97 protein-coding genes, 8 tRNA genes, 3 rRNA genes, 1 other RNA gene, 1 pseudogene and 1 riboswitch (2 of these 111 cut by a window edge) are annotated in these 115,343 nt (G+C 55.7%); of the genes and pseudogenes, 71 read left to right on the forward strand and 39 right to left on the reverse strand.

What is annotated here, in order from left to right; genetic code table 11:
- The 3 genes from secB to cysE all read left to right on the forward strand — a co-directional run.
- Positions 1–374, forward strand: the 3' portion of a protein-coding gene (secB, locus tag ACLI4M_RS10140; protein ID WP_048914249.1) for a protein-export chaperone SecB. 94 nt of this gene lie to the left of the window's left edge; the window shows 374 of its 468 coding nt (coding positions 95–468); the start codon falls outside the window, past its left edge; the stop codon is at positions 372–374.
- Positions 374–1,393 (forward strand): NAD(P)H-dependent glycerol-3-phosphate dehydrogenase, encoded by a 1,020-nt coding sequence (gene gpsA, locus ACLI4M_RS10145; protein ID WP_133622304.1) that lies wholly within the window; start codon positions 374–376, stop codon positions 1,391–1,393. Before secB ends, gpsA begins: the two co-directional genes overlap by 1 nt.
- A 64-nt stretch (positions 1,394–1,457) precedes the next feature.
- The gene (gene cysE / locus ACLI4M_RS10150) at positions 1,458–2,279 is read left to right on the forward strand and encodes a serine O-acetyltransferase (protein WP_048914251.1); all 822 of its coding nucleotides are present in this window, start codon (positions 1,458–1,460) and stop codon (positions 2,277–2,279) included.
- Positions 2,280–2,316: 37 nt separating this feature from the next.
- Here the strand turns inward: cysE and trmL are convergent, their stop codons facing one another.
- Genes trmL through cpxR form a run of 3 tightly spaced genes read right to left on the reverse strand, consistent with a single transcriptional unit; the run spans position 2,317 to position 4,904 of the window.
- Positions 2,317–2,790 carry a tRNA (uridine(34)/cytosine(34)/5-carboxymethylaminomethyluridine(34)-2'-O)-methyltransferase TrmL gene (gene trmL / locus ACLI4M_RS10155; RefSeq protein ID WP_133622303.1) on the reverse strand — a complete coding sequence of 158 codons (474 nt, stop codon included), beginning with the start codon at positions 2,788–2,790 and terminating at the stop codon, positions 2,317–2,319.
- A gap of 39 nt (positions 2,791–2,829) precedes the next feature.
- Positions 2,830–4,209: an envelope stress sensor histidine kinase CpxA gene (gene cpxA / locus ACLI4M_RS10160; RefSeq protein ID WP_048914253.1), complete on the reverse strand. Its 1,380-nt coding sequence runs from the start codon at positions 4,207–4,209 to the stop codon at positions 2,830–2,832.
- On the reverse strand, positions 4,206–4,904 hold the full coding sequence (gene cpxR / locus ACLI4M_RS10165) for an envelope stress response regulator transcription factor CpxR (RefSeq protein ID WP_048914254.1): 699 nt from the start codon (positions 4,902–4,904) through the stop codon (positions 4,206–4,208). The genes cpxA and cpxR overlap by 4 nt, the downstream gene beginning before the upstream one ends.
- A gap of 152 nt (positions 4,905–5,056) precedes the next feature.
- On the opposite strand from cpxR, the gene cpxP reads away from it, so the two are divergent.
- The 5 genes from cpxP to ACLI4M_RS10190 all read left to right on the forward strand — a co-directional run bounded on the left by cpxP (position 5,057) and on the right by ACLI4M_RS10190 (position 9,857).
- On the forward strand, positions 5,057–5,569 hold the full coding sequence (cpxP, locus tag ACLI4M_RS10170; protein ID WP_048914255.1) for a cell-envelope stress modulator CpxP: 513 nt from the start codon (positions 5,057–5,059) through the stop codon (positions 5,567–5,569).
- A 130-nt stretch (positions 5,570–5,699) separates the two neighbouring features.
- Complete coding sequence (fieF, locus tag ACLI4M_RS10175) at positions 5,700–6,602, forward strand: CDF family cation-efflux transporter FieF (protein WP_133622302.1); 903 nt, start codon at positions 5,700–5,702, stop codon at positions 6,600–6,602.
- A gap of 210 nt (positions 6,603–6,812) precedes the next feature.
- A complete protein-coding gene (gene pfkA, locus ACLI4M_RS10180) occupies positions 6,813–7,775 on the forward strand; it encodes a 6-phosphofructokinase (protein WP_133622301.1) in 963 nt (320 codons plus the stop codon).
- Between the two features lie 153 nt (positions 7,776–7,928).
- Complete coding sequence (locus tag ACLI4M_RS10185; protein WP_133622300.1) at positions 7,929–8,918, forward strand: sulfate ABC transporter substrate-binding protein; 990 nt, start codon at positions 7,929–7,931, stop codon at positions 8,916–8,918.
- 183 nt (positions 8,919–9,101) lie between these two features.
- Positions 9,102–9,857: a CDP-diacylglycerol diphosphatase gene (locus ACLI4M_RS10190; RefSeq protein WP_133622299.1), complete on the forward strand. Its 756-nt coding sequence runs from the start codon at positions 9,102–9,104 to the stop codon at positions 9,855–9,857.
- A gap of 61 nt (positions 9,858–9,918) precedes the next feature.
- Here ACLI4M_RS10190 and yhjD read toward each other — a convergent pair whose 3' ends face one another.
- Positions 9,919–10,932, reverse strand: coding sequence for an inner membrane protein YhjD (gene yhjD, locus ACLI4M_RS10195; protein WP_133622298.1), 1,014 nt, complete (start codon positions 10,930–10,932; stop codon positions 9,919–9,921).
- Positions 10,933–10,985: 53 nt separating this feature from the next.
- The gene (locus ACLI4M_RS10200) at positions 10,986–11,885 is read right to left on the reverse strand and encodes a LysR family transcriptional regulator (protein WP_048914261.1); all 900 of its coding nucleotides are present in this window, start codon (positions 11,883–11,885) and stop codon (positions 10,986–10,988) included.
- Positions 11,886–12,000: 115 nt separating this feature from the next.
- Here ACLI4M_RS10200 and ACLI4M_RS10205 point away from each other — a divergent pair, with 115 nt between their 5' ends.
- Positions 12,001–12,759 (forward strand): SDR family NAD(P)-dependent oxidoreductase, encoded by a 759-nt coding sequence (locus ACLI4M_RS10205; RefSeq protein ID WP_133622297.1) that lies wholly within the window; start codon positions 12,001–12,003, stop codon positions 12,757–12,759.
- A 161-nt stretch (positions 12,760–12,920) separates the two neighbouring features.
- Here ACLI4M_RS10205 and ACLI4M_RS10210 read toward each other — a convergent pair whose 3' ends face one another.
- A complete protein-coding gene (locus ACLI4M_RS10210) occupies positions 12,921–13,772 on the reverse strand; it encodes a PhzF family phenazine biosynthesis protein (RefSeq protein WP_133622296.1) in 852 nt (283 codons plus the stop codon).
- Positions 13,773–13,883: 111 nt separating this feature from the next.
- On the opposite strand from ACLI4M_RS10210, the gene ACLI4M_RS10215 reads away from it, so the two are divergent.
- Entirely contained in the window at positions 13,884–14,507 is a 624-nt protein-coding gene (locus ACLI4M_RS10215) for a glutathione S-transferase family protein (protein ID WP_048914264.1), read from the forward strand.
- Between the two features lie 54 nt (positions 14,508–14,561).
- On the opposite strand, the gene ACLI4M_RS10220 is transcribed toward ACLI4M_RS10215, so the two are convergent.
- Positions 14,562–16,013 (reverse strand): PLP-dependent aminotransferase family protein, encoded by a 1,452-nt coding sequence (locus tag ACLI4M_RS10220; RefSeq protein WP_133622295.1) that lies wholly within the window; start codon positions 16,011–16,013, stop codon positions 14,562–14,564.
- 136 nt (positions 16,014–16,149) lie between these two features.
- Here ACLI4M_RS10220 and ACLI4M_RS10225 point away from each other — a divergent pair, with 136 nt between their 5' ends.
- The 4 genes from ACLI4M_RS10225 (at position 16,150) to ACLI4M_RS10240 (ending at position 20,133) form a co-directional block, all read left to right on the forward strand.
- Positions 16,150–16,740 carry a LysE family translocator gene (locus tag ACLI4M_RS10225; RefSeq protein WP_133622294.1) on the forward strand — a complete coding sequence of 197 codons (591 nt, stop codon included), beginning with the start codon at positions 16,150–16,152 and terminating at the stop codon, positions 16,738–16,740.
- Positions 16,741–17,022: 282 nt separating this feature from the next.
- Entirely contained in the window at positions 17,023–17,745 is a 723-nt protein-coding gene (locus ACLI4M_RS10230) for a hypothetical protein (protein WP_133622293.1), read from the forward strand.
- Between the two features lie 36 nt (positions 17,746–17,781).
- Positions 17,782–18,972: a cysteine desulfurase family protein gene (locus ACLI4M_RS10235; protein WP_133622292.1), complete on the forward strand. Its 1,191-nt coding sequence runs from the start codon at positions 17,782–17,784 to the stop codon at positions 18,970–18,972.
- Between the two features lie 3 nt (positions 18,973–18,975).
- The gene (locus ACLI4M_RS10240; RefSeq protein ID WP_133622291.1) at positions 18,976–20,133 is read left to right on the forward strand and encodes an MFS transporter; all 1,158 of its coding nucleotides are present in this window, start codon (positions 18,976–18,978) and stop codon (positions 20,131–20,133) included.
- A gap of 50 nt (positions 20,134–20,183) precedes the next feature.
- Here the strand turns inward: ACLI4M_RS10240 and mqo are convergent, their stop codons facing one another.
- Both mqo and ACLI4M_RS10250 read right to left on the reverse strand, forming a co-directional pair.
- Positions 20,184–21,779, reverse strand: coding sequence for a malate dehydrogenase (quinone) (gene mqo / locus ACLI4M_RS10245; RefSeq protein WP_133622290.1), 1,596 nt, complete (start codon positions 21,777–21,779; stop codon positions 20,184–20,186).
- Between the two features lie 286 nt (positions 21,780–22,065).
- Complete coding sequence (locus tag ACLI4M_RS10250) at positions 22,066–22,521, reverse strand: carboxymuconolactone decarboxylase family protein (protein WP_099753989.1); 456 nt, start codon at positions 22,519–22,521, stop codon at positions 22,066–22,068.
- Between the two features lie 59 nt (positions 22,522–22,580).
- Here ACLI4M_RS10250 and ACLI4M_RS10255 point away from each other — a divergent pair, with 59 nt between their 5' ends.
- Positions 22,581–24,017, forward strand: coding sequence for a PLP-dependent aminotransferase family protein (locus tag ACLI4M_RS10255; RefSeq protein ID WP_133622289.1), 1,437 nt, complete (start codon positions 22,581–22,583; stop codon positions 24,015–24,017).
- A gap of 31 nt (positions 24,018–24,048) precedes the next feature.
- On the opposite strand, the gene tpiA is transcribed toward ACLI4M_RS10255, so the two are convergent.
- Both tpiA and ACLI4M_RS10265 read right to left on the reverse strand, forming a co-directional pair.
- Positions 24,049–24,816 carry a triose-phosphate isomerase gene (gene tpiA, locus ACLI4M_RS10260; protein WP_048914271.1) on the reverse strand — a complete coding sequence of 256 codons (768 nt, stop codon included), beginning with the start codon at positions 24,814–24,816 and terminating at the stop codon, positions 24,049–24,051.
- A gap of 118 nt (positions 24,817–24,934) precedes the next feature.
- On the reverse strand, positions 24,935–25,528 hold the full coding sequence (locus ACLI4M_RS10265) for a DUF1454 family protein (protein WP_133622288.1): 594 nt from the start codon (positions 25,526–25,528) through the stop codon (positions 24,935–24,937).
- A gap of 91 nt (positions 25,529–25,619) precedes the next feature.
- Here ACLI4M_RS10265 and ACLI4M_RS10270 point away from each other — a divergent pair, with 91 nt between their 5' ends.
- Positions 25,620–26,063, forward strand: coding sequence for a DUF805 domain-containing protein (locus ACLI4M_RS10270; RefSeq protein ID WP_048914297.1), 444 nt, complete (start codon positions 25,620–25,622; stop codon positions 26,061–26,063).
- On the opposite strand, the gene fpr is transcribed toward ACLI4M_RS10270, so the two are convergent.
- Positions 26,054–26,800 carry a ferredoxin--NADP(+) reductase gene (gene fpr, locus ACLI4M_RS10275; RefSeq protein ID WP_048914272.1) on the reverse strand — a complete coding sequence of 249 codons (747 nt, stop codon included), beginning with the start codon at positions 26,798–26,800 and terminating at the stop codon, positions 26,054–26,056. The two genes, ACLI4M_RS10270 and fpr, sit on opposite strands and share 10 nt — an antisense overlap.
- A 310-nt stretch (positions 26,801–27,110) precedes the next feature.
- On the opposite strand from fpr, the gene emrD reads away from it, so the two are divergent.
- Positions 27,111–28,289 carry a multidrug efflux MFS transporter EmrD gene (gene emrD, locus ACLI4M_RS10280; RefSeq protein WP_048914273.1) on the forward strand — a complete coding sequence of 393 codons (1,179 nt, stop codon included), beginning with the start codon at positions 27,111–27,113 and terminating at the stop codon, positions 28,287–28,289.
- A 67-nt stretch (positions 28,290–28,356) separates the two neighbouring features.
- Here emrD and glpX read toward each other — a convergent pair whose 3' ends face one another.
- The 3 genes from glpX to ACLI4M_RS10295 form a co-directional block, all read right to left on the reverse strand.
- Positions 28,357–29,367 (reverse strand): class II fructose-bisphosphatase, encoded by a 1,011-nt coding sequence (glpX, locus tag ACLI4M_RS10285; RefSeq protein ID WP_133622287.1) that lies wholly within the window; start codon positions 29,365–29,367, stop codon positions 28,357–28,359.
- A 98-nt stretch (positions 29,368–29,465) separates the two neighbouring features.
- Complete coding sequence (glpK, locus tag ACLI4M_RS10290) at positions 29,466–30,980, reverse strand: glycerol kinase GlpK (RefSeq protein ID WP_048914275.1); 1,515 nt, start codon at positions 30,978–30,980, stop codon at positions 29,466–29,468.
- Positions 30,981–31,014: 34 nt separating this feature from the next.
- Entirely contained in the window at positions 31,015–31,854 is an 840-nt protein-coding gene (locus tag ACLI4M_RS10295) for an MIP/aquaporin family protein (protein WP_133622286.1), read from the reverse strand.
- A gap of 445 nt (positions 31,855–32,299) precedes the next feature.
- On the opposite strand from ACLI4M_RS10295, the gene zapB reads away from it, so the two are divergent.
- Complete coding sequence (zapB, locus tag ACLI4M_RS10300) at positions 32,300–32,539, forward strand: cell division protein ZapB (RefSeq protein WP_048914277.1); 240 nt, start codon at positions 32,300–32,302, stop codon at positions 32,537–32,539.
- 65 nt (positions 32,540–32,604) lie between these two features.
- Here the strand turns inward: zapB and rraA are convergent, their stop codons facing one another.
- The 7 genes and pseudogenes from rraA to priA form a co-directional block, all read right to left on the reverse strand.
- The gene (gene rraA, locus ACLI4M_RS10305; RefSeq protein ID WP_048914278.1) at positions 32,605–33,090 is read right to left on the reverse strand and encodes a ribonuclease E activity regulator RraA; all 486 of its coding nucleotides are present in this window, start codon (positions 33,088–33,090) and stop codon (positions 32,605–32,607) included.
- Between the two features lie 106 nt (positions 33,091–33,196).
- Entirely contained in the window at positions 33,197–34,123 is a 927-nt protein-coding gene (locus tag ACLI4M_RS10310) for a 1,4-dihydroxy-2-naphthoate polyprenyltransferase (protein WP_133622285.1), read from the reverse strand.
- A 161-nt stretch (positions 34,124–34,284) separates the two neighbouring features.
- Positions 34,285–35,620, reverse strand: a pseudogene (gene hslU / locus ACLI4M_RS10315) (HslU--HslV peptidase ATPase subunit).
- A 12-nt stretch (positions 35,621–35,632) separates the two neighbouring features.
- Complete coding sequence (gene hslV, locus ACLI4M_RS10320; protein ID WP_048914281.1) at positions 35,633–36,163, reverse strand: ATP-dependent protease subunit HslV; 531 nt, start codon at positions 36,161–36,163, stop codon at positions 35,633–35,635.
- A 90-nt stretch (positions 36,164–36,253) separates the two neighbouring features.
- Complete coding sequence (gene ftsN / locus ACLI4M_RS10325; RefSeq protein ID WP_133622284.1) at positions 36,254–37,171, reverse strand: cell division protein FtsN; 918 nt, start codon at positions 37,169–37,171, stop codon at positions 36,254–36,256.
- 154 nt (positions 37,172–37,325) lie between these two features.
- Positions 37,326–38,363, reverse strand: a complete 1,038-nt coding sequence (gene cytR / locus ACLI4M_RS10330) for a DNA-binding transcriptional regulator CytR (protein WP_099753994.1) — start codon at positions 38,361–38,363, stop codon at positions 37,326–37,328.
- A 208-nt stretch (positions 38,364–38,571) separates the two neighbouring features.
- Positions 38,572–40,773: a primosomal protein N' gene (priA, locus tag ACLI4M_RS10335; RefSeq protein WP_048914284.1), complete on the reverse strand. Its 2,202-nt coding sequence runs from the start codon at positions 40,771–40,773 to the stop codon at positions 38,572–38,574.
- A gap of 217 nt (positions 40,774–40,990) precedes the next feature.
- Between priA and rpmE the strand changes: the two genes are divergently transcribed.
- A complete protein-coding gene (rpmE, locus tag ACLI4M_RS10340) occupies positions 40,991–41,203 on the forward strand; it encodes a 50S ribosomal protein L31 (protein WP_048914285.1) in 213 nt (70 codons plus the stop codon).
- 1,026 nt (positions 41,204–42,229) lie between these two features.
- Here the strand turns inward: rpmE and metJ are convergent.
- Positions 42,230–42,547 (reverse strand): met regulon transcriptional regulator MetJ, encoded by a 318-nt coding sequence (metJ, locus tag ACLI4M_RS10345; RefSeq protein ID WP_013200201.1) that lies wholly within the window; start codon positions 42,545–42,547, stop codon positions 42,230–42,232.
- A 241-nt stretch (positions 42,548–42,788) separates the two neighbouring features.
- Between metJ and metB the strand changes: the two genes are divergently transcribed.
- The 3 genes from metB (at position 42,789) to metF (ending at position 47,566) form a co-directional block, all read left to right on the forward strand.
- Positions 42,789–43,949, forward strand: a complete 1,161-nt coding sequence (gene metB, locus ACLI4M_RS10350) for a cystathionine gamma-synthase (RefSeq protein ID WP_133622283.1) — start codon at positions 42,789–42,791, stop codon at positions 43,947–43,949.
- Between the two features lie 2 nt (positions 43,950–43,951).
- Positions 43,952–46,387 carry a bifunctional aspartate kinase/homoserine dehydrogenase II gene (locus ACLI4M_RS10355; RefSeq protein WP_133622282.1) on the forward strand — a complete coding sequence of 812 codons (2,436 nt, stop codon included), beginning with the start codon at positions 43,952–43,954 and terminating at the stop codon, positions 46,385–46,387.
- 276 nt (positions 46,388–46,663) lie between these two features.
- Positions 46,664–47,566, forward strand: a complete 903-nt coding sequence (metF, locus tag ACLI4M_RS10360; protein ID WP_048914288.1) for a methylenetetrahydrofolate reductase — start codon at positions 46,664–46,666, stop codon at positions 47,564–47,566.
- Positions 47,567–47,816: 250 nt separating this feature from the next.
- On the opposite strand, the gene ppc is transcribed toward metF, so the two are convergent.
- Positions 47,817–50,468 (reverse strand): phosphoenolpyruvate carboxylase, encoded by a 2,652-nt coding sequence (ppc, locus tag ACLI4M_RS10365; RefSeq protein ID WP_133622281.1) that lies wholly within the window; start codon positions 50,466–50,468, stop codon positions 47,817–47,819.
- 245 nt (positions 50,469–50,713) lie between these two features.
- Entirely contained in the window at positions 50,714–51,865 is a 1,152-nt protein-coding gene (gene argE, locus ACLI4M_RS10370; protein ID WP_133622280.1) for an acetylornithine deacetylase, read from the reverse strand.
- Positions 51,866–51,987: 122 nt separating this feature from the next.
- Here argE and argB point away from each other — a divergent pair, with 122 nt between their 5' ends.
- The 3 genes from argB (at position 51,988) to argH (ending at position 55,469) form a co-directional block, all read left to right on the forward strand.
- Entirely contained in the window at positions 51,988–52,764 is a 777-nt protein-coding gene (gene argB / locus ACLI4M_RS10375; protein WP_133622279.1) for an acetylglutamate kinase, read from the forward strand.
- Positions 52,765–52,790: 26 nt separating this feature from the next.
- Positions 52,791–54,005, forward strand: coding sequence for an argininosuccinate synthase (locus ACLI4M_RS10380; RefSeq protein WP_133622278.1), 1,215 nt, complete (start codon positions 52,791–52,793; stop codon positions 54,003–54,005).
- Positions 54,006–54,095: 90 nt separating this feature from the next.
- Entirely contained in the window at positions 54,096–55,469 is a 1,374-nt protein-coding gene (argH, locus tag ACLI4M_RS10385; protein ID WP_048914292.1) for an argininosuccinate lyase, read from the forward strand.
- 73 nt (positions 55,470–55,542) lie between these two features.
- Here the strand turns inward: argH and ACLI4M_RS10390 are convergent, their stop codons facing one another.
- A complete protein-coding gene (locus ACLI4M_RS10390) occupies positions 55,543–56,274 on the reverse strand; it encodes a redoxin family protein (RefSeq protein ID WP_133622277.1) in 732 nt (243 codons plus the stop codon).
- 135 nt (positions 56,275–56,409) lie between these two features.
- Here ACLI4M_RS10390 and oxyR point away from each other — a divergent pair, with 135 nt between their 5' ends.
- Complete coding sequence (gene oxyR, locus ACLI4M_RS10395; RefSeq protein WP_048914294.1) at positions 56,410–57,330, forward strand: DNA-binding transcriptional regulator OxyR; 921 nt, start codon at positions 56,410–56,412, stop codon at positions 57,328–57,330.
- Here oxyR and sthA read toward each other — a convergent pair.
- Positions 57,313–58,713 (reverse strand): Si-specific NAD(P)(+) transhydrogenase, encoded by a 1,401-nt coding sequence (gene sthA, locus ACLI4M_RS10400; RefSeq protein WP_048914295.1) that lies wholly within the window; start codon positions 58,711–58,713, stop codon positions 57,313–57,315. The two genes, oxyR and sthA, sit on opposite strands and share 18 nt — an antisense overlap.
- Positions 58,714–58,904: 191 nt before the next feature.
- On the opposite strand from sthA, the gene fabR reads away from it, so the two are divergent.
- A complete protein-coding gene (fabR, locus tag ACLI4M_RS10405) occupies positions 58,905–59,546 on the forward strand; it encodes an HTH-type transcriptional repressor FabR (protein ID WP_048914299.1) in 642 nt (213 codons plus the stop codon).
- Between the two features lie 12 nt (positions 59,547–59,558).
- A complete protein-coding gene (locus ACLI4M_RS10410; RefSeq protein WP_048914300.1) occupies positions 59,559–59,912 on the forward strand; it encodes a YijD family membrane protein in 354 nt (117 codons plus the stop codon).
- A gap of 38 nt (positions 59,913–59,950) precedes the next feature.
- On the opposite strand, the gene trmA is transcribed toward ACLI4M_RS10410, so the two are convergent.
- Positions 59,951–61,051, reverse strand: a complete 1,101-nt coding sequence (gene trmA, locus ACLI4M_RS10415) for a tRNA (uridine(54)-C5)-methyltransferase TrmA (protein WP_048914301.1) — start codon at positions 61,049–61,051, stop codon at positions 59,951–59,953.
- 123 nt (positions 61,052–61,174) lie between these two features.
- Positions 61,175–61,480: riboswitch (cobalamin riboswitch) on the forward strand.
- Between the two features lie 67 nt (positions 61,481–61,547).
- On the opposite strand from trmA, the gene btuB reads away from it, so the two are divergent.
- The 8 genes from btuB to ACLI4M_RS10455 all read left to right on the forward strand — a co-directional run bounded on the left by btuB (position 61,548) and on the right by ACLI4M_RS10455 (position 70,042).
- Positions 61,548–63,437, forward strand: coding sequence for a TonB-dependent vitamin B12 receptor BtuB (gene btuB / locus ACLI4M_RS10420; protein WP_133622276.1), 1,890 nt, complete (start codon positions 61,548–61,550; stop codon positions 63,435–63,437).
- A complete protein-coding gene (murI, locus tag ACLI4M_RS10425; protein ID WP_048914303.1) occupies positions 63,382–64,233 on the forward strand; it encodes a glutamate racemase in 852 nt (283 codons plus the stop codon). The genes btuB and murI overlap by 56 nt, the downstream gene beginning before the upstream one ends.
- 404 nt (positions 64,234–64,637) lie before the next feature.
- Positions 64,638–66,178 (forward strand): 16S ribosomal RNA (locus ACLI4M_RS10430).
- 73 nt (positions 66,179–66,251) lie between these two features.
- A tRNA-Glu gene (locus ACLI4M_RS10435) sits at positions 66,252–66,327 on the forward strand.
- A 217-nt stretch (positions 66,328–66,544) separates the two neighbouring features.
- Positions 66,545–69,450: ribosomal RNA gene (locus ACLI4M_RS10440) — 23S ribosomal RNA — on the forward strand.
- A 215-nt stretch (positions 69,451–69,665) separates the two neighbouring features.
- Positions 69,666–69,781, forward strand: a 5S ribosomal RNA gene (gene rrf, locus ACLI4M_RS10445).
- Together the 16S, 23S and 5S rRNA genes with 3 tRNA genes alongside form the textbook arrangement of a ribosomal RNA operon.
- Positions 69,782–69,882: 101 nt before the next feature.
- Positions 69,883–69,959: transfer RNA gene (locus tag ACLI4M_RS10450), tRNA-Asp, on the forward strand.
- A gap of 7 nt (positions 69,960–69,966) precedes the next feature.
- Positions 69,967–70,042 (forward strand) — tRNA-Trp (locus ACLI4M_RS10455).
- Positions 70,043–70,171: 129 nt separating this feature from the next.
- Here the strand turns inward: ACLI4M_RS10455 and hdfR are convergent.
- Positions 70,172–70,999: an HTH-type transcriptional regulator HdfR gene (gene hdfR, locus ACLI4M_RS10460; protein WP_133622275.1), complete on the reverse strand. Its 828-nt coding sequence runs from the start codon at positions 70,997–70,999 to the stop codon at positions 70,172–70,174.
- A 121-nt stretch (positions 71,000–71,120) separates the two neighbouring features.
- Here hdfR and ACLI4M_RS10465 point away from each other — a divergent pair, with 121 nt between their 5' ends.
- The gene (locus ACLI4M_RS10465) at positions 71,121–71,459 is read left to right on the forward strand and encodes a DUF413 domain-containing protein (protein ID WP_048914333.1); all 339 of its coding nucleotides are present in this window, start codon (positions 71,121–71,123) and stop codon (positions 71,457–71,459) included.
- A gap of 34 nt (positions 71,460–71,493) precedes the next feature.
- Here ACLI4M_RS10465 and ACLI4M_RS10470 read toward each other — a convergent pair whose 3' ends face one another.
- Positions 71,494–73,014: a YifB family Mg chelatase-like AAA ATPase gene (locus tag ACLI4M_RS10470; RefSeq protein WP_133622274.1), complete on the reverse strand. Its 1,521-nt coding sequence runs from the start codon at positions 73,012–73,014 to the stop codon at positions 71,494–71,496.
- A 340-nt stretch (positions 73,015–73,354) separates the two neighbouring features.
- Between ACLI4M_RS10470 and ilvL the strand changes: the two genes are divergently transcribed.
- From ilvL to ilvA, 6 genes are all read left to right on the forward strand, one after another.
- Positions 73,355–73,453 (forward strand): ilv operon leader peptide, encoded by a 99-nt coding sequence (gene ilvL, locus ACLI4M_RS10475; protein WP_071822090.1) that lies wholly within the window; start codon positions 73,355–73,357, stop codon positions 73,451–73,453.
- Between the two features lie 139 nt (positions 73,454–73,592).
- Positions 73,593–75,239, forward strand: coding sequence for an acetolactate synthase 2 catalytic subunit (ilvG, locus tag ACLI4M_RS10480; RefSeq protein ID WP_133622273.1), 1,647 nt, complete (start codon positions 73,593–73,595; stop codon positions 75,237–75,239).
- Positions 75,236–75,493: an acetolactate synthase 2 small subunit gene (gene ilvM / locus ACLI4M_RS10485; RefSeq protein WP_048914335.1), complete on the forward strand. Its 258-nt coding sequence runs from the start codon at positions 75,236–75,238 to the stop codon at positions 75,491–75,493. The genes ilvG and ilvM overlap by 4 nt, the downstream gene beginning before the upstream one ends.
- A gap of 18 nt (positions 75,494–75,511) precedes the next feature.
- Positions 75,512–76,438, forward strand: a complete 927-nt coding sequence (locus tag ACLI4M_RS10490; protein WP_048914336.1) for a branched-chain amino acid transaminase — start codon at positions 75,512–75,514, stop codon at positions 76,436–76,438.
- Between the two features lie 66 nt (positions 76,439–76,504).
- On the forward strand, positions 76,505–78,355 hold the full coding sequence (gene ilvD, locus ACLI4M_RS10495; RefSeq protein ID WP_133622272.1) for a dihydroxy-acid dehydratase: 1,851 nt from the start codon (positions 76,505–76,507) through the stop codon (positions 78,353–78,355).
- Between the two features lie 5 nt (positions 78,356–78,360).
- A complete protein-coding gene (gene ilvA, locus ACLI4M_RS10500; RefSeq protein WP_048914338.1) occupies positions 78,361–79,905 on the forward strand; it encodes a threonine ammonia-lyase, biosynthetic in 1,545 nt (514 codons plus the stop codon).
- Here ilvA and ilvY read toward each other — a convergent pair.
- Complete coding sequence (gene ilvY / locus ACLI4M_RS10505) at positions 79,902–80,783, reverse strand: HTH-type transcriptional activator IlvY (protein ID WP_048914339.1); 882 nt, start codon at positions 80,781–80,783, stop codon at positions 79,902–79,904. The genes ilvA and ilvY overlap by 4 nt on opposite strands.
- Before the next feature lie 160 nt (positions 80,784–80,943).
- Between ilvY and ilvC the strand changes: the two genes are divergently transcribed.
- The gene (gene ilvC, locus ACLI4M_RS10510; protein ID WP_048914340.1) at positions 80,944–82,422 is read left to right on the forward strand and encodes a ketol-acid reductoisomerase; all 1,479 of its coding nucleotides are present in this window, start codon (positions 80,944–80,946) and stop codon (positions 82,420–82,422) included.
- Positions 82,423–82,490: 68 nt separating this feature from the next.
- On the opposite strand, the gene ppiC is transcribed toward ilvC, so the two are convergent.
- The gene (gene ppiC / locus ACLI4M_RS10515; RefSeq protein ID WP_133622271.1) at positions 82,491–82,772 is read right to left on the reverse strand and encodes a peptidylprolyl isomerase PpiC; all 282 of its coding nucleotides are present in this window, start codon (positions 82,770–82,772) and stop codon (positions 82,491–82,493) included.
- A gap of 285 nt (positions 82,773–83,057) precedes the next feature.
- Here ppiC and rep point away from each other — a divergent pair, with 285 nt between their 5' ends.
- A complete protein-coding gene (gene rep / locus ACLI4M_RS10520) occupies positions 83,058–85,076 on the forward strand; it encodes a DNA helicase Rep (RefSeq protein ID WP_048914342.1) in 2,019 nt (672 codons plus the stop codon).
- Between the two features lie 37 nt (positions 85,077–85,113).
- Here the strand turns inward: rep and ppx are convergent, their stop codons facing one another.
- Both ppx and rhlB read right to left on the reverse strand, forming a co-directional pair.
- Entirely contained in the window at positions 85,114–86,598 is a 1,485-nt protein-coding gene (ppx, locus tag ACLI4M_RS10525; RefSeq protein ID WP_133622269.1) for an exopolyphosphatase, read from the reverse strand.
- A gap of 6 nt (positions 86,599–86,604) precedes the next feature.
- Positions 86,605–87,897, reverse strand: coding sequence for an ATP-dependent RNA helicase RhlB (rhlB, locus tag ACLI4M_RS10530; RefSeq protein WP_048914346.1), 1,293 nt, complete (start codon positions 87,895–87,897; stop codon positions 86,605–86,607).
- 129 nt (positions 87,898–88,026) lie between these two features.
- Between rhlB and trxA the strand changes: the two genes are divergently transcribed.
- The 18 genes from trxA (at position 88,027) to ACLI4M_RS10620 (ending at position 102,090) form a co-directional block, all read left to right on the forward strand.
- Entirely contained in the window at positions 88,027–88,356 is a 330-nt protein-coding gene (trxA, locus tag ACLI4M_RS10535; RefSeq protein WP_048914347.1) for a thioredoxin TrxA, read from the forward strand.
- A gap of 364 nt (positions 88,357–88,720) precedes the next feature.
- The gene (rho, locus tag ACLI4M_RS10540; RefSeq protein WP_048914348.1) at positions 88,721–89,980 is read left to right on the forward strand and encodes a transcription termination factor Rho; all 1,260 of its coding nucleotides are present in this window, start codon (positions 88,721–88,723) and stop codon (positions 89,978–89,980) included.
- 288 nt (positions 89,981–90,268) lie between these two features.
- Positions 90,269–91,372 (forward strand): UDP-N-acetylglucosamine--undecaprenyl-phosphate N-acetylglucosaminephosphotransferase, encoded by a 1,104-nt coding sequence (gene wecA / locus ACLI4M_RS10545; protein WP_133622268.1) that lies wholly within the window; start codon positions 90,269–90,271, stop codon positions 91,370–91,372.
- 28 nt (positions 91,373–91,400) lie between these two features.
- On the forward strand, positions 91,401–92,432 hold the full coding sequence (wzzE, locus tag ACLI4M_RS10550; RefSeq protein WP_133622267.1) for an ECA polysaccharide chain length modulation protein: 1,032 nt from the start codon (positions 91,401–91,403) through the stop codon (positions 92,430–92,432).
- Between the two features lie 30 nt (positions 92,433–92,462).
- Positions 92,463–93,593, forward strand: a complete 1,131-nt coding sequence (wecB, locus tag ACLI4M_RS10555) for a non-hydrolyzing UDP-N-acetylglucosamine 2-epimerase (protein ID WP_048914351.1) — start codon at positions 92,463–92,465, stop codon at positions 93,591–93,593.
- Positions 93,590–94,852 (forward strand): UDP-N-acetyl-D-mannosamine dehydrogenase, encoded by a 1,263-nt coding sequence (gene wecC, locus ACLI4M_RS10560; RefSeq protein WP_133622266.1) that lies wholly within the window; start codon positions 93,590–93,592, stop codon positions 94,850–94,852. Before wecB ends, wecC begins: the two co-directional genes overlap by 4 nt.
- Positions 94,853–94,864: 12 nt before the next feature.
- Positions 94,865–95,560 carry a dTDP-4-amino-4,6-dideoxy-D-galactose acyltransferase gene (gene rffC / locus ACLI4M_RS10565; RefSeq protein ID WP_413449788.1) on the forward strand — a complete coding sequence of 232 codons (696 nt, stop codon included), beginning with the start codon at positions 94,865–94,867 and terminating at the stop codon, positions 95,558–95,560.
- Entirely contained in the window at positions 95,557–96,687 is a 1,131-nt protein-coding gene (gene rffA, locus ACLI4M_RS10570; protein WP_048914354.1) for a dTDP-4-amino-4,6-dideoxygalactose transaminase, read from the forward strand. Before rffC ends, rffA begins: the two co-directional genes overlap by 4 nt.
- A 1-nt stretch (position 96,688) precedes the next feature.
- Positions 96,689–97,939: a lipid III flippase WzxE gene (gene wzxE, locus ACLI4M_RS10575; RefSeq protein WP_133622264.1), complete on the forward strand. Its 1,251-nt coding sequence runs from the start codon at positions 96,689–96,691 to the stop codon at positions 97,937–97,939.
- Complete coding sequence (locus ACLI4M_RS10580; protein WP_133622263.1) at positions 97,936–99,012, forward strand: TDP-N-acetylfucosamine:lipid II N-acetylfucosaminyltransferase; 1,077 nt, start codon at positions 97,936–97,938, stop codon at positions 99,010–99,012. The genes wzxE and ACLI4M_RS10580 overlap by 4 nt, the downstream gene beginning before the upstream one ends.
- Entirely contained in the window at positions 99,009–100,355 is a 1,347-nt protein-coding gene (gene wzyE / locus ACLI4M_RS10585) for an ECA oligosaccharide polymerase (RefSeq protein ID WP_133622262.1), read from the forward strand. Before ACLI4M_RS10580 ends, wzyE begins: the two co-directional genes overlap by 4 nt.
- Positions 100,356–100,389: 34 nt before the next feature.
- Positions 100,390–101,130, forward strand: a complete 741-nt coding sequence (gene wecG / locus ACLI4M_RS10590; protein ID WP_133622261.1) for a lipopolysaccharide N-acetylmannosaminouronosyltransferase — start codon at positions 100,390–100,392, stop codon at positions 101,128–101,130.
- A gap of 178 nt (positions 101,131–101,308) precedes the next feature.
- Positions 101,309–101,385 (forward strand) — tRNA-Arg (locus ACLI4M_RS10595).
- 81 nt (positions 101,386–101,466) lie between these two features.
- Positions 101,467–101,542 (forward strand) — tRNA-His (locus ACLI4M_RS10600).
- A 26-nt stretch (positions 101,543–101,568) separates the two neighbouring features.
- Positions 101,569–101,655, forward strand: a tRNA-Leu gene (locus ACLI4M_RS10605).
- A 33-nt stretch (positions 101,656–101,688) separates the two neighbouring features.
- A tRNA-Pro gene (locus ACLI4M_RS10610) sits at positions 101,689–101,765 on the forward strand.
- Between the two features lie 89 nt (positions 101,766–101,854).
- Positions 101,855–101,931: transfer RNA gene (locus ACLI4M_RS10615), tRNA-Pro, on the forward strand.
- Between the two features lie 33 nt (positions 101,932–101,964).
- Positions 101,965–102,090, forward strand: a non-coding RNA gene (locus tag ACLI4M_RS10620) — RtT sRNA.
- Between the two features lie 730 nt (positions 102,091–102,820).
- Here ACLI4M_RS10620 and ACLI4M_RS10625 read toward each other — a convergent pair.
- Positions 102,821–103,558, reverse strand: coding sequence for a hypothetical protein (locus ACLI4M_RS10625; RefSeq protein WP_133622260.1), 738 nt, complete (start codon positions 103,556–103,558; stop codon positions 102,821–102,823).
- Between the two features lie 118 nt (positions 103,559–103,676).
- On the opposite strand from ACLI4M_RS10625, the gene ACLI4M_RS10630 reads away from it, so the two are divergent.
- The 5 genes from ACLI4M_RS10630 to ACLI4M_RS10650 are packed head-to-tail and all read left to right on the forward strand — an operon-like array spanning position 103,677 to position 107,698.
- A complete protein-coding gene (locus ACLI4M_RS10630; protein WP_133622259.1) occupies positions 103,677–104,429 on the forward strand; it encodes an SDR family oxidoreductase in 753 nt (250 codons plus the stop codon).
- A complete protein-coding gene (locus ACLI4M_RS10635) occupies positions 104,426–104,809 on the forward strand; it encodes a hypothetical protein (protein WP_099755282.1) in 384 nt (127 codons plus the stop codon). Before ACLI4M_RS10630 ends, ACLI4M_RS10635 begins: the two co-directional genes overlap by 4 nt.
- Complete coding sequence (locus tag ACLI4M_RS10640; protein ID WP_133622258.1) at positions 104,806–105,786, forward strand: hypothetical protein; 981 nt, start codon at positions 104,806–104,808, stop codon at positions 105,784–105,786. The genes ACLI4M_RS10635 and ACLI4M_RS10640 overlap by 4 nt, the downstream gene beginning before the upstream one ends.
- 1 nt (position 105,787) lies before the next feature.
- Complete coding sequence (locus ACLI4M_RS10645) at positions 105,788–107,071, forward strand: beta-ketoacyl-[acyl-carrier-protein] synthase family protein (protein ID WP_166643135.1); 1,284 nt, start codon at positions 105,788–105,790, stop codon at positions 107,069–107,071.
- Positions 107,072–107,074: 3 nt separating this feature from the next.
- Complete coding sequence (locus ACLI4M_RS10650; RefSeq protein WP_133622256.1) at positions 107,075–107,698, forward strand: 4'-phosphopantetheinyl transferase family protein; 624 nt, start codon at positions 107,075–107,077, stop codon at positions 107,696–107,698.
- A gap of 131 nt (positions 107,699–107,829) precedes the next feature.
- Here the strand turns inward: ACLI4M_RS10650 and hemY are convergent, their stop codons facing one another.
- The 4 genes from hemY to hemC are packed head-to-tail and all read right to left on the reverse strand — an operon-like array spanning position 107,830 to position 111,853.
- A complete protein-coding gene (gene hemY, locus ACLI4M_RS10655) occupies positions 107,830–109,020 on the reverse strand; it encodes a protoheme IX biogenesis protein HemY (protein ID WP_048914360.1) in 1,191 nt (396 codons plus the stop codon).
- A gap of 2 nt (positions 109,021–109,022) precedes the next feature.
- Positions 109,023–110,162, reverse strand: a complete 1,140-nt coding sequence (hemX, locus tag ACLI4M_RS10660) for a uroporphyrinogen-III C-methyltransferase (RefSeq protein ID WP_133622255.1) — start codon at positions 110,160–110,162, stop codon at positions 109,023–109,025.
- A gap of 6 nt (positions 110,163–110,168) precedes the next feature.
- A complete protein-coding gene (hemD, locus tag ACLI4M_RS10665) occupies positions 110,169–110,915 on the reverse strand; it encodes a uroporphyrinogen-III synthase (RefSeq protein WP_048914362.1) in 747 nt (248 codons plus the stop codon).
- A complete protein-coding gene (gene hemC, locus ACLI4M_RS10670; RefSeq protein ID WP_048914363.1) occupies positions 110,912–111,853 on the reverse strand; it encodes a hydroxymethylbilane synthase in 942 nt (313 codons plus the stop codon). Before hemC ends, hemD begins: the two co-directional genes overlap by 4 nt.
- 291 nt (positions 111,854–112,144) lie before the next feature.
- Here hemC and ACLI4M_RS10675 point away from each other — a divergent pair, with 291 nt between their 5' ends.
- The 3 genes from ACLI4M_RS10675 to dapF all read left to right on the forward strand — a co-directional run.
- Positions 112,145–114,700, forward strand: a complete 2,556-nt coding sequence (locus tag ACLI4M_RS10675) for a class I adenylate cyclase (RefSeq protein ID WP_133622254.1) — start codon at positions 112,145–112,147, stop codon at positions 114,698–114,700.
- A 104-nt stretch (positions 114,701–114,804) separates the two neighbouring features.
- Positions 114,805–115,014, forward strand: coding sequence for an LPS translocon maturation chaperone LptM (gene lptM, locus ACLI4M_RS10680; protein ID WP_099753797.1), 210 nt, complete (start codon positions 114,805–114,807; stop codon positions 115,012–115,014).
- A gap of 27 nt (positions 115,015–115,041) precedes the next feature.
- Positions 115,042–115,343, forward strand: partial view of a diaminopimelate epimerase gene (gene dapF / locus ACLI4M_RS10685; protein WP_133622253.1) — the beginning only. The gene runs 523 nt beyond the window's last position; 302 of the gene's 825 nt are visible here — the first part of the coding sequence; its start codon is at positions 115,042–115,044; the stop codon falls past the right edge of the window.

Consider the following 115,343-nt stretch of genomic DNA (forward strand, 5'->3'; position numbering starts at 1 on the left):
TCCAGAAAGAGTGGGAGCCGGAAGTGAAACTGGACCTCGACACCGCGTCAAGCCAGCTGGCTGACGATGTGTATGAAGTGGTACTGCGCGTCACCGTGACCGCAACCGTCGGCGAAGACTCTGCGTTCCTGTGTGAAGTACAGCAGGCAGGTATCTTCTCTATCGGTGGTATCGAAGGCACGCAGATGGCACATTGCCTGGGCGCTTACTGCCCTAATATTCTGTTCCCGTATGCACGTGAGTGCATCACCAGCCTGGTATCACGCGGTACTTTCCCGCAGCTGAACCTTGCACCGGTTAACTTTGACGCGCTGTTCATGAACTATCTGCAGCAGTCTGAAGGTGAAGGTGCAGCACAGCAGCAGGACGCTTAATGCGTAGCCTTCATGCTTCTATGAGCGTCATCGGTGCCGGCTCGTACGGCACCGCTTTGGCGATTACGCTGGCGCGTAACGGCCATGACGTGGTGCTGTGGGGCCATAACCCGCAGCACCAGGCGCAACTGCAGGCCGACCGCTGTAACACCGCTTTCCTTCCCGATGTCCCTTTCCCCGCTACGCTCCACCTTGAAACCGACCTCGCTGCGGCGATTGCGGCCAGCCGCGACCTGCTGGTGGTGGTGCCAAGCCACGTGTTTGGTGACGTGCTGCAACAGATTAAGCCGCATCTGCGCGCTGATTCGCGCATTGTGTGGGCTACGAAAGGTCTGGAAAAGGAGACGGGCCGCTTGTTGCAAGACGTGGCGCGTGAGATCCTCGGTGACGCTATTCCGCTGGCGGTGATTTCCGGCCCGACTTTCGCCAAAGAGCTGGCCGCTGGCCTGCCAACGGCGATTGCGCTGGCAGCGACGGACACGCAGTTTGCCGAAGAGCTGCAGCAGCTGCTGCACTGCGGTAAAAGCTTCCGCGTGTATAACAACCCTGATTTTATCGGCGTGCAGCTGGGCGGAGCGGTGAAAAACGTGATCGCTATCGGCGCTGGCATGTCGGACGGTATTGGCTTTGGCGCCAATGCCCGCACCGCGCTGATTACCCGCGGGCTGGCCGAAATGAGCCGCCTGGGTGCCGCGCTGGGCGCAGATGCCACGACGTTTATGGGCATGGCCGGGCTGGGCGATCTGGTACTCACCTGTACCGATAATCAGTCGCGTAACCGCCGCTTCGGCATGATGCTGGGGCAGGGTGCCGATGTTGAAGGCGCACAGGCCACGATTGGGCAGGTGGTGGAAGGATTCCGCAATACCAAAGAAGTGAAGGCGCTGGCTGCGCGGTTCGGCGTGGAAATGCCCATTACCGAGCAGATTTATCAGGTGCTTTACTGTGGTAAGAATGCGCGTGAGGCGGCAACCAGCCTGCTCGGGCGCACAAGGAAGGACGAAAACAGCGGGAGCTGACCGGGTTCATCGTGTTGTGATGCTGGCGCCCAGACGGGCGCTATTTTTTAATGGGGAGTGAGCCATGCCGTGTGTAGAGCCTGAACTGATCTGGGAGAACATCAAAACGGAAGCGCGTGCGCTGGCCGATTGTGAACCGATGCTGGCCAGCTTTTACCACGCCACTCTGCTCAAGCATGATGACCTGGGCAGCGCGCTGAGCTATATGCTCGCCAACAAGCTGGCTAATCCGATCATGCCGGCAATCGCCATTCGTGAGGTGATTCAGGATGCTTATCGTCAGGACCCGTCGATGATCATCTCTGCCGCCTGCGATATTCAGGCGGTACGCCAGCGTGACCCGGCGGTGGATAAATACTCCACGCCGCTGCTCTACCTGAAAGGCTTCCACGCCCTGCAGGCCTATCGCATTGGCCACTGGCTGTGGAATGAGGGCCGCCGTGCGCTGGCGGTTTACCTGCAGAACGAAATCTCCGTCTCCTTCGCGGTGGATATCCACCCGGCAGCGACCATTGGTCGCGGCATCATGCTGGACCACGCCACGGGCATCGTGGTGGGTGAAACGGCGATCATCGAGGATGATGTTTCGATTCTGCAGTCGGTCACCCTGGGCGGGACCGGCAAAACCAGCGGCGACCGTCATCCAAAGATCCGCGAAGGGGTGATGATCGGCGCCGGTGCGAAGATCCTCGGCAATATCGAAGTGGGGCGCGGCGCGAAGATCGGCGCCGGATCCGTGGTGCTGCAGCCGGTGCCGCCGCACACCACCGCGGCGGGCGTACCGGCGCGTATTGTCGGCAAGCCGGGCAGCGATAAGCCATCCATGGATATGGATCAGCATTTTAATGGCATGGTGCCGGGCTTTGAATTTGGTGACGGGATTTGATTTTGCGGGTCGATCGCCGATCGACCCCTACAGTTTATCAGCCTTTCAGTAACGCCCCTGCGTAATCTAACTGCCGCCACGCCTCATATACCACCACTGACACCGCGTTCGACAAATTCATGCTGCGGCTGTCCGCCATCATCGGAATGCGGATTTTTTGCTGTGCCGGCAGCGCATCGAGAATGCTGGCGGGCAGGCCGCGCGTCTCCGGGCCAAACAGCAGGTAATCGCCCGGCTGGAAGCTGACAGCGCTGTGGGCAGGGGTTCCCTTGGTGGTGAGTGCAAAAAGCCGCTGTGGGGCCTCTGAGGCGGCGAAAGCGTCATAGCTATCGTGATGCTTAATCGCGGTGAATTCATGGTAGTCCAGCCCGGCGCGGCGCAGCCGTTTATCATCCCACGCGAAACCGAGCGGTTTGATTAAGTGCAGTTGAAAGCCGGTATTGGCGCACAGGCGAATGATATTGCCGGTGTTCGGCGGGATTTCGGGTTCAAACAAGACGATATTAAGCATGAAAGCGGCCCTCAGGAACGAGGGCCGAAGGATAGCAAATTATTCGCTGTGGGTGGTATACAGCGGCAGCCATATCGTCAGGCGCAGGCCACCGAGCGGGCTGTCATCAGCTTTTGCCCAGCCGCGGTGCTGCTGAATGGCGTTATCGACAATCGCCAGCCCCAGCCCCGTGCCGCCGGACTCCCTGTCGCGCGCCTCATCGGTGCGGTAGAACGGGCGGAAAATTTGCTCACGATCTTCCGCGCTGACGCCCGGGCCATCGTCATCAACGTGGATAGTGATGCCTTTTTTATCAACCGCGAAGCTGACGGCAATCTTGCTGTGGGAGTAGCGCAGGGCATTACGCACGATGTTCTCAAAGGCACTTTCCAGCGCGTTCGGGTTGCCGTAAAGCGGCCACGGTCCCGGTGGGTAAGGCACTTCCAGCGTTTTGCCCATCTGCTCGGCTTCAAAGCGCGCATCTTCCAGTACGTCGGACCACAGATGATTGGCCTTAATCGCTTCGCTCACCAGCGCGTTCTTATGCTGAGTGCGCGACAGCACCAGCAGATCGTTGATCATGCCGTCCAGCCGCTGTGCTTCCATCTCAATACGCCCCAGCTCTTTACCTTCTCCGTGACGGCGGCGCATCAGCGCGGTCGCCAGCTGCAGGCGCGTCAGCGGGGTGCGCAACTCGTGGGAGATGTCGGACAGCAGTCGTTGCTGACCGGTCATCATTCGTTCCAGCGCACTGACCATCTGGTTAAAGCTGGCCCCGGCGGCAAGAAACTCCTGCGGCCCCGATTCCAGCTCCGGCCGCTGGCGAAGATTACCGGCCGCCACGTCATCCGCCGCATGTTTCAGCTTGCGCGCCGGTTTTGCCAGGCTCCACGCCAGCCACAGCAGCAGCGGTGAGCTGATTAGCATGGTAACAATCAGCAGCAGCAGCGGGCGGTCAAACAGCAGGTTGATAAAATCGAGCTGGGAACTGCCCGCAGGACGGATCAGATACAGCTGATAGTTATCTTCGCCATCGCGCACCGAAAATGGGCCAACCATCTCCAGCCGACCGTACTTTTTCTTCTGCGGATGATCGGAGTTATCGGACTGGCCGATAAAGTTACGGATCACCTGCATTTCATTATGCTGCGCGCCAATCACGCGCCCTTCGCTGGTCACCAGCAGCAGGCGTTGACCGGGCGGCGCCCATTTATCGATGGCGCGGAACAGCCTGCGCCACCACATTAAATCATTGGGCGGGTCCTGACTCAGCTCCGCCTCAACGTGCTGCTCAATCATCGTTCCCTGCCGCTGCTCGTTATCCAGCAGCGGCGTCATCTGACGGGAATCAAGCTTGGGCAGCATTAACACCAGCATCAGTACCAGTGCCAGGGTCAGCCAGAAAATGGCAAAGATGCGGGTGGTCAGGCTGGATATCATGTCGCGGACACCATCAGATAGCCGCGCCCACGCAGGGTTTTAAACCACGGATGGCCGTCCTTGCGCTCCGGCAGCTTGCGCCGCAGGTTGGAGATATGCATATCAATTGCCCGGTCAAACGGCGTCAGACGCTTGCCAAGCACTTCCTGGCTCAGGTGCTCACGCGATACCACCTGGCCGAGATGCTGGGCCAGCAGATACAGCAGCGTAAATTCCGTGCCGGTCAGATCCAGCGTGATATCTTCAAAGCTGGCCTCCTGGCGGCCTGGGTTCAGGCGCAGCATATCCACTTCCAGCGTCGGTGAGCTGTTGTCGTGCTGTTGCTGCTGTTCGCTCCAGTTGGAACGACGCAGGATGGCGCGAATACGTGCCACCAGTTCGCGGTCGTTAAAGGGTTTCGGCAGATAATCATCAGCACCCAGTTCGAGGCCCAGAACACGGTCCAGCTCGCTACCGCGTGCGGTTAACATGATTACCGGCGTCTGATGTTGTTGACGCAGCTCCTTCAGAGTATCGATGCCATTTTTCTTCGGCATCATCACATCGAGTAATAACAGATCCACAGAGCTGTCCAGTAGCGCCAGTGCCTGCTCGCCGTCACCGGCAACCAGCACGTTGAATCCTTCCATTTCAAGCAATTCTTTCAGCAGCGAAGTCAATTCGCGGTCATCGTCAACCAACAGGATTTTATTCATTTTTTATTGCCCTCCGCAGGCAAAATACCGTGAACTTATGCGCTCATTCCATGGCTTTACGTAGTTTTACACCCCCTGACGCATGTTTGCAGCTGTCCCCGTAGACTCAATCTCGTTGAATCGAAATACGGAAACCAACACGGGAGTAAACGATGCGCAAAGTTACCGCCGTCGTTGTCGTTCCGGCACTGATGCTTAGCCTCTCAGCTGCCTGGTCTGTCAACGCCACGACGACTGACGAGATGCATCAGGATGACCAGGCTAACCGCCCAGTGAGGCAGGTTCCACAAAGTCACATGTTTGATGGCATCAACTTGACGGAGCAGCAGCGCCAGCAACTGCGCGATCTGATGCAGCAAGCGCGTCACGATCGTTCTCCCATAAGTATTAACGATTTAGAGCAACTGCACGAACTGATTATTGCAGAAAAATTTGACGAAGCGGCTTACCAGGCTCAGGCGGAAAAGATTGCACAGGCGGAAGTGGCGCGCCAGGTCGAGATGGCCCGGATACGCAATCAGATGTACCACCTGTTAACGCCACAGCAGCAGGCCGTTTTGCAACAGAAACATCAGCAGCGCCTGCAAGAATTGCGCAGGCTAACGAATATGCAGCTGTCATCACCGCTGCAGGCAGCAAGCAGTACCGGTAGTAACCCGCAGTAACCAGTAACATAGTATCCCTGTTTTTCCTTGCCATAGACAATATCCCTGTCTTCCCCCACCATGATGGTGGGGGTTTTTTTTGCCCGAAAACCAGTATACTCAAAGGCACTGAATCGGGTGGGTAAACGCTATGAATGCAAACTATGCGCGCTTAGTTAACTCGGCAGCGCTGGCAGCCACGGCGTTGGCTTCGCTGCTGCTGCTGATTAAAATCTTCGCCTGGTGGTACACCGGATCGGTCAGCTTATTGGCCGCGCTGGTGGACTCGCTGGTGGATATCGCCGCCTCGCTCACCAATCTTCTGGTGGTGCGCTATTCGCTCCAGCCTGCCGATGCGGAGCATACCTTCGGGCACGGCAAAGCTGAATCCCTCGCGGCGCTGGCGCAAAGCATGTTTATCTCCGGTTCAGCCCTGTTCCTTTTTCTCACCGGTCTGCAACATCTCGCTTCCCCTGAACCGATGAAAGCCCCGCTTATCGGCATCATTGTGACGCTTATTGCCCTGTTTTCGACGCTGGTGCTGGTCACTTTCCAGCGCTGGGTGGTGCGTCGTACCCGCAGCCAGGCGATCCGTGCCGATATGCTGCACTATCAGTCTGACGTGGTGATGAATGGCGCGATCCTGCTGGCGCTAGGATTGAGCTGGTACGGCTTCCACCGCGCCGATGCGCTATTTGCGTTAGGGATTGGCGTATGGATTTTGTATAGTGCTCTGCGCATGGGTTATGAAGCCGTGCAGGCCCTGCTCGATCGCGCGCTGCCCGAGGAAGAGCATCAGGCGATTATTGATATCGTTGCCGCGTGGCCTGGCGTACAGGGCGCCCACGATATCCGCACGCGTCAGTCTGGCCCCACCCGTTTTATTCAGCTGCATTTGGAAATGGACGATCACCTGCCGCTGTACCAGGCTCATCAGGTAGCCGAACAGGTTGAACAGGCGATTTTACAAAAGTTTCCAGGTTCTGACGTGATTATTCATCAGGATCCCTGCTCCGTGGTGCCCGAGGGGCGTCAGGGGAATTTTCAGCTGTAAAACTTTTTAATTGAAATAGTGACTGCTTACACTGCGTAAAACGTGATGTAACGCAAAAAAAATAGCCGAATGTTGCCTGACCTGAATCAATTCAGCTGGCAGGGTTTGGTATACTATTGCCATTAATTGAGTCGCTTATCTCGCTCACGCACGTCGTTATGCTCCGGCGTCCAGAATTTAACATTTGCATCTACAAGTTCAGAGGTTGTCATGATTAAGAAAATCGGTGTACTGACAAGCGGCGGTGACGCCCCAGGGATGAACGCTGCAATCCGCGGTGTGGTTCGCGCTGCGCTCAGTGAAGGACTGGAAGTTTGTGGCATTTATGACGGCTACCTGGGCTTGTATGAAGACCGCATGATTAATCTCGACCGCTACAGCGTGTCCGATATGATCAACCGCGGCGGCACTTTCCTCGGCTCTGCACGCTTCCCGGAATTCCGTAATGAAGACGTGCGTACCGTGGCAATTGAGAACATGAAAAAGCGCGGTATTGATGCGCTGGTGGTGATCGGCGGCGATGGTTCCTACATGGGTGCCAAGCGCCTGACAGAGATGGGCTTCCCGTGCATCGGTCTGCCGGGCACCATCGACAATGACGTTGCCGGTACCGACTACACCATCGGTTACTTCACCGCGCTGGAAACCGTGGTTGAGGCGATTGACCGCCTGCGCGATACCTCCTCATCACACCAGCGCATCTCTATCGTTGAAGTCATGGGCCGCTACTGTGGTGACCTGACGCTGGCGGCGGCGATTGCCGGTGGCTGTGAGTTCATCGTGCTGCCGGAATATCCGTACACCCGTGAAGAGCTGGTGAACGAGATTAAAGCCGGCATCGCTAAAGGTAAAAAACACGCTATCGTCGCGATTACCGAGCACATCTGCGATATCGACGAACTGGCGAAATATATCGAAGAAGAGACCAAGCGCGAAACCCGTGCCACGGTGCTGGGCCACATTCAGCGCGGCGGTGCGCCTGTTGCCTATGACCGCATTCTGGCTTCCCGCATGGGCGCTTACTCTATCGAGCTGCTGCTGCAGGGCTACGGTGGCCGCTGCGTCGGTATTCAGAATGAGAAGATGGTGCATCACGACATTATCGATGCGATTGAGAATATGAAGCGTCCGTTTAAAGGCGACTGGCTGGAAACCGCCAAGAAGCTCTACTGATTTTCCCGTATCAAAGCAGGGCGCTGCAGGTCAGCGCCTTTCTTATGCGTAGCGTTATTCGATAAAGTTATTACAGCTAATTTTTAATTCTTTAATACATACTTCGCTTTGTGTCACGCTTCACGCAGATAAAAACCTTTGGGAGTGCGTGCAATGAATAAGTGGAGTGTGGGAATTACCCTGTTACTGGCCTCAACCAGCGTGCTGGCAAAGGATATTCAGCTGCTAAACGTGTCGTACGATCCGACCCGTGAGCTTTACGAGCAGTACAACAAAGCCTTTAGCGCGCACTACAAGCAGGAAACCGGCGATAATGTGGTGATCCGCCAGTCGCACGGCGGTTCAGGTAAGCAGGCGACCTCGGTCATCAACGGGATTAAGGCCGATGTGGTGACGCTGGCGCTGGCCTCCGACGTAGATGCCATTGCCGAACGCGGCCGCATTGATAAAAACTGGATCAAACGCCTGCCGGATAACTCCGCGCCTTACACTTCCACCATTGTTTTCCTGGTGCGCAAAGGTAACCCAAAACAAATTCACGACTGGCCAGATTTAATCAAACCTGGCGTGTCGGTGATCACCCCGAACCCGAAAACGTCCGGCGGTGCGCGCTGGAACTATCTGGCGGCCTGGGGCTGGGCGCTGGATCAGAACAAAGGCGACCAGGCAAAAGCCCAGGATTACGTCAAAGCGCTGTTCAAAAACGTCGAAGTTCAGGATTCCGGCGCGCGCGGCGCGACCAATACCTTCGTGGAACGCGGCATTGGCGATGTGCTGATTGCGTGGGAAAACGAAGCCTATCTGGCCGTCAACAAGCTGGGCAAAGACCAGTTTGAGATTGTCACGCCAGGCGAATCGATCCTCGCCGAGCCGACCGTTTCCGTGGTCGATAAGGTGGTGGATGAGCGCGATACGCGTAAAGTGGCCGATGAATACCTGAAGTACCTCTACTCCACGGAGGGCCAGGATATCGCCGCGCAGAACTTCTACCGTCCGCGCGATGCCGCCGTGGCGAAGAAATATGCCAGCACCTTCCAGCCGGTGAAACTGTTCACCATTGATAATAAGTTTGGTGGCTGGGCGCAGGCACAGAAGACCCACTTCGCTGAAGGTGGGACTTATGACCAGGTGATGAAGCGCTAAGCGTAATAAGCGCAATTCACTGAGGGCCGACATTGTCGGCCCTTTTTGTTTTCTCTATTTGATTTAAGTAATTAACGGTATTAAATAATTTCCGTTAACCGGTGCTCTACAGTTAAATTCGCATGATTTCCTGCCCCGCTTAGAATACATTGTGAGCGATACGAAGTCAGAGGTGTGAAAGAGATGTCGGGACGAAGGCGGTTTGTTATTGTGCTGGTGGTTTTAGGGGTACTGATAACCGTCGGATGTGCTTCTATGGCGCTGAATTTTCATAAAAATTCGGATGCGTTATGGAAAATCGTCAGCCAGCAGTGTATCCCCGGCCAGCAACAAAAAAATAATCCAGCTCCCTGCCGCCAGGTCAATATTCAGGACGGTTATGTGGTGCTGAAAGACCGCAACGGCCCGCTGCAATTTTTGCTGATACCGGTGGCGAAAGTGAGCGGAATAGAGAGCCAGAAATTACTCAACCCCGCCACGCCAAACTATTTAGCTGAGGCCTGGCGGTCGCGGCATTTTATGGAAGAGAAGCGCGGCGCGATGATTGATGACCGTAATTATGCGCTGACGGTCAACTCTCGCTGGGGCCGCACGCAGAATCAGCTGCATATTCATATCTCCTGCCTGCGCCCGGATATCCGGCAGCAGCTGGATGCGCTGGGCAAAACGCTCACCAGCCAGTGGCAGAGCCGGCAGCTGGGAGAGCACCAATACCAGGTGCGCAGCATCACGCGCGATGAATTTAAGCGTACCAGCCCGTTTATCCGTATTGCTAACGAGCTGCCTGGTGCCCGGGAAGAGATGGGCAGCTACGGCGTAGCGATTGCTGCACTGGGCGATGGCAAGAGGGTGCTGATGGTGGTGAAGCGCAATCTGCTGCTGCTGAATCGCGCTTCTGCCGAAGAGCTGCAGGATCACAGCTGCGCGATATTGAAATAACTTCTGGCGATTTTCTGTAGGGGTCGACCTTTTTTTCGGTCGACCCGCTATCAGCTCCGATTTAGGCTACCCGCTTATTCTGCTCCGGTTCCGGGTCATTTTTATACTGCGCGGTGGCAATCCACGCGGCGCAGAACAGCGTCAGGCGTGCAAAGAAATAGAAGAACGCCATCAGCCCCAGCACCGAACCGAACGCCGCACCGGAAGGTGAGGATGCCAGCTTCGGCAGCGTCAGGGTCATAATGAATTTAATCACCTCAAACCCGATCGCCGCCAGCAGCGTGCCGCGAAACAGCGCTTTTTTACGCGGCTTATGGCGCGGCAGTATCCAGAAAATCCACAAAAACAGCAGATAGTTGGCGAAGATAGAGATCAACAGGGCGATCAGCGTCATCGCCGGACGCAGCCACTCGATACCTTCCAGCCCCAGCGCCCGCACAATCGACGCCTGCGCTGAACCGGCAATTGAGGTCAGCGACAGCGTGATAATCAGCGCAAACACCAGCCCGGTCAGCGAGATAAAGTCACGGGTATATTTAAACCAGATTTTCTCCTGATCCTGTGGCGTACGTTCCCAGACGTCACGCGACTGCGCGCGGATCGCTTCACGCAGATTGCCCATCCAGCTAATCCCGGAGTAGAGCGCCACCAGTAAACCCGTCAGTCCGACGGTGGTGCGCTGCTGAATGGCGGTATTAACGGTACTTTTCAGCGTGGCGGCCAGCGCGGGATCGCTGATGCTGCCGACGATCTTGTTGATCAGCCCGGTCAGCAGATCCGGGTTTGAGGCCAGCACGAAACCGACGGCGGCAAATGACACCATCAGGATCGGGATCAGCGAGAGAAAGGAAAAATAGGTGATTGCCGCGCCAAACTGACTGCCGAGACGATCGTTAAAGCGCTCACCGGCGCGAATAAAGTGCGCCACCGCCGGAATAGCCTGGAACCAGCTAACCAGTCTTGAAACGTGGGAAATGGATTTATCGACCGTGTGATTGCCGGTTTTAATGTTGATCAGCGGCTTTTGTGCAGGCTGCTCTGGCTTCCGGGGATCGCGTTGTTGATTATCCGTCATAACTTCTTCTCTATCCTTTTAATGAACTGACGTGGTGAATTATAGCCTGCTGGTCAGGCAACGTAGCGTTTCAGGACCTGACTGAGCCATTCAATGAAAACCTGTACGCGGCGCGCCAGGTTGCGGCGATGCGGGTAAAGCAGCGACAGCGGCATGGGCCTTGCCGGAAAATAGGGCAGGATTTCGACCAGCTTTTTCTCCTTCAGCGCCTGAGTCACCCCCACGCGCGGCACCTGAATGATCCCCAGCCCGGCAATGCAGGCCGAACGGTAGGTTTCGGTGCTGTTAACGGTGATTACCCCGCCGGTCTTAATCAGCCTGGCGGTTTTGCCGTCGAAATACTCAAAGCCTTCCGGCTGGCTGCCCAGCTGTTGACTGTAGTGCACCATGGCGTGTTGGGATAGCGCCTCCAGCGTATTTGGCGTGCCGAAACGTGCCAGGTAATCCGGGCTGGCGCAGTTAATCAGCGGCAGATGCCCCAGCTGGCGTGCTATCAGGCCGGAGTCCTCCAGCGTCCCGACGCGTACCACGCAGTCAAATCCCTCGCGGATCACATCCACCCGGCGGTCGCTGCTGCTCAGCTCCAGCTCAATGCCTGGATAGTGCTGCAAAAACTCAGGCAACAGTGGGATCAGGTAATTACTGGCAAGGCTGACCGGCATATCCACGCGCAGGCGGCCGCTCAGAGTCGCTGGATCGTGCTGAAACAGGGAATCCATCTCCTCCAGCGTTGCCAGCACGTCGCGACAGCGCTCGAAATAGACCTGGCCATCCTGCGTCAGCTGCACCCGGCGCGTGGTGCGGTGCAGCAGGCGTGAACCGAGGCTGTTTTCCAGCGCCTGGATCTGGCGCGACAGGCTGCCTTTCGGCAAGCCCAGGCTGTCGGCAGCGCGGGTAAAACTCTGCATCTCTGCAACTCTGACAAACACCTGCATTGCGTGAATTTTATCCATTGTGGCGCTCATTGTTGTTAGTAATGGAACAGTGAAGCGTATCTCAGGACATTTATAGATCAGCCAGCAGGTAATATCCTCTTTTTTGTCCACAGCCAACTCCCTGGAGAAGAAAATGAGCCATAAAATTGCATTGATCACCGGCGGTAGCCGCGGTTTAGGCCAAAATGCGGCGCTGAAACTGGCGGAAAAAGGTGTTGATATCATTCTGACGTATCGTAACCAGCAGCAGGAGGCGCAGGGGGTGGTTGAGCGCATCAGCGCGCTGGGAGCGCGTGCGGTGGCGCTGCCGCTGGACGTGGGCGACAGCGCGACGTTCGTTACTTTTGCAGCAGAAGTGGAAAAACAGCTGGCAACGGTGTGGCAGCGTAAAAATTTTGATTATTTATTAAACAACGCCGGAACGGCGCTCTACCAGCCGTTTGTCGACACCACGGAACAGCAGTTTGACCAGCTGGTGGATATCCACTTTAAAGGACCGTTCTTCCTGACGCAGAAGCTGCTGCCGCTGATCGCCGACGGCGGGCGCATTCTCAATGTGTCGAGCGGCCTGGCGCGCTTTACCCATCCGGGATCCGCTGCTTATGCGGCGGTGAAAGGGGCGATTGAGGTGCTGACGCGCTACCAGGCAAAAGAGCTGGGTGCACGCGGCATTGCCGTTAATGTGCTGGCACCGGGAGCGATTGAAACCGACTTCGGCGGCGGCCGGGTACGGGATAACGCGGAGATTAACGCCTTGATCGCCTCGCAAACCGCACTGGGCCGCGCCGGGCTGCCGGATGATATCGGTTACGCCGTTGCCGCGCTGTTCAGCGAAGAGTGCCGCTGGATTAACGGCCAGCGTATTGAAGCGTCGGGCGGGATGTACCTGTAATAGCTGAAATGGCTGGCTGAGCGAAACGCCATCTGGCTGACCGAAAAAGAGGGTCAGCCACTACGGGGTGTGCAGTGATGCACGGATCGCTCTGCTAAACTGGCTGACCAAAAAAGAAGGTCAGCCACTACGGGGTTTGCAGTGATGCACTGGTCGTTCCGTTATATGCGGATGGTGCCATCAATCACCGTGACGGTCTGGCCACCAATCCAGATGCCATCGGCGCCGTAGCTGACGCTCAGGCGGCCAGCACGCTGCATCGCCGTCCCCTGGCGCACGCGGTAGTCCAGCTCCACGCCGCGCTGCTGGAAATAGCGGGCAAGGCAGGCGTTGGCGCTGCCGGTAACCGGGTCTTCCGTCACTGCACCCTGTTCAATCAGCAGGCCGCGCACCTCATACTGCTCTTCTGCTCCCTGAATTGGGCCAAACGGCATCACGCCATTGACCCGCGCCTTTTTTATCAGGCGGGCAAGCTCCACCGCATCCGGTTTAATCGCCAGCACCGCGTCTGCCGAGGTCATCGGCACCAGCAGCCAGCGAATACCCATATCGGCGATGGTGACCGGCAGCTGCTCCTCCAGGCTGTCGCTGTTCAGCGCGCTGCTGATGGGCGCATCGCTGAACGGGGTAAGAATGGCTTCCGGGGCGGCAAAGGCCAGCGCGCCGTCATCGCTAATCTTTACCTTCACCCGCCCAATCCCGCACTGCTGCACAATCTCACCCGCATTTTTTAGCGTGATGCCGGCTTCCAGCAGCGCGTGAGCCGTACCCAGCGTAGGGTGCCCGGCAAACGGCAGTTCGTAATCCGGGGTAAAAATTCGCACCCGATAGTCGGCAGCCGGGTCGGTGGCCGGCAGGACAAAGGTGGTTTCGGAGAGATGAGTCCAGCGGGCGATGGTTTGCATCTGCTCATCGCTGAGATCGCTGGCTTCCATGATCACCGCCAGCGGGTTGCCGTTATAGGGAGAGGAAGTAAAAACATCAACCTGTTTAAAAGCGCGTAATTGCGTCATAACTGTACCTGTTCAAGTTCTCAGACCGTGCGTCTGCGATTCGGGTGGCGGTTGTCAGTGCCGGTTATTATGGTATTAATAAAGCACGCTGGCTAAAAAAGTGACCATTTTATGCTTAAAATACTGGGACGTGCCTCATCGATTAACGTCAGAAAAGTGCTGTGGGTTTGCGACGAGCTGGGTATCAGTTTTCGCCGCGAAGAGTGGGGCGAAGGCTTCAAGTCGCCACAGGAGGCCGAATTTAAGGCGCTTAACCCTAACGCGCTGATCCCGGTGGTGATGGACGGAGACTTTATCCTGTGGGAGTCCAACACCATTATCCGCTACCTGGCGAATGCCTACGGTGGCGAAGCGCTTTACCCGACGCATCCGCAGCAGCGCGCCCGCGTTGACCAGTGGATTGACTGGCAGGCCACCGAGCTGAATACCGCCTGGCGCTACGCATTTATGTCGCTGGTACGCCACTCTGCGGCGCATCAGGACCCGCGCCTGCTGGCCGCCGCCTGTAAAGGCTGGTCGTACACCATGGGCATCCTTAACCAGCAGCTGGAGCGCACCGGCGCCTATGTTGCCGGGGAGTCATTCTCGCTGGCTGATATCCCCATTGGGCTGTCGGTCAACCGCTGGTATGAAACCCCGCTCGAACACGCCGAGCTGCCTGCGGTGCGTGCCTACTACGAACGGCTGACGGCGCGCAAAGGCTATGCCACCTGGGGCCGCAACGGTACGCCATAGGCAGCACCGTCCTTATCCTGCAGGGGTCGACCTTCTTCTTCGGTCGACCCGCGGTTAAATCCCGGCGGCAATCCCGCTCATCTCACAGGCCAGCGCACCGGTACGTTTCAGAGCCCAGGTATAACGCTCGTCAAACGGATAGCAGCAGGAGAGGCGCAGCGCGTGGTTACAGCGCTCGGACAGCGTGTAGAGCGCGCCTGGCGTCAGGCAGATCTTCTCCTGCAGCAGGCGGTGGAACAGCTCCACGCTGTCGACATTGCCCGGTAACTCTACCCAGAAAACAAACCCGCCGCTGGGCCGCGTGGCGCGGGTGCCCTGGGGGAAATGGCGGGCGATAATGCCACGCGCCTCTTCCAGCTGCGCAGCATAGCGGCGGCGCAGCGAGCGCAGATGATGGTCGTAGCCACCCGATTCCAGAAAGTGCCCCAGCGTTTCCGACAGCAGGCGCGATTCGGCCAGCGACGAGACCGCCTTCAGGCGCGCCAGCTGCTGAGCAAAGCGCCCGGCGGCAATCCAGCCGAGGTGGAAGTCCGGCGCGACGGTTTTAGTAAAGCTGGTGCAGTACATCACCCAGCCGCCTTCGTCGAAGGCTTTTACCGCCGGGGTTAGCGGCCAGCAGAACTGCAGCTCCGCATACAGCCCGTCTTCCAGCAGCGGCACCTGATACTGATTCACCAGCCGCGCCAGGCGTTTTTTCCCGGCCAGCGTCATGCTGCTGCCGAGCGGGTTCTGCGCATTCGGCATGGCAATCAGCGCCTTTATCCGCTTCTCCTGCAGCAGCAGCTCCAGCGCATCGAGCGACAGCCCGTACTGCGGGTCGGTGGGGATCTCCAGCACCTTCAGCCCGAGGCTGGCCAGCAGTGGAAACAGATAAAAATAGGTGGGTGTTTCCACCCCGACGCAGTCGCCCGGCTGAGTCACGGCACGCAGGCCGAGCTGCAGCGCCTCCATACAGCCATGCGTCAGCGTGACGTCTTCCGCGCTGATGGTGATGCCGAGGTCCATCGAGCGCCGGGCTATCTCACGGCGCAGGCGCACGCTGCCGGGCGGCAGGGCATAGCGGCCAATCAGCTGCGGCTCCCGGCGCAGCAGCGAGGCCATAATGCGGCTGATTTTCGCCGTCGGGAAGAAATCGCCGCTCTGCGGGCAGGCCAGCGAAATATTGGTGTAGTCACTGTGATTCTGCGCGGCAAACACGGCATTGATCAGATCGAGCTTCTCACGGCCTGGCGAACGCACGCTGCTGTGCTGAAAGGATTGCCGCGTCAGGGCCGGTAGCGCATCGCGCACGTAGTAGCCGGACTGGGGGCGCGCTTCAATCAGACCGCGATCTTCGAGGATGCCATAAGCGGTGAGTACGGTATTGACGCTGACCTGATGGATGCTGGCGCAGCGGCGAATGGCAGGCAGGCGGCTGCCCGGCATAAAGGTGCCCTGACGAATCGCCTCGGCAAGCGTTTCCGCCAGCTGATGGTACAGCGTGGCCTGCGGCTCGATAATGGACACAGTGTGCTCCTCGCGGAATGGGTACAGTTGCAAATATTGTAATTTGTACTCATTACAATAGCGGGTTTCTGCATCTGTTACCATTGCCAGGCGCTGATTACACTGGTCTCCTCATCTGAACAGCAGGATACCTAACATGCTCGATCCTTCATTTATCAGCTACGTCACCGTGATGTCGATTACGCCAGGCCCGAACAATATGCTGCTGGCGACTTCCGGGGTTAACTTCGGCATGCGCCGCACGCTGCCAATGGTCAGCGGCATTCTGGTCGGCTGTGCGCTGCAAACGGCGCTGGCCGGAGGGCTACTGGAGGTACTGTTGCAGTGGATGTCGGCGATTCGCCTGCCGCTGACGCTGGTCGGCTGCGTCTACCTGCTGTGGCTGTCGTGGAAAATCTACCGCTCCGGCGCGCCGGAGATGCGTGAGAAAGCGCGGCCGATGACGTTTATTGGCGGGGTGTTATTTCAGGCAGTGAACCCGAAAGCGTGGCTGATGGCGATAAATGTGGCGCTGATGTACACCGTAAACAGCACCATCCTGACGGTAATGCTCGGCTTTATGGCGCTGAACCTGCCGTGCATTTTACTGTGGGCAGCGATGGGCGATCGCCTGGGCAAGCATTTGCAGGTAGCGTGGAAATTGCAGCTGTTTAACAGCCTGATGGCGCTGTCGCTGCTGGTGACGACCCTGTGGATGCTGGTCGAAGCGTTTCAGATGGCGGCGTAATGTAGGGGCCGATGGTTTTTCCGATCGGCCCTTTGGAAATTACTTACCGACCACCGAATTCTGTGGTCGTATATTTAAATTGACTATTTACGTTTTTTTTCATGCTCATTGAGAACTTATCGGTATAAGTTTTTTTAAGAATGGCACGTTAAGGTAATGATGAATATTCCCGTTTAATATAGGTTAAATAGTTATCATCAATGTTATTGAAAGAGTGCTTGTTATTTCTGATGGTGTTTTATTATTTTCCGCTGATAAATCAATTATTATGGAGAAGATAGAATGGATAGGGAAGAGTCAAATATCAGTATTCTGGCAGGAAATTCACGCGTTTTCTTAGATGATGATCAAGTGATTAACGTTGAGGCACAGTTAAAAGCCTTTGAGGCAGCATTGCTGCTTGCGTCAAAGTGCCGTGAACTCAGCAGTAAGCGAATATTGCCAAAACTGTCAGTGGCTTTCGATCATCAAGGTATTTTTCGTATGCAGTTTCTGACAGAAAATCTTACCAACTCACAAAAGCGCCGACCCCGACTCAGTCACCTTCATCCTGATATACAAAAAGTCTTTCAACCCGTAGCGGAAAATTATCAAATTTCGCTGAGCGAGATTCAGGCCATTCATGAGGATTCGGCCCGGCAACATCTGGCGCATACACTGGCAACTGAAACGTTACCTGAAATACTTATTCAGCGAATGTTATCGGAGAGTAATTCCGAAAGTTTATTATCCCCTTCTGTTATCGACCAAAAAGCGTCAGCGCAACGGTTAACTTGTGCTGCCATCACGAAGGAATATTTCGAGCGGGCGTCTGGTCATGATAATACTCAGGGAGACTTCCTTGAGGTTTTTTTTGAGGATTCGCCCTGGTCAAGAAGTCTGGCTTATGTGCGCGGTCTCCAGTTAAGTCATCAATTAGGTATCTCATCGGCTATTCGTCTCAATCTGGTCAGTGATACGGGAGAGATCAGCCAGGGGGATATCATTTCTGCACCAAATGCATAAAGAAGATTATTATTTTTATAACTAAGGATAATCATTATGAATTGCAAGGACCGAGCAATATACCTGGATAATAATGCCACTACCCCTCTGGATCCCGTAGTATTGCAGGCAATGATGCCTTATCTGACGACTGATTATGGTAACGCAGCAAGCCACAGCCATGCATTTGGCTGGGAGGCGAAAAAGGCAGTCGAAAAGGCGAGAAAAGTCATAGCGGCAGCGATCAATGCGCCAAACCCTGCTGACATTATCTTTACCTCTGGTGCAACAGAGTCTATTAACCTGGCATTGTCTCTGCCAGAAAATAGCGGGCATGTCATTACTTCAACGATTGAACATAAAGCCGGGTTGGATAGCTGTGCCAGGCTCAATTCCCGAGGGATTGATGTTAGCTTGCTGGCGCCTCAGCTTGATGGCGTTGTCTCTCCTGAAGCTGTCTCCCGAGCTATCCGGGATGATACACGTCTGGTTTCGATAATGTCCGCCAATAACGAAATCGGTACTTTGCAGAAAATCGAAGAGATAGGTGAAATTTGTCAGCGGTGCAATATCCCTTTTCACACCGATGCCACGCAGGCGCTGGGTAAAGTCGCCTTCGATGTACAAAAGGGTCGTATTAGTCTGGCTTCATTCTCTGCCCACAAAGTTTATGGTCCAAAAGGTGTTGGTGCCCTGTATATCAACTCGAGTAATCCCACTATCAGGCTTTCACCCCTGCTTGTCGGTGGAGGTCATGAACGCGGCCTACGATCCGGCACGCTTAATGTTCCGGGTATCGTTGGTTTTGGACGAGCCGTCGAGCTAGCGGTTGATAACATGCCCGAAGAGACGGCGAGGATACGCGCGTTGCGCGATATGCTTTGCCAGTACATCCTCAACGAGATCCCTGAAGTAAAGTTCAACGGTAACCAGCACGAGTCTCTTCCTGGCCTGTTAAATGTCTCATTCGCGGGTATTGATGCTGACTCGCTCCTGCTTGAACTCTCGGAGTTTGCGCTCTCTTCCGGCTCCGCATGTACTTCTGCGCAGCGTGCACCGTCACACGTATTGCAGGCGATTGGGGTGAGTGATTCACTCTCACAGGCCAGCATACGATTTGGCCTTGGCCGTTTTAATCACGAGGATGAGATACGTTACCTCTGCCAGCGCCTGGGCGAGGCGGTAAAAAGCCTGAGAGCGATGACTCCTGCCTCATTTCACATCCCTAAAACCTACCAGGAGCGCTGAACTATGCGAAGTACATCGGCGCTTTATTTGTTTTTTGGTACGTTATTAATGGCAGGAGGCTATGGGGCCACCTTCCTGATCTCCGCCTGGTTTCGGTCCCACGGAGGCACTGATATTGAGGCTGGGGCCACACTCAGCATGGCTTTAGTCGGAACTCTGTTGGGCGTGCCGCTGGTCGGCTGGTTTGCCGGGCGCCTGGATGCCTCCCGACTGGCGGCACTCGCTGCTTTGGCGATGTCCGGTGGCTATCTGCTGCTGGGCAGCAGCGATCAACGCAATATTTTTCCTTCTATTGCCGCACTGCTGATTGGCCTTGGGTGGGGGATGTTTTATATCGGCGGACCAATGGCGCTTTCCGAACGCATTACTGATGCTGAGCGTGGGCACTGGTTTACCCGCTTCAGCGCGTTTCAGATGGCAGGAATTTGTGGGGGGCCAGTGGTACTGACCATACTGGTTGAGCAGCTGCAGGTGTCTCTGCAGTACGCATTTTTGCTGGTAGGAGCAACGGGGATTCTTGCTGCGCTCCTGCTGGCAATTTTTGGCAACAAAGAACCCGGCCCGCAAAGGGAGGTCAGGCTTCGGACATGGTTCAGAAAAATAACACGGCTTGCCGCCAGCAGTGCCGGCAGGCCTATTGTAATGGTCGGACTGGGAGGCTGTGTATTCTCTGGCATGATGTCTTTTCAGGGATCGCTGGTTGATGGAACCCGAGCCAGTGCCAGCACCTTCTTCATGGTACATGCGGTGACCGTGGTGATCGCCCGCTTATTACTCGCCCGCCGCTTATCTGTGCTGCCGCGCACTCCTCTGGTCAGTGTGCTGCTGTGTTGTATGACGTGTGGGCTGGTCTGCCTGCTGGGCATTCCACTTCACCCCGGTTTTCAGATAGCAGCAGCAGTGTTAACGGGAATTGGCTATGGGCTGGTGTATCCGGTGATACAGACCTGGGCGGTCAACGACTCGGCTCCTGCCGACAGACATGCGGCTCTGACCTGGTTCGTGGTGAGCTATTTTATTGGCATTTTTGGCTTTCCGCTGTTCGGGGGATGGCTGTTAGTGGAAGCTGGGAAGGTATGGTTTATCACGGCGCTGGCACTGATTGCGCTGCTTGAACTGGCGGCTGCGTTAATGGGCAGGCAACCTCTGGCGTCACGCTGAAAAATACCTCAAGGTCTGACGAAAGACCTTGAGGGTGGCTTATGCCGAATTTACTTACCGACCACCGAATCCACCGCAGTGACCGGCTCGTCGTTAGCGGCTGGCGCCATTGGCGTGTAGTCCAGCTGCAGAATGCGGCTGGTTTCGGCCAGCTCTTTCTCGGTCGCCGCGACGTTACCGTTCAGGCGCTGCCCATAGAAAGGAATAATCGCCTTCAGCTTGCTCTGCCATTCAGGCGTTGCCATCTGCTGCTTAAACGCTTTGCTCATCAAATCCAGCATGATCGGCGCTGCCGTTGAGGCGCCAGGAGATGCGCCCAGCAGGGCAGAGATGGTGCCATCCTCGGAGGTGACCACTTCAGTACCCAGCTTCAGCACGCCGCCTTTATCGGCATCTTTCTGAATGATCTGCACGCGCTGCCCGGCTTTCACCAGGCGCCAGTCGGCTTTCTCTGCCTCCGGGAAGTATTCGCGCAGTGCGCTGATGCGGTCGTCCGCGCTCAGCATCACCTGGCCGACCAGGTATTTCACCAGGTCAAAGTTATCCAGCCCCACGCGCATCATCGGCAAAAGATTCGACGGGGTGATTGAGCCGAACATATCCCACAGCGAGCCCTGCTTGAGGAATTTGGTGGAGAAGGTGGCGAACGGCCCGAACAGCAGCACCTGCTTGCCGTCCAGCGTGCGGCTGTCGAGGTGTGGCACCGACATCGGTGGCGCGCCCACGGAAGCTTTGCCGTAAACCTTCGCCTGATGACGGGCGACAATTTCCGGATTGTCGGTGACGAGAAACTCGCCGCCCACCGGGAAACCCGCGTAGTTTTTCGCTTCCGGAATCCCGGATTCCTGCAGCAGCGTCAGGGCTGCGCCGCCGGCACCGATAAACACGTATTTTGCATGGATCGTCTGCTGCTCACCGCTTTTCAGGTCGTAGACGCTGACCGTCCAGCTACCGTCGGCGGCGCGTTTGATCGCCCGCACTTCATGGCTGGTCTGGCGCTCGAAGCGCTCGCTTTTTTGCAGTGAGGCGATCAGCTGGCGGGTAATCTCGCCGAAGTTGACGTCGGTACCGGTCGGGATGCGCGTAGCCGCCACTTTCTGGCTGACGTCGCGCCCTTCCATCACCAGCGGCACCCACTGGCGGATCAGATCCGGGTCCTCAGAAAATTCCATGCCGCGGAACAGCGTGCTGTTTTGCAGGGCGCTGTAGCGGTTTTTCAGGAACTTTACGTTCTCTTCGCCCCAGACGAAGCTCATATGCGAGACGCTGGTGACAAAGCTTTTTGGGTTGCGCAGCACGTTACGCTGCACCTGGTGTGCCCAGAAACGGCGGGAAATCTGGAAGGCTTCGTTAATTTCCACCGCTTTTTTAATCTCGACCGAACCGTCGGCATTTTCTGGCGTGTAATTCAGCTCCATCAGCGCGGAGTGCCCGGTACCGGCATTGTTCCAGCCGTTCGAGCTCTCTTCCGCCACACTGTCCAGACGCTCTACCATGCTGATATGCCACTGTGGCTCCAGCTCTTGCAGGTAGGTACCTAACGTGGCGCTCATGACGCCACCACCGATTAGTAATACATCGACGTGTTTCTCTACTGCCAGTTTGCGCATGAGACGACATCTCCGTGTATTGAAGGAAATCAACATGTTAAGTAGAGTAACAGCGCTGAATCTTCTGGAATCAGTCGGACTGCCTCGCCCTTTCAGGATTGCAGATAGCGAAAAACCACCGATCTGATGCAGGTTTAATCGCGATGCAAAAGCGTCAGAAATATACCATTGTTACGGGCTAATTAAAAAAGTGTTTAAAGATTAAAAATGAGAATGATAGGGAAAATAAAATAAGTAACATTTATACGGGCCGTTGAACGGCCCGCTGCAATGTTGAAAATTCCACAGGAATTTGAGGGGTAACTCTCTGAACAGGAAGGGGTTAGTCGCGTGGGGCGCTGTCAGGTAATTTGCGCAGGCTGATGGCCAGCCGGTTGTAAGCATTCATCAAACCTATGGCAATCACCATGTCGCTAATTTCTTTGTCGCTAAATTCCGCTTGCACTGCGGCAAAAACCGCATCCGGCGCGTGAGTGGTGGCAATCAGCGTCAGAGATTCGGCCCAGGCCAGCGCGGCACCTTCACGCTTAGAGAACCAGTTCCCCGCCTCTTCCCACACCTGAGTGAGCACAATTTTGTCCCACGGCATGCCCGCTTTATGTAACGCTTTGGTGTGCATATCGATACAGTAAGCGCAGCCGTTAATCTGCGAGACGCGCAGGAAGATAAGCTCGATCAGTTCTTGTGAAAGGCCGCTCTGTGCGACGTAGCCGTAGACGCCGGCCAGCGCTTTCATTCCTGCAGGTGATGTGGCATTAAAGTCGATACGTTCACTCATTGTCTTTTCCTCTTAGCGGGTCAGGGCGTCATTTTTACCGGTTTTATGGGTAGCCGAAAGTGCCAGGAATTGACAAAAACAGTGGTCCATCGGGGCTGGATATTGCGTTAACACGCGATTCTACCCACTCGCTCAGCGAGCAGATCCGCAATGCGATCGGCCAGGCGGTGGAAGAGGGGCGGCTGACGCCCGGCGCACGGGTGCCTTCCTGTCGTGACCTGGCGGCGCAGCTCGGCGTGGCGCGCGGCACCGTGCGTGCGGCGTATGACATGCTGGTCGACAGCCAGCTGCTGGTGGCGAAAGGCGCCGCGGGCACCTGGGTGGCGGAGGTCACGCGCCCGCTGGCAACCCGTAGCCCGCAGCCTGAATCGGCGGTGCTGCCGCCGCTGGCGGATATCGTGCATGCCTTCGACAGCGTGCCGCTGACCTTTCAGATGGGCGTGCCGGCCGATGATGCGTTTCCGGCCAAGGTCTGGTCGCGCATTGTGACGCGCCACGCGCGTGAAATGGCGAGTAAGCCGACAGGCTATGCGGATCCGCGCGGTAGCCTGGCGCTGCGCCAGCAGCTGGTCAGCTATCTGTCGATGGCGCGCGGCATCCGCTGCGATACGGCGCAAATCATTATCACCAATGGCTATGCCGGGGCGCTCGGGCTGATTTTTCTCGCCCTCGGGCTGCGCGGGCAGCGCGTGTGGACGGAAGATCCGGGCTATCTGCTGGCGCGTAAGGCGCTGACGCTGGCCGGGGTCGAGAACGTGCCGTTGCCGGTGGATGAACAGGGGATCTTAGTGGCGGAGGGGCTGCGGCTGGCACCCGATGCCGCGGCGGCGCTGGTGACGGCCGGACAGCAGGCGCCGCTGGGAATGACGCTGTCGCTGGCGCGCCGCAGCGCGCTGCTGAGCTGGGCGCAGCAGTATAACAGCTGGATTATCGAGGATGACTACCTTGGCGAGTTACAGCTGCAGGGGCGTGCTGCCCCCGCGCTGGCTGCGCTGGACGGCGGCCGGGTGCTGCATATTGGCACCTTCAGTAAAAACCTTAGCCCGGCGCTGCGGCTGGGCTATCTGGTGGTGCCGGCAGCGCAAGCGGCGCATTTCTCTGAGGCGGCGGCGCTGATGGCGCCGGCATCCTCGTTCGTGCTGCACAATGCCGTTGCGGAGTTTATGCACGAAGGTCACTTTATGCGCCATCTGCGCCGCATGAAGCGGCTCTACAGCGAGCGGCTGGCGCTGATGCTGGCGGCACTGCTGCCGCTGTTCCCGCAGGTGCAGCGAGCGGGGCTGGCCGTGGTGATTGTACTGCCGCCGGGCAGCCGGGATACGCGCATCGCCCGCGAGGCGCTGGCATACGGTATGGCTCCCTCACCGCTGTCGGTGTGGTATCAGGCAGGTTCGCGCTGTCAAAACGGACTGGTGCTGAGCGTGACCAATATGCCACGAGAGGGGTTTGTACAGAGTGCAGAGCGGCTGAAAGCGCTGGTTGACGCGTTTGCTTAAACCCTGCCCCGGGAGGGGCAGGGGGAGATCATCAGGCTTTTTTCGCAGCGGCAGCTGCTTTAACGATCACCGCGAAAGCATCAGCTTTCAGTGATGCGCCGCCCACCAGGGCACCGTCGATATCTGGCTGAGCAAACAGCTCTGCCGCGTTTTTGTCGTTGACGGAACCGCCGTACTGGATGATGACCTGAGCGGCCACAGCAGCATCTTTCTTCGCGATATGGTCACGGATAAACTTGTGCACGGCCTGAGCCTGCGCTGGAGTCGCTGATTTACCGGTTCCGATGGCCCAGACTGGCTCGTAAGCCACAACCACGCCGTTGAACGCCTCAGCGCCCTGGCTGTTCAGCACGGCGTCGATCTGACGTGCGCAAACTTCTTCGGTTTTGCCCGCTTCGTTTTCAGCTTCGGTTTCGCCGATGCACAGCACCGGGGTCAGGCCAGCCGCTTTCAGCACGGCGAATTTTTTGGCGATCAGCTCGTCGCTTTCCGCGTGGTAGGTACGGCGCTCAGAGTGACCAATGATGATGTACTCTGCGCCAAGATCTTTCAGCATGTCAGCAGAAACTTCACCGGTGAAGGCGCCAGACAGGTTAACGTCGACGTTCTGCGCACCCAGAGTGATGTGGCTACCGGAAATGGCGTGTTTAGCCTGATCCAGATACATCACAGGCGGAGCAATCGCTACGCCACAACCATCAACGCCGCTCAGCTCGGTACGCAGACCGGCGATCAGCTCGTTGACCATCTGTTTGTTACCGTTCAGTTTCCAGTTACCCATAACTAATGGATGTCGCATTCTATCCTCCACGCTTTGAGAGTATTAAAGCTGCCAACGGGCAGCATTGTCTGCCAGACAGTATAGAGATCAAACATCGCAAAGGCTTTGCTTTTCGTCATCCTTTGCGCATCCGCTCTCAGGGGGCAGCCAGCGCCAGTTTCAGCGGCTCGACGGCAAACGTCAGCCCTTTTTCGCCATTATCAGCAACGATATAGCGCAATGCGCCTTCGGTTTGCTGGAAATATCGGGAGCCTTTACCCTTTGCCAGCAGGTCATTGACGCGCTTCAGGGACTGTTCATTGCTCAACATCGGTTCAAAATAGCGCACAAACGCGGCCATATACGCCAGGGCTTTATCGCGCGAGGCTTTTTGCTCCGGCCCGGGGATCGGTAGCCAGGTGATCTGCAGCGTTTTGACTTTGCCGGTGCCGTGCTCCAGTGCCGTTGAGGAGTAAAGATTTTCGTTGATCTTGCTGGCAGCACGCGTCAAATTGCTTTTGTCGCCGCTACTGTCAATGGCGCGATATTCACTTAACGGTAACGTTGTGTTGGCAGCATTATACTTTTCGCGAAACTGGCCGATAGTCATATCAAAGGTGGGAGAACCCGCCCGCAAATACGGGGCTGCCGGCAGATGTTCGGTTCGCGCCTGGGGCTCAGGCGCTGCGTGAGCCACCGCGAAGCTCATGGTGGTTAGCAGTGCAATCCCTGCCCATCGTGCATTCTTCATTTCATCGGCCCTAACCAGTAAACTCAGCTCAAGATTAAAACGGACAATGACCGGTAAAGTCAAAGGCACCTGGAACTCTGAGATAAAAATAATGACCTTACAACAGTGGTGTTTCTCTTTTCGTGGCCGGCTGGGGCGGCGCGACTTCTGGATATGGCAGGCCACCTGGCTGCTGCTTCTGGTATTGCTGTTTACGATTGCCGGTCAAGGCCTGGTCGACACGCAGACCGCCGCGTTCTGCGTGGTGGCGCTGCTGTGGCCGAGCAGTGCGGTGCTGGTCAAGCGGCTGCATGACCGCAACAAAGGCGGGCAGTGGGCGCTGCTGCTGGTGCTGGGCTGGATGCTGATGGCCGGGCACTGGGCCATGCTGCCCGGTGAGGCGCAGTGGCTGGTGGGGCGCTTTATCCCGACGCTGATCCTCGTCAGTATGCTGGTGGAGCTGGGAGCCCTTGCCGGCACGCCCGGCGATAACCGCTTTGGCAAACCGGCGCAGTCGGTGGCATTTCTGCGCCGGCGGGCGGTTGATTACCAGTAGTGCTCGCTGGTCATATGGCCCGGCTTGCGCTTGAGATGTTTACGCATGCCGCGCGTCTCCTTCAGCACCAGCTGAGTGTCGCGCACCATTTGCGGGTTGCCGCACAGCATGACGTGGCAGGTTTCGGCATCAATGGTCAGCCCGGTAGCGGCTTCCAGCTGGCCGCTCTCAATCAGGGCCGGGACGCGGCCGGTCAGTGAGCCCGGGCTCTCCTCGCGGCTGACCACGGTCTGGATCTGCAGCTGGCCGTTGTAGCGCTGCTGCAGCTCCTGCATCTGCGGCAGATAGCTCAGATCCTGCGCATAGCGTGCCGCGTGCAGCAGCACAATATTCTCGAAGCGCTCAAGCCCTTTACCTTCCTCCAGAATCGACAGATACGGGCCGATAGCGGTGCCGGTTGCCAGCATCCACAGGTTCTTACACTCGGGAATTTCGTCGATGACGAAGAAGCCCTGTGCGTCCTGGGTAATCATCACTTCATCGCCCGGTTTCAGCGCGTGCAGACGCGGGCTGAGCTTTCCTTCCGGCACCGTCACCAGGTAGAACTCCAGGTTCTCATTGCTGGGAGCATTGACGAAGGAGTAAGCGCGCACCACGCGTTCACCGTCAATCTCCAGCGACAGTTTTGCGTACTGACCGGCGGTGAAGGGGTCGATGGGGGCGTTGACGATCAGGCTAAATAAACTGTCGGTCCAGTCGATCACTTTACTGACGCGGGCATTGACCCAAACGGCCATAAAAAACTCCTTAATTCATTTGCGACATCATTGGCATCTCTGCGGCTATCTTCGCCAGCTGTCGCGACTTTTTCCAGCCGCTGGCCGATGCGAAAGCTCGTATCGACAAAGTATGAGCACTCTATAAACGTAGCGTAAAAAATGATTTACAGCTGCGCCTGCTTTTGCTGACAGCGCGGCGTGCGCTATTTTCTGCCGACCCCTCGCTTTGTCACGCAATCCTGATATTTTCAGCGCCATTATGCCGGGATATCTGGCAGATCACTCTTCACTGAGTGAACTTTCCCCCTCTTTATAATGACGCTAAGCGATGAAAAAATTAGAAAACGGGCATCTGTTAGTGATGCTGATAGCGCTGCTGGCCGTGGGACAGATGGCGCAAACCATCTACGTTCCGGCGATGTCGACCATTGCCGAGGCGTTTCACGTGGGCGACGGCGCGGTGCAGCGAGTGATGGCGGCTTACCTGATGACCTACGGCGCGTCCCAGCTGTTTTACGGGCCGCTGTCGGATAATATCGGCCGCCGTCCGGTGATCCTGTTTGGCATGGCGGTATTTATTGCCGGTTCGCTGACCGCGCTGCTGGCGCACAGCCTGAACGGACTGGTGCTGGGGGCGGCGATCCAGGGCATGGGCACCGGCGTGGCGGGCGTGATGGCGCGTACTATGCCGCGCGACCTCTATTCGGGCAGCGCGCTACGCCATGCCAACAGCCTGCTCAACATGGGCATTCTGGTCAGCCCGCTCATTGCGCCGGTAATCGGGGCCGGGCTGACGCACCTGTTTGGCTGGCAGGCCTGCTTTGCTTTCCTGCTGCTGCTGTGCCTGATGGTCGCTGCCGTCATGCTGCGCTGGCTGCCGGAAACCCGCCCGAGTGGCCTACCGCCTCGCCCGTTCTTCTCGCGCTACCGGCCCTTGCTCGGTGACAGCAGCTTTGTGCGCTATCTGCTGATCCTGATCGGTGCTCTGTCTGGGATTGCGGTATTTGAGGCCAGCTGCGGCGTGCTGATGGGCGGCGTACTGGGTTACAGCAGCCTGGCGGTGAGCGTTCTGTTTATTCTGCCGCTGCCCGCTGCCTTTTTCGGCGCGTGGTTTGCCGGGCGCAGCGAGCGTTCGTTTACCACCGTGATGTGGTACGCGGTGAATAGCTGCCTGCTGGCGGGGGTGATGATGTGGATCCCGGGCTGGCTCGGGGTGATGAATCTGTGGACGCTGATCGTGCCGGCATCGCTGTTCTTCTTTGGTGCCGGGATGCTGTTTCCGCTGGCGACCACCGGTGCGATGGAGCCGTGGCCCTATATGGCAGGTACCGCCGGGGCGCTGGTGGGGGGGTTACAGAATCTGGGGTCCGGCATCACCGCCTGGCTGTCGGCGCTGCTGCCGCAGAACGGTCAGTTCAGCCTGGGGATGCTGATGTTTGGCACCGCGCTGCTGATCCTGCTGTGCTGGCTGCCGCTGTCGAAGCATCCGCAGCCGCATGCGGCGTAAATACAGGGCGAGGCATGCCATCGCCCCTACAGGATCGTGTAGGGGGCGGGCATGCCCGCCCCAGGTTTTACAAAATATACTGATGCAAACTTTCGTCTTTCAGGTCGAGGTAATGAATCGACTGGATGCGGCGAATGGTGCGTGATTTACCGCGGATCAGCAGGGTTTCAGTGGTTGCCATATTGCCGTTGCGCGTGATGCCTTTTAGCAGATCGCCGCTGGTGATGCCGGTGGCGGAAAACACCACGTTATCGTTGCGCGCCATCTGGTCCAGCGCCAGCACCTGGCCTGCTTCAATCCCCATCGCACGGCAGCGCTCCAGCTCCTCTTCACCCAGGCGGCGGTTCTCTGGCGTGTCACCCTTAACGTCGTGACGTGCCAGCAGGCGGCCCTGCATATCGCCGTCCAGTGCGCGGATCACCGCGGCTGAGACCACACCCTCCGGCGCGCCGCCGATGCCGTACATCACATCCACTTCGCTGTCCGGCATACAGGTCAGAATCGACGCGGCGACATCGCCATCCGGGAAGGTAAACACGCGCACGCCAAGCTGCTGCAGACGGGCAATCACCGCATCGTGGCGCGGCTTCGCCAGCAGCGTAACGGTCAGCTCTGCCAGCGGTTTCTTCAGAGCCTGCGCAATGCGCCGCAGGTTCTCTTCCAGCGGCAGATCGAGGTTGATAGCACCTTTGGCGCCGGGACCGACCACCAGTTTCTCCATGTACATATCCGGGGCGTGCAGGAAGGTGCCTTTGTCACCCACCGCCATCACCGCCAGCGCGTTGGCCTGGCCAAGCGCGGTCATGCGGGTACCTTCAATGGGATCGACGGCGATATCCACCGCATCGCCACGGCCAGTACCGACTTTCTCACCGATGTAGAGCATCGGCGCTTCATCTATTTCCCCTTCGCCAATCACGATCTGACCATCGATATCGACTTTATTGAGCATAATGCGCATCGCGTGTACCGCAGCGCCATCGGCTGCGTTCTTGTCGCCGCGCCCCAGCCACTTATAGCCAGCCAGTGCTGCCGCTTCGGTGACGCGGGAAAATTCAATCGCCAGTTCTCGTTTCATGACATGCCTTAAGGAAACAAATGAGGCGGGAAGTTTATCACAGGGAAGAGGGAGGGGAAGGAGGATGCCCGCGATCTGGCGACCGCGGGCAGGGGGAGTTACTTATCGTCAGCCTCTTCCCATGCCTGCGCACGGGCGACCGCTTTCTTCCAGCCTGCGTACAGCACGTTACGCTGGGTGGTTTCGATACTTGGGCGGAACTCACGTTCGATCACTGACTTGGCGCGCACTTCGTCCAGATCCTTCCAGAACCCGACCGCCAGGCCGGCCAGGTAAGCCGAGCCGAGCGCGGTGACTTCGCGCACTTCCGGGCGCTCAACGCGCGCGCCGAGAATATCGGACTGGAACTGCATCAGGAAGTTGTTGGCTACGGCACCCCCATCGACGCGCAGCGACTGCAGGCGGGTGTTGGCGTCGTTCTGCATCGCTTCCAGTACATCACGGGTCTGATAGGCAATCGACTCCAGGGTTGCGCGGATAATGTGGTTAGCGTTGGCACCGCGCGTCAGGCCGAAGATCGCACCACGGGCATACGGGTCCCAGTAGGGCGCGCCCAGACCGGTAAATGCAGGCACCATATACACGCCGTTGGTGTCGTTTACCTTGGTGGCGAAGTATTCGGAGTCGGTGGAGTCGTTAATCAGCTTCATCTCATCGCGCAGCCACTGAATGGATGCGCCACCGATAAACACGGCGCCTTCCAGCGCGTAGTTAACCTCGCCGCGCGGGCCGCAGGCGATGGTGGTCAGCAGGCCGTGGGTAGAGGTCACCGCTTCGGTACCGGTGTTCATCAGCATAAAGCAGCCGGTGCCGTAGGTGTTTTTCGCCATGCCCGGCTGTACGCACAGCTGGCCGTACAGTGCTGCCTGCTGGTCACCGGCGATACCGGCGATAGGAATACGCGTACCGCCTTTACCACCAATGTTGGTCTGGCCGTAAACTTCGGAGGAGGACTTCACTTCCGGCAGCATCTCACGCGGGATATCGAGGATCTCCAGCATGCGCTGATCCCACTCCAGCTTGTGAATGTTGAACATCATGGTGCGTGAGGCGTTGGTGTAGTCGGTAATGTGAACCCGTCCCTGCGTCATTTTCCATACCAGCCAGGAGTCGACGGTACCGAACAGCAGTTCGCCACGGCGCGCGCGCTCGCGTGAGCCCTCTACGTGGTCGAGGATCCACTTCACTTTGGTCCCGGAGAAGTACGGGTTAATCACCAGGCCCGTGGTATGACGGATGTACTCTTCCAGACCTTCGCGTTTCAGTTTGGCGCAGTAGTCGGCGGTACGCGGGTCCTGCCAGACGATAGCGTTGTAGATCGGCTTGCCGGTCTCTTTTTCCCAGACGATGGTGGTTTCGCGCTGGTTGGTGATACCAATGGCGGCAATCTCATCGGAGTTAATGTCTGCGTGTGCCAGCACTTCAACCAGCGTAGAGCTCTGCGATGCCCAGATATCCATTGGGTCATGCTCAACCCAGCCCGCTTTCGGGTAAATTTGCTGGAATTCACGCTGCGACACGGCGACGATGTTGGAATCGTGGTCCAGAATCACGGCACGGGAACTGGTGGTTCCCTGATCGAGCGCGACAATGTATTTTTTTTCTACGGTCATAATAATTTCCTGATGGTGTAGGCAGTTAGCAGGATTATGCTTTACGCTGTGCAGCGCGTGGCACCGGTTTTTCCTGTTTTTCAGCAACCTTGCCTGGCAGGTTGTTGGCAATCAGGGCGCGGTAACCAAAGGCACCGAGACTTGCGCCGACCAGTGGGCCAAAGATCGGAACAAGGAAATAAGGGATATCACGGGCGCCGGTTAAGGCAACATTACCCCAGCCAGCAACCCAGGCGAACAGTTTTGGTCCGAAATCACGTGCCGGGTTCAGTGCAAATCCGGTCAGTGGACCCATCGCACCACCGATAACGGCGATCAGCAGGCCAATCAGCAGCGGCGCCATTGGGCCACGCGGCAGGCCGTTGCCATCATCGGTCAGCGCCATAATCAGCCCCATCATCACCGCGGTGATCACCATCTCAACCAGGAAGGCCTGGCCGACGCCAATATGCGGGTTGGGATAGGTGGAGAAGATGCCCGCGAGGTCGAGGCTTTCAACGCTGCCGCGTACCATCTGATGCGTCTGTTCGTAGTCGAGGAATAAATTGTAGTAAAGACCGTAAACCAGTGCAGCAGAGCAAAACGCTCCGGCGACCTGCGCAAGGGTGTAGGGAATGACTTTACGGCCTTCGAAATTGGCGAATAACCACAGTGCGACGGTGACGGCAGGGTTGAGGTGCGCCCCGGAGATACCGGCGCTAAGGTAGACCGCCATTGAAACGGCAATACCCCAGATGATGCTGATTTCCCACTGGCCAAAACTGGCACCGGCGAGTTTCATAGCTGCGACACAGCCAGCACCAAAGAAGATGATCGTAGCAGTACCAAGGAACTCGGCGATGCACTGCCCTTTAAGTGTGCTTGTATGACTCATGATGAAATTCCTGAAGGCGAGGTTAAATGTTTACCATCTTAGTTTTGCTTCATCCGTGAACCACCCAAATCTTATGTAGGGCTGTTGTGAATTTATCGTTAACGAGCATAAACGAGAAATAGCGAAATCAAAAATTGTGTAGCGCGTCATAAAAATGAGCGTTTTCGCGTCTTTTTCCTTTCCAGAAACGCCTGGATGCGCGTTTGATCGCGCGTGAAATGCGCAAATTATTAACCCTGACCTTACATTTTCCCCGGTGAGTTGTTGCATAAACCAGGTCTAGACCGAAAATTGTTACAGACTGCGCCCCGTGCGGGTTCGCTGCTGGACTTGGGGTGCCGCTCTACTTACAATCGGGGCATCGTTGTTATCCGCGGAATGCCGGTTCATTCCTCACCCCTGCGGCTAGCATCATCAACGCCCTGCGAATAGGAGAGGTTAAGAAATGTCATTTGAAGTGTTTGAGAAACTGGAAGCGAAAGTGCAGCAGGCGATTGATACCATCACGCTGTTGCAGATGGAAATCGAAGAGCTTAAAGAGCAGAACGGTAATCTGAACCAGCAGGTTCAGCAGGCGTCGGGTAATACTGATGCGCTGGTGCGCGAAAACCAGCACCTGAAGGAAGAGCAGCATGTGTGGCAGGAACGTCTGCGTGCACTGCTGGGAAAAATGGAAGAGGTGTAATGCTGCTCCCTCGTTAAAACAGAGAGCTGTAGAGAGAAACGGGTGCCGCAGGCACCCGTTTTCGCTTATTCGATATCGAGCGGGTCTTCCGAGAGGATCATACCGGTATTATCAGCGTACAGATGGTCACCGGAGAAGAAGGTGACGCCGCCGAAGTTAACCCGCACGTCGCTTTCACCAATGCCTTCACCCGCTGCACCCGCCGGGATCGCCGCAATCGCCTGAATGCCGATATCCAGCTCTTCCAGATCGTCTACCTGGCGCACTGAGCCGTACACCACGATGCCTTCCCACTCGTTTTCCACTGCCAGCCTTGCGAGAGCGGCATCAACCAGCGCCCGGCGTACCGAGCCGCCGCCATCAACCAGCAGAATGCGGCCACGACCGTTTTCCTCCAGCAAATCATAGAGCAGACCGTTGTCCTCGAAACATTTTACCGTGATGATTTGCCCGCCAAACGAGGTGCGCCCACCAAAGTTTGAGAAGAGCGGTTCAACGACATTCACGTCCTCGTGATAGATGTCGCACAGTTCTGAAGTATCGTATTTCATAGGGTTTTCGTCTGTTTGCTACAGGGGGGGTAAGTATATCGCTTAAACCCGGCTGTTGGCAAAATCATCAATTGTTAAAAATTGCGATGGGTCAAGCACATCGCAATTAGCTGAGCAGCAATCCAACGGCAAACAGCACGTTCACCAGCAGGGCCATTTTCACCGTTTTTTCCAGCATCGGGCGCATCGCTGCGGGGCTGGTTTCGCGCAGCACCCTGCTGCCCTGCTGCCACAACAGCGGGACGCTCAGCAGGAACAGCCAGCCGGCGGGATGGGGATTATATCGCAGCGTGAAGCATGCCAGGCAGAGTGAGGCTGCGGCGAGCAGTAGCCGGTGGTAGTGCCGCGCCCGCAGCGGGCCCAGGCGCACGGCCAGGGTGAATTTACCGTTCAGCCGGTCGCTGTCAATATCGCGCAGGTTGTTGATATTCAGCACTGCGGTCGCCAGCAGCCCGCAGGCGCTGGCAGGCAGCAGCGGCAGCATGCTGAGCTGGTGGGTTTGCAGATACCAGCTACCGATCACCCCCAGCCAGCCAAAAAATATCATCACGGAGAGATCGCCAAGGCCCAGGTAGCCATAAGGCTTGCGCCCGACGGTATAGGCGATCGCCGCAACGATCGCCAGCGCGCCCAGGGCAAGGAAGCCCAGCATATCGCTGAGCGAGCGGCAGGCGCGTGACAGCAGTACGATGCCGCTCGCCATCGTCAGCAGCACGGTGAAGACCAGCGCAATACGCATCTGGTAGCGGCTAATGGCCCCTTTCTGCATCCCGCGCAGCGGCCCAATGCGATCGGCACTGTCACTGCCTTTCCCGGTATCCCCGTAATCATTGGCGAGATTAGAGAGGGTCTGCAGCAGTACGGTGGTCAGCAGCGCCAGCAGCGCGGTGGTGAGGTCGAAGTGCCCCTGCCACCACGCCAGCGCACTGCCAGTAATGATGGAGGCGCAGGCCAGCGGCAGCGTGCGCAGGCGCAAACTCTCCAGCCAGGCCTGTGGCTGACTGATTAAGGGGGCCAGTTGGCTGTTTTCCATAGGGGGTTGCGCCTCCGATCCGCGACAGGTCGAGTCCGGCGAATGCCAGAGCGGGTTCAGCGAGCAGTTTACGCGCGACGGCGCCGGGAAGTGTTAATCCAGGTCAAGGCGCAGGCAGGATAAAAAAATCCCGGCAGGTGCCGGGATGAGGGGAGCAGGGATTACAGGATAAAGCGGCTGAGGTCTTCGTCGGCCACCAGTTCATCCAGGTGCTTGCTGACGTACTCGGCATCGATAGTGAACGATTGCCCGGTCAGGTCGCTGGCGTCATAGGAGATCTCCTCCATCAGACGCTCCAGCACGGTGTGCAGGCGGCGCGCACCGATGTTCTCAGCGGTTTCATTAACCTGCCACGCGGCGGCGGCGATTTTGCTGATGCCGTCTTCGGTGAAGTTAATCTCTACACCTTCGGTATTCATCAGCGCTTTATACTGCACGGTGATTGAGGCGCTTGGCTCGGTGAGGATACGCTCGAAATCGTGCGTGGTCAGCGCCTGCAGCTCAACGCGGATTGGCAGACGGCCCTGCAGCTCAGGGATCAGGTCAGAACGGGCTGGCCACCTGGAATGCGCCGGAGGCGATAAACAGAATATGGTCAGTTTTCACCATGCCGTGCTTGGTCGATACGGTACAGCCTTCTACCAGCGGCAGCAGGTCGCGCTGTACGCCTTCGCGAGAGACGTCCGGGCCGGAGGATTCGCCGCGCTTACAGACTTTATCGATCTCATCAATAAACACGATACCGTGCTGCTCGACCGCATCGATGGCTTCCTGCTTCAGCTCTTCCGGGTTGACCAGCTTCGCCGCTTCTTCTTCAATCAGCAGCTTCATCGCCTCTTTGATTTTCAGCTTGCGCGGTTTCTGCTTCTGGCCGCCGAGGTTCTGGAACATCGACTGCAGCTGGCTGGTCATCTCCTCCATACCAGGAGGCGCCATGATCTCCACGCCATTGGCGGAGACGGCGGCCAGGTCGATTTCAATCTCTTTGTCATCCAGCTGGCCTTCGCGCAGCTTTTTGCGGAATGACTGGCGAGCAGCAGACGGTTCCGCCGACGTTTCGTTCTGGCCCCAGTTGTTTTTAGCCGGTGGGATCAGCACGTCAAGAATACGCTCTTCCGCCATCTCTTCGGCGCGGTAGCGGTTTTTCTCAATAGCCTGAGAACGCACCATTTTCAGCGCAGAGTCAGTCAAATCGCGGATAATTGAATCCACTTCTTTACCGACATAGCCGACTTCAGTGAACTTGGTGGCTTCAACCTTGATGAACGGCGCGTTAGCCAGCTTCGCCAGGCGGCGGGCAATTTCGGTTTTACCGACGCCGGTCGGGCCGATCATCAGAATGTTTTTTGGGGTCACTTCATGACGCAGCTCTTCATCAAGCTGCATGCGGCGCCAGCGGTTACGCAGGGCGATAGCCACGGCACGCTTTGCGCCATCCTGGCCGATGATAAATCTGTTGAGTTCGCTGACAATCTCGCGCGGAGTCATAGCAGACATAAATTAGGATCCTTACGCTTTAGACGGTAGTGATTCGATGGTGAGATTGTGGTTGGTATAGATGCAGATATCGCCTGCAATACCGAGCGCTTTTTCCACAATATCCTGCGCGCCGATGTCGGTGTTTTCCAGCAGCGCACGGGCTGCTGCCTGAGCGTAAGGACCGCCCGAACCGATGGCAATGAGGTCGTTTTCTGGCTGGATAACGTCACCGTTGCCGGTAATGATCAGCGAGGCGTTTTCGTCGGCCACGGCCAGCAGCGCTTCGAGCTTGCGCAGCATACGGTCGGTGCGCCAGTCTTTTGCCAGCTCAACGGCCGCTTTCACCAGGTGACCCTGGTGCATTTCCAGTTTGCGTTCAAAAAGTTCAAACAGGGTGAAGGCATCTGCAGTACCGCCAGCAAAACCGGCAATGACTTTGTCATTGTAGAGACGACGCACTTTTTTGACGTTGCCTTTCATTACGGTATTGCCGAGGGTAGCCTGGCCATCACCGCCAATTACTACCTGGCCGTTGCGTCGTACACTTACTATTGTTGTCACGGGCAGACCCCTTGTTGCAGTCGGAAGATGACCCCGCACGCTTTGTGCGGGGCACTGATGCAATCAGATATGGGGCGAGATTAGAGGGTTTCAACCCCCCACAGAGAGAGGAATACAATTTGAGTGGCCGGAACCGCGCAGGCGTTTCAGGGTACTGTCGGCTCCGCTGCGGTTGTTATACGGACCAATCACCACGCGATTCCAGCCGCCGCCGGTAGTGATGCGGCTTTCAAAACCTTCGAAGGCCAGCTGGGCGCGGATGGATTCCGCCTGGTCGGTCCCTTTGAACGATCCACACTGCACCATCCAGCGCTGACCGTTGGTTTTTTCGGCCTCTTTCGGCTTAGTTTCCACTTTCGGCGCGGCGGCGGCAGTTTCCTGCTTCGGCTGCTGGCGCACCGGCTCACGCGTGACCGGCGTGATGGGTGCCGGGCGCGGCGTGGCGGGCTGCTGTGCCTGCTGCGGCTGAGTGCGCACCGGCTGCTGAGTTTGCTGTTGTGGCATGCGCGACTGCTGCTGCAGCTGGGTTTGCTGCTGCTGGCGCTGTAGCGTCTGCTGGCGCTGCGCCGGAGTTTGCTCATTCCACGGCACTTCGTTGAGCTGGGTTGGCTGCTGGCGCATATCGGCCTGCATCTGGTCCAGCAGCTGGCGCTGTTCGTCGGTTAACTGCGTTTGCGAGTGCGCTTCGCCGCCGGAGGTTGGCTCGGTCGGCGTCGGGACACCGAGCTGACGATTTTCCAGCTCTTTGATATAGCGCCAGCGCTCTTCCGGCTTCGGCGGCAGGCCGTTGCCGGTGGCTTTATGATCGGGGATCACCGGCACATCTTCTTTTTTATGATGTGCAATAAACCACAGCCCACCAATAAAGGTGACCAGAACGGCAACTGCCAGCACTACCATGATTTTTGATACACCGGATCCACTGCTGCGCTTCTTGCTGCGACTGTTGGTCTTTTTGCGACGCGTCCCTGTCGAACGCCCGCGGCCTACATAATCTTTTTGTGCCACTATCGTTCCGCTAATAATCAATGAAGGTAAGGCCGGGCAGAAAGCAGGGGGGTCGGGCGCCCGGTTATAGCCCGCCATGTTACTCAAGGGTCGGAAGTTTGACCAGCAGCGATATGTCTAAGAATATGCTGATTCTACTCCCGCCGCACCAGGGTTACGCCTCATCGCGCAGTGAGGGGGCGGTGCTGCCGCGAATTTTCAGCTCAAAATCCAGCAGGCGCGAGCCATTGCTCACCATTCTGCCCTGTAACTGCTCCAGCAATAGTAGCATTGCCTCACGACCAATGTTGAAGCGTGGCTGCGCGACGGTAGTGAGCTGCGGGTCGCTGTAGCGCGACAGTTCGATATCATCAAAGCCAATCAGAGAAATATCCTGCGGCACGCGCAGGCCCATCGTTTTCGCCTGCGCCATGGCGCCAAGCGCAATAATATCGCTGTGGCAGAACAGCGCGTCGGGCGGTTTCGGCAGGCTCATCAGATGTTTCATCGCCTGTGAACCCGCGTCGAAACTGAATTCACCGCGCACGATATATTGCGGATCGACCGGGATGCCGTGACGGCGCAGCGCCTGGATGTAGCCCTGCAGGCGATACTGGCAGAGCGGCATATCATCCGGCCCGGCTATGCAGGCGATACGGCGATGGCCAAGTTTTTGCAGATGGTTGACGGCTTCAAAGGCGGCGGTAAGGTTGTCGATATGTACCGTTGGCAGCTCCAGCTCCGGGGCGAACTCGTTGGCCATCACCATCGGCGGCAGGTTGCGCTGCTCCTCGACGCCCGTTTCAAACGGCACGTTGGAACCGAGCAGCACCATGCCGTCAATCTGCCGGGTCAGCATCAGGTTAAGGAAGGATTTTTCCTGCTGATTCTGGTGTGCGCAGTCGCCAATCAGCACCAGATAGCCTTCGGAAGCCGCCACGACTTCGATGCCGCGAATGATTTCACTAAAGAACGGGTCGCAGATGTCCGGTACGATCACCAGTACAGTACGTGACTCGCTACGTCGCGAACTGCGCGTCATTGAGTGGGGGGAGTAACCCACGGCGATCACTGCCTGTTCTACTTTATAACGCGTCGCCGCAGAGACCTTTTCCGGATTCATCAGCGCGCGGGAGACGGTTGCCGTCGATACGCCTGCGTGTTCAGCCACGTCCTTCATGGTCGCTGCTGTTGTCTCTTGATTGTGCCCCAACGCTTTTCTCCTCACGCCAGCCTGAGCTGACCTGACCAACTGATGACGATTTTTTATGGCAATAATGACGTTTACCGCGAGCCGAGCGGATAACTCCGCATTCTTAACAGATCTAACGACGTGCTGTTACTTAATTTGCATAAAAATTGTGACTTGTGCGACTTTTTTCGATCTGCCGCATAACTTTGCCACGCAACCGGTTACGTTCTCAGCTTTCGCTCGGGTCGATATCCAGCGTCCATTTGACTTTGCGCGCTTGCGGCAGGGTGTTAATCAGCGGCAGGCTGGATTTGATTAGCCGCTGCAATACGGCGCGGGAAGGGTGTTGTAACAGCAGCTGCCAGCGGTAGCGACCGCTGCGTTTTGCCTGCAGTGCCGGCACCGGACCCATGACCCAGAACGATTCATCATTCAGCGGGCTGGCTTCCAGCAGGTTACGCAGCTGCTGCAGGAACAGGCTGGCCTGCTGATTATCGTGGTCTTCAGCACGGAACAGCGCGTGGCTGGTAAATGGCGGCAGGAACACGCTGCTGCGCTCGCTCAGCGCCTGATGGGCAAAGGCATCGTAGCCCTGATGCAGCAGGGTTTGCAGCAGCGGGTGCTCAGGGTGGTGGGTCTGCAACAGCACCTCCCCCTGCTTGCCTGCGCGCCCGGCACGGCCAGCGACCTGCACGTAAAGCTGGGCGAAGCGCTCCGCCGAGCGGAAATCGGCGGAAAACAGCGCGCCGTCGACGTCAAGCAGCGACACCAGCGTAACGTCCGGGAAGTGGTGGCCTTTCGCCAGCATCTGGGTGCCGACCAGAATACGCGCACCGCCGCGGTGCACCTCCGCCAGCTGCTGCTCCAGCGCGCCTTTACGACTGGTGGTGTCGCGGTCGATACGCGTCAGCGGCACGTCGGGGAACAGCGCCCCGATATTATGCTCCAGCTGTTCCGTGCCTAATCCGACCGGCACCAGATGGGTGGAGCCGCACTGTGGGCACTGATGCGGCACCGGGCGCTGGCTGTCGCAGTGGTGGCAGCGCAGCTGGCGCTGATGCTGGTGAAGAGTGTAATAGCGATCGCAGCGCTGGCATTCAGCTATCCAGCCGCACTCGTGGCACAGCAGGGTGGGGGAAAAGCCGCGCCGGTTGAGGAACAGCAGCACCTGATTATCCGCTTTCAGATGCTGGCCGATTTTTTTGATCAGCATCGGTGACAGCCCACCCTGCAGCTTCACGCCCTTCAGGTCGACCAGTAGCTGAGTGGCTTTGGTGGCGTTCCCGGCGCGCTTGCTGAGGCTGAGCTGGCGATATTTCCCCAGCTGAACGTTATGCAGGGTTTCCAGTGCCGGGGTGGCGGAACCCATCACAATCGGAATATTTTCCTGACGCGCGCGAAATACCGCCAGGTCACGGGCATGGTAGCGCCAGCCCTCCTGCTGCTTATAGGAGCTGTCGTGCTCCTCATCAATAATGATTGCGCCGAGGCGGGCAAACGGCGTGAACAGCGATGAGCGGGTGCCGATGACGATCGCCGTTTCGCCGCTGCGCGCGCGCAGCCAGACGGCCAGGCGCTCGCTGTCATTTAAGCCGGAGTGCAGCACGTCGACCGGGGCATTAAAGCGCTCGCGAAAGCGGGCAATAGTCTGGGGCGTCAGGCCGATTTCCGGCACCATCACCAGCGCCTGGCGGCCGCTGGCCAGAATATTTTCCAGCATGCTGAGGTAGACTTCGGTTTTGCCGGAGCCGGTGATGCCTGCCAGCAGCCACGCGGAGAAGCAGTCGTCGGCGCTGCGAATCGCCCCGACCGCCGTGGCCTGCTCGGTATTCAGGCGCAGGCGCTCGCCATTGACGGCATAGCCGGTGCGCCAGTCCTCGCGGGCACGCTGCTGCGGACGCAGTTCACACAGCCCTTTGGCACGCAGCGCCTGTAGCGTTGCTTCGGTGATGTCGTGCTGGCTGACTTCGTGACGATACAGCGGGCGGTTGCGCAGGGCGGCCAGTGCCTGCTGCTGTTTTGGCGCGCGCTTCAGGCTTTCCGGCGCGGTGGCCTTGCCTTCTTCGGTCATCACCCACTGCCACAGCGGCGCTTCTTCCGCCGCTTTACCCTGGCGCAGCAGCACCGGCATGGCGTGGAACAGCACCTCTCCCAGCGGAAAGTGATAGTAGTCGGCCGCCCACAGCAGGATGCGCCACAGCGAAGCCGGGTAGAGCGATTCGCTGTCCAGCACCTCTATGACGTTCTTCATCTGGTCGAGCGGGAAGTCGCTCTGCTCGACAATCGCCACCACCACGCCGGTTGCTTTACGCTTGCCGAACGGCACGGTCACTCGCCCACCCACCACGGCGTGGCTGATAAGGTGAGGTGGCAACAGATAGTCAAAGTTGCGGGCAAGCGGAACGGGTAGCGCGACCTGAACAACGGGCATGAATTCATCCGGGTGAAAAATTAAGCCAGTTAGTGTACACTGAGTCTTCCTCAATGTGCGGATCCGATTGCGGTGTGTGGTTAATTTCTGTATAGTTCGCCGCCGTTGGTACGGCATTTTGGTATCAACTTCACTTGAAACATTAATCTTCGTGTGGTGCCGGTGCAGGAGTTATCCTGGCGCGGGAGAGCGACACGGCCTTAACTGAGGTTTTCCCATGAAAAAAGGTATTCACCCTAATTACGCTGAAGTTACTGCTAAATGTTCTTGCGGTAACGAAATCAAAACCCGCTCTACCGTGGGTCACGACCTGAACCTGGACGTGTGTGGTAACTGCCACCCGTTCTACACTGGCAAGCAGCGTGATGTTGCTACCGGTGGTCGTGTTGACCGCTTCAACAAGCGTTTCAGCATCCCAGGCGCTAAATAAGCACCCGGTAAGATGTAAGAAAAAACCCAGCTTCGGCTGGGTTTTTTTGTGCCTGAAGCTTGAGATTGATAATTTTATATCTTCATTTGGGAAATTATATAGACACCATTTTAAAAATAAATAATATAAATCAACGAACTGTAAAAGAATGTGAGCTTATAATAAAGTTCCCCTCGCAGTAATTTCCAGATATTTTGAAAACAAAATTTGCAAATTAAAATAGTGTGATGTATTTATTTCAGTGTGCCTGGAGGATGTTATTCAGGTGAAGCGGACGATCCCTGTAGCCGAAAACAGCTATCACTCGCTGCTAGTTTGGGCGGGTCATAAGGAGAATGAATTGAAACTCTTTTTTTTAAAAAACCTGATATTATTATTATCAATGATGACTGGATTTTTGTTTCTCAGCGGCGCGGGCATCTCTCCGCAATTTTTCGTCTATACACCCTCCGCTGAAGTTTCGGAATTCGTCATAACTATCAGTGTATTAGTGTCTTTTTCTTTGCTGGGTCGTAAAATAACTCACTTATTATTTAAATCTGAATAAATCAGCGGCTGGTGATTTGTTATACCTGAACAGGCATTGGCTCTTATCCTTTTTTTATGGTGGTGAAATTAACGCCCCTACGCTGACTGCTGAATTTACAAAACTATCTCATATTGTGCGGGCTCCTGTTTATAATGAAACTGCAATCAGGAGGGGCAGTTTGAATCACTAACGGTATTCTTTCGAGCCAGGCTTCGCGCAACAGTTTTAACCTCCGTGGTCATCTCCGTTTTATCTGCTCAGTATTCCGATTTTATACTCTACAGGCTTCAATGAACTGAGTTGCTATAAAGAGTAAACATTATCTTTGAGCAGGCGGAGCATACGGTAGCAAACGACAACGTGCCGTTAAGCGGATAGGGTCGAAGAGGGGTAAAGGGGGGTACAGACACCATCGTGGCTATCTGGCAATCCGGTTAAGCCGGGCACCCAATACTGAATCAGGTGCCCGACCGGATAACCGAATGACTTGCAGGCGCTTAGTATTCCCAGGTATCGGGATCGACGCCCATTTCCCGCATGATGGCTTTCGCTTCTTCGGGAATTTCGTCGCTGCGCTCTTTCCGCAGGTCGACATCATCCGGCAGTGGCTGTCCGGTAAACGCATGCAGAAACGCCTCGCACAGCAGTTCGCTGTTGGTGGCGTGACGCAAGTTATTAACCTGACGGCGCGTGCGCTCATCGGTCAAAATCTTCAGAACCTTCAGCGGGATGGATACCGTGATTTTTTTGACCTGCTCGCTCTTCTTACCGTGTTCAGCGTAAGGGCTGATATATTCGCCGTTCCACTCAGCCATGGGCTACCTTAATCAATTAAATTGGAAATGCCGAAATTCGGCTAATTATGCCCGAAGTTTGTCGCCATCACATAGAGATGGCACAACTTTCTCTGGGGGATATCGACATAATTCTAACGGTTATTGCCGCATTGCTCAATCTATACGCAAAGACATTTAGATGTCCAGATGTATTGACGTCTATACTCACCCGCTTTACTCTATAACACTTCTCTTATTATCCAGCAGGAACTTGTGCACCATGACGCGTAAACAGGCAACCATCGCAGTACGCAGCGGTTTGAATGATGACGAGCAATATGGCTGCGTTGTCCCCCCGATCCACCTTTCCAGCACCTATAACTTTACCGATTTCAACGAGCCGCGTGCGCATGACTACTCGCGGCGCGGCAACCCGACCCGCGATGTGGTGCAGCGTGCGCTGGCGGAGCTGGAAGGCGGTGCCGGGGCGGTGATGACCAATACCGGGATGTCGGCGATCCACCTGGTGTGTACCGTGTTCCTGAAGCCGGGTGACCTGCTGGTCGCTCCGCACGATTGCTACGGCGGCAGCTACCGCCTGTTCGACAGCCTGAGCAAGCGCGGCGCGTATCGCGTGAAGTTTGTCGACCAGGGTGACGAAGCGGCGCTGCAGGCGGCGCTGGATGAGAAGCCAAAGCTGGTGCTGATTGAAAGCCCTAGCAACCCGCTGCTGCGCGTGGTGGATATTGCCGCTATCTGTCAGGCTGCCTCTGCGGCGGGCGCGATTAGCGTGGTGGATAACACCTTCCTCAGCCCGGCATTGCAGAGCCCGCTGGCGCTGGGTGCGGATCTGGTGATCCACTCCTGTACCAAATACCTGAATGGCCACTCGGATGTGGTGGCAGGCGCGGTCATTGCGAAAGATCCGCAGCACGTGACCGAACTCGCCTGGTGGGCCAACAATATTGGCGTCACCGGAGCGGCTTTTGACAGCTATCTGCTGCTGCGCGGTCTGCGCACTCTGGCACCGCGCATGGCAGCCGCACAGCGTAATGCGCTGGCGATTGTTGATTATCTGAAGCAACAACCGCTGGTGAAAAAGTTGTATCATCCGTCACTGCCGGAAAATGCAGGCCATCAGTTTGCGGTACGTCAGCAAAAAGGTTTCGGCGCGATGTTAAGTTTTGAGTTTGACGGTGACGAAGCCACGCTGCGTCGTTTCCTGAAAGCGCTGGAATTATTTACCCTGGCGGAATCGCTGGGCGGCGTGGAAAGCTTGATTTCCCACACGGCTACCATGACCCATGCGGGCATGTCGGCAGAGGCGCGTGCGGCGGCAGGCATTTCCGAAACGCTGCTGCGTATCTCGGTGGGAATTGAAGATCACGAAGATTTAATCGCCGATCTGGATAATGCATTCCAGGTAGCGGCCAAGAGGTAAGCATGAGTTATTCAGCAGTGGCAGGGGCGTTGGGGACACGGCAGTTGCATAAATTTGGTGGCAGTAGTCTGGCCGATGCCAAATGCTACCAGCGCGTTGCCGGGATTATGGCGGAGTACAGCCAGCCGGGCGACCTGATGGTGGTCTCGGCAGCGGGCAGCACCACTAATCAGCTGATCAGCTGGCTGAAGCTTAGCCAGAGCGACCGGTTATCTGCGCATCAGGTGCAGCAGGCGCTGCGTCGCTATCAGAGCGAACTGATTAGCAGCCTGCTGCCGCCCGAGACGGCTGCCCCGATGATTGCTGAATTTATTCATGATCTGGAAAAACTGGCCGCGCTGCTGGACGGTCCCATCACCGAGGCGGTTTATGCTGAAGTGGTGGGGCACGGTGAGATCTGGTCGGCGCGCCTGATGGCTGCCGTCCTTGCCCGGCGTGATATCGACGCCAGCTGGCTGGATGCACGCCAGTTCCTGCGCGCTGAACGTGGCGCACAGCCGCAGGTGGATGAAGAGAAATCCGCCCCGCTGCTGCAACAGCTGATGGCGCCACGCGCAGCGCAGCGCCTGGTCGTTACCGGATTTATCTGCGCCAATGACGCCGGAGAAACGGTGCTGTTGGGGCGCAACGGCAGTGACTACTCCGCCACGCAGATCGGTGCGCTGGCGGGCGTGTCGCGCGTCACCATCTGGAGCGATGTCGCCGGGGTTTACAGCGCGGACCCACGCAAAGTGAAAGATGCCTGCCTGCTGCCGCTGCTGCGCCTGGATGAAGCCAGCGAGCTGGCGCGCCTTGCTGCCCCGGTGCTGCACACCCGCACGCTGCAGCCGGTTTCCGGCAGCGATATCGATCTACAGCTGCGCTGCAGCTATACGCCAGACGAAGGCTCTACCCGCATTGAACGCGTGCTGGCTTCCGGCACCGGCGCACGTATTGTTACCAGCCACGATGATGTCTGCCTGATTGAGTTCCAGGTCCCGGCGCAGCATGATTTTGCCGCGATGCACAAAGAGATCGACCATTTACTGAAGCGCGCGCAGATGCGCCCGCTGGCAACCGGCGTGCATCCTGACCGTAATCTGCTGCAGCTCTGCTACACCTCGGAAGTGGTGAACAGCGCGCTGACCCTGCTGGAGGATTCGGCGCTGCCGGGTCGTTTACAGCTGCGCGATGGCATGGCAATGGTGGCGATGGTCGGCGCAGGCGTCTGCCGTAACCCGCTGCACAGCCACCGTTTCTGGCAGCAGATGAAAGATCAGCCGGTGGAGTTTATCTGCCAGTCGCAGGAGGGCATCAGCCTGGTGGCGGTGCTGCGCGTGGGGCCAACCGAACATCTGATCCGTGGTCTGCACCAGACGCTGTTCCGCGCTGAGAAGCAGATTGGCCTGGTGCTGTTTGGCAAAGGCAATATCGGTTCACGCTGGCTGGAGCTGTTCGCGCGCGAGCAGAAGACCCTTTCTGCGCGCACCGGTTTTGAATATATCCTGGCCGGGGTGGTCGACAGCCGCCGCAGCCTGCTGAGCTATGACGGTCTGGATGCCAGCCGCGCGCTGGCGTTCTTCGAGGATGAAGCGGTTGAGCAGGATCAGGAATCGCTGTTCCTGTGGATGCGCGAGCACCCGTTTGATGACCTGGTGGTGCTGGATGTGACCGCCAGCGAAACCCTTGCCGCGCAGTACCTCGATTTCGCCAGCTACGGTTTCCACGTGATTGGCGCGAACAAAGTGGCGGGGGCGGCAACCAGCGGCAGCTATCGCCAGATCCGTGATGCCTTCGCTAAAACCGGGCGTCACTGGCTGTATAACGCGACCGTCGGTGCCGGACTGCCGGTTAACCACACCGTGCGCGACCTGCGCGAAAGCGGCGACAGCATTCTGTCGATCAGCGGCGTCTTCTCCGGAACGCTCTCCTGGCTGTTTCTGCAGTTTGACGGCACCGTGCCGTTTACCGAGCTGGTGGATCAGGCCTGGCAGCAGGGGTTGACGGAACCCGATCCGCGCGTCGATCTCTCCGGCCAGGACGTGATGCGCAAGCTGGTGATCCTCGCGCGTGAAGCGGGCTATGACATCGAACCCGATCAGGTGCGCGTCGAGTCGCTGGTGCCTGCCAGCTATCAGTCCGGCTCGGTGGATGACTTCTTTGAGAATGCCGATGAGCTGAATGAGCAGATGGTGCAGCGCTTTGAAGCGGCGCAGGAGCTGGGGCTGGTGCTGCGCCACGTGGCGCGTTTCGATGCCAACGGTAAAGCGCGTGTCGGCGTGGAAGCGGTGCGCCCCGATCATCCGCTGGCGGCGCTGCTGCCGTGCGATAACGTCTTCGCCATTGAGAGCCGCTGGTATCGCGATAATCCGCTGGTGATCCGCGGCCCGGGCGCCGGGCGCGATGTTACTGCCGGGGCAATCCAGTCTGACCTGAATCGCCTGGCACAGCTGCTGTAATCCCTTCCTGATTTGGGCCAGGCATGCCTGGCCCCTACACCATCTCTGCTGATTTGGGCCAGACATGCCAGGCACCTACACCTTCTCTGCATGCCTGGCCCCTGCACAATCTCTGTATGAATTTCCCTCACCTTTATTGCGTATCTGTCAGCGCAGGTCGTGATTTTTCTGTTGACTGACCAGGCAAATTCCGTCATTTTGAATGTCTGGACGTCTAAACGGATAGACGTGTGACGGCGAAGAAATAAGCCAAAGCGATCGATGAGGTAAGCGGGTATGAGTTTTTTCCATGCAAATCAGCGCGAAGCACTGAATCAGAGTCTGGCCGAGATTAACGGGCAGATTAATGTCTCATTCGAGTTCTTTCCGCCGCGCACCAGTGAAATGGAAGAGACCCTGTGGAGCTCTATCGATCGCCTCAGCAGCCTGAAGCCGAAATTCGTTTCGGTGACTTATGGGGCCAATTCCGGCGAGCGCGACCGAACGCACAGCATCATTAAAGGCATTAAAGACCGCACCGGTCTGGAAGCCGCCCCGCACCTGACCTGCATCGATGCCAGCCGCGATGAGCTGCGCAATATTGCTCAGGATTACTGGAACAATGGGATTCGCCATATCGTCGCGCTGCGCGGTGACCTGCCGCCTGGCGCTGGCAAGCCCGAAATGTACGGGGCGGATCTGGTTGCGCTGCTGAAAGAGGTGGGTGATTTCGATATTTCCGTGGCGGCTTACCCGGAGGTGCATCCGGAGGCGAAAAGCGCCCAGGCGGATCTGATTAACCTCAAGCGTAAAATCGATGCGGGCGCCAACCGTGCCATCACCCAGTTCTTCTTCGATGTGGAGAGCTATCTGCGCTTTCGCGACCGCTGCGTGTCGACCGGCATTGATGTCGAGATCGTGCCTGGCATCCTGCCGGTATCGAACTTCAGGCAGCTGCAGCGTTTCGCCGCCATGACGAACGTGCGCGTACCGGGCTGGATGACCAGCATGTTTGAAGGGCTGGATAACGACCCGGAAACCCGCAAAATGGTCGGTGCCAACGTGGCGATGGATATGGTGAAGATCCTCAGCCGCGAAGGGGTGAAAGACTTCCATTTCTATACCCTGAACCGCGCCGAACTGAGCTACGCCATCTGCCACACGCTGGGCGTGCGCCCGGAAACGGTGGTAAATGCCTGAGGTTTAAACGTTTCAGGGCGGACCGAAAAAGAAGGTCCGCCCCTACGGTTTTGTAGGGGCCGATCATTTTTTCCGATCGGCCCGTGCCGACGATTTCCACAGGTCGTGATGACGATCATTTTTTCCGATCGGCCCGTGCCGACGATTTCCACAGGTCGTGATGACGATCATTTTTTCCGATCGGCCCGTGCCGATGATTTCCACCGGCCACGATGACGATGATTTTTTTCGATCGGCCCGCGTTACCGGATTAACCGGTATTGCGCATCCCCGCCGCCACCCCGGCGATAGTGACCATCAGCGCCTGCTCGACGCGGGCATCCGGCTCGCCGCCTTCTGCTTCCTGCTGGCGTGAACGGTGCAGCAGCTCTGCCTGCAGCACGTTCAGCGGGTCGGTATAGACGTTACGCAGCGCAATCGACTCGGCAATCCACGGCTGGTCGGCCATCAGATGCGAGTCATTGGCGATGGTCAGCACCGCTTTAATATCGGAATCCAGCTGGTCGCGCAGCTGTTTACCCAGCGACCACAGGGATTTGTCGACCAGGCGCTGATCGTAATATTCCGCCAGCCACAGGTCAGCCTTCGAGAACACCATTTCCAGCATCCCGAGGCGAGTAGAGAAGAACGGCCAGTCGCGACACATGGCTTCCAGCGTTGCCTGGTGGCCATCTTCCATTGCTTTCTGCAGGCCGGCACCGGCACCCAGCCAGGCGGGCAGCATCAGGCGGTTCTGCGTCCAGGCGAAGATCCACGGGATAGCACGCAGCGACTCGACGCCGCCGGTCGGACGGCGCTTGGCAGGGCGTGAACCCAGCGGCAGCTTGGCCAGCTCCAGCTCCGGCGTTGCCGAGCGGAAGTACGGCACGAAGTCCGCATGCTCGCGCACGTAGCCGCGGTACATGTTGCAGGAGACATCGGACAGCTGGTCCATGATCTCGCGCCACTCCGCTTTTGGCTCCGGCGGCGGCAGCAGGTTGGCTTCGAGGATCGCCCCGGTGTAGAGCGACAGGCTGCTGATGGTCACTTCCGGCAGGCCGTACTTAAAGCGGATCATCTCGCCCTGCTCGGTGACGCGCAGGCCGCCCTTCAGGCTGCCCGGAGGCTGTGACAGCAGCGCGGCGTGTGCCGGTGCGCCGCCACGGCCGATAGAACCGCCGCGCCCGTGGAACAGCGTCAGGGTGATACCGGCCTTCTCGCAGGTTTTGATCAGCGCATCCTGAGCCTGATACTGCGCCCAGCTGGCTGCCATCACCCCGGCATCTTTCGCCGAGTCGGAATAGCCAATCATCACCATCTGTTTGCCCTGAATCAGGCCGCGATACCAGTCGATATTCAGCAGCTGGCTCATCACGTCGTTGGCGTTGTTCAGGTCATCGAGGGTTTCAAACAGCGGCGCTACCGGCATCGCGTAATTTATCCCGGACTCTTTCAGCAGCAGGTGAACCGCCAGCACGTCCGACGGCGTTTTCGCCATGGAGATCACGTAGGCCGCGATCGAGCCTTTTGGCACTTCTGCCGCCACGCGGCAGGTTTCCAGCACCTCTTTGGTGTCGGCGCTTGGCTCCCACTGGCGCGGCAGCAGCGGACGTTTAGAGCTTAGCTCGCGGATCAGGAAGGCCTGTTTGTCGGCTTCTGACCAGCTCTCATAATCACCAAGGCCAAGGTAGCGGGTAATTTCGGCAATGGCTTCGGTGTGGCGGGTGCTCTCCTGACGGATATCGATACGCACCAGCGGTACGCCGAAGCACTTCACGCGGCGCAGGGTATCGAGCAGCTGGCCGTTGGCGATAATGCCCATGCCACAGGCTTGCAGTGACTGATAGCAGGTATAGAGCGGGTCCCACAGCTGGTCGTTGGAGATCAGCAGGTTGGCCGGGCGCGGCAGGCGCTCGCCCTTCAGACGGCGCTCCAGATAGGCCTGGGTGCTCATCAGCTGGCCGCGCAGGTTTTTCATGATCTCGCGGTACGGCTCCAGCGCTTCCGGGTTGCCGCACAGCTCGCGCACTTCTGGCGTACATTCCGACATCGACAGCTCAGAGACCAGCACGGCGATATCACGCAGGAACAGATCGGTGGCTTTCCAGCGGCTGAGCTGCAGCACATGGCGGGTTATGTCGGCGGTGACGTTCGGGTTGCCGTCACGGTCGCCGCCCATCCACGAGGTGAACTGTACCGGGACAAAATCGACCGGCAGCTGATAGCCAAAGGACTCTTCAACCTGCTCGTTCAGCTCGCGCAGGAAGTTAGGCACCCCTTCCCACAGGCTGTTTTCAACCACAGCAAAGCCCCATTTGGCTTCATCAATCGGGGAAGGGCGGTATTTGCGAATTTCATCGGTGTGCCAGGCCTGGGCGACCAGCTGGCGCAGGCGGCGCATGATCTGCCCACGGTCATAGTCGGACAGGTCGTTGTGATCCAACTGCTTAAGGCAGCTGTTCACTTCCACCAGTTTGTGGATCAGGGTACGGCGGGTAATTTCAGTCGGGTGCGCGGTAAGAACAAGTTCCAGCGACAGGGATTCAATGGCCTCACGAACGGCGGCTTCGGTCAGGTCCGGCTGCTGCTTCAGGCGTTCAAAGGTGTTCGCCAGCAGCTCTGTCTGATTCGGGCCTTCGCCCTTTGGTGAAATGGTGTGGTACTGCTCGGCCACGTTGGTCAGATTGAGGAACTGACTGAACGCGCGGGCGACCGGCAGCAGTTCATCGTTGGACAAATTTTGCAGCGTGGTCAGCAGTTCCTGACGGTGGGCATCATTTCCCGCACGTGATGACTTGGAGAGCTTACGGATTGTTTCAACCCGATCGAGAATGTTCTCTCCCAGAGCATCCTTAATTGTATCCCCGAGCAGTTTGCCGAGCATACTGACATTACTTCGCATTGCGGAATATTGTTCGTTCATATGACCCCTGACACCCTTCTTGTATTTGTTACTTTATTTCACCCTTATGGGCATAACGCAGCCTTTTATCTAGCCACGTTAAGAACCATTCGTCAATTGACTTAAATCTGCCCCATTGTGGTGCTAACTTGCGGGAATTTATGAAATTTAATGGCGACGGAGTGAGATAAGTTATTCTTATCATCCCGAATAATTGAAATCAGGGGCAAACGGCTGTTTTCACAGTCAATTGCCCCGATTTTCACTTAGTGATAGCAAAAATGATGCACCACCTGGGCGATCAGTTCGCGAGTCGGCTTAATAAATGCGGTATCGATAAATTCATCCGGCTGGTGTGCCTGATTGATCGATCCCGGGCCTAAAACCAGCGTCGGGCAGATTTCCTGAATAAACGGTGCTTCGGTGCAGTAGTTCACCACTTCGGTTTCGGTCCCCAGCAGTTTCTCCACCACCTGCACCAGCTGGTGCTCACGCGGGCATTCGTAGCCCGGGATTGGCGGGTGCAGTTCACCCACGGTCAGTCGACCCGGCCAGCGCGCACTGACCGGGGCCAGCGCGTCATTCAGCAGCTCATCGAGATCGCTTAACGTCAGCCCCGGCAGCGGGCGGATATCCATATGCAGCTCGCAGCAGGCGCAGATACGGTTGGCCGCATCACCGCCGCTGATGTGGCCGAAGTTCATGGTCGGATAAGGAATGGCGAAGCCGTCGTGGTGGAAGCGTGTCTTCAGCGTGTTGCGCAGCGCCATCAGCTGGGTGATTGACTCATGCATCAGCTCAATGGCATTGACGCCGCGCCCCGGATCGCTGGAGTGGCCGGACTGGCCCTGAATGCGGATCACGTTAGACAGATGGCCTTTGTGCGCCCGCACCGGTTTCAGCGAGGTAGGCTCACCGATTATCGCGCAGTCCGGGCGTAGCGTGGTGGATTCAGAAAAGAATTTCGCCCCGGCCATGGTGGTCTCTTCATCGGCGGTGGCGAGGATATACAGCGGCTTTTTCAGCGCTGACACGTCAATATCACGCAGGGTGTCTAAAATAAAGGCGAAGAAACCTTTCATGTCGGCGGTGCCGAGGCCGTAAAGCTTGTTGTCGTGCTCGGTCAGAGTGAACGGGTCGCGCGTCCAGCGGCCATCGTCAAACGGCACCGTGTCGGTGTGACCGGCCAACAGCAGGCCACCTGCGCCTTCGCCGCTCTTCGCCAGCATATTGAATTTGTTGCGCGTGCCGGGCACCGGCTGCACTTCCACGCTGAAGCCCAGATCGCGGAACCAGCCGGCCAGCAAACTGATTAAAGTTTCATTACTCTGGTCGAGCGCGCTGTCGGTGGCGCTGATTGATGGCGTTGCAATCAGTTGGCGGTAAATCTCAATAAAAGGGGGTAATTTTGTCTTCACTGTTGACAGTCCTTGGGTTAGGATAGTATCAATATTCATGCACTAATAGTGAATAAAAATACAATATCAGCGACCAGATGGAAACCGATAATTCTATCTATCACAGAGAGCGAGTTGAGTTGATGACCAATCCGTTAATTATCAAGTTAGGCGGTGTGCTGCTGGACAGCGAAGAGGCGCTTGAGCGTCTGTTTACTGCACTGGTTAGCTACCGTACCACGCATCAGCGACCGCTGCTGATCGTTCACGGTGGCGGCTGCCTGGTCGATGAACTGATGAGCAAGCTGGCGCTGCCGGTGAAGAAGAAAAACGGTTTGCGCGTCACTCCCGCCGATCAGATCGACATTATCACCGGGGCGCTGGCGGGTACAGCGAACAAAACCCTGCTGGCCTGGTCGAAAAAACATGGCATTGATGCCGTTGGCCTGTGTCTCGGCGACGGCGGCAGTGTTGAGGTGGCACAGTTTGATGATGAACTGGGTCACGTGGGGCTGGCAACGCCGGGTTCCCCACGCCTGATTACTACGCTGCTGGGCGCGGGCTATCTGCCCGTGGTCAGCTCAATCGGCATCACCGCTGATGGCCTGCTGATGAACGTCAACGCTGACCAGGCGGCGACGGCACTGGCCGCGACGCTGGGTGCCGATCTGGTCCTGCTCTCGGACGTTAGCGGTATTCTCGATGCTAACAAGCAGCGCATCGAAGAGATGACGGCGGAAAAAGCCGGGCAGCTGATCGCTGACGGGGTGATTACCGACGGTATGATCGTTAAAGTAAATGCCGCACTCGAAGCCGCCCGTACTCTGGGCCGCCCGGTGGATATCGCCAGCTGGCGCCATGCCGAACAGCTGCCGACCCTATTTAACGGCGTGTCCATCGGCACCCGTATCCTCGCTTAAACAGAAACGTTTTCAAGGAAAAGACAATGCAAGACAAAAGCATCAAAAAAATCGTACTGGCTTACTCCGGCGGTCTGGACACTTCGGCCATCATTCCATGGCTGAAAGAGAACTACGGCGGGTGTGAAGTGGTGGCGTTCGTGGCGGATATCGGTCAGGAACGTGGCGATCTGGAAGGCGTTGAGCAGAAAGCGTTACAGTCCGGTGCGTCAGAATGTCACGTGGTGGACCTGCGTGAAGAGTTCATCAGCGAGTACGTTTATCCGGTGCTGCAGACCGGTGCGCTGTATGAAGGCACTTACCTGCTGGGGACGTCGATGGCGCGCCCAATCATTGCTAAAGCGCAGGTTGAGCTGGCGCTGAAAGTGGGGGCTGATGCCCTGTGCCACGGCGCAACCGGTAAAGGTAACGACCAGGTACGTTTCGAAACCACCTACACTGCGCTGGCTCCACAGCTGAAAGTGGTCGCGCCATGGCGTGAGTGGAACCTGCGTTCCCGTGAAGCGCTGCTGGACTATCTGAAAGAGCGTAATATCCCGACCACCGCGTCGCTGGAGAAAATCTACAGCCGTGACGAAAATGCGTGGCACATCTCTACCGAAGGCGGCGTGCTGGAAAGCCCGTGGAATGCCCCGAACAAAGATTGCTGGGTGTGGACCGTCGATCCGCTGGAAGCACCGGATCAGCCTGAGCAGGTTACCGTCTCCGTAGAGAAAGGCCGCGTGGTTGCCGTCAATGGTGAAGCGCTTAGCCCGTTCGGCTGCCTGGACAAACTGAATGCCATTGGTGCGCGTCACGGCGTGGGCCGTATCGACATCGTGGAAAACCGTCTGGTGGGCATCAAGTCCCGCGGCTGCTACGAAACGCCTGGCGGCACCATCATGGTTAACGCGCTGCGCGCGGTTGAGCAGCTGGTTCTGGACCGTGACAGCTTCAAATGGCGTGAGCAGCTGGGCCTGGAAATGTCCTATGTCGTTTATGACGGTCGCTGGTTCGCACCGCTGCGTAAATCCATTCAGGCTTCTGCCGCTGCACTGGCGGAAGATGTGAGCGGCGAAGTGGTGCTGCAGCTGTACAAAGGCCAGGTGACCGCTATCCAGAAGAAATCGGCCAACAGCCTCTATTCTGAAGAGTTCGCCACCTTCGGCGAAGACGAAGTGTACGATCACCGTCACGCGGGCGGCTTTATCCGTCTGTTCTCGCTCTCTTCACGCATCCGCGCGCTGAACGAGAAGAAGTAATATTTCGGGCGAGGTAACTCGCCCCTACAGGCATTCGTAGGGGCGGCACATGTGCCGCCCTTATTACATTATTTGAAGGGAGTACGCATCATGGCACTTTGGGGTGGACGGTTTACGCAGGCTGCAGATCAACGTTTCAAGTTATTCAATGACTCACTGCGCTTCGACTATCGTCTGGCAGAGCAGGACATCACCGGTTCCGTTGCCTGGTCCAAAGCGCTGGTGACCGTCAATGTTTTAACCTCCGATGAGCAGCAGCAGCTGGAAGGCGCGCTGAATGTTCTTTTGGAAGAAGTGCGCGCGAATCCACAGCAGATTCTGGAAAGTGACGCCGAAGATATTCACAGCTGGGTGGAAGGCAAGCTGATCGACAAAGTCGGTTCGCTGGGCAAAAAGCTCCATACCGGCCGTAGCCGTAACGATCAGGTCGCGACCGACCTGAAACTGTGGTGTAAGGCGCAGGTCAGCGAGCTGCTGATCGCCACACGTCAGTTCCAGCAGGCGCTGATCGCCACCGCGGAAGCCAATCAGGATGCGGTGATGCCGGGTTATACCCACCTGCAGCGCGCCCAGCCGGTGACGTTTGCACACTGGTGCCTTGCCTATGTTGAGATGCTGGCGCGCGACGAAAGCCGCCTGCAGGACACGCTGAAGCGCCTTGACGTCAGCCCGCTGGGCTGTGGCGCACTGGCAGGAACCGCCTATGAAATCGACCGCGAGCAGCTGGCCGGCTGGTTAGGCTTTGCCTCTGCCACCCGCAACAGCCTTGATACCGTTTCTGACCGCGATCATGTGCTGGAGCTGCTGTCCGATGCGTCTATCGGTATGGTGCACCTGTCGCGCTTTGCCGAAGATCTGATCTTCTTCAATACCGGTGAGGCGGGCTTTGTTGAGTTGTCTGATAAAGTGACTTCCGGCTCTTCCCTGATGCCGCAGAAGAAAAACCCGGACGCGCTGGAGTTGATCCGTGGCAAAGTGGGCCGCGTACAGGGTGCCCTGACCGCGATGAGCATGACGCTGAAAGGCCTGCCGCTGGCGTACAACAAAGATATGCAGGAAGACAAAGAAGGGCTGTTCGACGCGCTCGATACCTGGTCTGACTGTCTGCATATGGCGGCACTGGTGCTGGATGGCATTCAGGTGAAACGTCCGCGCTGCCAGGAAGCGGCCGAGCAGGGCTATGCTAACTCCACCGAGCTGGCGGATTATCTGGTCGCCAAAGGCGTACCGTTCCGTGAAGCGCACCATATTGTTGGTGAAACCGTGGTGGAAGCGATCAAGCAGGGCGTGGCGCTGGAAGCACTGAAGTTATCTGATTTGCAGAAGTTCAGCAGCGTGATTGGCGAGGATGTTTACCCGATCCTGTCGCTGCAATCCTGCCTCGACAAGCGTAATGCGCAAGGCGGCGTCTCACCGCATCAGGTATCGAAAGCGATTACCGCAGCGAAGCAGCGTCTGGCGTAATCGCGTTGTGGGTCGGCAAGTCCGACCCCTGGGTAAAGTTGTAGGGGATGAGCATGCCCATCCCCTTTTTGTTTTACGCCGCGAAGAACTGCTCTAAATCATCGCTGCCGCCGATGTGGCGCCCGCCGATAAACACCTGTGGCACGGTGGAGCGGCCGCTAACGGCACGCAGGCTGACGGTGGTCGCATCCTGGCCCAGCACGATCTCTTCAAACTGAATCCCACGGTCAATCAGCATCTGTTTTGCCTTGGCGCAGAACGGGCAGCCCGGCTTGCTGAACAGGGAAACGGACTCCTGCACCTTATATTCCGGCGCAACATAGCGCAGCATGGTATCCGCATCGGACACTTCAAACGGGTCGCCCGGCTTGTTTGGTTCGACAAACATTTTCTCTACCACGCCGTTGCGCACCAGCATTGAGTAGCGCCATGAGCGCGGACCAAAGCCAATGTCAGCTTTCTCAACCAGCATCTCCATGCCGCGGGTGAAATCCCCGTTGCCATCGGGAATAAAGGTGATGTTCCCGGCGCGCTGATCGGCTTTCCAGGCGTTCATCACAAAGGTGTCATTGACCGACACGCACAGGATGCTGTCCACGCCATGTTTTTTGAACACGTCGGACAGCTCGTTATAGCGCGGCAGATGGCTGGAGGAGCAGGTTGGGGTAAATGCGCCCGGCAGTGAAAAGACGATCACCGTTTTATCTTTAAACAGCTCATCAGTGGTGACGTCGACCCAGCTATCGCCCTGACGCGTGTGAAAAGTGACCTGCGGGATTGATTTACCTTCCTGACTTGCAAACATAAAAGACCTCTTAATAAACGGATAAGGCTGCTGTATTTCTGCAGGGGCACATTATTGTCATTCAGGCTTGATAGGGATAATCGTTGGTTGCTATGCTATCTATCGTCACGGGCTATCGTGGAATAGAGGATTGAGATGAACATTCGTGATCTGGAGTATCTGGTTTCGCTGGCGGAACATCGCCATTTTCGCCGTGCCGCCGATGCCTGCCATGTCAGCCAGCCAACGCTGAGCGGGCAGATCCGCAAGCTGGAAGATGAGCTGGGCGTGATGCTGCTGGAGCGCACCAGCCGCAAAGTGTTATTCACCCAGGCCGGGCTGCTGCTGGTGGATCAGGCGCGTACCGTGCTGCGCGAAGTGAAAGTGCTGAAAGAGATGGCCAGCCAGCAGGGCGAGGCGATGTCCGGCCCGCTGCATATCGGCCTGATCCCAACCGTTGGCCCGTATCTGCTGCCGCAGATTATTCCTTCGCTGCATCGGACCTTCCCGAAGCTGGAGATGTATCTGCACGAAGCGCAGACTCAGCAGCTGCTGGCGCAGCTCGATAGCGGCAAGCTGGACTGTGCCATTCTGGCGCTGGTGAAAGAGTCGGAAGCGTTTATTGAAGTCCCGCTGTTTGACGAACCGATGAAGCTGGCAATCTATGCCGATCATCCATGGCATGAGCGCGATCGCGTGCCGATGTCGGATCTGGCCGGTGAGAAGCTGCTGATGCTGGAAGACGGACACTGTCTGCGCGATCAGGCGATGGGCTTCTGCTTCCAGGCGGGTGCCGATGAAGATACGCACTTCCGCGCAACCAGTCTGGAAACGCTGCGTAATATGGTGGCGGCAGGCAGCGGGATTACGCTGTTGCCATCGCTGGCGGTGCCTAAGGAGAGAGTACGCGATGGGGTGTGTTATCTCGACTGTTATAAGCCGGTTCCACAGCGCACCATCGCGTTAGTGTATCGCCCCGGTTCACCTCTGCGCGGCCGCTATGAGCAGCTGGCTGAGGCGATCCGTGAACATATGCAGGGCGTGATGAGCAGCGGCGCGTTAAAACAGGCGGTTTAAGCCGTTTAGCGCCGCCACCCGGTAGGCTTCCGCCATTGTCGGGTAGTTAAAGGTGGTATTCACGAAGTACTCAATCGTGTTGCCACCGTTTTTCTGCTCCATAATCGCCTGACCGATGTGAATGATCTCCGCAGCACGCTCGCCGAAGCAGTGAATGCCGAGGATCTCTTTGGTCTCGCGGTGGAACAGGATTTTCAGGCTACCGACGTTCATGCCAACGATCTGCGCACGCGCCAGGTGTTTAAACTGCGCACGGCCCACTTCGTAAGGCACCTTCATCGCCGTCAGCTGCTGCTCGGTTTTACCAACGGAGCTGATTTCCGGGATGGTATAGATACCGGTTGGGATATCTTCAATCAGGTGTGCGGTCGCTTCACCTTTTACCATTGCCTGGGCAGCAATACGGCCCTGATCGTAGGCGGCAGACGCCAGGCTTGGGTAACCAATCACATCCCCCACCGCGTAGATATGCGGCTGCGCCGTCTGGTACATGCTGTTAACCTTCAACAGACCACGACCATCCGCCTCCAGACCGACGTTTTCCAGCGACAGTGAGTCGGTGTTACCGGTACGGCCATTGGCGTAAAGCAGGCAGTCGGCTTTCAATTTTTTGCCGGATTTCAGATGCATAATCACGCCATCTGCCACCCCTTCAATTTTCTCAAACTCTTCGTTATGACGAATAACGACGCCATTGTTCCAGAAGTGGTAGGAAAGCGAGTCTGACATTTCCTGATCGAGGAACGCCAGCAGGCGGTCGCGGGTGTTGATCAGGTCAACCTTGACCGACAGGCCACGGAAAATTGACGCGTACTCACAGCCGATCACCCCGGCCCCATAGATAATCACATGGTCCGGTTCGTGGTGCAGGTTGAGGATAGAGTCGCTGTCGTAGATGCGTGGATGGGCAAAGTCGACATCCGGCGGATGATAAGGGCGTGAACCGCAGGCGATAACGAATTTGCTGGCGGTCAGGCGTTCAATCGTGCCGTCATGGCTTTCAACTTCGATGGTGTTGGCATCAACAAAACGTGCATCACCCTGGAACAGCTCACAGTGATTACGCTCGTAGAAACCCTGACGCATGCGGGTTTGCTGGCTGATAACGTTTTCGGTGTGATTCAGAATGTCGGCAAAAGAAGAACGCAGAAGACGTGTGTGGTCGCTATACAGTGGGTTCTGGTTAAACTCGATAATGCGGCTGACGGCGTGGCGCAGCGCTTTCGAAGGGATGGTTCCCCAGTGTGTACACCCGCCGCCGATATTGTGGTAGCGCTCGATAACGGCAATGCGCGCTCCCTGTTTCACCAGCCCCATTGCGGCACCTTCACCGCCCGGACCGGAACCAATAACAATGGCGTCGTAATCATAAGACTGTTGCATACCAATACGTCCTATTTCTTATACAATTTTACAACGAGATTCTAACATCTCAGCGCGCAGTTCCCAATTGTAACCGTATTTTTTGCCATCAATTGCCAAATTACAGGGTTAACAGGCGTTCACAAAGTTTGGCCCACTGTACGCTGAAATTTTTGCTATAGTGCCCCCTTGCAGGCAAAACAGGCACTAATATGGGCGTCAGAGCGCAGCAAAAAGAACGTACACGGCGTACACTTATCGAAGCGGCGTTTAGTCAATTAAGCGCCGAGCGGAGTTTCGCCAGCCTTAGCCTGAGGGAAGTTGCCCGCGAAGCCGGTATCGCCCCAACGTCATTTTATCGTCACTTTCGTGATGTAGATGAATTAGGGCTGACCATGGTGGATGAGAGCGGCCTGATGCTGCGTCAGTTGATGCGCCAGGCGCGTCAGCGTATTGCCAAAGGTGGCAGCGTGATCCGCACTTCCGTCTCCACCTTTATGGAATTTATCGGCGATAACCCAAATGCCTTTCGCCTGTTACTGCGTGAACGTTCAGGAACCTCCGCTGCATTTCGTGCTGCGGTGGCGCGTGAAATTCAGCACTTTATCGCCGAACTGGCCGACTATCTGGAAATAGAAAACCGCATGCCGCGCAGCTTTACTGAAGCGCAGGCGGAAGCGATGGTCATTATTGTGTTTAATGCCGGTGCGGAAGCGCTGGATATTGACGCTGAACAGCGCCGCCAGCTGGAAGAACGACTGGTGCTGCAGCTGCGGATGATCTCGAAAGGGGCGTACTACTGGTATCGTCGTGAACAGGAGAGGCTGGCGGTGACGCTGGAATCCAAAGACTAAAAGGGTGGTGACATGAATTTAGCTACGAGCCGGGACAAGGGAACGCTACTGCTGACCTTTATTGCCGGGCTTTCACTCAACGGTTCATTTTCGGTACTGTTCAGTTCACTGGTACCATTTTCTATCTTCCCGCTCATCACGCTGTGCCTTGCTGCCTGGTGCCTGCATCAGCGCTATCTGAACCGTGCAATGCCGGACGGGATGCCTTCGCTGGCCGCCGCGTTTTTCCTGCTGGGTATTCTGCTGTATAGCGCAATGGTGCGGGCGGAATACCCTGATATCGGTTCGAATTTTGTGCCGACCGTGCTGATGGTGGTAGTGGTGTTCTGGATCGCGATGAAGTGGCGAGCACGTAAAGTTAGCTGAATACAGCCGGGCGACAGGCGTCGCCCGACAATCATTTATCAGCGGCGAGTCAATAGCACGCCGCACTCCATATGATGGGTATACGGGAACTGGTCGAACAGCGCCAGGCGCGTCACCTCATGCGTAGCCGACAGCGTGGCGAGGTTATCACACAGCGTCTGCGGGTTGCAGGAGATATACAGGATGCGTGGATAAGCCTGCACCATCTTCACCGTTTCCTCATCCAGACCGCTGCGCGGTGGGTCGACGAAGATGGTTTCGCACTCGTAGCTGGTCAGATCGATCCCTTCCAACCTTCTGAAGCTCCTTTCGCCGTTCATCGCCTGGGTAAACTCTTCTGCCGCCATGCGAATGATCTGCACGTTATCGATCTGGTTCACCGCGATATTGTACTGCGCAGAGGCAACGGAAGGCTTGGCGATCTCGGTCGCCAGCACCCGACGGAAATTGCGCGCCAGCGCCAGTGAGAAGTTACCGTTGCCGCAGTACAGCTCCAGCAGGTCACCGCTTGAATTGCGCGTGGTATCCAGCGCCCACTCCAGCATCTGCACATTCATTGCCGCATTCGGCTGAGTGAAGCTGTTCTCCACCTGGCGGTAGATCATCTCCCGCCCGTCGATAGTCAGACACTCGTCGACATAGTCGCGGTCGAGGCAGATCTTAGTTTTGGTGGCGCGGCCAATCAGATGCAGATCAAACCCTTCGGCACGCAGCGCGTCGCGCAGAGCGCTGGCGGCCTGCTGCCACTCTTCATCCAGCTTGCGGTGATACAGCAGGGAGACCACGATCTGGCCGCTGACCGTTGACAGATAGTCAATCTGGAACAGCTTATAGCGCAGAACGTGCTGCTCTCGGGCAGCGGCAATCAGACGCGGCATCAGGCGGTTAATCAGCTCGCTGGCTGCCGGGAAGCTGTCGACGCGAATGCGGTCGCGCGTCTCCTGATCGAAAATGATGTGGTAGAGGTCATCACCGTCATGCCAGACGCGGAATTCGGCGCGCATCCGATAGTGGCTTACCGGTGAACGGAAGACCTCGACCTCGGGAGCGTTAAACACGGACATCATCGACGTCAGTCGTGTCACTTTCTCGGCGAGTTGGTCATCGTATTGTTCAATAGGCAGCTGTTCGGGCGTCATGGTTATTCCTGAATATTTGGCGGTGATAGCCGGGCGATTGTAGGGATTCTTTAACTCATGTCCAGTATTGTGCAAAAATCGTCATTTATGGATGTCCGGATATCTGGATTTCTAATTTTATTGAACTTAAACTGCGGCTCCGGCCTCCCCGCGAGTTAAAAGGGAATCCAGTGCAAATCTGGAGCTGACGCGCAGCGGTAAAGAATGTCGTGACAATAGCGTAACGCAGACACTGTCTCAGGACGGGAAGTCATTGCCACCAATGCTCAAAATAATTCGCGTTACAGGAAGGCGGCAAATAAGTGAGTCCCAATGAGCTTACAGTAGTAAGTGATTCGGGTGAATGAGTGAAGCCAACGCACATGTAACGTGGAGTATGACGAGCAACCGATTCTGAGCCCGAAGACCTGCCGGAATAACGTCGCATTTCTTACGATCATCGCGTGCTATCGATCGTATGCCTGCGGCATCCTGCACTTCTTTTGGATGCTTGGTCATGTTTACAACAAAAAACAAAAACACGCTGCTGGCGTTTAGCGCTACGGCGATTTCCCTCTGGGCGCAAAACGGCTTTGCACAAGTCAGTAATGAAGAGACGCAGGTGGTGACGGCGAATCGTTTTGCGCAACCCGTCTCTTCCGTGCTGGCACCCACGACGGTCGTCACAAAAGAGCAGATCGACCGCTGGCAGTCGAAAACGCTGACGGATGTGATGCGCCGCTTGCCCGGCGTTGATATCGCTCAAAACGGCGGAATGGGCCAGCAAAGCTCGCTGTTTATTCGCGGAACCAACTCTAACCACGTGCTGGTGCTGATTGATGGTATTCGCCTGAATCAGGCGGGCATTAGCGGTGCGTCCGATCTTAGCCAGATCCCGGTTTCTCTGGTTCAGCGCATTGAATATGTGCGCGGGGCGCGCTCAGCGGTCTATGGTTCGGACGCGATTGGTGGCGTGATTAATATCATTACCGGACGTGATAAGCCGGGTACAACGCTGAACGCCGGTATCGGTTCAAATGGCTATCAGTCCTATGACGGTTCCACGCAGCAGCGCCTGGGGGAAAATACCCTGGTGACGCTGGCCGGCAGCTACACCTATACCAAAGGCTACGATGTGGTGGCTGGATACCCGAATGCATTCGGTGACCCTGCCCAGCCGGATCGCGATGGCTTTATGAGTAAATCCCTGTACGGGAACGTGGAGCATCAGTTTAATGATGAGTTCAGCGGATTTTTCCGTGGTTATGGCTTTGACAACCGCTCTGACTATGATGGTTCACTGGTCTACGACAGTTCCTCCTTCGCTTTATTGGGCATGCCGGATACCCGCCAGCTCTATAGCCAAAGCTGGGATACCGGGCTGCGTTTCAACCGCGGGATTTACTCCTCACAGCTGATTGCCAGCTACAGCCACACGAAAGATCTCAACTTTGACCCGTCAAAAGGGCGCTATGGCCCGGCCTCGACGTTAGATGATGTGCAGCAATACAACCTGCAGTGGGGTAATACGCTGGCGGCCGGTTATGGTACGGTTAGCGGCGGCGTTGACTGGCAGAAGCAGACATCAGAACCTGGCACTAATTATGTTGCGGCGGGCCAGCAGCAGCGTAACACCGGCATCTACGCCACCACACAGCAGAAACTGGGTAGCGTGACGCTGGAAGGCGCGGTGCGCGGCGATGACAATAATGCTTTTGGCTGGCATAACACCTGGCAGAGCAGCGCGGCCTGGGAGTTTGTCGATGGCTACAGCGTGTTTGCTTCCTACGGTACTGCTTTTAAGGCTCCTAACCTCAATCAGGTTTACAGCGAAAGCTACGGTAATCGCGATCTGCAGCCTGAGAAAAGCAAGCAGTGGGAAGGGGGCTTTGAAGGGTTAACCGGGCCGGTAAACTGGCGTTTTTCCGGCTATCGTAACGATATCGATGATTTGATCGATTTCGATTCCACCTCGCATTACAGCAATATTAAGAAAGCGCGTATTAAAGGTGTGGAGGCGACGGCGTCCTTTGATACCGGTCCACTGGCGCATACCCTATCTTACGACTATCTTGACCCGCGTAATGCCGTGACCAATGAAGTGCTGGCGCGCCGTGCTAAACAGCAGGTTAAATATCAGCTGGACTGGGCCGTGGCGGAGTTTGACTGGTCCCTGAGCTATCAGTATCTCGGTCAGCGCTATGATACCGACTACAGCGTTTATCCAAGCCCGCGTGTAAAAATGGGCGGCGTAAGCCTGTGGGATCTTGCAGTTTCGTATCCGGTCACATCCCATCTCACCGTTCGTGGTAGAATTGCCAACCTGTTCGATAAAGATTACGAGACAGCGTATGGTTATGAAACCCCTGGACGGGAATACTACCTCAGCGGCAGCTACAACTTCTAAAGAACGCCCCACCGTGCTGGTGTTTGACTCCGGCGTCGGTGGGCTTTCAGTCTATGATGAGATCCGCAAATTGCTGCCGGACCTCCATTATCTCTACGCTTTCGACAACGTTGCCTTTCCTTATGGCGAGAAGTCGGAAGAGTTTATCGTTGAGCGCGTGCTCGCTATCGTTGAAGCGGTCACCCGCCTCTATCCTCTTGCGTTAGTGGTTATCGCCTGTAACTCGGCAAGTACCGTGACGCTGCCGGCCCTGCGCGCACGCTTTGAATTTCCGGTGGTGGGCGTCGTACCTGCCATTAAACCTGCCGCACGCCTGACGCGTAACGGTGTCGTTGGCCTGCTGGCAACGCGCGGCACCGTGAAACGCCCTTATACTCATGAGCTGGTTGCGCGCTTCGGTAGCGAATGCAAAACGGAGATGATCGGTTCGTCAGAACTGGTGGCGCTGGCGGAAGCAAAACTGCATGGGCAACCGGTAGCAATAGAAGAAGTGAAGCGCGTTCTGCAGCCGTGGCTGCGGATGCAGGAGCCACCGGATACGGTGGTGCTGGGCTGTACCCACTTCCCTCTTATTAGCGAAGAGCTGCAACAGGTGCTGCCGGAAGGGACGCGTTTAATAGATTCTGGCGCGGCGATTGCGCGACGCACCGTCTGGTTACTGGAAAATGTATCCCCGCATGCCGTTTCCGCGGATGCCAATATCGCTTTCTGTATGGATATTACTGAACAAGCTGTGCAATTAATGCCCGTTTTACAGCGTTATGGCTTCGAAAAGCTCGAAAAACTGGCTGTTTAAGGGTGTTTAGAGCAAAAAAACAGCACTCAAAAAGTTTTTTGCGATTTGCCCTTGTCAGCCTCCAGAAATTCCCTATAATGCGCCTCCACTGACACGGAACAACGGCTTACAGGCCAGCGTGTTAAGAGGTTCAGGAAGTTCTGAACCGCCGGAAAAACTTCTCAAAAAGAAGTTGACTCCGAAGGAGGAAAGCGTAATATACGCCACCTCGCGACAGGATGCTTCGGCACTGCTCGCAACGCTCTTTAACAATTTATCAGACAATCTGTGTGGGCACTCGCAGGATTGATATCAGCGTCTCCGGACGTAAAAAATATCAAGCCTCACGAGTGAACACATAATGAAATTCATTATGACGTTTTACAGATGAGCACCGCTGAACTTGTTTCAGCAAATCGAACTTTTAATTGAAGAGTTTGATCATGGCTCAGATTGAACGCTGGCGGCAGGCCTAACACATGCAAGTCGAACGGTAGCACAGAGAGCTTGCTCTTGGGTGACGAGTGGCGGACGGGTGAGTAATGTCTGGGAAACTGCCCGATGGAGGGGGATAACTACTGGAAACGGTAGCTAATACCGCATAACGTCTTCGGACCAAAGTGGGGGACCTTCGGGCCTCACACCATCGGATGTGCCCAGATGGGATTAGCTAGTAGGTGGGGTAACGGCTCACCTAGGCGACGATCCCTAGCTGGTCTGAGAGGATGACCAGCCACACTGGAACTGAGACACGGTCCAGACTCCTACGGGAGGCAGCAGTGGGGAATATTGCACAATGGGCGCAAGCCTGATGCAGCCATGCCGCGTGTATGAAGAAGGCCTTCGGGTTGTAAAGTACTTTCAGTGGGGAGGAAGGCGAAGAGGTTAATAACCTTTTCGATTGACGTTACCCGCAGAAGAAGCACCGGCTAACTCCGTGCCAGCAGCCGCGGTAATACGGAGGGTGCAAGCGTTAATCGGAATTACTGGGCGTAAAGCGCACGCAGGCGGTCTGTCAAGTCGGATGTGAAATCCCCGGGCTCAACCTGGGAACTGCATTCGAAACTGGCAGGCTAGAGTCTTGTAGAGGGGGGTAGAATTCCAGGTGTAGCGGTGAAATGCGTAGAGATCTGGAGGAATACCGGTGGCGAAGGCGGCCCCCTGGACAAAGACTGACGCTCAGGTGCGAAAGCGTGGGGAGCAAACAGGATTAGATACCCTGGTAGTCCACGCCGTAAACGATGTCGACTTGGAGGTTGTGCCCTTGAGGCGTGGCTTCCGGAGCTAACGCGTTAAGTCGACCGCCTGGGGAGTACGGCCGCAAGGTTAAAACTCAAATGAATTGACGGGGGCCCGCACAAGCGGTGGAGCATGTGGTTTAATTCGATGCAACGCGAAGAACCTTACCTGGCCTTGACATCCACGGAATTTGGCAGAGATGCCTTAGTGCCTTCGGGAACCGTGAGACAGGTGCTGCATGGCTGTCGTCAGCTCGTGTTGTGAAATGTTGGGTTAAGTCCCGCAACGAGCGCAACCCTTATCCTTTGTTGCCAGCACGTAATGGTGGGAACTCAAAGGAGACTGCCGGTGATAAACCGGAGGAAGGTGGGGATGACGTCAAGTCATCATGGCCCTTACGGCCAGGGCTACACACGTGCTACAATGGCGCATACAAAGAGAAGCGACCTCGCGAGAGCAAGCGGACCTCATAAAGTGCGTCGTAGTCCGGATCGGAGTCTGCAACTCGACTCCGTGAAGTCGGAATCGCTAGTAATCGTAGATCAGAATGCTACGGTGAATACGTTCCCGGGCCTTGTACACACCGCCCGTCACACCATGGGAGTGGGTTGCAAAAGAAGTAGGTAGCTTAACCTTCGGGAGGGCGCTTACCACTTTGTGATTCATGACTGGGGTGAAGTCGTAACAAGGTAACCGTAGGGGAACCTGCGGTTGGATCACCTCCTTACCTGAAGATACCTTCCCGCGTAGTGCTCACACAGATTGTCTGATGAACGTAACGAGCAAAATGTAGTATCAGAGTCCCCATCGTCTAGAGGCCCAGGACACTGCCCTTTCACGGCTGTAACAGGGGTTCGAATCCCCTTGGGGACGCCATACCGGTAACGAAGTGAAAGTCGTTATCACCGTATCTCAAAACTGACTTTTTGGAGTCACGTTTGAGATATTTGCTCTTTAACAATCCGGAACAAGCTGAAAATTGAAACGACGCGTCGTATTCATTCTCCGTAATAAGAATGAAGTTAACGATGCGTTCGAGTCTCTCAAATGCTCACGACAGCATGCCGTCCTTCGGGACGCTTGTGGGTTGTGAGGTTAAGCGACTAAGCGTACACGGTGGATGCCTAGGCAGTCAGAGGCGATGAAGGGCGTGCTAATCTGCGATAAGCGTCGGTAAGGTGATATGAACCGCAACAACCGACGATACCCGAATGGGGAAACCCAGTGTGATACGTCACACTATCATGTCATGAATACATAGTGGCATGAGGCGAACCGGGGGAACTGAAACATCTAAGTACCCCGAGGAAAAGAAATCAACCGAGATTCCCCCAGTAGCGGCGAGCGAACGGGGAACAGCCCAGAACCTGAATCAGCTTGTGCATTAGTGGAAGCGTCTGGAAAGTCGCAGGGTACAGGGTGATACTCCCGTACACAAAAATGCACCTGCTGTGAGTTCGATGAGTAGGGCGGGACACGTGACATCCTGTCTGAATATGGGGGGACCATCCTCCAAGGCTAAATACTCCTGACTGACCGATAGTGAACCAGTACCGTGAGGGAAAGGCGAAAAGAACCCCGGCGAGGGGAGTGAAACAGAACCTGAAACCGTGTACGTACAAGCAGTGGGAGCACCTTCATGGTGTGACTGCGTACCTTTTGTATAATGGGTCAGCGACTTATATTCTGTAGCAAGGTTAACCGTATAGGGGAGCCGCAGGGAAACCGAGTCTTAACTGGGCGTTAAGTTGCAGGGTATAGACCCGAAACCCGGTGATCTAGCCATGGGCAGGTTGAAGGTTGGGTAACACTAACTGGAGGACCGAACCGACTAATGTTGAAAAATTAGCGGATGACTTGTGGCTGGGGGTGAAAGGCCAATCAAACCGGGAGATAGCTGGTTCTCCCCGAAAGCTATTTAGGTAGCGCCTCGTGAACTCATCTTCGGGGGTAGAGCACTGTTTCGGCTAGGGGGCCATCCCGGCTTACCAACCCGATGCAAACTGCGAATACCGAAGAATGTTATCACGGGAGACACACGGCGGGTGCTAACGTCCGTCGTGAAGAGGGAAACAACCCAGACCGCCAGCTAAGGTCCCAAAGTCATGGTTAAGTGGGAAACGATGTGGGAAGGCACAGACAGCCAGGATGTTGGCTTAGAAGCAGCCATCATTTAAAGAAAGCGTAATAGCTCACTGGTCGAGTCGGCCTGCGCGGAAGATGTAACGGGGCTAAACCATGCACCGAAGCTGCGGCAGCGATACGCAAGTATTGTTGGGTAGGGGAGCGTTCTGTAAGCCGTTGAAGGTGTGCTGTGAGGCATGCTGGAGGTATCAGAAGTGCGAATGCTGACATAAGTAACGATAAAGCGGGTGAAAAGCCCGCTCGCCGGAAGACCAAGGGTTCCTGTCCAACGTTAATCGGGGCAGGGTGAGTCGACCCCTAAGGCGAGGCCGAAAGGCGTAGTCGATGGGAAACGGGTTAATATTCCCGTACTCGGTGTTACTGCGAAGGGGGGACGGAGAAGGCTATGTTAGCCGGGCGACGGTTGTCCCGGTTTAAGCGTGTAGGCTTGAGTTCCAGGCAAATCCGGAACTCTTTAAGGCTGAGGCGTGACGACGAGGCACTACGGTGCTGAAGTAACAAATGCCCTGCTTCCAGGAAAAGCCTCTAAGCATCAGGTAACATCGAATCGTACCCCAAACCGACACAGGTGGTCAGGTAGAGAATACCAAGGCGCTTGAGAGAACTCGGGTGAAGGAACTAGGCAAAATGGTGCCGTAACTTCGGGAGAAGGCACGCTGTCGGTAGGTGAAACCCCTCGCGGGTGGAGCTGAAGGCAGTCGAAGATACCAGCTGGCTGCAACTGTTTATTAAAAACACAGCACTGTGCAAACACGAAAGTGGACGTATACGGTGTGACGCCTGCCCGGTGCCGGAAGGTTAATTGATGGGGTTATCCGCAAGGAGAAGCTCTTGATCGAAGCCCCGGTAAACGGCGGCCGTAACTATAACGGTCCTAAGGTAGCGAAATTCCTTGTCGGGTAAGTTCCGACCTGCACGAATGGCGTAATGATGGCCAGGCTGTCTCCACCCGAGACTCAGTGAAATTGAACTCGCTGTGAAGATGCAGTGTACCCGCGGCAAGACGGAAAGACCCCGTGAACCTTTACTACAGCTTGACACTGAACATTGAGCCTTGATGTGTAGGATAGGTGGGAGGCTTTGAAGCGTGGACGCCAGTCTGCGTGGAGCCAACCTTGAAATACCACCCTTTAACGTTTGATGTTCTAACCTGGCGCCGTGATCCGGCGTGGGGACAGTGTCTGGTGGGTAGTTTGACTGGGGCGGTCTCCTCCTAAAGAGTAACGGAGGAGCACGAAGGTTAGCTAATCACGGTCGGACATCGTGAGGTTAGTGCAATGGCATAAGCTAGCTTGACTGCGAGAGTGACGGCTCGAGCAGGTGCGAAAGCAGGTCATAGTGATCCGGTGGTTCTGAATGGAAGGGCCATCGCTCAACGGATAAAAGGTACTCCGGGGATAACAGGCTGATACCGCCCAAGAGTTCATATCGACGGCGGTGTTTGGCACCTCGATGTCGGCTCATCACATCCTGGGGCTGAAGTAGGTCCCAAGGGTACGGCTGTTCGCCGTTTAAAGTGGTACGCGAGCTGGGTTTAGAACGTCGTGAGACAGTTCGGTCCCTATCTGCCGTGGGCGCTGGAGAATTGAGAGGGGTTGCTCCTAGTACGAGAGGACCGGAGTGAACGCACCACTGGTGTTCGGGTTGTCATGCCAATGGCATTGCCCGGTAGCTAAGTGCGGAAAAGATAAGCGCTGAAAGCATCTAAGCGCGAAACTTGCCTCGAGATGAATTCTCCCTGACTCCTTGAGAGTCCTGAAGGGACGTTGAAGACTACGACGTTGATAGGCCGGGTGTGTAAGCGCAGCGATGCGTTGAGCTAACCGGTACTAATGACCCGTGAGGCTTAACCTTACAACGCCAGAAGCGTTCTGGTGTGCGTTATGAGAGACGCAAAAGAGATTTTCAGCCTGTGACCGGATAACAATTTAGCGGGAACGAAAGATTTTGTGCTGAAGCAAGGCGGCAAGCGAAGGAAAGGAGGGAGCATACTGAAGTATGTGACTGACTTTACGAGCGCGGCCAACGCAGCAGCAGTGCAAAATATTCGTTTCGTGCACCAAGATTTGCCTGGCGGCTTTAGCGCGGTGGTCCCACCTGACCCCATGCCGAACTCAGAAGTGAAACGCCGTAGCGCCGATGGTAGTGTGGGGCCTCCCCATGCGAGAGTAGGGAACTGCCAGGCATCAATTTAAGACCCGTTTTCGGGTCGTGACCTTACCCCTGACAAGGTAAGGGCGAAACACCTGAAGTCAGACGCCGTTCTGAATTCAGTACAGAATCGGTGGAGCGGTAGTTCAGTTGGTTAGAATACCTGCCTGTCACGCAGGGGGTCGCGGGTTCGAGCCCCGTCCGTTCCGCCACCCTTTTAGGGGCGTAGTTCAATTGGTAGAGCACCGGTCTCCAAAACCGGGTGTTGGGAGTTCGAGTCTCTCCGCCCCTGCCAAATAAAAACAATCCTTTGCTTCGGCAAAGGATTTTTTTTGTCTAAAATTCCTGCCCTGTCCGTTATTCACCCAATTTCCCCATAAAAAAAGGCCAGCAAACTGACCCTTTTGTGCGTTTTAACAACGATTTATGCTTTAATATTCACCGGGAATTTTATCAGCTGGCGAATATAGGCCTGCTGATCGCTGTTTTCTAACCACACCGCATACAGCGGTCGGGAGACAACAGCCGTGTCCGGGATCACCACTAAATCGCTGTACTCTTTACCCCATACCTCAGGTAAAAATGCGCAGGCTCCGGTAGTGTGCAGCAGTTGACGGGTTAAATGTGCAGAAGTTGTCGTCAGCACAGGCACGTCGTCTGCCCCTGCCAGATAGCTTTCATGCTGATGGAAATCAGCACCCCACTCCAGCTTAATATAGTCATATTTCTCTTTTTTCTCCGATTTTCGCGACCGGAACAAAGTCAGAGAAATATGGCCAATCTGCTGGCTGGTCAGCTCGTCCATTTTCGGTGCTTCAGTAGTAATTAACAGGTCCAGCTGCCGCTCGTGCAGTTGCTTGACCAGTAAATGGCGCTGAGCGACTCGTGCCTCTAAATGCAGGCTCTCACGGTTCTCATACAGGGTTTGTAGCCACGGCGTCAGGTAGGCTTCCCACATGGAAGCACTTGCCCCTATCGACAGCTCGTGATGCTGCTGTGTATGCGCCACCTCTTTCTTGGCCATCAGCCAGGTGCTCATCAGGCTTTCTGCATAGGGGAGGAGTCGCTCGCCTGCAGACGTCAGCCTGATGTTATTGCGGTGGCGGGTAAACAGGTTTACACCCAGCTGGTTTTCAAGCTGTCTGATGCGAAAACTTACAGCAGATTGCGTGAGATAGAGTGCTTCAGCGGCACGTCCAAAGTGGCGAGTTCTGCTCACTTCAAGAAAGGTCTTCAGTAATTCCGTATCCACATCCATCTCCTAAAAAACATTTGTCGTTATGATTTAAATGTTTTGTTTTACACTCTGTCAAGCCTATCTAATACTCCGCGCCATAAATAGCACGGCCATAAAAGAGTTAGGAGCGTGTAAAATGGCGGAAAGCTTCGCAACAACGAATCGTTTTTTTGATAACAAACATTACCCTCGCGGGTTCTCCCGTCACGGCGATTTCACCATCAAAGAAGCCCAACTTCTTGAGCGTTATGGTTACGCTTTTAACGAGTTGGACCTGGCAAAGCGTGAGCCAACGACGGAAGAAGAGCGTCTGTTTATTGAGGTGTGCCGTGGTGTGCGTGAGCCGCACACTGAGGCAGAGAAAGTCTGGTCAAAGTATATGACTCGAATCAAACGTCCTAAACGTTTCCACACCCTTTCAGGCGGCAAGCCGCAGATGGAAGGTGTTGAAGACTATACAGATAGTGACGATTAAGAGAAAAGGGGCTTCGGCCCCTTTTTCGTTGCCATCATTCCAGGTTATTTTGCAGGTATATCATTAAACGATCGATCCCACGGTAGCTTACAGCTTCAGTCAGATGTTCCCGGTTAATCTCCTGCTCGCCTGCCAGATCGGCAATAGTCCGCGCCACTTTCAGTATGCGCTGCCACGCCCGCACCGACAGCCCCAAATGATTCAGCACCTGTTCCAGCCATTCGGCATCCTCTCGGGTAAGTGTACAGTAATGCTGGATTTCTGGGTTATTCATTAGGGCATTCACTTTACCGCAGCGTGCGTACTGACAATTGCGTGCGGCCAGCACGCGCTCTCTTACCTGCTGGCTTGACTCACTGTCAGTACGTTGATGACTCAATGTTCCCGGAGGCAGAAGGGGCACCTCCAGCGATAAATCAAAGCGGTCAAGGAAAGGGCCAGACAGGCGACTGAGATAGCGCAGCGTCTGCTGTGGAGAGCAGCGGTTGTGCGAACCAAGATAGTGTCCGGTCGGGCTTGGGTTCATGGCGGCTATCAATTGAAAACGTGCCGGATAGGTAATCTTTGCTTTGGCCCGGGAGATACTGATCTCCCCTGACTCCAGCGGCTCACGTAATGCATCCAGCGCGCGCCGCTCAAATTCCGGTAGCTCATCCAGAAACAGCACGCCGTTATGCGCCAGCGAGATCTCCCCGGGCTTCGGCAAAGAGCCACCGCCCACTAACGCATACAGCGAAGCGCTGTGATGAGGGGAGCGGAAAGGCCTCTGGCGCCACTGACGGCGTAGATCGCCGCTATTCACGAGACTAGCTACACTTGCACTCTCAAGGGCCTCACGATCGCTTAGAGGCGGCATCAGACCACTAAGCCGCGATGCCAGCATTGTTTTTCCCGTCCCCGGCGGTCCAATCAGCAGCAGATTATGGCCGCCAGACGCTGTGACCTCCAGCGCTCGCTTGGCCTGCTCCTGGCCAATAATTTCATTCAGGTCGCGCGTTTCGGCTGGGGAGGGTTGATGCTCGCAGCGGGCGTGCTCCAACTTACCTTTATCGTGCAAAAAAGCACATACCTCCAGCAGGTGAGTCGCAATCAGGCTCTCGCCATGCTGGATCAGGCCGACATCATTTTCATTATAGGCCGAGAGGATCAGCTGTCGCCGGGCATCCAGCGCGGCCACTGCGGCGGGAATCGCACCCTGTATGCCGCGTAGCGCGCCTGTCAGGGCCAGTTCGCCGAGGAACTCATAGCGGGTGAGCTTTTCCGCAGGGATCTGCTCAGAAGCGGCGAGAATAGCGATAGCGATGGGAAGATCGTAACGCCCCCCCTCTTTTGGCAGGTCAGCAGGCGCCAGATTGACGGTGATACGCTTAGCCGGGAAGGTGAACCCGCTATTAAGGATTGCGCTGCGTACCCGATCGCGCGCTTCCTTGACGGTGGTTTCTGGCAGCCCGACCAGCGACAGCGCAGGCAACCCATTGCTGATGTGGACTTCTACAGTGACCAGCGGCGCCTGAATGCCGATTGCAGCGCGGGTGTAGGCAACAGATAACGACATAAACTCTCCTTGTTGCGGCTATTTTGCGCCCCCGGCTTTTTTGCGGCGACGGGCAAAGACGGAATTTGCGCGCCGCGCCGTAAAGTTTTTGCCCGGCTCGACTGCCAGAAACATTGCCTTGCGATCGGACTCGACTATTTTCTCAGCAGCGAGATGGAGCCATCGCGCCCGGTGATTAATGAAAAACATTCAGCTTTTGCTTATTGACTGAAAAACCATAATTTTTTCTGAATCTGTGGCTGCCCGCATAAAATTAAATGATGAAAAAAGTTGAATCAGAATCGAAAACTGTGATAACTCTGTAGGCATTACTTCGAACAAGCGAATTTTAAGTATCCAAATGAAAGCCCTTCTACGAGTCGTCAGCCTAGTCATTATCAACGTCGTCGTGATTATTATCACGCCGTGCGGGGCTACGCTCGGAGAAAGAAAGGCTTAAAAATCAAGCCTGATTTCGAAAGAACCCCCGCACCGAAAGGTCCGGGGGTTTTTTTTTGCAGGGCATTAACGAGAGAGGAACAGAAGATGAACAGTAGAATAATATGCTGTTGTTCCAAGCAGAGGGCGGGGAAATAACTATGAATGGTGCTCAGTGGGTGGTTCAAGCTTTGCGTGCACAGGGTGTCGAAACAGTTTTCGGCTACCCGGGTGGTGCAATCATGCCGGTCTATGACGCGCTCTATGACGGCGGTGTCGAACACCTACTGTGCCGCCACGAGCAGGGTGCGGCGATGGCGGCGATCGGATTCGCTCGCGCGACTGGCAAAGTCGGCGTCTGTATCGCCACTTCCGGACCGGGGGCCACCAACCTGATCACCGGCCTGGCTGATGCCATGCTGGACTCGGTGCCGATTGTCGCCATCACCGGGCAGGTCTCCTCCGCGGTGATGGGCACCGATGCCTTCCAGGAGATCGACGTGCTCGGCCTGTCACTGGCCTGTACCAAGCACAGTTTCCTCGTTGAATCTCTCGAAGAGTTACCGATCGTGATGGCAGAGGCCTTCGCCATCGCCAAATCGGGCCGCCCTGGCCCGGTACTGGTCGATATCCCTAAGGATATCCAGCTGGCATGCGGTGAGCTGAGCGCGCATCTGCTGCCGGTAGAGCAGGAGCTGGCACACCCGCACGCTGAATTGCAGCAGGCGCGTAACCTGCTGGCTCAGTCAAAAAAACCGATCCTGTACGTGGGTGGCGGTGTCGGGATGGCGGATGCCGTTCACGCCCTGCGCGCTTTCGCTAAAGAGACCGGTATTCCGACCGTTGCCACGCTGAAAGGTTTGGGCACGCCGGATGCTGAAGACGCCTGCTACCTCGGCATGCTGGGCATGCACGGTACTAAAGCCGCCAATATTGCCGTTCAGCAGTGTGACCTGCTGATTGCCGTAGGCGCGCGCTTTGATGATCGCGTAACCGGTAAGCTGGACACCTTCGCGCCGCATGCCAGCGTGATCCATCTGGATATCGACCCGGCTGAGCTTCACAAACTGCGCCGCGCGCACGTTGGCCTGCAGGGCGACCTGAATAAGCTGCTGCCAGACCTGTATCAGCCGGTTGAGATTCAGGCGTGGCGTGAAGAAGTGAAGGCGCTGAAAGCCGAAAGCGGCTGGCGCTACGACCATCCGGGCGAGGCGATTTTTGCTCCGCTGTTCTTGAAACAGTTGTCAGACCGTAAACCGCAAAGTGCAGTAGTGACCACCGATGTGGGTCAGCACCAGATGTGGGCCGCGCAGCATATGAGATTTAACCGCCCGGAAAACTTCATCACCTCCAGCGGTCTGGGCACCATGGGCTTTGGTCTGCCAGCCGCAGTGGGTGCACAGGTTGCCCGCCCGGACGACACCGTTATCTGCGTCTCCGGCGACGGTTCCTTCATGATGAACGTGCAGGAGCTTGGCACCATTAAGCGTAAACAGCTGCCGGTTAAAATTGTGCTGCTTGATAACCAGCGCCTTGGCATGGTTCGCCAGTGGCAGCAGCTGTTCTTCGCCGAGCGTTACAGCGAAACCAATCTGTCCGATAACCCGGACTTCCTGATGCTGGCCCGCGCTTTTGATATCCCGGGCCAGCGCATTACCCGTAAAGACCAGGTCGACGCCGCATTAGACGCTTTGCTGCACAGTGAAGGGCCATACATGCTCCACGTCGCCATCGATGAGCTTGAGAACGTCTGGCCTCTGGTACCGCCTGGTGCCAGCAACGAACAAATGATGGAGAAAACCTCATGATGCAGCATCAATTGTCTATCGAAGCGCGCTTTCGCCCGGAAATACTGGAGCGCATTTTGCGCGTCGTGCGTCACCGCGGCTTTCAGGTCTGCGCGATGAACATGGCGTCGTTGGTCAACAGTGACAATATTAATATTGAGATGACCGTTGCCAGCCAGCGCTCTGTCGATTTACTGTCAACGCAGTTGAGTAAACTGATGGACGTTGCATGCGTTCAGACCCAACAATTAACAACACAACAAATCCGCGCATAAGCGCGCAAGGAAACAAGAATGACGAAGAAAGCAGACTTTATCTGGTTCAATGGCGAGATGGTTAAATGGGAAGACGCTAAGGTCAGCGTCATGTCCCACGCACTGCACTACGGCACCTCTGTGTTTGAAGGCGTCCGCTGCTATGACTCTCACAAAGGACCAGTAGTCTTCCGCCATCGTGAACATATGCAGCGCCTGCGTGATTCTGCAAAGATCTATCGTTTCCCTGTCAGCCTGAGCGTTGATGAGTTGATGGAAGCCTGCCGCGCTACCCTGCGTAAAAACAACCTGAAAAGCGCCTATATTCGTCCGCTGGTATTTGTTGGTGACGTGGGCCTGGGCGTTAACCCGCCGGACGGTTATGAAACTGATGTGATCATCGCTGCATTCCCATGGGGCGCCTACCTCGGTGCCGAAGCGCTGGAGCAGGGGATCGATGCGATGGTCTCTTCCTGGAACCGCGTGGCGCCAAACACCCTGCCGACGGCGGCCAAAGCCGGTGGTAACTATCTCTCCTCTCTGCTGGTGGGTAGCGAAGCGCGCCGCCACGGCTACCAGGAAGGGATCGCGCTGGACACCCAGGGCTATATCTCAGAAGGTGCCGGTGAGAACCTGTTTGAAGTGAAAGACGGCATTCTGTTCACTCCGCCATTCACCTCTTCTGCGCTGCCGGGTATTACGCGTGACGCCATCATCAAACTGGCGCAGGATATGGGAATCGAAGTGCGTGAGCAGGTGCTGTCACGTGAATCGCTGTATCTGGCTGACGAAGTGTTTATGTCCGGTACTGCCGCGGAGATCACTCCGGTGCGTAGCGTTGACGGTATCCAGGTTGGCGCGGGTAAACGCGGCCCGGTCACCGAGCGCATCCAGTCTGCCTTCTTCGGCCTGTTCACCGGCGAAACGGAAGACAAATGGGGCTGGTTGGATCCGGTTAACCCATAACAATAATGTTTTTTTCGCAGGCGTCAGTTGACGCCTGCGCACTATCTGATTTCTGGAGTATAGAGCATGCCTAAGTACCGTTCCGCCACCACCACCCACGGGCGCAATATGGCCGGTGCCCGTGCCCTCTGGCGCGCCACAGGAATGACCGATGATGATTTCGGTAAGCCGATCATCGCCGTGGTTAACTCCTTTACGCAATTTGTACCGGGCCACGTTCACCTGCGCGACCTGGGTAAGCTGGTTGCTGAGGAAATTGAAGCCTCAGGCGGCGTGGCGAAAGAGTTCAACACCATCGCAGTGGATGATGGTATCGCCATGGGCCACGGCGGAATGCTCTATTCTCTGCCATCCCGTGAGCTGATCGCCGACTCCGTGGAGTACATGGTAAACGCCCACTGTGCCGATGCCATGGTGTGTATCTCTAACTGTGACAAAATCACCCCGGGCATGCTGATGGCGTCACTCCGCCTGAACATTCCGGTGATCTTCGTTTCCGGCGGCCCGATGGAAGCCGGTAAAACCAAACTGTCTGATAAAATCATCAAGCTCGACCTCGTCGATGCCATGATCCAGGGTGCGAACCCGAACGTCAGCGATGCAGAGAGCGATCAGATTGAGCGTTCGGCCTGCCCGACCTGTGGCTCCTGTTCAGGGATGTTTACCGCGAACTCAATGAACTGCCTGACCGAAGCGCTGGGTCTGTCGCAGCCGGGTAACGGCTCGCTGCTGGCGACGCACGCTGACCGTAAAGAGCTGTTCCTCAATGCTGGCCGCCGCATCGTCGAGCTGACCAAACGTTACTACGAGCAGGATGACGAAACGGCGCTGCCGCGCAGCATCGCCAGCAGAGCCGCATTTGAAAACGCCATCACCCTGGATATCGCCATGGGCGGTTCCACTAACACCGTTCTGCACCTGCTGGCTGCCGCGCAGGAAGGCGAAATCGACTTCGATATCTCCGACATCGACCGCTTGTCGCGCCTGGTTCCGCACCTGTGCAAAGTGGCGCCAAGCACGCAGAAATACCATATGGAAGACGTTCACCGTGCCGGTGGGGTACTCGGTATCCTCGGCGAGCTGGACCGCGCCGGACTGCTGGACAACAGCGTGCGCAACATCCTCGGCCTGAGCCTGCGTGAAACGCTGGATCGGTACGACATCATGCTGACCAAAGATGAAGCGGTGAAGAAAATGTTCCGCGCTGGCCCGGCGGGCATTCGTACCACTCAGGCATTCTCACAGGATACCCGTTGGGACACGCTGGATGACGACCGTCAGGAAGGCTGCATTCGTTCACGCGAATTCGCCTTCAGTCAGGACGGCGGCCTGGCGGTGCTGTACGGCAACATCGCTGAAAACGGCTGTATCGTTAAAACCGCGGGCGTCGATGAAGGCAGCCTGGTGTTTAGCGGCCCGGCGAAAGTCTATGAAAGTCAGGATGATGCGGTTGCTGCGATCCTCGGCGGTAAAGTGGTGGCTGGTGACGTTGTCGTTATCCGCTACGAAGGGCCAAAAGGCGGCCCGGGTATGCAGGAAATGCTCTATCCGACCACCTATCTGAAATCAATGGGCCTTGGTAAAGCCTGTGCGCTGATCACCGATGGTCGTTTCTCCGGTGGGACTTCCGGTCTGTCAATCGGCCATGCTTCGCCGGAAGCGGCGAGCGGCGGCACCATCGCGCTGGTCAAAGATGGCGACATCATCAACATCGATATTCCACAGCGTGGTATCCAGCTGGCCGTGCCGGACAATGAACTGGCCGCCCGTCGTCTGGAAGAAGAAGCACGTGGGGATGAAGCCTATACGCCACACGGTCGTGAGCGTCAGGTTTCCTTTGCTCTGCGTGCTTATGCCACCCTGGCAACCAGCGCCGACAAAGGTGCCGTCCGCGATAAGAGTAAGCTGGGAGGCTAACAAACATGGCTGAGTCGCAACCGCTATCCGACCAACCGAGTGGCGCAGAGTATCTGCGTGCGGTGCTGCGTGCGCCGGTGTACGAGGCGGCCCAGGTCACCCCGTTGCAAAAGATGGAGAAGATCTCTGCCCGCCTCGGCAATACCATCCTGGTAAAGCGCGAAGATCGCCAGCCGGTACACAGCTTTAAGCTGCGTGGCGCCTACGCGATGATTGCCGGGCTGAGCGCAGAGCAGCGCGCGCGCGGCGTGGTTACCGCTTCGGCGGGCAATCATGCCCAGGGCGTAGCGTTATCGGCCAGCAAGTTAGGAATTAAATCCCTGATTGTGATGCCGGTCGCCACTGCAGATATCAAGGTTGATGCAGTGCGGGCGTTTGGCGGTGAGGCTTTCCTGTTTGGCGCCAACTTTGATGAAGCGAAAGCGAAAGCCATCGAGCTGTCCGAGCAGCAGGGTTACACCTTTGTGCCGCCCTTCGATCATCCGATGGTGATTGCCGGGCAGGGCACACTGGCGATGGAGCTGCTGCAGCAAGATGCGCATCTTGACCGCGTGTTCGTACCGGTTGGCGGCGGCGGTCTGGCCGCAGGCGTGGCGGTGTTGATCAAACAGCTGATGCCGCAAATCAAAGTGATTGCGGTCGAGGCGGCGGACTCAGCCTGCCTGAAGGCGGCGCTGGATGCCGGGCATCCGGTCGATCTACCACGCGTCGGGCTGTTTGCCGAAGGCGTGGCGGTGAAGCGCATCGGCAGCGAGACCTTCCGGCTGTGCCAGGAGTATCTTGACGACATCATCACCGTCGACAGCGATGCCATTTGCGCGGCGATGAAGGATCTGTTCGATGATGTGCGTGCGGTGGCGGAGCCTTCCGGCGCGCTGGCGCTGGCGGGGATGAAGAAGTATATCCAGCAGCATCAGATCCAGGGTGAACGGCTGGCGCACGTGCTGTCCGGTGCTAACGTCAACTTCCACGGCCTGCGCTACGTTTCCGAGCGTTGTGAACTGGGCGAGCAGCGTGAAGCGCTACTGGCCGTAACAATTCCCGAGCAGCAGGGCAGCTTCCTGCGCTTCTGCCAGCTGCTGGGCGGGCGTTCGGTGACCGAGTTCAACTATCGCTATGCCAACGCTGACGAGGCCTGCATCTTTGTTGGCGTACGCCTGACGCGCGGCATGGAGGAGCGCCACGAGATCCTGCAGCTGCTGTCAGAAGGCGGTTATCAAGTCGTGGATCTCTCCGATGACGAAATGGCGAAGCTTCACGTGCGCTATATGGTCGGCGGGCGACCGTCGAAACCGCTGCGCGAGCGGCTGTTCAGCTTTGAATTCCCGGAGGCGCCCGGTGCGCTGCTGCGCTTCCTGCAGACGCTGGGCACCCACTGGAATATCTCATTGTTTCACTACCGCAGCCACGGTACTGACTACGGTCGCGTTCTGGCGGCGTTTGAGCTGAGCGACAGCGAGCCGCAGTTTGAAGAGCACCTGGCGGCGCTGGGTTATGATTTCCACGATGAAACCAATAATCCGGCCTTCCGCTTCTTCCTGGCGGGCTAAAGCAGTTTCCAGAAAGCATCAATAAGCGGCTCAGTGAGCCGCTTTTTTTGTACGCATACGCCGAGTTCAAACGGTGCCACCATCTCGACATCTTCCAGCTCCAGAATACGGTTACGGATTGGCTCCGGACTGTTCTCCAGCACCACATCCGGCAGCAGTGCGATGCCGCACCCCAGCGCCACCATCGAGACAATCGCCTCATGTCCGGAAACCGTAGCGTAAATCAGTGGGTTCGCGATATGGCGATGGCGGAACCATAAATCAATGCGCCGCCGCGACGGCCCCTGCGCGGGCAGAATAAATGGGATTTGCGCCCAGTCGGGATGTGGCTGCGTTGCCTGGCTACGCACCGGGCACGGCAGCGCGGGGGCGATCAGCACCAGCGGGATCAGCCCGAGTGGCATAAAACCAATGCTGCCGGGCAGCGTTTCTGGCCGCCCGGCGATGGCAATATCGGCCTCATTGGTCTGGACTTTCTCCACCGCGTCGGCGGCGTCCCCGGTGGTCAGTTTGATTTCTACCAGCGGATGCTCGGCGCGGAAGCGATCAAGGATGGGCGGCAGATGGCTGTAAGCGGCGGTCACCGAGCAGAACAGACGCAGTTCACCACTCAGTGACGGGCCATTCTGCCCGATGGCGTGGCGCATCTGCTGATACTGCAACAGCGTTTGCTGAGCGAACTGGCGCAGGCGCTCACCGGCATCGGTCAGGGTTACCGTGCGGTTATCGCGTAAAAACAGTGTCTGCCCGAGGTCCTCCTCCAGCCGCTGGATCTGCCGTGACAGCGTAGAGGGGCTGACGTGCATCGCCCTTGCGCTGCGGCCAAAATGGCGGCTATCGGCGAGATGGAGAAACAATTTCAGGTCACGCAGATCCATACAGTTTGGGCCTCAAAGCTATGTTGCAAAAAGTGCAACGTCACGTTGTTAATATATCAATTTCAGCAATGCATTTCCTGTCATATGATAGGGTTTATACAGGGTCGGAAAGAGAGACCCGATAACAGACAAACGCATCACAACCTCATACGGAGTACCCATGGCTAACTATTTCAACACTTTGAACCTGCGCAACCAGCTGGCGCAATTAGGTAAATGCCGCTTTATGGCGCGTGAAGAATTTGCTGATGAAGCGAGCTACCTGAAAGGTAAAAAAGTCGTCATCGTTGGCTGTGGTGCTCAGGGCCTGAACCAGGGCCTGAACATGCGTGATTCTGGCCTCGACATTGCTTACGCTCTGCGTGCAGAAGCGATTGCCGAGAAGCGTGCTTCATGGCGTAAAGCGACCGAAAATGGCTTCAAAGTGGGCACTTACGAAGATCTGATCCCACAGGCCGACCTGGTGGTTAACCTGACGCCAGACAAGCAGCACTCCGCTGTGGTACAGGCGGTGCAGCCGTTGATGAAAGAGGGCGCAGCGCTGGGTTACTCACACGGTTTCAACATCGTTGAAGTGGGCGAGCAGGTTCGTAAAGACATCACCGTGGTGATGGTTGCGCCGAAATGCCCGGGTACTGAAGTACGTGAAGAGTACAAACGTGGTTTCGGCGTACCAACGCTCATCGCGGTTCACCCGGAAAACGATCCAAAAGGCGAAGGCATGGCGATTGCTAAAGCCTGGGCAGCAGCAACCGGCGGTCACCGCGCGGGCGTGCTGGAGTCCTCCTTCGTTGCTGAAGTGAAGTCCGATCTGATGGGTGAGCAGACCATCCTGTGCGGTATGCTGCAGGCGGGTTCGCTGCTGTGCTTCGACAAGCTGGTGGCTGAAGGTACGGATGCAGCCTACGCAGAAAAACTGATTCAGTTCGGCTGGGAAACCATTACCGAAGCCCTGAAGCAGGGTGGCATTACGCTGATGATGGACCGCCTGTCTAACCCGGCTAAACTGCGTGCTTACGCACTGTCCGAGCAGCTGAAAACCATCATGGCCCCGCTGTTCCAGAAGCACATGGACGATATCATCTCCGGTGAGTTCTCCTCCGGGATGATGGCTGACTGGGCAAACGATGACAAAAAATTGCTTGGCTGGCGTGAAGAGACCGGTAAAACCGCGTTCGAAAACGCTGCACAGTTCGAAGGTAAAATTGCCGAGCAGGACTACTTCGACCAGGGCGTTGTGATGATCGCCATGGTGAAAGCGGGCGTTGAGCTGGCATTCGAAACCATGGTTGCTGCCGGTATCATCGAAGAGTCTGCTTACTACGAATCACTGCACGAGCTGCCGCTGATTGCTAACACTATCGCCCGTAAGCGCCTGTACGAAATGAACGTGGTTATCTCTGATACTGCGGAATACGGTAACTACCTGTTCTCTTACGCGGCAGTACCGCTGCTGAAAGAGTTCATGACCACGCTGCAGGCAGGCGATCTGGGCAAAGCCGTCAACACGGCGACCACCGTAGATAACGCTCAGCTGCGTGACGTGAACGAAGCGATTCGTCATCACGAAATCGAAGCGGTTGGCCGTAAGCTGCGTGGCTACATGACCGATATGAAACGTATCGCCGTAGCGGGTTAATTCTGCGTAAATCGATGTAGGGGCGGATCGCTGATCCGCCCGAAAAAAGCGCCGTCTGGCGCTTTTTTTTAATTGCGGTACAACACTTTAATGATGTGGTAACCGAACTGGGTGTGCAGCGGGCCCTGTGGCTCGACCAGCGGGCAGGAGAACACCACTTTATCGAATGCCGGCACCATTGCGCCCTGTTTGAACTCACCGAGGTGGCCGCCTTTCTTACCTGACGGACAGGTAGAGTGCTTCTTCGCCAGCTTCTCAAAATCTGCGCCGTCAGCCAGCTGTGCTAACAGGTCCTGAGCCAGTTTCTCTTCTTTTACCAGAATGTGCAGTGCTGCTGCCATTTTTGCCATGATTGTTACCTTGAGTAAGAGTTATTTCGCGGGCAATACCCGTCATACTTCAAGCTGCCTGTGCGTTAGCTGCCCTCGTTCACCCGAATCACTGACTTCAGTCAGCTCATCGGGATTAGTGAGCCTCATCCCTGAGGCTCAGCCCCCGGCCAGCGCGAGCGCTGCTCAAATCGGTTTCCGACCGATTTGTCACTCTTTTGCTGCCTTCATGCAACTCGAATTATTTTGGGTATATACTACCACGCTGTTTTCTCCTCCCTCGCAATTTCATTGAGTGATTTATCTATGCGTCTTAATCCTGGTCAGCAACACGCCGTCGAATTTGTTACCGGACCCTGTCTGGTACTGGCTGGTGCCGGTTCGGGAAAAACACGCGTCATTACCAATAAAATTGCCCACTTGATCCGCGAATGCGGCTATCAGGCGCGCCATATCGCCGCGGTGACCTTTACCAACAAGGCATCGCGTGAGATGAAAGAGCGCGTGGCGCAGACGCTGGGGCGCAAAGAAGCGCGCGGGTTGATGATCTCCACCTTCCATACGCTGGGGCTGGAAATTATTAAGCGCGAATACGCCGCGCTGGGGATGAAATCGAACTTCTCTCTGTTTGACGACCAGGATCAGCTGGCGCTGTTAAAAGACCTGACCGAGGAGTGGCTGGAAAACGATAAAACCCTGCTGCAGCAGCTGATATCAACGATCTCCAACTGGAAGAACGATCTGATGGATCCGCCGCGTGCGGCTGCGGGGGCGTTATCGGAGCGCGATAAGCTGTTCGCGCACTGCTACGCGCTGTATGACCGCCATCTGAAGTCCTGCAACGTGCTGGATTTCGACGATCTGATCCTGCTGCCGACCCTGCTGTTCCAGCGCAATCTGGAAGTGCGCGAACGCTGGCAGCAGAAAATCCGCTACCTGCTGGTGGATGAATATCAGGATACCAACACCAGCCAGTATGAGCTGGTAAAGCTGCTGGTGGGTAGCCGTGCGCGCTTTACCGTGGTGGGGGATGACGATCAGTCGATCTACTCCTGGCGCGGTGCGCGGCCGCAGAACCTGGTGCTGCTTCAGGAAGATTTCCCGGCGCTGCAGGTGATCAAGCTGGAGCAGAACTACCGCTCTTCGGAACGCATTCTGAAAGCGGCGAATATCCTGATCGCCAATAACCCGCACGTGTTTGAAAAGCGTCTGTTCTCCGAGCTGGGCTACGGCGCGGAGCTGAAGGTGGTGACGGCCAACAACGAAGATCACGAAGCGGAACGCGTTACCGGCGAGCTGATTGCCCATCACTTTATCAATAAGACCGCTTATAAAGACTACGCCATTCTGTATCGCGGCAACCATCAGTCGCGGGTGTTTGAAAAAATGCTGATGCAGAACCGCATTCCCTACCGTATCTCCGGCGGCACCTCATTCTTCTCGCGTCCGGAAATTAAGGATCTGCTGGCCTACCTGCGCGTACTGACCAACGCCGACGACGACAGCGCCTTTATGCGCATTGTGAATACGCCACGGCGTGAAATCGGTTCGGCTACGCTACAAAAACTGGGCGAGTGGGCGATGCAGCGCAATAAAAGCCTGTTCAGCGCCAGCTTTGATATGGGGCTCGGCCAGACTCTGACCGGGCGCGGTCTGGAATCTCTGCAGCGCTTTACCCACTGGCTGCGGGAGGTAGCGCAGCTGGCGGAGCGCGAGCCGGTGGCTGCGGTACGCGATCTGATCCGCGGTATCGATTACGAGAGCTGGCTGTTTGAAACTTCCGGCAGCCCGAAAGCGGCTGAAATGCGCATGAAAAACGTCAATACCCTGTTCCAGTGGATGACGGAAATGCTGGAGGGCAGCGATATCGACGAACCCATGACGCTGACCCAGGTCGTTACGCGCTTTACGCTGCGCGACATGATGGAGCGCGGTGAAAGTGATGAAGAGTCAGATCAGGTTCAGTTAATGACGCTGCACGCCTCGAAAGGTCTGGAGTTCCCCTACGTGTTCCTGGTGGGCATGGAGGAGGGATTACTGCCGCATCAGAGCAGCATTGACGAAAATAACGTTGAAGAGGAGCGTCGTCTGGCTTACGTGGGTATCACGCGTGCGCAGAAGGAGCTGACGTTTACTCTGTGCCGCGAGCGCCGTCAGTATGGTGAATCAATCCGTCCGGAGCCAAGCCGCTTCCTGCTGGAGCTACCGCAGGATGATCTGAAATGGGAGTCGGAGCGGAAAGTCGTCAGCGCAGAAGAGCGCATGCAAACCGGCCAGAGTCGTGTGGCCGGGTTGCGGGCGATGCTGGATAAAGCGAAGAAATAGAAGCGGATTAACGCCGCATTACCGAGCGTAGTAGATTTTAATTAATGACTAATGACCAGTGCACATAGCTCTGCCAGTGTGCTTCCTGCTCCAGCAGCTCAGCGCGCAGAGGATGGGCATCCAGCCAGCCCTGCGGCAGCGTCAGCGTCAGGTTGTCCTCATCTGCCTGCAAACGGACCGCAGGCAGCGTGTCATCGCGGCGGCGGCTGGCAAAAATGATCGCCAGACGCAGCAGGCGGCTCAGCCGTTCAGCCACGCGCGGCGGCACGGCATTCTGCTGGCTTAACAGCGCCAGATCGATGCTGTTGACCTGATTTTGCAGCAGCGTTGCTAGCAGCTTTTTCTGCGCGGGGGTAAAGCCTGGCAGATCGAGATGGCGCACCAGATATGCGGAGTGCTGCGGAGCCTGGCGGAAATCCACGCTTAAACCAATTTCATGGATCAGGCAGGCGCTATCCAACAGTTCACGGCTGCGATCGTCCAGCTTCCAGCTCTGCCCCACCTGGCGGGCGAAGGTATCGGCTAACTGACGCACGCGGTCAGCCTGCTCGGGATCGATAGCAAAACGGCGCTGGATATTATGCAGCGTGCGGTTGCGAATATCGCGATCCACCGGCAGGTGCAGCATGCCGTAAACCAATCCTTCGCGCAGTGCGCCGCCGGCCAGCGTCATGCTGGTAATATTCAGTTCATTAAAGATGGCGATGAGAATGGATAAGCCGCTCGGGAAAACCAGCGCGCGCTCAAGGGTCAGCCCCTCAATCTCCAGCTCTTCCAGTTTGCCGCACTGGATGGCGCGCTGTTTGAGCTGCTGAAGCTTACTCAGCGTAATACGCTCATCCATGCCCTGCGCCATCATAATTTCCTGCAGCGCCTGAACGGTGCCGGAAGCCCCGACGCAAACCTGCCAGCCCTGTTCGCGCAGCGCACCGGCCACCGGCCGGATCATCGCCCGCGCGGCCTGTTCGGCCTGTTCGAAATTCTCTTTACCCAGATGACGATCGGTAAAATAGCGCTCCAGCCAGGTCACGCAGCCCATCGACAGGCTGAACAGCGTAGTGGCCTGCGAACCCTTGCCGGTGACCAGCTCGGTGCTGCCGCCGCCGATATCCACCACCAGGCGCTTATCCGAACCGCCGGTGGTATGCGCGACGCCCTGATAAATCAGGCGAGCTTCTTCCTCACCGCTGATCACATTGACCGGGCAACCCAGAATTTTCTCAGCTTTTACGAGGAATTCACCGGCGTTTGAGGCAATACGCAGGGTGGCGGTGGCGACGACGCGGATCTGCTGCGGTGGGATATCCTGCAGCTGCTCGGAGAACAGCCGCAGGCACTGCCAGCCACGCTCCATCGCCTCTTCCGAGAGATGGTGGCTGGCATCAAGCCCGGCAGCCAGGCGAACCTTACGCTTGATGCGGGCAATGGTCTGGATACTGCCAGCCACTTCACGCACCACCAACATATGAAAGCTGTTCGATCCTAAATCGATGGCAGCATAGAGTGATGATGCGCTCAGCATGGCGTTTTAACCTGAACGTTTACGGTTAGGGCTACGCGGCGCGCTGCTGCGGCGGTTGTTATTTCCCCCACGGCGCGGACCATTTCCAGAACGCGTTCGGGTTAAGCGTTTTGGCGGCGGCAGATCGCTCATCAGCGCATCGCTGTTATAGCGGCTGACGGCAATGCTATGGCCAATATAGTCTTCAATCGCCGGCAGGTTGAGAGCGTACTCTTCACAGGCCAGGCTGATTGAGTGACCGTTGGCACCGGCACGACCGGTACGGCCAATGCGGTGAACATAGTCTTCACGGTCATCAGGCAGATCGTAGTTGAAGACGTGGGTCACGGCTGGAATGTGCAGACCACGTGCCGCAACATCGGTAGCGACCAGGATATCAACATCACCTTTGGTGAAATCATCCAGAATACGCAGGCGTTTCTTCTGTGCCACATCGCCGGTCAGCAGGCCCACGCGGTGACCATCGGCAGCCAGATGGCCCCAGATATCTTCACAGCGGTGCTTGGTATTCGCGAAGATGATCGCGCGATCGGGCCACTCTTCTTCCAGCAGCGTTTGCAGTAAACGCATTTTCTCTTCGTTGGAAGGGTAGAACAGCTCTTCTTTAATGCGGTGTCCGGTTTTCTGTTCCGGTTCAACTTCAACGTATTCAGCGTTGTTCATATTCTCAAAGGCCAGTTCACGCACGCGGAAGGAGAGGGTGGCGGAGAACAGCATATTGAGGCGCTGGTTAGCGGCAGGCATGCGGCGGAACAACCAGCGAATGTCTTTAATGAAGCCGAGGTCAAACATCCGGTCAGCTTCGTCGAGTACCACCACCTGGATGGCGCCTAAATTCACATGATTCTGTTTAGCGTAATCGATTAAACGACCCGTGGTGGCGATCAGCACATCGACGCCGCTTTCGAGCACTTTCAGCTGTTTATCGTAGCCATCGCCGCCGTAAGCCAGGCCCAGTTTCAGCCCGGTAACCTGCGCCAGCGGTTCTGCATCCGCATGGATCTGCACCGCCAGTTCGCGCGTCGGTGCCAGGATCAGCGCGCGCGGTTGGTTAACCTGGCGACCTTCCGGGGCGGGGTGAGAAAGAAGATGATGGAACGTTGACGTCAGGAACGCCATCGTTTTGCCGGTACCGGTTTGCGCCTGACCTGCTACATCACGCCCGGAGAGCGTAAACGGTAATGCCAGCGCCTGAATAGGCGTGCAATTATGAAACCCTTTAGTTTCAAGGGCTTCAATCACCTGAGGGTGCAGGGCGAAGTCGGAAAACTTCTGTTCTGTTAAGTGTGTTTTGCTCATAGTGTGGTAGAATATCAGCTTACTATTGCTTTACGAAAGCATATCCGGTGAAATAAAAGCAGTGCAATAAACTCAGCCTGATGCTGCTTAATGCTACATCAAAGGTAAAGATAATCCCTTGGAGTAAACATGAGCGATAAAATTACCCACGTGACCGATGACAGCTTTGACGCCGACGTTCTGAAAGCAGAAGATTTGGTACTGGTCGACTTCTGGGCAGAATGGTGCGGTCCTTGTAAGATGATCGCCCCTATTCTCGATGAAGTGGCTGCCGAATATGAAGGCAAGCTGAAAATCGCTAAGTTGAACATTGATGAGAACCCAGCAACGGCGCCTAAGTACGGCATCCGTGGTATCCCAACCCTGCTGCTGTTCAAAAATGGCGAAGTGGCTGCGACCAAAGTCGGCGCACTCTCTAAAGGCCAGCTCAAAGAGTTCCTGAACGCGAACCTGGGCTAATCATGCCTTGCCGGCGTTTTGCGGTTTGATTTTTCATCTATCCGCTAGACGCCCGGCATTAAGCGTGCTAAGTTAAATCCACTGCACGACGAACTTACCTTGTAGTTTGCACCTTATAGAATGACTCCTTGTTGAACGCTGTATTCATCAGAATCTTACAGACATTCAGCAATCTGACGGTTAGTATCTACTGAATTTCCGGCTTCTTGTCCTCACCGTCTCCTCGTTTCAGATCTGCGTTTTCCTGCACGTGATCATCGAGCGGACTTCGGAACCAAGAGCCAATTAAACAGGCATGGATCTTTCGCCATACCATTTACGACAAACAATTCAAGTTTTACCCCGAGTTTAAGAACCCACCATTATGAATCTTACCGAATTAAAAAATACGCCGGTTTCAGACCTGATTACCCTCGGCGAAAATATGGGGCTGGAAAACCTGGCGCGCTTGCGCAAACAGGACATCATTTTCGCCATCCTCAAGCAGCATGCTAAAAGTGGCGAAGACATCTTCGGCGATGGCGTACTCGAGATATTGCAGGATGGATTTGGTTTCCTCCGCTCTGGAGACAGTTCCTACCTCGCCGGTCCCGATGATATCTACGTTTCCCCTAGTCAAATCCGCCGCTTTAACCTCCGCACTGGTGACTCCATCTCTGGCAAGATCCGTCCGCCAAAAGAGGGTGAGCGTTACTTTGCGCTGCTGAAAGTTAACGAAGTTAACTACGACAAACCGGAAAATGCCCGTAACAAAATCCTGTTTGAGAACTTAACGCCGCTGCATGCTAACTCACGTCTGCGCATGGAGCGTGGTAACGGCTCCACCGAAGATTTGACCGCTCGCGTACTGGATCTGGCTTCGCCGATCGGTCGTGGCCAGCGTGGTCTGATTGTGGCACCGCCGAAAGCCGGTAAAACCATGCTGCTGCAGAACATTGCGCAGAGCATCGCCTACAACCATCCAGACTGCGTGCTGATGGTGCTGCTGATTGACGAACGTCCGGAAGAAGTTACCGAGATGCAGCGTCTGGTTAAAGGTGAAGTGATCGCTTCTACCTTTGACGAACCGGCATCACGCCACGTTCAGGTTGCTGAGATGGTGATCGAGAAGGCCAAGCGCCTGGTCGAACACAAAAAAGACGTGATCATCCTGCTCGACTCCATTACCCGTCTGGCGCGTGCCTATAACACCGTGGTTCCTGCTTCTGGCAAGGTACTGACCGGTGGTGTGGATGCCAACGCCCTGCATCGTCCGAAGCGTTTCTTCGGTGCTGCGCGTAACGTGGAAGAGGGTGGAAGCCTGACCATCATCGCCACCGCACTGGTTGATACCGGTTCGAAGATGGATGAAGTGATCTACGAAGAATTTAAAGGTACCGGCAACATGGAACTGCATCTGGCGCGTAAAATCGCTGAGAAGCGCGTGTTCCCTGCTATCGATTACAACCGTTCAGGTACCCGTAAAGAAGAGTTGCTGACCACGTCAGAAGAGCTGCAGAAAATGTGGATCCTGCGCAAGATTATTCACCCAATGGGCGAAATCGACGCAATGGAGTTCCTCATCAACAAGCTGGCGATGACGAAAACCAACGATGAATTCTTCGATATGATGAAGCGTTCATAACTGGCTGGTTGCCGGGGGCTAAACGGTCGAATTGCCGTTTTACAACACTACCCCCGTCAATAAACAGATGAAAACTCGGGTAACGCCACGCATAGTCGTGGCGTTTTTTGTTTTTGGCCTATAGGCTATTCTGATTATGGAGAATTAGACCTAATGTGCGGTACAGGGCGAAGTTATATGGTGCATTGATTATGCGCGCCCTGGTGAATAAAATCAGAATTATACGGGTGCTAATGGCATGAAAATTGCTTATAACACTGCGCAATTCTTATCAGAGAGCTGGTTAATGTGAATTTACTCAATACGAGTACGGAGCTTGCCCTAACTTTTTTATTTTCATTGGCATTTCTTTTTTTCGCGCGTAAAGCCGCTATTAAAGTTGGTCTGGTGGATAAACCCAACTACCGCAAACGACATCAGGGCGCGATTCCGCTGGTTGGTGGCATCTCCGTGTTTGCTGGCAGCTGTTTCGCTTTTGCATTGACGAATTTCTATGTGCCTAACGTCCTGCTGTATCTCAGCTGTGCCGGCTGTCTGGTATTCGTCGGCGCGCTCGATGATCGTTTCGACATCAGTGTAAAACTGCGCGCGGTGGTTCAGGCCGGCGTGGCGGTTGTCATGATGATGAAAGCTAAACTCTATCTGCTAAGCCTTGGCTACATCTTCGGCCCCTGGGAGCTGGTGGTCGGACCGTTTGGCTATGTTCTGACGCTATTTGCCGTCTGGGCCGCGATCAACGCCTTCAACATGGTTGACGGCATTGATGGTCTGTTGGGGGGATTGTCCTGCGTCACCTTCCTCGCCATTGGCGTTATCCTGCTGCTGGATGGCCAGAGCAGCCTGGCGATGTGGTGCTTTATTATGATGGCCGCCATCATTCCGTATATTTTGCTCAACCTCGGCGTGTTTGGTCGCCGCTACAAAGTTTTCATGGGAGATGCCGGCAGCACGCTGATTGGCTTTACCATTATCTGGATCCTGCTGGAGGCCACCCAGGGTCCGAGCCATCCTATTACCCCGGTCACCGCGCTATGGCTGATTGCTATTCCGTTAATGGATATGGTGGCGATTATGTATCGCCGCCTGAGCAAGGGGATGAGTCCCTTCTCGGCAGATCGGCAGCACATTCACCACCTGATCATGCGTGCGGGCTTCACCTCCCGCCAGGCGTTTGTCCTGATCACCGCTGCCGCTGCGCTGCTGGCTGCGGTGGGTGTGCTCGGCGAATACCTGACCTTTGTCCCGGAATGGGCGATGTTGGTACTTTTCTTGCTGGCTTTCATGCTGTACGGCTACTGCATCAAGCGGGCATGGCGCGTTGCGCGCATGATTAAAAGATGGAAGCGCCGACTGCGTAATCACCATAACGAGAAGAAAACCTCTACTGACTAAGTCAGCCTGACAACAAGGAACCTGAAGTATGACCTATCCTGACGCGGCGGATAACGAGCTGGATATTCGTGGTCTTTGCTGCACGCTGTGGCGCGGTAAATTCTGGATTGTCGCCGGTGGCGCACTGTTTGCCGCCCTGGCCTTTATTTACTCGCTGCTGGTTACGCCGAAATGGAGTACTACCGCGATTGTCGATCGTCCAACGGTGAACATGCTTTCCGGCTATTACTCGCAGCAGCAGTTTTTAAATAATCTGGATGTCCGTTCGGGCAGCCTGACCGTGGCCCCACCTACAGTGATGGATGAGGCGTATCAGGAGTTCATCATGCAGCTGTTTGCCTGGGATACCCGGCGTGATTTCTGGCTGCAGACCGACTATTACAAACAGCGGAAAACCGGTAATGCCAGGGAAGACGCAGCCCTGTTGGATGAGCTGATTGCCAATATTCAGCTGCAGCCCGCCGACAGCGCGAAGAATATCAAGGATAGCGTGACGCTGGTGGCTGAGACCGCCGCCGACGCCAACACTCTGCTGCGCCAGTACGTGGCCTTCGCTAATGCGCGCGCCACGGTACATCTGAATGAAGAGCTGGCGGCCGACTGGGCAGCCCGCAGCATTCAGTTGAAAGCGCAGATAAAGCGCCAGGAAGCGGTAGCAAAAGCGATTTACGACCGTCAGGTGAACAGCGTACAGCAGGCGTTAAAAATTGCTCAGCAGCAGGGCTTTGAGCAGTCGAAAACTCAGACGCCATCCGAACAGCTGCCGGATTCCGAACTGTTCCTGCTGGGGCGCCCGCTGCTGCAGGGGCGTCTGGAAAACCTTCAGGCCAGCGGTCCGTCTTACGATCTGGACTACGACCAGAACCGGGCTATGCAGGCGACGCTGAGTGTCGGGCCAACGCTGGTGCCGTCTTTCCACACCTGGCGCTACCTGCGCACCCCCGAGGAGCCGGTCAAGCGTGACAGCCCGCGCCGCGTGCTGCTGATGGTGATGTGGGGCGCTGTAGGGGTTCTGCTGGGTGCCGGAACGGCTCTGGTCCGTCGCAGAAAGTGTCACTAAGTTAAATACGAGCGAATTAAGAGAGTCACGGTGAAAGTATTAACAGTTTTTGGCACGCGCCCCGAAGCGATTAAAATGGCGCCGCTGGTGCATGCGCTGGCGCAGGAAGAGGGTATCGAGTCACGCTTATGCGTGACGGCACAGCATCGCGAAATGCTCGATCAGGTGCTGCAGCTGTTTTCAATCGTGCCGGACTACGATCTTAATATTATGCAGCCGGGACAGGGGTTAACCGAGATCACCAGCCGTATTCTGGAAGGGCTGAAAACGGTATTTAGCGACTTCACTCCTGATGTGGTGCTGGTACACGGTGACACCACCACCACTTTTGCCGCCAGCCTTGCGGCTTTCTACCACCGTATTCCCGTAGGGCACGTGGAGGCCGGGCTGCGTACCGGCGATCTGTGGTCACCGTGGCCGGAAGAGGCCAACCGTACGCTGACCGGGCACCTGGCGAGCTACCACTTCACGCCCACCACCACTTCGCAGCAAAATCTGCTGCGCGAGAATCTGCCTGCCCAGCGCATTTTCGTCACCGGTAATACGGTGATCGACGCGCTGTTCTGGGTGCGTGACCGCGTGCTGAGTGATGATGCATTGCGTAACAGTCTTGCGGCGCGCTATCCATTCCTGGCTGCGGACAAGAAGATGATTCTGGTCACGGGGCACCGCCGTGAGAGCTTCGGCGACGGATTTGAGCGTATCTGTAATGCGCTGGCGGAAATTGCCCGCCTGCATCCCGATACGCAGATTGTTTACCCGGTGCATCTCAACCCCAACGTCAGCGAGCCGGTTAACCGCATTTTGAGTGGGATCGACAACATTATCCTGATCGAGCCGCAGGAGTACCTGCCGTTTGTCTGGCTGATGGACCGCGCCTGGCTGATCCTCACCGATTCCGGTGGCATTCAGGAAGAAGCGCCGTCGCTGGGCAAACCGGTGCTGGTGATGCGCGATACCACCGAGCGCCCTGAAGCGGTTGCTGCCGGTACGGTGATGCTGGTCGGCACCGATGGTGCAAAAATTGTCAGCGAAGTCAACCGTTTACTTACCGATGAGGAAGCGTGGCACACCATGAGCCGCGCACATAATCCTTACGGAGACGGACTGGCCTGCCAGCGTATTGTGCAGGCGCTTAAACACAACCGGATTACATTATGAGTTTCAACACCATTTCTGTTATCGGGCTGGGCTACATCGGCCTGCCCACTGCCGCGGCCTTTGCTTCCTGCCAGAAGCAGGTGATCGGTATCGATATTAATGCGCACGCGGTGGAGACCATCAATCGTGGCGACATTCATATCGTTGAGCCGGACCTCGACCGCGTGGTGAAAACCGCCGTCGAGGGCGGCTATTTGCGTGCTGCCACTCAGCCACAGGCTGCAGATGCATTTCTGATCGCCGTTCCCACGCCGTTTAAAGGCGAGCATCAGCCGGATATGGCCTTTGTCCGGGCGGCGGCAGAGTCCCTTGCGCCAGTGCTGAAGAAGGGCGATCTGGTGATCCTCGAATCCACCTCTCCGGTGGGGGCTACCGAGCAGATGGCCGCGTGGCTGGCGGCAGCGCGCCCGGACCTGAGCTTCCCGCAGCAGGCGGGTGAGCAGGCGGACATTCAGGTTGCCTACTGCCCGGAGCGCGTCTTGCCGGGTCAGGTGATGGTTGAGCTGTTTAAAAATGACCGTGTGATAGGCGGTATGACGGCCGTCTGCTCGCAGCGCGCCTGCGATCTGTACAATATCTTTCTCGAAGGTGAGTGCGTGGTCACCAATTCGCGCACCGCTGAAATGTGTAAGCTCACCGAGAACAGCTTCCGCGACGTCAATATTGCCTTCGCTAACGAGCTGTCGTTGATCTGCGCCGAGCAGGATATCAACGTCTGGGAGCTGATCCGTCTCGCCAACCGCCATCCGCGCGTGAACATTCTGCAACCCGGCCCGGGCGTTGGCGGGCACTGCATCGCCGTCGATCCGTGGTTTATCGTGGCGCAAAATCCCGAGCAGGCGCGGTTGATCCGCACCGCGCGCGAAGTGAATGACGGTAAACCGCACTGGGTGCTGGAGCAGGTGCAGCGCCGGGTTGCCGACTGCCTGATGAGCAGCAACAAGCGCGCCAGCGAGCTGAAAATTGCCTGCCTGGGCCTGGCGTTCAAGCCCGATATTGACGACCTGCGTGAAAGCCCGGCCGTTCAGGTAACGAAGCTGATCGCCGACTGGCATCAGGGCAGCACGCTGGTGGTCGAACCTAACGTGCAGCAGCTGCCCGCGAAGCTGCAGCAAAGCGTCACGCTGGTGGCGCTGGATGACGCCCTGCAGCAGGCTGATGTACTGGTGCTGCTGGTCGATCACCGTCAGTTTAAAGCCATCGATCCCGCCAGTGTAAACCAGCCGTGGGTTGTGGATACCAAAGGAGTATGGCGATGAGAGATTCGAGCTGTGAACGGCACGCTTAAACCCCTCCTCTGGGAGAACAGTTTCTTTAACCGGCAGAGTGCGCTGCTGGAGCTGGGCGGTGAGCATCAGCTGGATAGCGTTCAGCTCGACGACTGGCCGCTGGTGCAGGTCAAGGTGCTGGCGCAGCAGAGCGCAGAGCTGGATGCGCTCAGCGCGCTCGGTTTTCGCCTGGTGGAAGGGGAAGCGGACTGCGTGCTGGGCATCACGCCGGTGGATCGCCCAACCGGCGTGCGTATTGCGCGCGCGGAACATATCCCGGCGCTGCGCCAGGCCGCGGAAGAAGCATTCACCTTTAGCCGTTTTCGTGCCCCGTGGTATGCATCCGGCGACAGCGGACGCTTCTATGCGCAGTGGGTGGAAAACGCGGTGCGCGGCACCTTTGATCATCAGTGCCTGTTGGCGGTGGATGAGCAGGGTATTATGCAGGGCTTTGTCTCCCTGCGTGAGCTGGATGACGGCACCGCGCGCATTGGCCTGCTGGCGGTATTACCTGCGGCTCAGGGGCTGGGCATCGGCCAGCGGTTGATGAATGCGGCTAACGACTGGTGCCGCGCACGCCGCCTGACACGACTTCACGTCGCCACGCAGCTGGGCAACCTCGCTGCGCTGCGTCTTTATCTTCGCTGCGGCGGCGTGATTGAACGCACCGCATACTGGTTATACAGGGAAACACCATGATTCCGTTTAATGCGCCGCCGGTGGTGGGAACTGAACTTGAATATATGCAGTCGGCCATGGGCAGCGGCAAGCTGTGCGGCGATGGCGGTTTTACCCGTCGCTGCCAGCAGTGGATGGAGCAGCGCTTCGCCAGTCGTAAAGTGCTGCTCACCCCTTCCTGCACCGCTTCGCTCGAAATGGCAGCGATCCTGATTGATATTCAGCCCGGTGATGAAGTGATCATGCCGAGCTACACCTTTGTTTCGACGGCCAATGCCTTTGTGCTGCGTGGGGCGACCATCGTCTTTGTCGACGTGCGCCCGGATACCATGAATATCGATGAGAGCCTGATTGAGGCGGCGATCACCGATAAGACTAAAGCGATTGTGCCGGTGCACTATGCGGGCGTGGCCTGCGAGATGGACACCATTATGGCGCTGGCGAAAAAGCACCAGCTGTGGGTGGTGGAGGATGCTGCACAGGGAGTCATGTCGACCTATAAAGGTCGCGCGCTTGGCAGCATTGGGCACATCGGCTGCTTCAGCTTTCATGAAACCAAAAACTACACTGCGGGTGGCGAAGGTGGGGCGACGCTGGTCAACGATGCCTCGCTGGTCGAGCGTGCAGAGATTGTTCGCGAGAAAGGCACCAACCGCAGCCAGTTTTTCCGTGGTCAGGTGGATAAGTACACCTGGCGCGATATCGGTTCCAGCTATCTGATGGCCGATTTGCAGGCCGCGTATCTCTGGGCACAGCTGGAGTCGGCAGAGCGCATCAACCAGCAGCGCCTGCGGCTGTGGCAGAACTATCATGATGCCCTGCAGCCCTTAGCGGCACGCGGGCGCATCGAGCTGCCCGTCATCCCGGCAAACTGCGAACACAATGCGCATATGTTTTACCTCAAGCTGCGCGACCAGGATGACCGCAGCGCGCTGATCTCCTGGCTGAAAGAGGCCGAGATCCTCGCGGTCTTCCACTACATTCCGCTGCACAGCTCTCCTGCCGGTCTGCGTTTTGGCCGCTTCCACGGTACCGATCGCGCAACCCAGACCGAGAGTGAGCGCCTGCTGCGCCTGCCGCTGTTCTATAACCTCTCTGATAACAATCAGAAAACGGTGATCGGTTCGCTGCTGAGCTATTTCTCCTGATATGTCACTGGCAAAAGCGTCGGTGTGGACGGCCGTTTCCACACTGGTAAAGATTGCTGCCGGGCTGCTGGTGGTAAAAATGCTGGCAGTGACGTACGGACCTGCGGGCGTTGGGCAGGCGGGTAACTTCCGCCAGCTGGTCACCGTGCTTGGCGTGCTGGCGGGGGCCGGAATTTTCAACGGCGTGACCAAATATGTCGCGCAGACTCAGCAGCAGCCAGCAGAACTGCGCGTGGTTCTTGGCACGGCCTCGGCGATGGTGCTCGGATTCTCCCTGCTGCTGGCTGCCGTATTCCTGCTGTTTGCTGCGCCGATAAGCCGGGCGCTGTTTGGCCACGAGCAGTATCAGCAGGTGATCCGCATCGTCGCCTTCCTGCAGATGGGCATCGCCTGGGCTAATCTCGCGCTGGCGATCATGAAAGGCTTCCGCGATGCCGCAGGCAACGCGCTGGCGCTGATTGTCGGCAGCGCGATCGGGGTGGCCGCGTGGTTTGTCTGCTACTGGCTCGGCGGCTATAGCGGCGCGCTGGTGGGTCTGGCCATGGTCCCGGCTCTGGTCGTGGTGCCTGCGGTGTGGCTACTGGCGCGGCGCGGCCATTTGCCGATGCGCTATCTGCTGCCGCAGTGGCGGCCAGAGTATGCGCGCAGCCTGGGTAAGTTTACGCTGATGGCGCTGATCACCGCAGTCACGCTGCCGGTGGCGTGGATGATGATGCGTAACCTGCTGGCGCAGCACGCGGGCTGGGAGCAGGTTGGTTTATGGCAGGGGGTGAGCAGTATTTCGGATGCCTACCTGCAGTTTATTACCGCCTCGTTCAGCGTCTACCTGCTACCTACGCTGGCCCGCCTGCAGACGAAGGCCGAGATTTCGCGTGAGATCCTCAAGTCGCTGCGCTTCGTCCTGCCCGCCGTCGCTGCGGTCAGCTTCAGCGTCTGGCTGCTGCGCGACTTTGCCATCTGGCTGCTGTTCTCCAGCCAGTTCACCGGCATGCGTGACCTGTTTGTCTGGCAGCTGATTGGCGATGTGCTGAAAGTCGGCTGCTACGTATTTGGTTACCTGGTGATCGCCAAAGCGTCACTGCGTTTTTATATTCTTACCGAGGTCAGCCAGTTTGCGCTGCTGACCGGTTTTTCCCGCTGGCTGATCCCGCTGCACGGCGCAGCAGGCGCAGCTCAGGCGTATATGGCGACCTATGTCGCTTACTTTGCACTCTGTGCTGGCGTTTTTATTATCTATCGTAGACGAGTATGACCAGAGTAATTCATCTTTTAGGCTCAGATATTCCGCATCACAACGCGACGGTGCTGGGCTTTTTTAACCAGGTTTTACATGAAGTTGCCCCATCTTCAACGCCGCGTGAGTTTTGGGTGGTGAGCGGGCAGGCCACCCTGGCTGGGCAGTATCCGCAGCTGGCTATTCGCTTGTTCTCAAGCAAGGCGGAGCTGGCGCAGACGACGATAGCTACCGCCAGCCAGCAGCGCAGCACGCGCTTCTTCTGCCACGGGCAGTTCAATCCACGCCTGTGGCTGGCCCTGCTGGCGGGCAAGATCGCACGCCAGCAGTTTTACTGGCATATCTGGGGGGCCGATCTGTATGAAGATGCGGCCAGCCTGAAGTTTCGTCTGTTCTATATGCTGCGGCGCCAGGCGCAAAAACGCGTGGGGCATGTGTTTGCCACCCGTGGCGACATCAATCACTTTCACCAGCGCTGCCCGCGCGTGCCGGCATCGCTGCTCTACTTCCCGACCCGGCTGGCGGATAGCGTGCCGGAAAGCCAGGCTGCTGACGGCCCGCTGACCATCCTGCTCGGTAATTCCGGGGATGCCAGCAATCGTCATATTCAGGCGTTAGAGGAGATCCATCAGCAGTTCGGCAATGGGGTGCAGGTGCTGGTGCCGCTGGGCTACCCGGCCAACAATGACGTCTACATCGGGCGCGTGCGTGCGGCTGCGGATGCGCTTTTTGCGCCGGGTCACGTGCAGCTGTTGACGGAAAAGTTGGCGTTCGATAACTATTTACAGCTGCTGTCTCGCTGTCACCTCGGCTATTTTATCTTCGAGCGGCAGCAGGGGATCGGCACGCTGTGTTTGCTGATGCAGGCCAACGTGCCGTTTGTGTTGAACCGCAAAAACCCGTTCTGGCAGGATCTGGCTGAACAGCAGGTGCCAGTGCTGTTCAACGGCGATGCGCTGGATGCGGCCACGGTCGCGGAGGCGCGGCGTCAGTTGCAGAGCCTGGATAAGAGCCGCATCGCCTTTTTCGAGCCGGGCTATCTGGCGGGCTGGCAGCAGGCGCTGCAAACGGTGGAAGGGGAGAGCGCATGACCTTATTAGAGTTTGCCGGTCTGCTGGTCGTGTACCTGTGCTGCGGCGGATTTATCCTGACGCTGACATGGCGTGAGTTCAGGCGCGTGCGCTTCAACTTTAACGTCTTCTTCTCGCTGCTGTTTTTGCTGACCTTCTTCTTTGGTTTTCCGCTGACTTGCCTGCTGGTATTTGGCTTTGACGTGCAGGTGGTGCCGCCAGAGTATCTGTTACAGGCGCTGCTGTCGGCGGGCTGTTTCTATGCCATCTACTATGTCAGCTACAAAACCCGGCTGCGCGCGCGCAGCACGGCTCCTGCACGACAGATATTTACCATCAACCGTATTGAAGCCCACCTGAGCTGGGGGCTGATGGCTCTGGTGGCGCTGGGCACCGTCAGCGTGTTCTTTATGCATAACGGCTTTCTGCTGTTTAAGCTGCACAGTTACAGCCAGATTTTCTCTGCGGATGTCTCCGGCGTGGCGCTCAAGCGCTTCTTCTACTTCTTTATTCCGGCGATGCTGGTGGTTTACTTCCTTAAGCAGGATTTACGCGGCTGGCTGTTCTTCCTCGTTGCCACCGTCGGCTTTGGTCTGCTGACCTACATCATCGTTGGCGGCACGCGCGCCAATATCATCATCGCCTTCGCCCTGTTTCTGTTTATCGGCATTATCCGCGGCTGGATCACGCTGTGGATGCTGGTGCTGGCGGGTGTGGGTGGCATTGTTGGCATGTTCTGGCTGGCGCTTAAGCGCTATAACCTCGACGTTAGCGGTCCGGAGGCGTTCTACACTTTCCTCTATCTGACGCGGGATACCTTCTCCCCCTGGGAGAATCTCGGCCTGCTGCTGCAAAACTACGACAAGATTGATTTTCAGGGGCTGGCCCCAATCTGGCGCGATTTCTATGTGTTTATCCCCAGCTGGCTGTGGCACGGGCGGCCAACAGAAGTGCTTAACAGCGCGAACTACTTTACCTGGGAAGTGCTGGATAACCACTCTGGCCTGGCGATTTCCCCCACGCTGATTGGCTCACTGGTGGTGATGGGCGGTGCGCTGTTTATCCCACTGGGTGCGGTTGCCGTCGGCATGATTATCAAATGGTTTGACTGGCTGTATGACAAAGGCCGCCATGAACCTAATCGCTATAAAGCCGCAATTCTGCAAAGCTTCTGTTTTGGCGCGGTGTTTAACATGATCGTACTGGCGCGTGAGGGGCTGGATGCGTTTGCTTCACGCGTGGTGTTTTTCTGTATTATTTTTGCTGCCTGCGTGGTGGCCGCTAAGCTGCTGTACTGGCTGTTGGATGTGGCCGGATTAGTCCGTCCGCGGTCGGCTAGCCGACCGCTGTCACCACAGCAGTAGCCTTTGTTTTGCTTATGACCTCAAGGAAATCCCGATGAATGCCCCTGTAACCGTGCCGCACTATCAGATTCGCGGCATTACGCTGTCAGGCTTTAGTGATATGGCGCAGTTTGTCGACTACCTCAATCACGACGGTAAGCTGAAAACCGGCACGCTGGTGGCTATCAACGCCGAGAAAGTGCTGACGGCTGAAGCAGATGCGGCAGTGGCTGAGCTGATTGCTGCGGCAGAATATAAGTATGCCGACGGCATCAGTATTGTACGTTCGATCCGCAAGAAGTATCCGCAGGCCGACGTGTCACGTATTGCCGGTGCCGATCTGTGGGAAGCGTTGATGGAGCGCGCCGGGCGCGAAGGTACTCCAGTGTTTCTGATTGGCGGGCGGGAGTCGGTGCTGGCGCAGACTCAGGACCAGCTGCGCCGCCGCTGGAATGTGAATATCGTTGGCGCTCAGGACGGCTTCTTCACCCCCGCCGACCGTGATGCGCTCTTTGCCCGCATTCAGGCCAGCGGCGCAAAGCTGGTGACCGTCGCGATGGGCTCGCCGCGCCAGGAGATCCTGATGCGCGACTGTAAAGCCGTTTACCCGGATGCGCTGTATATGGGAGTAGGCGGCACCTACGACGTGTTTACCGGCCACGTGAAGCGTGCACGAAAGATATGGCAGAAAATGGGTCTGGAGTGGCTTTACCGCCTTCTGTCGCAGCCTTCACGACTTAAGCGCCAGCTGCGGCTGCTGAAATACCTTAAATATCACTGGCGCGGCGATCTTTAATGCCAGAGACATTTTTCTCTAACCCGGCTTTTTAGTGGCTTTTTTGCCACAAAGAGGCAGAAAAACGCTGTGACTTTAGACGGAATGCACAAAGCGTAATCAAACGCGTTTTTTTGTGAAAAAAGCACTGGACAGGTAAGGCTCCCGTCCGTAGTATGCACATCCGCAACGGCGCTACGCGCCCGTAGCTCAGCTGGATAGAGCGCTGCCCTCCGGAGGCAGAGGTCTCAGGTTCGAATCCTGTCGGGCGCACCATGAATTTTGTGCGCAATGAGCGGCGGTGGTAACATTTACCGCGTTAGTCAGTAGTGAAAAGAAGTAAAGAAATCAGGTATGGTGGCTATAGCTCAGTTGGTAGAGCCCTGGATTGTGATTCCAGTTGTCGTGGGTTCGAGTCCCATTAGCCACCCCAGATTTTTAGTAAAGATTTTGTCGTATGCGAAGGTGGCGGAATTGGTAGACGCGCTAGCTTCAGGTGTTAGTGTCTTAACGGACGTGAGGGTTCAAGTCCCTCTCTTCGCACCACAAAATCTGTAGCAAAGAAGTGCCAGCAGTATTCGGCGAGTAGCGCAGCTTGGTAGCGCAACTGGTTTGGGACCAGTGGGTCGGAGGTTCGAATCCTCTCTCGCCGACCAATTTTAAGACCCTGCTGTACTGCGGGGTTTTTGCTTAAAACCTGAAGGTTTGGGCAACGATAAGAAAAGTAGTGGCAAAAAGAAGTATTCGGCGAGTAGCGCAGCTTGGTAGCGCAACTGGTTTGGGACCAGTGGGTCGGAGGTTCGAATCCTCTCTCGCCGACCAATTTAAGAAACCTGCTTGAAAAAGCAGGTTTTTTTTCGTCTGTAGCCAATGAGGATGAGAACCTCCGAAGGAGGTTTGAGCCGAGCGCAGCGAGACAGCGTTGCTTTAGCAACGGCCCGCAGGGCGGCTCGCAGAGCCGCAATCCTCTCTCGCCGACCAATTTAAGAAACCTGCTTGAAAAAGCAGGTTTTTTTTCGTCTGTAGAGATGACCTTCCCCTCCTTTCTTTCCGTGAAGAAGTGCCTGTGCAGCGGACCCGTCCCGATATTATCACTCCACGCATTATCAGTTCGTCTCTGTTCGGAGACATCTAACCACTTGTTTTAAAATGTGTTTACCTGACTTTGCTTTACTTGTCTCTAATCAGCGACGTAGGGAAGAGGGGGATGTGGGTTTTTAACGACACAACCCTGAGCGGTTATAGCAATCTTAAATTTTAAATATCGATAAATCATAGAGATAGAATATTGAGAAGCAGAGAAATACCATTCTGGCACGGCATATGCAATACTATCCCTGTAGATGCTCATTCCACCTCTTATGTTTGCTAACGCTTCATAAACCTGGGAATGATGCAGAGCCACATTACGGTACCTGTTGTCCAGCCAGCCAATATCGCTTACGCCTTATTGGATTTATCGGGCAAAACGTTGAGTCGGGTACCAATCGGTTGTCTTAACCGACCTGATATTCAGACCTGCCAGACGGCAGGTCTTTTTTTTACCTGGTGCCGGTCATCGTTCAGTTTGCAGATATGGCGGGTCAGAATAACTGGCGAAAAACTCGCCGGACAATGAAAACATGTCTCCTATGGATTGTTCTTTTTGTATGTACTCTTAATGGATGTTTGACCCCTCTAAAACCGTTTTTATATACTGTTGAGTCATTTATTACTGATAAATCAATTTACCTGCTGTAAGCCTGATCTGTTCCGGACCTGTGATAATGAATGAGACAGCTGATTCAGAAAGCTGCATTTCCAATTCATATTCATTGCAAGGTTGCAGGGGGTTTAAGAATTTAGCATTGTGGACTTGAAAATTCGTATTGAATCCGTAATTTAATAAAATATCACTAATAAACTCAATGATTAAAGAGGCCGGACAAACAGGATAGCCAGAGAAATGATTCTTGAGTATGTGATGGAATTCATTGATTTTAAATCTAATAAGTAACCTATCCTTTAATTTTTCAACTTCAACTACATTAAACAAATCAGAACCATAACTAAGCTTATCAACTGATGCATTATCGTTAGTGAGTTGTATCTTTTTTAGAAAAACATCTGCACGTCCTGATATCTGATCTGAAACTATCTGCGTTGTTCTGACATGTATAAATTCACCAGATGAAATCATCTCTCCTTTGAGAACCACTTTTTCCAGATTCATCGGATTATTAATATCCATATTTTTAATCATTACAGGAATGAAAACGCTATCCGGATGTTTACCCAATACACTTTCTGCTACAAGAGAAGAAAACTGATGAATTCCTTCAATGAGCAGCGCCTCATTTTTTCTAAGGTAGGACATAGAGTAATTTTTTATCAGCAGGCGTCCAGTTGGAAATCCTTCAGTTTGCTCATGGTTTGAGTTTTTAATTTCGCATAGATCCAGAAAAGCCATTAAATGTCCTTAATTAAGCCAAGTGAGTCAGGTAACGCTGCGGTTTGTGTGATCTTCATCACAAAAAATTCTGAGAATAAATTATATAAATTTGCACTTTCATGATTAGAGCAATTGTATGTCTAAAAAAGATAATGCTTCAACATCAAGAGTTTTAGTAGTCGGTGGAACCTCTGAAATAGGTAGGAAGGTAATATCTTCGCTTGCCGGTGATGGCTATTCTATCGATTTTACCTATTTTACCAATGTAGGCTGTAAGGATGAGATCTTAGAAGAAGTTAAGTCCACTAACTCATTTAAAGTGAACCTGACCGATCTGGATGCCGTATCTGATTTTCTTCATGAGATAGCTGAGGTCAATTACGATAGTGTAATCTACTGCCCAGGTGAGAATCCGTGTAAGTTGTGTCACGATCTTGCTCAGGATGATATTGTCAGAATAACAAACCTGAATTTCGTTTCTCCAACCTTGATTTTTAATCATTTAAGTAAAAAAATGGTTGAATCAAAGGAAAAAGATAACCTGTTGGTTTATTTCAGCTCAATATCATCTGGCAAAGCATCAATTGGCGACTCTGTTTACGGCGCAACGAAAATTGCTACTGAAAGATATCTTGCCTCATTGAGTCTCGAACTGGCCAGGTTTAATGTCAGAACATTGTGTATATCACCGGGTTTCGTCGATACGAAAATGATGCATAGCTGTCGTGAAATATCGGGAGCATCATATAACGATATCTTAAGGTCTATACCAGCAAGAAAGATGCTACAAACAACTGACGTGGCGAAGGTTGCTAGATTTTTTATAAACAACAAAAATGTTACCACGGGTAATACCATCGTTATTGGGAATGGAGAAAAAGTATTTTGAACATTCAAGAAAGAATCAAAAATGTGTTTAAAAAAGTGATGTATCTCAGTGAAGATACCCACCTGGAGAATGATAAGTCTCTTTTTTTATTCTACGATATGTCTTCTGTTGATTTCATCGATTTTGCGTTTGAAATCAGAAAGGAATTCAGCGTAATTTCAAAGGATGAACATCTCTGGCCTGTTAAAAGTTTAATGGATGACCCTGATTATTACTCATCTGAAAATACATGGACGGATTTGGGTTTGAAAAAAATCAATGAATGCTTATTGCTCAGCGAGGAGTGTCTCATCATGAATAGAAAAATCACCGCGAAGGAATTGATGGAGTACTTCACTATTAACTATATTACCAAAAGGCTAAGTCAGGAGATAAAGTGAGGAAGGTGTATATTAATGGAATAGGAGTTAATGGTGGAAGATATGGTTCGCTGAGTGAGTTGCGGGCTATATTAAATAACAAAGCGACTACTCTGATTAACAAAAATGTATCTTTAACCAGCAGAGATATGATACAGCGCGAAGATCGTGCTGTTTTAAATTCAATAACATTGATGGCCGTGAATGCACTGCATGATTTACTATCACAAAATAGTTATGATGACAGGTCTGACTGGGACATATTTACAGCATGTGATTACGCTTTTGATGATAATTTACTGTGCGATGGTATCGCACATATCAAGGAGCGGGGGAAAGATAATTTTTGGCATTCACTGGCACTGTTTTCCGAAGTCGTTAATCCACTGGAGCTATTAAGAGGGCTCCCGACAAATACCTTATACCACATATCAAAAATTTTGAACAATAACGGAAAGGGATTGCCGGTAGATGCAGGTAATTTAAGTGAATTAGTTTCTTTGAATTTTATCCAGAACAACCGTCCAACGCTTATCGTCAGTGCAGGTGGACAAACCGGAACGAAAGATAGAGTTATTCAACGTAAAAATAAATTAGCAAACAGTTTTATTCAAAATATGACATGGGGAGGGTGTGCTCTGCTTACGGGGGACTACACACCTCAAAGTATTGGCAGCATTCAGGATGTTGTATTAACCAGCGATCAATCTGCAGACTTATCGATATATTTAGACAAATATTTACCTGCTACCGATGATGCCGTTTATTTTATTCCTTTTGGGGAACGATTGCATGAATGGGATGACGATGCGATCGCCAGGAGTTCCCTGAAGAAGATTGATTATGATGTGATTGGATATGCTGGCCGCCCAGATATGTTAACGAAACTTGCATGTTTCATGAACGATGATAATGTTCCGGATCAATCCATAGCTTATTTATCAGGATATGACTCGCAATATGGTTTCGGTTGCGCTGTTATACAAAAAGGAGTATGAAATGAACAAGGCTGAAGCATCCGTTTCTCCTCTGTGTATTAGCGTTTACAGTGCCATAACACCATTAGGAAACTCTATTGATGAGGTCTCTCCTTTTCTGAAGAATAAAGTTTCTGGTTTTTCTGAAATAAATAAATTTCATACTGAAGATTATAAGTGTAAGTTTGCCGGAATTCCCCAGGCGTACAATAGAAATCTCGCATGGCCAGCCAAAAATGAAAGTACCCCCTATGAGGTTCTCTATGCCAGAGATGCGGCCAGTCAATTAATTCGAAAAATTAATATCTTCAATTACTATGATCCGCATGAAGTAGGCTGTATTCTTGGTGTTGAGCAACCTATTTTAGATGTTAATATCTGCAAAGCTGTTCATGATAATTTATCCGGAGATATCACTAAAGAATCTGTATTCACCGCAGCGAGAGACAGTTTCGATGCAAAACTTTTCGAGGCTAGCACTCCCGGAGGCCTTATTAATGAAGTAAAAAAACATATACCATTCTCTGCATTTTCAATCACCTTGCCCGGTGTTTGTGCCGCATCTTTACAAAGTGTATCGATGGCTATAGAGAGTATAGAGTCAGGCACGGCAAGAGCGGTAATATGTGGTGGCATATCTGCTAAGGTCACCCCCTTCGATTTGGCCCTCTTTGAGGGGATGGGAGTCGTCAGTACCGATGTGCGCTTTAACGCCGATGAAATGTCAAGACCATTCGATAAAGACAGGGGCGGATTTGTACTGTCTGAAGGGGCAGTCCTGTTTTTGATTGAGAGAGAGTCCGAAGTCTTAAAGCGGGGCGACAGCCCTTTGCTGCGAATTTGTGGGCATGGGTTTTCGATGAGTGCACAACATATTGTCACACCCCATACTGATGAAACTGAAATGACCTCTGCCATGTTGAGAGCACTGGAGCGATCAAAACTGAATCCTGCAGATATAGATGCCATCAGTGCTCACGGAACATCAACGCAGCAGAATGATTTACATGAAGCTAATGCTATTGCTAAGATTTTTAAACAACATAAGCCGTATGTGACGGCAACGAAGTCCAACCACGGTCATATGATGGCCGCTGCGGGAGCGATGGAAATCCTATGCATCATTTCATATTTGAAGCATGGTTATATTCCCGGTATCGCCAATCTTAATAAGGTGGATAATAATATCCCTGAGATCAATCTGGTAAAAAACACCACTGAATTTAGGCCCAGATATATACTCAAAAATTCGTTTGGGATGGGAGGTGTAGCGTCTTCTGTTATCTTTGAATCTTATATGTGTTAGCCAATGCTATTATACACTCTTAATGGTGATGAAGGTTGTATTTATATTTTCAGGCAGCGCCATAATGGCGTTGTCAGATTGTTGTCTCAGCTATCGTGGCTATATGTACCCGGGTATATATTAAATTCCAGTAAGTTAACGAAAAATAAATATATCTCCTCTATTATTTTACGTGCATTTATCGGAGTGATTAACAAAGTTCAGCGGCGAAGAGGGAAGTGGTCTTTTAGTCATTCAGAAAATGAAACTCTTTGTGCGTATACTGCTACAAAATTAATTAAAAGTATTGGTGTTGATATTGAATGCGTCACTGGCAAACCACGAGAATCAATAATAACCTATCTGGGAAATAGCATTGGTAATAACCTAATAAAAACCACTTTAAATCCCCATGAGATGGCAATCATTGTTATGTCGTGCATGGAAAGTGCTTTTAAAGCACTCTCTTTTTCAATAAAAGAAGATTTTTCTTTAGATTTGTTTGATGTTCTATTGATAACTGAAAATACCTGTCGCCTCAGAATTAAACTCATTAAAAATGAATGCTTTATCGCTAATGTCCATTACGTCCTGAACGACAGGCGGGTCGTTTCTGTGTGCTGTGTCAGAAATACCGATTTAACCTGACCAGCCGGGAGTGATGCAGTAATTGAGTTATCACTTTCACGTCAGGTTGACGATCTGGATCCGACACTGATGCTAATGCGACAGAGTAAAAAAAAACCGGGCAGAGCCCGGTTAGTTGCACCATTTAATCATCAGGGATTATTCTTCAGCGTCAGCAGCAGGCCGTCGCGACGCATGCTGGCCGCTTCTTCCGGCTTGTGCTGGCGGTCCAGCGTATCGGCCAGCCAGGCATAGTCAAACGCGTCCGGGCGCTGCGCGAGCGCAGAACGGAAGGCTTCACTGGCCTGTTCCCACTCCCCGTGCTGCATCAGCAGTTGCCCCAGCGTGCTGTACAGCAGCGGCGTGGCGCCGTGCTGCTTAATCTGCTGGCGCAGTGCTTTTTCCAGCTGCTCCGGGTTACCGGTTTTCAGGCGCGGCATCAGCAGCACCAGGCGCTCGTCATACTGGCGCTTCAGGCCATCCAGCACGATTTGCTGCGCGGTGTCATGGTCGTCACAGACGATCAGGTGATCGGCCATGGCGACCTGCAATGCAGTTTCATGACGCGTTTTACGGCTCTGATTCTGCCACCAGCGCTTCAGGCCATCGCTGCCCTGATCGGCCATTGCCTGGCTCATCAGACCCAGCCATGCCTGCTGCTGTAGCGCAACACGATGAGTTTCATCACCCACCTGCACTTTCTCCATCGCTGGCAGAATATCTAACAGCGCGCTCCATGCCTGAGTACGTACGTAAGCCTGCTCGGCCAGGCGCAGCACTTCAGGATGACGCGGAGCAATCTCCAGCAGGCGGTCAACGCCGTGACGGGCGGCGTGATCTTCATTACGTGCCAGCTGGATGCGCACGCGGGTAATCTCAACCGGCAGCGGGTCGCCGTCGTTGAGCTCGGTGGCACGTTCCAGATGCTGATTGGCGCGGATTTCGTCACCGCGCTGCTGAGCGGCCTCAGCGGCCAGCAGATAGTTGACCATCGGCTGCTCAGCGTGATCGGCATGGCGCGACAGCAGTTTTTCCACCTGCTGGTAGTCACCTTCCGCCAGCTTCACCAGCGCAGCGTTGGTCTGCTTGCGGGCGCTGCGGCGTTTACGACCGGTGAACCAGCCACGGGTGCGGGCACCGGTGCGGAAAATGCGGCGCAGCAGCCATTCGATAGCGAGGATCGCCAGCAGCGCCAGCACCAGCATAATCACCAGGCCAGTCACGCTGGTTTCAATATTCCAGTTATCGGTCTGGATCAGCACATAGCCCTGATGGCCCGCTATCATTGGGCCAATCACCACGCCAGCGATTAACAGCAGGAAAAGAAGGAGAACTTTTAACATGGTTATTCTCCCTGCTGCGCGGGTTTAGCGGCATTCACAGAAGGTTGTGCCAACAGGTTACGTACGCGGGTCTGCATCAATTTATCCAGCAGTGGCTGGCTTTCCAGCGCGTCCGGCACGTCCATCGACACGCTCTGCTGGCTCAGTTCATCGAGCTGGCTGAGAAACGCCTTGGTGCTGGCATCGTTAGTATCGAACCAGGCGCGCACCCAGGCGGAAACGGTATCGATCGACTGCTTATAGATTTCGTCCTGATGGCGCGGTACGGCCTGGGCGGCAATCAACAGGCGCGAACGGATATTTTCACGCAGATAAACGTCCTGATTCGGTGCCAGCAGCGGCTCAGCGGTGGCATCGCGGCGGCGGATGGTGATGAAATCATCCATAAAGTTATGCCAGCTTTTCACCAGGTTCTGGCGCCATTCACGCAGGGATGAAGAGAGTTCGCCGCTGTCGGCATCCATTGGCTCATCATCGCTGTTGTTGTCGGCAAGGCGCAGATTATCCACGCCGTTAGACAGCTGGTTCAGCTTAAGGATGATGCCGTCATAGTCGACCTGGCTGAGGGTGGAAAGCGTGCTGATATCCTGCGCCAGGGCGCGACGTGCGTCGATCAGGCTGGGATCGTTCATATCGGCCAGGCTGGCGTCGGCGCTCTTCAGCAGCGCGGCGGCGGTGGTGACATCCTGATCGCTCCACAGCTTACGCCCGGCCATTTTCACCAGATAATCAGACTGGGCCAGCAGCCAGGTTTGTGCATCGCTGCCGGAAATCGTCGCAACCTTCTCTTTCAGTTCGTCGAGCTGCTGGCTCATCGCCGTTTGCTGCTGACGCGCTGTATCCAGTGCGCTGGTCTGCGTTGCCAGCTGCTGAACCAGTGACTGCCGGTCGCTGACCGACTGCTGCTGCAGTTCAGAGAGCTGTGCGGCCAGTGCCTGGCTGGCAGCGGCCTGCTGTTGAGCCTGATGCTTCCCATACATATAGAGGCCACCGCCCACTGCCAGCGCAATCGCGATAGCGACAATGCTGAGCACGGTGGCGCTATTTTTCGCTTTACGCGCTGGCGTAGATTCAGGTGTTGAGGTTTCAACCGCTGGGGTGGTCTCTTCAACCATGGCGGAGGAATCTTTGTGTTCCGTCATAATGGCTCATCCCATATTAAGTGCGCGTAGTAACGCGTCATTATCGGCACCCCCGGCGACACAGATGTTCGCCCAGCCCAGTTCCCTGGCCAGGGTAGCCAAACGTTCACTGACGACAACAAGCCGACAGTGCAGAAGCCATTCATCCCGATCGACCTCGGGGAATAGCGAGTAAAGCTGTTGCAGCATCTCTCCGCTGGTGACCACCAGGGTGTCTATTCCCTGATTGCGCCAGCGCCGGCCCTGCTCCGCGCCGTGGTAATACTTTGCACACCGTTGATAGCACTCAATAAACTCTACCTGAGCGCCACGGTTAAGCAAAGTTTCCGCCAGTAATTCACGCCCGCCGTTGCCGCGCAGAATCAACGCCCGCTTGCCAGCGACCGCCTGCAGCGCCGGGAGTTGAATAAGAATTTCACTGGTTTCCTGCTCGTGCGGCCAGACAACGTCGTAACCGCTGACGGCATGCAGCGCCAGCGCGGTGCTGCGGCCTATAGCATAATAGTTCAGGCTGGCGGGCCATGTTGCTCCGGCGCGCATTAACGCGGGCTGAGCATAGTGAATGGCGTGCTGTGAGAGAATAAACACCAGATCCCCGTCCTGCAATGCGCTCAGGCGTGCGGGTAGAAGGTCCAGCTGAGTTCCGGGGGTAAATTCAATCAGCGGAAAGGCCCAGGCAACCTGGCCGCGTGCGCACAAACGGCTGACCAGCTCATCTGCGGCAGGTGACGGACGGGTTACCAGGATACTCATGTTGGTGGATTTCCCTGATAAACCTCGGCGAGAATTTCGCGCGCGCCGTTATCCAGCAGCTCTTCCGCCAGCGAAATGCCCATTTTCTCGGCATCCGCACGCGGGCCACGGCGTTCACCGCTGACCATTTGACTGCCGTCCGGTGAACCCACCAGACCGCGCAGCCACAGCTGCTCACCTTCCAGCAGCGCGAAGCTGCCGATAGGCACCTGACAGCCACCTTCCAGCCGGGTGTTCATCGCACGTTCAGCCAGCACGCGGCAGGCCGTGTCTGCATCATTCAGCGCTGCCAGTAGCCCGATGGTATAAGCGTCATCAAGGCGGCACTCAATGCCCACCGCGCCCTGGCCAACGGCAGGAAGCGACTCCTCAGCGGGCATGATCTGGCGAATGCGATCGCCAAGGCCCAGGCGCTTTAATCCGGCCACGGCCAAAATAATCGCGTCATACTCTCCGGCATCCAGCTTGCTTAAGCGGGTGCCGACGTTACCCCGCAGCGAGCGGATCACCAGATCCGGACGACGTGCGCTGATCTGGCACTGACGGCGCAGGCTGGAAGTGCCGACAATGGCGCCCTGCGGCAGCGCGTCAACCGAATCATAATGATGGGAGACAAACGCATCGTGCGGATCTTCTCGTTCACAGATCGTCACCAGCCCCAAACCCTCAGGAAAAGCGACCGGGACATCTTTCATCGAGTGCACGGCAATATCGGCGCGGCCTTCCAGCATCGCCTGTTCCAGCTCTTTGACGAACAGACCCTTGCCGCCCACCTTCGCCAGTGGCGTGTCAAGGATCACATCACCCTTGGTGACCATCGGCACCAGTTCGACGCGCAGCCCCGGATGGCTGGCGGTTAAACGCTGCTGTACGTACTCCGCCTGCCATAAGGCCAGCGGACTTTGCCTGGTGGCAATTCTTAAAATTTTGTCTAACATGCTTGATACCGTTTTGATCGTTCACTGATTATCCTATCATTGAACCGGGAAGGCTGTCAGTTAAACGGCGGCACACGGACGTATTGCAGTAGGTTGAACGCAAAATGTGCTAAACTGTTAAGTAGCGCAACTTTCTTTACGGTCAATCTGCCAGGTGTTAGATTGATCACGTTTCCAGCAAAATTCTGCACGACTATTTTTAAAGCAAACGGCAGATTTCGGAAACCGAACTTTTATATACCCTTTTCAGTCCATAAGGGTGTAAGCACTGGGACAATCAGGCGAGACGTCTTGTACCTCTACATTGAGACACTGAAACAGAGACTGGATGCCATTAACCAGCTGCGCGTTGACCGCGCACTGGCCGCTATGGGACCTGCATTCCAACAGGTTTACAGTCTGCTGCCGACCTTATTACATTGTCATCATCCGCTGATGCCGGGTTACCTTGAAGGTAACGTTCCACATGGCATCAGCTTCTACTCGCCTGATGAAAGCCAGATTAGCTATCTTAATGATTTGGAAGATAAATCCGGATCTCTTGCCGCCATTCCCGCCGCGGGTGAAATGCCGATTACCGGTGTTTACTCCATGGGCAGCACCTCCTCTATCGGCCAAAACTACACTTCTGACCTCGATATCTGGGTCTGCCATCAGTCGTGGCTGGACAATGACGAGCGCCTCAGCCTGCAAAAAAAATGCACCCTGCTGCAGAAGTGGTGCGCCTCAATGGGGGTGGAAGCCAGCTTCTTCCTGATTGATGAAAACCGTTTCCGTCATAATGAGAGCGGTAACCTGGGTGGAGAAGACTGTGGTTCAACCCAGCACATTCTGCTGCTTGATGAGTTCTATCGCACCGCCGTGCGCATGGCGGGCAAACGAATTCTGTGGAATATGGTGCCGCGTGAAGAGGAAGAGCATTACGACGACTATGTGATGTCGTTGTATCAGCAGGGTGTTCTGACGCCCAACGAGTGGCTCGACCTCGGTGGCCTCGGCACGCTGTCGGCGGAAGAGTATTTCGGCGCCAGCCTGTGGCAGCTGTATAAAAGTATCGACTCGCCGTACAAAGCCGTGTTGAAAACCCTGCTGCTGGAAGCCTATTCATGGGAATATCCGGCCACCCGCCTGCTGGCAATGGATATCAAACAGCGCCTGCACGATGGAGAAATCGTCTGCTACGGGCTGGATCCTTACTGCATGATGCTGGAGCGGGTAACGCACTATCTGACCAGCATTGACGACCACGCACGCCTTGATTTGGTGCGCCGCTGTTTCTATCTGAAAGTGTGTGAGAAGCTCTCACTCGCGACAGAGGATGCCGGCTGGCGCCGCGAGATCCTCAGCCAGCAGGTAAAAGAGTGGGGCTGGGACAGCGCACGTCTGGCGATGCTCGACAGCCGGGCCGACTGGAAAATCGGCCAGGTACGCGAAGCGCACAACGAGCTGCTGGACGCGATGATGCAGAGCTATCGCAACCTGATCCGCTTTGCGCGGCGCAACAATTTAAGCGTGAGTGCCAGCCCGCAGGATATTGGCGTACTGACGCGTAAACTGTATGCCGCGTTCGAAGCGCTGCCGGGGAAAGTCACGCTGCTGAACCCGCAGATCTCCCCGGATCTCTCTGAGCAGCACCTGACCTTTATTCACGTGCCCAACGGTCGCGCCAACCGTGCGGGCTGGTATCTGTACAACCAGTCGCCGGATATGAGCTCGATCATCAGCCATCAACCGCTGGAATATAACCGCTATCTCAATAAGCTGGTGGCGTGGGCATGGTTCAACGGATTGCTGACCAGCAAAACAAGGCTGCATATTAAAGGCAATGAGATTTGCGACCTGGCGCGTCTGCAGGAGCTGGTGGCCGATGTGTCACACCATTTCCCGCTGCGCCTGCCTTCTCCGACGCCTAAAGCGCTCTACAGCCCCTGTGAAATTCGCCATCTGGCCATTATCGTCAATCTTGAATATGACCCGACGGCCGCGTTCCGCAATCAGGTGGTTCACTTTGATTTCCGCAAGCTGGACGTGTTCAGCTTCGGCCAGCAGCAGCAGTGCCTGATTGGCAGCATCGATCTGCTGTACCGTAACTCGTGGAATGAAGTGCGTACCCTGCATTTCAACGGCGAGCAGTCGATGATCGAAGCGCTGAAAACCATCCTCGGCAAAATGCATCAGGACGCCTCACCGCCGGATAATGTTGAGGTGTTCTGCTACAGCCAGCATCTGCGCGGACTGATCCGTACCCGCGTGCAGCAGCTGGTGTCCGAGTGCGTTGAGCTGCGTCTCTCCAGTACCCGCCATGAGCCGGGCCGTTTTAAAGCGCTGCGCGTGGCGGGCCAGACGTGGGGGCTGTTCTTTGAGCGCCTCAGCGTGTCGGTACAGAAGCTGGAAAATGCGGTGGAGTTCTACGGTGCTATCTCCAACAACAAGCTGCACGGCCTGTCGCTGAAGGTGGAAACGGACCAGGCGCGCTTACCGGCTGTGGTGAACGGCTACGCCAGCGAAGGGATTATCCAGTTCTTCTTTGAAGACACGCGCGACGATCGCGGCTTCAATATCTACATCCTCGACGAAACTAACCGCGTTGAGGTTTATCACCATTGCGAAGGCAGTAAAGAGGAGCTGGTGCGCGACGTCAGCCGCTTCTACTCCTCTTCACACGATCGCTTCACCTACGGTTCCAGCTTTATCAACTTCAATCTGCCGCAGTTCTACCAGATTGTGCCGCTTGACGATCGCTTCCAGGTGATCCCGTTTCGCAGTCAGACTCTGACCCAGCTGTGCGCCACACTACCGGAAAGCGGCTCCAGCGAAGATTACGCCCAGCGCTATCAGATGCATTAATAGCGTCACGGCGGCTTCTGCTGCGCGATTCGCTTTTCCTGTTGCTTTTCGAACTTCACCTGCGATGATAGACAGCATTAGGTATCTTTCACGAGCAGAAAAGAATGAAGAAAACGATTTGCCAGCTGGCACTGTTACTGACTGTCGTCAGCCTGGCGGGATGCGGGCTAAAAGGGCCGCTCTATTTCCCAAAGGATGAGCAGCCGAAGTCACAGGTGACCCAACCGGTCCAAACCACGCCATCAACGACGCCATCCACCGATACCGGGCAAACGCCTGCAAGCGGCGGGACGAGTGTGCAACCGGCTCAGTAACCCATGACGCACCCGGCGGAGCAGAAAATGCAGTTCTCAAAAATGCACGGCCTTGGCAACGACTTTATGGTTGTGGATGCCGTCACGCAAAACGTCTATTTCTCTCCAGAGCTGATCCGCCGCCTGGCCGATCGTCATCTGGGGATCGGCTTTGATCAGTTGCTGATCGTCGAACCGCCTTACGATCCCGATCTCGATTTTCACTACCGTATCTTCAACGCCGACGGCAGCGAAGTGGCGCAGTGCGGCAACGGCGCGCGCTGTTTTGCCCGCTTTGTCCGCCTGAAAGGGCTGACCAATAAAAGCGATATTCGCGTCAGTACGCAAAA

It is taken from the genome of Erwinia sp. LJJL01, from assembly GCF_047300805.2.
Classification (GTDB): Bacteria; Pseudomonadota; Gammaproteobacteria; order Enterobacterales; family Enterobacteriaceae; genus Erwinia; species Erwinia aphidicola.

Coding starts and splice junctions, on each gene's coding strand:
- ACLI4M_RS10295 (WP_133622286.1), bottom strand. CDS start 31,854: ATGAGTCATACAAGCACACTTAAAGGGCAGTGCATCGCCGAGTTCCTT.
- ACLI4M_RS10205 (WP_133622297.1), top strand. CDS start 12,001: ATGAGCCATAAAATTGCATTGATCACCGGCGGTAGCCGCGGTTTAGGC.
- ACLI4M_RS10215 (WP_048914264.1), top strand. CDS start 13,884: ATGCTTAAAATACTGGGACGTGCCTCATCGATTAACGTCAGAAAAGTG.
- tpiA (WP_048914271.1), bottom strand. CDS start 24,816: ATGCGACATCCATTAGTTATGGGTAACTGGAAACTGAACGGTAACAAA.
- fabR (WP_048914299.1), top strand. CDS start 58,905: ATGGGCGTCAGAGCGCAGCAAAAAGAACGTACACGGCGTACACTTATC.
- ilvY (WP_048914339.1), bottom strand. CDS start 80,783: ATGGATCTGCGTGACCTGAAATTGTTTCTCCATCTCGCCGATAGCCGC.
- hemY (WP_048914360.1), bottom strand. CDS start 109,020: ATGTTAAAAGTTCTCCTTCTTTTCCTGCTGTTAATCGCTGGCGTGGTG.
- ilvD (WP_133622272.1), top strand. CDS start 76,505: ATGCCTAAGTACCGTTCCGCCACCACCACCCACGGGCGCAATATGGCC.
- rraA (WP_048914278.1), bottom strand. CDS start 33,090: ATGAAATACGATACTTCAGAACTGTGCGACATCTATCACGAGGACGTG.
- pfkA (WP_133622301.1), top strand. CDS start 6,813: ATGATTAAGAAAATCGGTGTACTGACAAGCGGCGGTGACGCCCCAGGG.
- ppc (WP_133622281.1), bottom strand. CDS start 50,468: ATGAACGAACAATATTCCGCAATGCGAAGTAATGTCAGTATGCTCGGC.
- cpxR (WP_048914254.1), bottom strand. CDS start 4,904: ATGAATAAAATCCTGTTGGTTGACGATGACCGCGAATTGACTTCGCTG.
- ACLI4M_RS10250 (WP_099753989.1), bottom strand. CDS start 22,521: ATGAGTGAACGTATCGACTTTAATGCCACATCACCTGCAGGAATGAAA.
- ACLI4M_RS10235 (WP_133622292.1), top strand. CDS start 17,782: ATGAATTGCAAGGACCGAGCAATATACCTGGATAATAATGCCACTACC.
- ACLI4M_RS10650 (WP_133622256.1), top strand. CDS start 107,075: ATGCTATTATACACTCTTAATGGTGATGAAGGTTGTATTTATATTTTC.
- rhlB (WP_048914346.1), bottom strand. CDS start 87,897: ATGAGCAAAACACACTTAACAGAACAGAAGTTTTCCGACTTCGCCCTG.
- trmL (WP_133622303.1), bottom strand. CDS start 2,790: ATGCTTAATATCGTCTTGTTTGAACCCGAAATCCCGCCGAACACCGGC.
- argH (WP_048914292.1), top strand. CDS start 54,096: ATGGCACTTTGGGGTGGACGGTTTACGCAGGCTGCAGATCAACGTTTC.
- rep (WP_048914342.1), top strand. CDS start 83,058: ATGCGTCTTAATCCTGGTCAGCAACACGCCGTCGAATTTGTTACCGGA.
- wzyE (WP_133622262.1), top strand. CDS start 99,009: ATGACCTTATTAGAGTTTGCCGGTCTGCTGGTCGTGTACCTGTGCTGC.
- ilvL (WP_071822090.1), top strand. CDS start 73,355: ATGAAAGCCCTTCTACGAGTCGTCAGCCTAGTCATTATCAACGTCGTC.
- ACLI4M_RS10410 (WP_048914300.1), top strand. CDS start 59,559: ATGAATTTAGCTACGAGCCGGGACAAGGGAACGCTACTGCTGACCTTT.
- cpxP (WP_048914255.1), top strand. CDS start 5,057: ATGCGCAAAGTTACCGCCGTCGTTGTCGTTCCGGCACTGATGCTTAGC.
- ACLI4M_RS10465 (WP_048914333.1), top strand. CDS start 71,121: ATGGCGGAAAGCTTCGCAACAACGAATCGTTTTTTTGATAACAAACAT.
- rffA (WP_048914354.1), top strand. CDS start 95,557: ATGATTCCGTTTAATGCGCCGCCGGTGGTGGGAACTGAACTTGAATAT.
- ACLI4M_RS10265 (WP_133622288.1), bottom strand. CDS start 25,528: ATGAAGAATGCACGATGGGCAGGGATTGCACTGCTAACCACCATGAGC.
- trmA (WP_048914301.1), bottom strand. CDS start 61,051: ATGACGCCCGAACAGCTGCCTATTGAACAATACGATGACCAACTCGCC.
- oxyR (WP_048914294.1), top strand. CDS start 56,410: ATGAACATTCGTGATCTGGAGTATCTGGTTTCGCTGGCGGAACATCGC.
- ilvM (WP_048914335.1), top strand. CDS start 75,236: ATGATGCAGCATCAATTGTCTATCGAAGCGCGCTTTCGCCCGGAAATA.
- hemC (WP_048914363.1), bottom strand. CDS start 111,853: ATGTTAGACAAAATTTTAAGAATTGCCACCAGGCAAAGTCCGCTGGCC.
- ilvA (WP_048914338.1), top strand. CDS start 78,361: ATGGCTGAGTCGCAACCGCTATCCGACCAACCGAGTGGCGCAGAGTAT.
- ACLI4M_RS10390 (WP_133622277.1), bottom strand. CDS start 56,274: ATGTTTGCAAGTCAGGAAGGTAAATCAATCCCGCAGGTCACTTTTCAC.
- sthA (WP_048914295.1), bottom strand. CDS start 58,713: ATGCAACAGTCTTATGATTACGACGCCATTGTTATTGGTTCCGGTCCG.
- ACLI4M_RS10355 (WP_133622282.1), top strand. CDS start 43,952: ATGAGTTATTCAGCAGTGGCAGGGGCGTTGGGGACACGGCAGTTGCAT.
- rho (WP_048914348.1), top strand. CDS start 88,721: ATGAATCTTACCGAATTAAAAAATACGCCGGTTTCAGACCTGATTACC.
- ACLI4M_RS10200 (WP_048914261.1), bottom strand. CDS start 11,885: ATGGATAAAATTCACGCAATGCAGGTGTTTGTCAGAGTTGCAGAGATG.
- wzzE (WP_133622267.1), top strand. CDS start 91,401: ATGACCTATCCTGACGCGGCGGATAACGAGCTGGATATTCGTGGTCTT.
- gpsA (WP_133622304.1), top strand. CDS start 374: ATGCGTAGCCTTCATGCTTCTATGAGCGTCATCGGTGCCGGCTCGTAC.
- cpxA (WP_048914253.1), bottom strand. CDS start 4,209: ATGATATCCAGCCTGACCACCCGCATCTTTGCCATTTTCTGGCTGACC.
- metF (WP_048914288.1), top strand. CDS start 46,664: ATGAGTTTTTTCCATGCAAATCAGCGCGAAGCACTGAATCAGAGTCTG.
- zapB (WP_048914277.1), top strand. CDS start 32,300: ATGTCATTTGAAGTGTTTGAGAAACTGGAAGCGAAAGTGCAGCAGGCG.
- ppx (WP_133622269.1), bottom strand. CDS start 86,598: ATGCTGAGCGCATCATCACTCTATGCTGCCATCGATTTAGGATCGAAC.
- ACLI4M_RS10270 (WP_048914297.1), top strand. CDS start 25,620: ATGACCTTACAACAGTGGTGTTTCTCTTTTCGTGGCCGGCTGGGGCGG.
- ilvC (WP_048914340.1), top strand. CDS start 80,944: ATGGCTAACTATTTCAACACTTTGAACCTGCGCAACCAGCTGGCGCAA.
- ilvG (WP_133622273.1), top strand. CDS start 73,593: ATGAATGGTGCTCAGTGGGTGGTTCAAGCTTTGCGTGCACAGGGTGTC.
- rpmE (WP_048914285.1), top strand. CDS start 40,991: ATGAAAAAAGGTATTCACCCTAATTACGCTGAAGTTACTGCTAAATGT.
- cysE (WP_048914251.1), top strand. CDS start 1,458: ATGCCGTGTGTAGAGCCTGAACTGATCTGGGAGAACATCAAAACGGAA.
- ACLI4M_RS10580 (WP_133622263.1), top strand. CDS start 97,936: ATGACCAGAGTAATTCATCTTTTAGGCTCAGATATTCCGCATCACAAC.
- metB (WP_133622283.1), top strand. CDS start 42,789: ATGACGCGTAAACAGGCAACCATCGCAGTACGCAGCGGTTTGAATGAT.
- emrD (WP_048914273.1), top strand. CDS start 27,111: ATGAAAAAATTAGAAAACGGGCATCTGTTAGTGATGCTGATAGCGCTG.
- priA (WP_048914284.1), bottom strand. CDS start 40,773: ATGCCCGTTGTTCAGGTCGCGCTACCCGTTCCGCTTGCCCGCAACTTT.
- ACLI4M_RS10225 (WP_133622294.1), top strand. CDS start 16,150: ATGCTCGATCCTTCATTTATCAGCTACGTCACCGTGATGTCGATTACG.
- wecG (WP_133622261.1), top strand. CDS start 100,390: ATGAATGCCCCTGTAACCGTGCCGCACTATCAGATTCGCGGCATTACG.
- ppiC (WP_133622271.1), bottom strand. CDS start 82,772: ATGGCAAAAATGGCAGCAGCACTGCACATTCTGGTAAAAGAAGAGAAA.
- wzxE (WP_133622264.1), top strand. CDS start 96,689: ATGTCACTGGCAAAAGCGTCGGTGTGGACGGCCGTTTCCACACTGGTA.
- metJ (WP_013200201.1), bottom strand. CDS start 42,547: ATGGCTGAGTGGAACGGCGAATATATCAGCCCTTACGCTGAACACGGT.
- ACLI4M_RS10380 (WP_133622278.1), top strand. CDS start 52,791: ATGCAAGACAAAAGCATCAAAAAAATCGTACTGGCTTACTCCGGCGGT.
- mqo (WP_133622290.1), bottom strand. CDS start 21,779: ATGTTGATTTCCTTCAATACACGGAGATGTCGTCTCATGCGCAAACTG.
- hemX (WP_133622255.1), bottom strand. CDS start 110,162: ATGACGGAACACAAAGATTCCTCCGCCATGGTTGAAGAGACCACCCCA.
- ACLI4M_RS10185 (WP_133622300.1), top strand. CDS start 7,929: ATGAATAAGTGGAGTGTGGGAATTACCCTGTTACTGGCCTCAACCAGC.
- ACLI4M_RS10490 (WP_048914336.1), top strand. CDS start 75,512: ATGACGAAGAAAGCAGACTTTATCTGGTTCAATGGCGAGATGGTTAAA.
- wecC (WP_133622266.1), top strand. CDS start 93,590: ATGAGTTTCAACACCATTTCTGTTATCGGGCTGGGCTACATCGGCCTG.
- fpr (WP_048914272.1), bottom strand. CDS start 26,800: ATGGCCGTTTGGGTCAATGCCCGCGTCAGTAAAGTGATCGACTGGACC.
- ACLI4M_RS10310 (WP_133622285.1), bottom strand. CDS start 34,123: ATGGAAAACAGCCAACTGGCCCCCTTAATCAGTCAGCCACAGGCCTGG.
- ACLI4M_RS10625 (WP_133622260.1), bottom strand. CDS start 103,558: ATGGCTTTTCTGGATCTATGCGAAATTAAAAACTCAAACCATGAGCAA.
- ACLI4M_RS10240 (WP_133622291.1), top strand. CDS start 18,976: ATGCGAAGTACATCGGCGCTTTATTTGTTTTTTGGTACGTTATTAATG.
- btuB (WP_133622276.1), top strand. CDS start 61,548: ATGTTTACAACAAAAAACAAAAACACGCTGCTGGCGTTTAGCGCTACG.
- glpK (WP_048914275.1), bottom strand. CDS start 30,980: ATGACCGTAGAAAAAAAATACATTGTCGCGCTCGATCAGGGAACCACC.
- ACLI4M_RS10210 (WP_133622296.1), bottom strand. CDS start 13,772: ATGACGCAATTACGCGCTTTTAAACAGGTTGATGTTTTTACTTCCTCT.
- argB (WP_133622279.1), top strand. CDS start 51,988: ATGACCAATCCGTTAATTATCAAGTTAGGCGGTGTGCTGCTGGACAGC.
- ACLI4M_RS10190 (WP_133622299.1), top strand. CDS start 9,102: ATGTCGGGACGAAGGCGGTTTGTTATTGTGCTGGTGGTTTTAGGGGTA.
- trxA (WP_048914347.1), top strand. CDS start 88,027: ATGAGCGATAAAATTACCCACGTGACCGATGACAGCTTTGACGCCGAC.
- ACLI4M_RS10630 (WP_133622259.1), top strand. CDS start 103,677: ATGTCTAAAAAAGATAATGCTTCAACATCAAGAGTTTTAGTAGTCGGT.
- fieF (WP_133622302.1), top strand. CDS start 5,700: ATGAATGCAAACTATGCGCGCTTAGTTAACTCGGCAGCGCTGGCAGCC.
- glpX (WP_133622287.1), bottom strand. CDS start 29,367: ATGAAACGAGAACTGGCGATTGAATTTTCCCGCGTCACCGAAGCGGCA.
- ACLI4M_RS10230 (WP_133622293.1), top strand. CDS start 17,023: ATGGATAGGGAAGAGTCAAATATCAGTATTCTGGCAGGAAATTCACGC.
- murI (WP_048914303.1), top strand. CDS start 63,382: ATGGTTATGAAACCCCTGGACGGGAATACTACCTCAGCGGCAGCTACA.
- hemD (WP_048914362.1), bottom strand. CDS start 110,915: ATGAGTATCCTGGTAACCCGTCCGTCACCTGCCGCAGATGAGCTGGTC.
- ACLI4M_RS10470 (WP_133622274.1), bottom strand. CDS start 73,014: ATGTCGTTATCTGTTGCCTACACCCGCGCTGCAATCGGCATTCAGGCG.
- ACLI4M_RS10645 (WP_166643135.1), top strand. CDS start 105,788: ATGAACAAGGCTGAAGCATCCGTTTCTCCTCTGTGTATTAGCGTTTAC.
- lptM (WP_099753797.1), top strand. CDS start 114,805: ATGAAGAAAACGATTTGCCAGCTGGCACTGTTACTGACTGTCGTCAGC.
- yhjD (WP_133622298.1), bottom strand. CDS start 10,932: ATGACGGATAATCAACAACGCGATCCCCGGAAGCCAGAGCAGCCTGCA.